The sequence below is a fragment of the Nannocystis bainbridge genome (assembly GCF_028368995.1).
GTDB lineage: Bacteria > Myxococcota_A > Polyangia > Nannocystales > Nannocystaceae > Nannocystis > Nannocystis bainbridge.
The window spans coordinates 1,263,957-1,379,299 of record NZ_JAQNDL010000001.1 but is presented as its reverse complement, the minus strand read 5'-3'; the positions used below and the strand labels follow the sequence as shown (position 1 = coordinate 1,379,299).

Sequence of the window (115,343 nt, the reverse complement as noted above, 5' to 3'; positions counted from 1 at the left end):
CACGGTGTCGGCGCGGTACCGCAGCCGCTTGCGCCCGCCCTCCGGCGGCCGCTCCTCGACCAGCACGCCGGATGCCCCGACGACCATGTCCTCGGGGACATCCAGGTGGACGTCGTAGTCGCCGAAGTCGGCGTAGAACTCGCTGTGAAGCGTGAAGACGTGGGCCTGCCAGCCGCCCTCGTGGCGCACCGCCAGCTTGGGGTACCACTGGCCGACCATGTGGAACTCGCCGTCGTAGCCGGTGCGCGCGAACACCCGCGGCAGCTGGGTGAAGAAGTCGAGCTCGACGGTGATGGTCTCGTCAGGGCCGACCGGGCGCGGCAAGGCGAGCGAGCCGAGGCTGGGGTCGGCGCCCTCGACGAGGGTGAGTGGGGTGGCGGCAGCGTCGCGCTGCTCGGGCGCCTTGAAGTCGGCGCTCGGTCCCTGCGCGAGCAGGCGAGCGGCGCGGACGTCGATGTAGCCCCACTTGCCCTCGCCCTTGTCCTGCCGCGCGCCGCGGTGCGAGCCGCGGGCCTCGGCCATCCACGCGGTGTCCTCGGCGCGGAAGCCGTTCATATAGAGGTGGAGCACCAGCGCGTCGACGGGGGCGCGGGTGCTGTTGCGCCAGGTGATCCGCGCGGTGCCGGTGACGGTGTGTTTCTCGGCGTCGAGGCTGGCGTCGAGGACGTAGTCGGCGAGCTTGATGCCGGCGGGGATGGGGCCGCGGACGTCGAGCGGTCGCAAGGGGTCGACGGGCTCGGCCACCCGCCGCTCCGGCGGCGGCCCCGGCTCGCACGCGACGGCGCCGACGAGGGCGCACGCGGCGGCGCGGCGGAGGAGACGAGAGCCCACTGCGAGCATCGGACCAGCCCTGTACCACCGGAGTTTCGCGGCGCACAAGGCCGCCCGGGCGACGCGCGGCGTGTACACTCGCGGCGTGAGCGCAGGGCCGACGAATACGGGCGCGGACGCCGAAGGCGCCCCACGATCGCGGGAAATGACCGACCTCGACCAGGAGGCGATGGCGCTGCGCGGGCGCGCGCTCGGTGCGAGTCTGCGAGCGGGCGACGTGGTGCTGCTCCACGGCCCCATGGGCGCAGGCAAGACGACGCTCACCCGTGCGATCGCCGTCGGGCTCGGCGTGTCTCATCCCGGTCGGGTCCAGAGCCCGACCTTCACCCTGTGCATGGTCCACCACGGCCGCGGCCCCAGCCTCGTCCACGTCGATCTGTTCCGCCTCGGCGGCGACGACGACGAGGGCCTCGGCGGCGGCGCAGGGTTCGATTCCCTCGACCTCGAGGAGCTGCTGCTCGAGTCCGGTGCGCTCGGCGAAGCGGCCGAACAGCCGAGCCTCGAGCGCGGGACGGCGATGATCGTCGAGTGGGGATCTCGGTGGCGTTCGCCGCCCGCGGACCACCTGGCGATCACGCTTTCGCGTCCGTCGGCGGACCGCAGATCTCTGTTCGCCGCGGCCACTGGCCCCCGTGCAGCCGCGCTGCTGTCCGCATGGTCGCTCGCCTGCGAGGACCTCGCTGCTTCCTCTTAAAGGAAGGAGCGACGCAGCTGCGAGTGACCCGGCCGGCGATCGTCACCGCTGCGGGCAGATGCGATCTTCTGCACCTCGCAGGTTGTGACGCGGGCTTCAGGGAGATCGGACTCTGCTCGCAGCATCGACATGCGCCGCGCCGACGTCGAGCAATTCGGCGGCCGCGGCGGCGCTTAGAGGCCAGATTCATGGAATATCGCCGCTTTAGCGGGGTCGCATCCGCGGCAGCGTCGGTGCGATCGGCGGGCCCGACTAGTCCGTCAGACCTAAGGTACACGGGCCGCTACCCCCTCCCCGCTGGCCCTCCCCGAAAAAAGTTGGCTCCTACGCTGCAAATTTGCCTTTGCAGAGCAGATGTTCCGGATTATGGTCCTTGCCGAGCAACGAGGTCGGGCTTCTCCGATCTACCGCGACCTCCTCCACATTCTCGTCCCCACGGACGTACGAGCGAAAGAACCCAACAATGGCAACCAAGAACAAGGCACCCAAGGAAATCCTCGTCGTCGGCAGCAAGGTCAAGGACGTCATCCGCGACGCGGGTCTCCGCAGCGATGGTGAGCTGATCCAGGCCGTGTCCGACAAGGTCCACGAGCTCCTCGGCGCCGCGATCGAGCGCTGCAAGAGCAACAACCGCAGCACCGTTCGCCCCTACGACCTGTAGGCCGTCCGACCCGCGAGGGTCGCACGCAGCGAACAAAAAGGCCGCTCCCGTCCGGGGCGGCCTTTTTTCGTGCCCGGCGACCGACCGGCCGAAATGTCGTGACCGACGATTGCCCGGTCCGCCGGCAATAATTGCGGCGAGCGCCACGGCAGATCGGCCGCACAGCGAGCGGCAAATCTTCGGTGTGTCCGAAGGAGCATGTGCGATCGGACATGCTCCCGGGAGCATGTCCGCGCCGCCATCCGCGCGAGGTCAGCCGGTCGCCGGCGACTCTTCGATCTGCCAGCGCTCGAACACCGCCGGGTTGTGATCGATCTCGACCAGGAAGCGGCTCGGGCGCATGATGTGCGACGGCCCGTCGCGGTTCTCCTCGATCACCGGATAACAGCAGTACAGCTCGTCGGCGGCGCGGGTGGCCGCGACGTAGAACAGGCGCCGCTCCTCCTCGAGATCGGCCGGGTCGCGCACGGCGGTGGCCATCGGGAAGCGGCCCTCGGCCAGCCACAGCACGAAGCAGATCGGCCACTCGAGGCCCTTGGCCTGGTGCACCGTCGACAGCACCAACATGTCGTCGGGCTCCTCGGCGCCGAGCACGTTCTCGGCGCTCATGCCCTGGACCAGGGCGAGCTCGCTGAGGAACTCGTTGGCGCCGTCGTAGCGCTCGGCGTAGCCGGCGAGGTGCTCGAGGTCGTCCTTGCGCGCGGCGGCGTTGGGGAAGTTGCGGTCGGTGTATTCGCCGTAGTGGCGGGCGACGACCTCGCGGATCATCGCGCCGGGGCTGCGCAGATCGGGGTTCTCGAGGATCGTCCACAGCTCGGCCAGCCGCTCGAGCGCCGGCTTGGCCCGCCCGCGCGCCTGGCCGGCCTGGTCGGCCAGCACCTGCCCGGCCGAGGCGGCGCCCGCGGCTGTCTCTTTGGCCAGGAGCACCGCCAGCTGCTCGGCCGTCTGCGCGCCGACGCCCGGCCACAGGCGCAGCAGACGGATCCACGACAGGCTGTCCTGCGGGTTCTGGCGCGCGCGCAGGTAGGCGACGACGTCCTTGATGTGGGCCTGCTCGAAGAAGCGGAGGCCGCTGCGCACGGTGTAGGGGATCTGCCGCCGCGTCAGCTCGACCTGCAGCTCGAGGCTGTGCGAGTGGTTGCGGTAGAGCACGGCCATGCGCGACAGCGGCATGTCGTACTCGTGGTGCAGCTCGAGCACGCGCTGGGCGATGAACTCGGCCTGCTGGAACACGTCGCGCAGCGGGATCACGGCCGGCTTCGGCCCTGATTTTTTCACCGCCACCAATTCCTTGGGGTACTGCTTGACGTTGCGGGCGATGCTGCGATTGGCGAGCGCGAGCACCTCGGGCGTCGAGCGGTAATTGATGGTCAGCGGATACAGCCGGGCCTGGGTGTGGCGGCCGCGGAACTCGGCGATCTGGGCGAAGTCGGCGCCGCGGAAGCCGTAGATCGACTGGGCGTCGTCGCCGACGCACACCAGGCTGCCGTGCTCCTTGGCCATGGCGTCGACCAGCGCGCCCTGGATCGCGCTCACGTCCTGGTACTCGTCGACGAGCACGTGGTCGTAGGCCGAGCGGACCAGCGCGGCGACCTCGGTCAGCCGCGGGTCCTCGAGCAGGCGCAGCCAGTGGATCAGCAGATCGTCGAAGTCGCACACGTTCATGTGGCGCTTGCGCTCGGCGAAGCGGACCGCGACCTCCTCGACCATGACGGCCTGGTCGAGCAGGCGCAGGCCGTGCTCCTCGACCACCTGCAGCAGCGGCTTGCGGGTGTTGGCGGCCAGGCTGATCAGGTTGGCGAGCACCTTGGGCTGCGGGAACCGGCGCGCGGTCAATGTCTGCAGGCCGAACTCCGCGACCACGGCGCTGAGCAGGGTCCGCGCGTCCTCGGGGTCGAGGATGCCGAAGTCGGGCGAGAGGCCGATCGCGGCGCCGTAGCGGCGGAGGATCCGGTTGCCGACGTGGTGGAAGGTGCCGGCCGAGCAGCGCCGCATCTCGACGCCGAGCAGCGATTCGACCCGCGCGACCATCTCGCGCGCGGCGCGATTGGTGAATGTGCACAGGAGGATCCGCTCGGGGTGGCAGCCGCCGGCGACCAGGCGGGCGACGCGGTAGGTGAGCGTGCGGGTCTTGCCGGTGCCGGCGCCGGCGAGCACGAGGATCTCGCCCGGATCGGCCTCGACGACCGCGAGCTGCTGGGGGTTGAGCTCGCGCGAAAGATCGAAGGGCTGGCGCGTCGGGGCGCTCGACTTGAGGACGTACTTCATCCGAGGTGCTTCTGCATGAACGCGAGGATCTGCTCCTCCATGTGCACGCGGTCCTCGAGGCCGCGCGGCATGTGCCGCTCGTCGGGGAACAGCAGCAGCTCGTAGGCCTTGCGCGCGCGGATGAGGGCGCCGATGAGCCGCGAGGTGTGACGGAAGTGGACGTTCTCGTCGATGAGGCCGTGGACCAGCATCAAGGCGCCGCGCAGCTCGCCGGCGTGGGCCATGACGCTGCTGTCGCGATAGCCGTCGGCGTTGTCGGCCGGCGTGCCCATGTAGCGCTCGGTGTAGTGGGTGTCGTAGCCGTCCCAGCTGGTGACGGGGGCGCCGGCGACGGCGAGGCGGAACACGTCGGGGTGACGCACCATCGCCATCGCCGCGAGGTAACCGCCGTAGCTCCAGCCGTAGATGCCGACGCGGGCCGGATCGACGAGGCCGAGGCCGGCGAAGTGGCGCACGCCGTCGACCTGATCCTCGAGCTCGGCGCGGCCGAGGTCGCGGTGGATGGCGCCCTCGAAGGCGAGGCCGCGGCGGGCGCTGCCGCGGTTGTCGATCTTGAGGACGAGGTAGCCGCGGCTGCGCAGCGCCTGGGCCCGCATGTCGACGGTGCTGCCCCAGGTGTCGACGACCCGCTGGGCGTGCGGGCCGCCGTAGACGGACACCAGCGTGGGGTAGGGCGGACCGGCGGGGACCGGGGCGCCGCGGGCGTCGGCGCGGATGGCCGAAGGGTCAGGTCGGTAGACGGCGGCCCACAGCTCGTCGCCGTGGCGGTTGCGGAAGCTGACGAGCTCGGGCGGCGGCAGATCGAGGCCGGCCAGGCGCGGGTCGTCCTCGCCGGGCAGCTCCTCGATCAGCTTGCCGTCGTCGAGGCTGCGCAGCGACAGCCGGGTCGGGTGCTGCAGGCTGCTGTGCGCGTCGACGAAGCGCCGCTTGGCCCGGTCGATCACGACGCCGTGGACCCCGGGCTCGTGCGTCAGCTGGACGACCTCGCCGCCCGCCAGCGGGACCATGAACAGGTGCTGCTCGGTGGGGCGGTCGCGCCAGCCGGTGAAGTAGACCCGGCCGCGATCCTCGTCGACGGTCACGACATGGTCGATCGGCCATGTCCCGGAGGTCAGCTCGCGGATCAGCCGGCCGTCGCCGGCGCGCAGCTCGAGCTGGCGGAAGCCGGTCCGCTCGCTCGACCACACGAAGGCGCCGGCCAGCTCGCCGACGCCCTTGTCGAGCGGGCGCAGGTCGTCGTGGAGGTTGTACCAGGGCGTACCTGTCTCTTCGAGCAGGTCGGTGGCCTTGCCGGTGCGCGGGTCGAGGCGGACCAGGCGGAGGTGCTGCTGGCCGCGGTCCTGCAACTGGGCGGTGAGGCTGCCGTCGGGGAACCACTGGACGCGGGCGAGGTACTCGAACGCGCCGAGGTCCATCCAGGTGACGCGGCCGCCGGCGACCGGGACCACGCCGAGGCGCACGCGCGCGTTGGGGCTGCCGGCGAACGGGTAGCGGTGATCCTCCTGCGCGCCGTCGCCGACCTGATCCTTGCCCTGGTGGACGATGCGGTAGATCGGGATGTGCGTCTCGTCGACCTCGACGAACGCGAGCTGCTTGCCGTCGTCGGACCACCAGAAGCCGTGGCTGCGGTGCATTTCCTCCTGGGCGATGTACTCGGCGAGGCCGTTCGTCTTGCCGGTCCCGCGCGCGCCGGTGGTGAGCTGCTTGGGGGCGCCGCCGGCGACTTCGACGACGTACAGCTCGTCGTCGTGGACGTAGGCGACGCGCTTGCCGTCGGGCGAGAGCTTGGCGTCGAGCGCCGGCGGGCCGCCGGGGCCGGGATCGACGAGCAGCCGCAGCTCGCTGTCCTCGGGCCGCTTGACGTAGATCTTGCCGGTGAGCGGGACGAGCATGGTGTCGCCGTCCTCGGCCCACGCGTACGAGGTGACGCCGAGCTCGCGCTGGCGCAGCCGCTCGCGCCGCAGCTTCTCCTCGAGCGAGAGGTTGGCCTCGGTCGCGCCGCCGCCGGGCGGAGCGACGAGCAGGGTCTCTTCGCCGGTCCGCAGGTCGCGGCGGTAGAGCTGGCGCACGAGGCTGCGCTCGGGGCTGCGCAAGTAGGCGAGGGCGCGACCGTCAGGGGTGAAGCTGATCGCCTGCGGGCCGACGACGCCGGGCAGCGGATAGGCGGCGGCCTCCTCGAGCGGGAGCAGGGGCTTGGACGTGGGGAGCGTGGTCATGGCGGGGCGAGTCGGCGGCTCGTGACGCGCGTCGTCGCGGCCGCACGCGCCGGTCAGCGCGAGGCATGCGAGCGCGAGGCCGCGGACGAACGGTGCGGCGGAGTTCGGGGGGGACGGCACGCGCGTGCATCTTGGCACACTCGCGCCCTCCGTGAATCCGGCCGCGCCGGGCGCCGTGGCGCCGGCGGGCAAGGCGAGGCAGTTTCGTGGAGTCGTGTGCGGAAAGCAGCGGCTTTGCCATCGCGTGGGGAAGAGCGCGTGGGGAAGAGCGCGTGGATCTTCGCGGAGAAGATCGCAGAAGAGTTTGCGGGCCTCGCGGCGAGCCGGACGCGCGCCGCAGGTCGGCTTGCGCGGCCGCGGGAAATCGGCCATAAACCGTGCCCATGGCCACCTTAGTCGAGATTTTCACCCGTGAAGAGGTTCGTCCGCAGGTGGTCCGCGCGTGCGCCTCGCTGGTCGACGCCGAGGTGAAGAGCAAGACCGGGCTGTCGGCCCTGGCCATCAAGGCCGGTTACAAGCTGGTCGCGGCGATCCGCCCGTCGATGGTGTCCGATGTCGTCGACCGCCTGCTGCCCGAGTTCGGGGCGGCGCTCGAGCCGTTCTACGTCGAGAGCCGCGAGCAGGCCGCCCGCGACGGCGCGCCGCTGCCCGGGGTGTTCGCCGCGCACATGACCACAGAGGCGCCTCGCGTGGCCCAGGCGCTGCTGACCGTCACCGACCGCCGCGCGGCCAAGGCCAGCGGCCCGCTGCGCAAGACGTACGACCGCCTGCGCGACTCGGCCGAGGCCCACGTGCGCCTCGCCGCCCCGGGGCTGGGCCGCACGCTGGCGCCGTTCCTGGCGTGAGCGACGGGCGCGCTGACGCCGTCGCTGGGGTGAGTGCTGGATCTGCCGCCGCGCGGTGAGCCGCGATGGCGGATCGACAGCGCGCGCAGCGGAGGTCGCGGACCCGGCGGCGAAGGCGAGACGGTCCGCATGGAGTGACCCGCGCTCCGGTGGTGGTGGCGACCCCGCAGACGTGCGGGCGCGATCGCGCTCCCGCGTCCTTTGTTATGCTGCTGTCCGCGCATGAGCGGGACGAAGCGATGGCCGTGGGACAAGCCGGACCACGAGGAGGACGAGCCGGTCATGGCGGAGCTCCGCCCCGCGGTGACCGGGACCGAGCCGCAGATCGTCCGCTACCTCCGCGACATCGAGGTCGAGCCGCAGGTGAGCCCGGGCCTCGACGAGCTCGGGCCGCCGATCGACGGCACGGGTGACGGCCGCTACGCCGTCGGCGACCAACTCGGTCGCGGCGGCGGCGGGGTGGTCTACCTGGGGGCCGACCGCAGCATGCGGCGCACGGTGGCGGTCAAGGTGCTGTCGCCGAACCACGTCAACGACCCGGTGCGGGTGCAGGCGTTCGTCGAGGAGGCGATCATCACCGGCGGGCTCGAGCACCCCAACATCGTGCCGGCCTACGACCTCGGCTGCAGCCCGACGCTGGGGCTCTACTACACGATGAAGCGGCTGACCGGGCGGCCGCTGTCGCAGATCATCGACGCGCTGCACGAGGGCGATCCGGCGACGACACACGCGTTCGGCATGTACCGCCTGCTCGGCTGCTTCATCGAGCTGTGCCGCGCGGTCGCCTACGCCCACGCGCGCGGGGTGCTGCACTGCGACCTCAAGCCGGAGAACGTGCTGATCGGCGAGTATGGCGAGGTGGTGCTGGTCGACTGGGGCCTGGCGCAGGTGCTGGGGCCGCAGGGGCGCCGGCAGGCGCGGGCGCACATGCACGCCGGGACGCCCGAGTACATGGCGCCGGAGCAGATCACCAAGGCGGGCCACGACCTCGACGTGCGCAGCGACATCTGGTCGCTGGGGGTGATCCTGTACGAGATCCTCACGCTGACGCAGCCCTTCCAGGGCGCCAACGCGAAGGAGGTGCTGATGCGGGTGATGGTCGAGCAGGTCGAGCTGCCGTCGAAGCGCGCGCCGAACCGGCCGATCCCGCCGGGCGTCGAGGACATCTGCCGCCGGGCGCTGAGCAAGAACCGCGAGCACCGCTACGGCTCGGTGGTCGAGCTGCTGGCCGACCTCGACGCGTACCTCGAGGGCTCGCGCGAGCGCATGCGCCGGTCGGAGCTGGCCCGCCGCTCGCTCGACGCGGCCCACCTGCTGCTCGATCGCCTGCGGCCGCTCGAGGAGGAGTGCGACGACTGGCTGGCCGGCCGCCCGCGCGACGAGGGCGAGGAGCTGCGCACGGCGTTGATGGACGAGCCGCGGCTGGCCGACCTGCGCCGCGAGCTGCTGGCGGTCTACCGCGACGCGACGCAGCTGATCCTGCGCGGGCTCGAGAGCGACAGCGACGTCGACAGCCTGCGCGACGTCGGCGGCGACCTGTACTGGCGGGTGTTCATGCGCCTTTACCCGTCGTCGACGCCGACGGAGGGGCCGACCCGCGAGGCGGCGATGGAGCTGCTGCTGACGCTGAGCCAGAAGTGCTTCGGCGGGATCGTGCGCGCGGGCCGACGCCTGACCCGCTCGCGCGCGCTGTCGCCGATCTCGACGTCGGACCTGCAGCGGCCCGGGCCGGCGACCGACGACCCGTGGCTCAACGTGGTCAGCACGCTGTGCGGCGGCGAGGAGGAGGAGATCGACGAGTCGCGCGCGCCGACCGGGCTGCGCACGCTGATCGGCCGCATCATGTTCCTGCGCCGGATCAGCCTGTTCAACGCGGTGCCGACGGCGGCGCTGCTGCCGATCGCGGAGGCCTGCCACGAGGTCGCGTTCGCGCCGCTGCAGCCGGTGTTCGAGCAGGGGGCGCCGGGCGACGCGCTCTGCATCCTGCTCGAGGGCACGGTCGAGGTGGTGCGTGACGGCGCCGTCATCAATCGCCTCAAGCCCGGCGACGTGTGCGGGGAGGTCGCGGTGTTGAGCCAGTCGGCGCGCACGGCCGGGGTGTTCGCCACCGACGAGCCGGTGCGAGCGCTGATGCTGGGGGCGGACCGGTTCCGCAAGATCGTGCGCGAGAGCGGCGACATCGGCCTGGCGGTCATCGAGGTGCTGTCCGAGCGCCTGCGCGTGGCGACCGAGCGCGAGGCGGCCCTGCGCTCGCTGGCGAAGACGATCCTGGCCAAGAAGGTCGATCTGACGCTGCCGTGAGCGCCAGCGCGCCGACAGGGCCGCCGCGGATGCGCTAGCATCCCGGGCCTGTGACGCAGAAGCGGCGCGTGGTCGAGGCGCTCGCCGTGCGGTACTTCAAGCGCCGCGCGGGCAAGGCGGTGCGCCCCGACTCCCGCGACGCCATTCACTTCCTCAACCCCGACGAGCGGCGGGAGCTGCGGCGCATCGAGTACGTCGCGGTCGGCCGGGCCGGGCTGGTCGGGGCCATCTGCGCCGGCCTCGGGGCGGTCGCCAACGTCGCCCTGCAGCCGCTGCTCGGCGACGATCCGGGCAACGCGAGCTGGTGGGCGTGGATCGAGTTCCTGGTGCTCACGCTGCTGGCCGTGCTGCCGCTGGTGGTGATCGAGCTGTCGCTGATCTACTGGAACGCGATCGACTCGGTGCATCAGCTGGCGGCCGCGGCCGGGCTGCCGCTGTTCCGCGCCAAGGAGGTCGGGCAGGACGTGGTCCGTCACGTCGGCGACATGGTGGACGACGAGGACGAGATCTTCGCCGCGGTGCTGGCCCGCGCGGCGCTCGAGATCCCGAACCCGCCGCGGCCGATGTTCGGCATCGATCCGCGGCGCGAGGCGTCGCGCCTGCGGATCTTGATGGCGACGCTGGTCTACAAGGCCAAGGTCAGCCTGACGAAGTTCATCGCGCGCACGCTGCTGACGCGGATCTTCGGCCGCGCGGCGCTGCGGGCCTGGATCCCGTTCGTCGCCGTGCCGATCACGGCGCTGTGGGACGCGCTGGTGTGCCGCCGGGCGCTGCGAGAGGCGCGGCTGCGGGCGATCGGGCCGTCGGCGGCCAACGAGCTGCTGGGCTTCGTGCTGGCGCCGCACCCCGAGCCGTCGCCGGGGCTGCGCGAGGCGCTGATGCGGGCGATCGGCAGCGCGGTGGTCCGCTCGCGCGACTTCCACCCCAACCTGATCGAGATGCTGGATGACCTGAAGGACAGGATCGGTGAGACAGACGCGGAGGCGCTCGACGACGTGCCGCGCTTCATCGAGTGCCTGCGCCGGCTCCTGCCCGCCGAGCAGAAGGCGGCCCTGCACACGCTGGTGATCGCGTGCATCCTCGACGGGCGGGTGCGCCAGGGCGAGCGCGCGATCATGGCCAGAGCGTTCCGGGTGTGCGGCCGCCCGCCGCCGCGGATCCAGGTGCTGGTGCTGCAGCGCGCGCTGCTCAGCGGCGATCAGCTGGCGCCGAAGATGCTCGAGCTGTTGACGCCGTAGCGCTCGATTTCGATCGCGCGCGCGAGCGCGGCGCGATCTGCCGCGGATCGCCGCGAGCGGGTAGTCTCGGCCGGCCGCGAAGGCGAAGGATGGGACATGCCCGATCTTGCAGATGGGGACTCGGTCGAGGTGAAGGGCTCCGGCGCCAAGCCGTACGTGTTGAAGAACGTCGGCGGGGTGTTCTCGTGCAGCTGCCCGGCGTGGCGCAACGTGGGCGGGCCGATCGACAAGCGCACGTGCAAGCACCTCAAGGGGCTGCGCGGCGAGGCGGTCGAGCTGGCGCGGATCGGGGCGCCGGCGGGGGCGAGCGGGGCGACCGGGTCGGCTGTCCCGAAGGCCAGCAAGGCTGGCCCGAAGACCAGCTCGAGCGACGGCGAGGCGGCCGGCGAGCAGGCGCCGCCGCTGCTGCTGGCGCACGTGTACGACCCCGAGGTCGACCCGGCCGGCTGGTGGATGAGCGAGAAGCTCGACGGCGTGCGCGCGTACTGGGACGGCAAGCGGTTCGTGTCGCGGCTCGGCAACGTCTATCACGCGCCGGCGTGGTTCACGGAGGGGCTGCCGGAGTTCACCCTCGACGGCGAGCTGTGGCTCGACCGCAAGGCGTTCCAGCGCACGGTGAGCGTGGTGCGGCGCCAGGACGGCGGCGAGGCGTGGCGGCAGGTGCGGTTCCTGGTGTTCGACGCGCCCGGCCACGAGGGCGACTTCGAGGCGCGGATGCGCCACTACCACGCGGAGCTCGAGCGGCGCCGTCCGGGGTTCGCCAGCGCGCTCGCGCACGAGATCTGTACGGGCACGGAGCACCTGCAGCGTGAGCTTATGCGGGTGGAAGCGCTCGGCGGCGAGGGGCTGATGTTGCGCCGGCCCGGCTCGCGCTACGAGGTCGGTCGCTCGCACACGCTGCTCAAGGTCAAGTCGTTCCACGACGACGAGGCGAGGGTGGTCGGCCATCAGCCGGGCACGGGCAAGCACAAGGGGCGGCTCGGCGCGCTGCTGGTCGAGCTGCGGAACGGCACGCGCTTCGCTCTCGGCACCGGCCTGTCGGACGCCGAGCGCAACGACCCGCCCCTGGTCGGCACGATCGTCACGTTCCGCTATCAAGAGCTGTCGGACGGCGGGGTGCCGCGCTTCCCGTCGTACGTCGGCGTCCGCCACGACGTGGCCTGGAAGCCAGGCGAGCCGGCGGCGAACAAGGCCGCCCGTTGACGACATCCACGCGGTCCTCCGGGGAGGGTGAGCCGGCTCGGGGGCGGAGGGCCGGAGTTGTCTCGGCGGCGCAAATATGGTACTTGCGCAGCGCGAATTCGCCCTGAACAAAGGCCGTACGTCGAATTGATCTCGCCCCCCCAGGTTTGGACTTTCGCCGCCGCGCACTGCGAATTCACGGACCCAACCAGCACGAAAGACCCCACGGACTCTCCATGAACACGTTCAATCGCATGTTTTTCGCCTCGGGCCTGGTGGCCTTCGGTCTCGGCATGTCCTCCACCTCCGGCTGCGGCGGCGGCGACTACTGCTCGACGGTCTTCAACAAGGCCGTGGAGTGTGCCTCGCCCGAGGAGAAGGCGCTCGTCGAGGGCCTGAAGGACCTCGTGATGAAGGACTGTCGCGAGAAGAAGGACCGCGACCCCGAGGAGGAGAAGGCCGACCTCGAGTGCGCCAAGAAGAGCGCCTGCGACGAGTACAAGAAGTGCCAGCAGGAGCTGAGCGACAAGAAGCAGGCCATTCGCATCAAGAAGGAAGTCGAGGGCGCGCTCAAGACCGGCGAGAAGATGGAAGACGCCCTGTCGTCCTGCAAGTACAGCGACATCAAGGACGAAGAGGTCAAGAAGCTGTGCGGCGACCTGTTCAAGAAGTCGATCGACGCGGCCATCAAGGAGCTCGAGGGCGTCCGTGACAGCGGCGGCGACGGCCTCAGCAAGTGCTTCGACCTCCAGGCGACCGCCGAGAAGGTGTCGCCCGAGGAGAAGACCAAGGCCGACGCCCTGTGCAAGGAGGTCGAGGCCGGCAAGCGCGCGAAGGAAGCGCTCGACGAGGCCAAGAAGAACCTCGACGCCAACACCAACGAGGTGCCCTTCCAGTGCAGCATGGCGGTCGAGGACCTCGAGAAGCTGACCTCGGACTGGGCCAAGGCCAAGCTGCAAGAGGTCGCCAAGGGCTGCTACGTCGACCTCGGCAAGAAGATCCTGCCGGCCCAGGTCGACAAGATGCTGATCTGCGAGTACCAGGTCGAGCAGGTCTACAAGGCCGTCAAGAAGTACGACCTCAAGGACGCCGAGCTCGACACCTGGATCTCCAAGGCCGACGCCAAGTGCGCCGGCTCCAAGTGAGCGGATTCCGACCCCCCGCCCACGCCTGACGGCGGCCTGACGGCCCGATCGCGCCCGTCACACTCCCCCGAGTGCGACGGGCGTCGTCGCGAGCGGCGACGGACGACATGCCCCGAAGGGCAGGTCCGAAGCGACATGTCCCATCGAACATGCTCCATCGAGCATGTCCTCGCGGTCACAGGCCGAACTGCAGCATCAGCGAGCCGAGCCGCTCCGGCGGGGCGCCGCGGAAGGCGGGGTAGACGTCGAACGTGCCGAGCAGGTGGCACCACAGCCAGCCGAGGCGGGCGAACACGCGGACGCCGGGGCGCGCGAGCGGGGCCAGCTGGATCGGCGCACCGACGCCGACGCCGCTGTCGGGCACGAGCCGGTGCGGCACGCGGGGGTAGGTCAGCTCCCACGCCGGGATCACGGCCACGCGGGCGCGGGCGTCGGTCTCGATCACGAGGCTGTGCACCCACATCTGCGGCCACGCCAGCTCCCAGCCGAGGCGCAGGCGCGGGCGCAGGCCCTCGGGCGAGAAGCCGAGGCCGACGCCGGCGATCGGGCCGCCAGGGTCGAGGCGGAGCGGGGTCTTGAACGCGAGCTTGATGGGCTCGTCGCCATCCTTGCGGAGGTCGCGGGTGATCCGGCGACCCTCGCCGCCGGGGAACAGGCCGGGCCGGTGCTCGCGCCACGGGCGGCGCAGCTCGAGGCTGAGGCGCACGCTCTCGGGCCCGGGCTGCGGCCGGTAGTCGACGGCGTAGTCGGGCAGCCCGGCCGGCGAGACGAGCGGGTGGCGGCGGCGGTTGGTGGTCCTGCCGGCGTCGCAGCCGCACGCGGCCGGGCCGATCTGCAGGTCGGCCCGGACCTCGACGACGATGTCATTCACCTGTCCCGCGGGCCAGGTGACGAACAGCTCGCGCTGGCCGACGCCGAAGCGCGGGTCGAGGGCGGCGATCGAGCTGGCGACGATGTCGCCGCCGAGGCGGACGACGATGTCGGCGCCGGTCGGGTAGGCGAAGGTCAGCGGGACGTCGGTCGCGCCGGCGCGGGTCAGCACGTAGCGGGCGCTCCACGTGCACGCGAGGCGGCCACGCCGGGCCGGGCGGCAGGTCAGGCCTGCGACCTCCTCCGTGGTGGTGACGGCGGCGGCGAACGCCTCGGGCACGTACGGCGGGTGAAAGGTCGGGCCGAGCAGGGCGCAGTCGCAGGCGCCCGCCGGGCGCGGGGCCGCCAGCGCGGCGAGGGCGGCGAGGAGCGGCAGCAGGGCGAACGCGCGGGTCATCGGCGGCTGCGCGGGCGGGCGGAGGTCAAGCATGTAGCTGGTCGAAAGGACATGTCCGGAGAGACATCGAAAATACCGCGGCGGGAGCGGGGCCGCTGCTGGCCTGGCGGACATGTCGCAAGAGGCATGTGAATGCGTGAGCCGCTGCGCGGTCCGGCGCGCTTCGCGGGCGCCGGGGACCCTGGGAGGGACAGCGTGGCACATCGCCGCGGCGGCGACCACGACGCGGAGGACGCGGTGAGCGGCGCAGCGCGGGCGCGTGAAGAATGTCCGGACCTTCATGCGGCGCGACCCCGCGGCGCGGGCCCGGGCGACGCGCTATGCTCGCGCCGTGGTCCAGCACCTGCAGGTCGATCCGAGCGCGTCGCACGTCGGCGTCGACGTCGACGTGTCGCGCCTGCGGTGGCGCGGTGTGATGCGCCACGTCGGCTTTCGCCGGGTCTGGCTGGGGGCGATGGCCTCGTCGATCGGCACGTGGATGGAGGGCGTGGGCGTCCAGTGGCTCATGGCCGAACAGACCTCGTCGACGCTGATGCTCGGCGCGCTCGCGGCCGCGCAGCTGGGGCCGATGCTGATCCTCGGGCTGCCGGCGGGGCTGCTGGTCGACTGGGTCGACCGGCGGCAGATGCTCTTGATCACGCAGGTGGTGATGATGGCGATCGCGGCGCTGCTGGCGGTGGCGCACGCGTTCGGGTGGGCCACGCCGCCGGTGCTGATCGGGCTCGGGCTGGTCAACGGGATCGCCATGGCGTTCAACACGCCGGCGTGGCAGACGCTGAGCCCGCGGCTGGTGCCGCGCGAGGAGCTGCCGCGGGCGATCGCGCTGATGGGCATGCAGTTCAACCTCGCGCGCGTGGCCGGGCCGGCGCTGGCGGGGCTGCTGATGGCCAAGTGGGGCGCGACGCTGCTGTTCACGATCAACGCCCTGAGCTTCGTCGGCGTGCTGTGGGCGGTGCGCTCGACCGCGCCGGCGCCCCCGGCCAGCACCGGCGCGCACGCGCCGTGGCGCGAGGTCAGCGAGGCGCTGCGGTTCGTCCGCGACCACGTCGGCGCGCGTCGGGTGATGCTGGGCCTGCTGCTGCTCAGCATGCTGGCGGCGCCGCTGCAGCGGATGCTGCCGCTGTTCGTGTCGGAGGTGTACCACGCCGAGGAGGCGACCTACGGGCTGATGCTGTCGGCGGTCGGCGCGGGGGCGGTGCTCGGCGGGCTGTCGCTGGGCCGGCTTCCGTCGTGGTACCCGCGGCATCACATCATCCCGCTGGCGCTGCTGATGTCGGGCGCTTCGATGACGATCTACTGCGCGCTGACCGAGCCGGCGTGGGCGGCGGCGTGCCTGCTGGTGTCGGGGTTCTTTTGGATCTGGGCCTTCTCGAGCCTGATGACGTCGGTCCAGCTGCTGACCCCGGACGCGATGCGCGGGCGGGTGCTGGCGCTGTTCAACATGGCGATGTTCGGGGCGATGCCGGTCGGCAGCGTGCTGTCGGCGCTGCTCGGCGACCGGCTGGCGGCGCTGCTCGGCGGTGGCCCGGGCCTGGCGGTGCAGCTCGGGGTCGGGGTGTTCACGCTGGTGCTGTGGCTGGCAGGCGCGGTGCTGCTGATCTGGCGCACGCCGGAGATCGACGACCTCAAGCCCGGCGACCACGGCCACGCGCGCCGGCCAGGGCTGTGGGCCGGGATCACGGCGGCGGGGCACCGGCCGGCGTGAGGGCGGGTCGCATGGCGTGAAGGACATGCGACATGGGGCATGTCCTCGGCGACATGTCGTGATGGACATGCGATAAGGGGCATGTCCTGGGAGACATGTACCGTCCGTGGCGGCCACGGCTCGAGTCCGACGCCGAGGGTGGGAGCTCGCCGGTGTCGGAGGCGGCGCGCGTCACCAGCTGGCGTGGGCGCCGTCGCGGTAGAAGCGGTGCGGGTCGTCGCGCGGGGCCTCGAGGCCGCCGAGGATGCTGGCGGCGCCGACTTCGACGGTGCGCTCGGCGTTGGGGCCGCCCATGGCGGTGCGGACCCAGCCGGGGCACACGGCGACGATGTCGAGGTGGCGCGGGTCGCCGGCGAGGTCGCGCGCGAGCAGGTGAGCCAGGGCGGTGACGCCGATCTTCGAGGTGCCGTAGGCGGTGCCCGGCCAGCCGGCCTCGCGGTGGCGGCCGGCCTGCACGTCGTCGACGAACTGCTGCATGAAGGCGGACAGCTCGTCACGCGTGAGGGTGTCGAGGTCGAGGCGGGCCCGCAGATCGGCGGAGAGGAGGTCGCGCTGACCGACGCCGCTCGAGACGAGCACGAGGCGCGCGTCCTGCCGCAGCAGCGGGAGCACGCCCTCGACCACGCGCAGGACGCCGAAGTAATTGGTGTCGACGGTGGTGGCCGCGACCTGAGCGTCGAAGCCGTCGAGGGCGACGCCGGCGTTGGCGACCACGACGTCGAGGCCCTCGGGGTCGAGCCGCCGCAGCTCGGCGACCAGGCGGGCGACGCTGGCAGAGTCGCCGACATCGAGCGGCAAGAACTCGACGCCGAGGTCGCGGGCGGCCTCACGCCCGCGCTCGGGGTCGCGGGCGGTGAGGATGACGCGGTAACCCCGGTCGCGGAGCTGGCGGCAAACTTCGAGGCCGAGGCCCCGGTTGGCCCCGGTGACGAGGGCGAGCGGCAGACGTGCGGTCATCCCCCGAGGTTAGCCGGAGGGGTGCACTCATCTGACAGACGGGACGCGATCGCTGCGGAGGCGGGCGCGCTCCCGATGGGGTGGGTGCGCAGCGGGCTCGAGCGCGTGCTTGCGCGGAGGTCGCCCGCGTCCCGGCTTTCCGGAGACCGCGGGCATCTGCGGAGCGAGCGCTGTCGATCCCGTCATGAAGCGGCGAGTGCTCGCACGGTCGCCCGATGCGCTGTCAGTGTGCCGTGGAGCGGTGCGATCGATCGGTGGGGCGGGTGCTCGCGCGGGATCGCGGCGTTGGCGAGCGTCATGATGCGGCGCAATCCGTCCGCGCAGGCGGGGCGGTGCTCGCGTGGGATCGCGGCGTTGTCGAGCGTCATGATGCGGCGCAATCAGCCCGTGCAGGCGGGGCGGGTGTGCATGCGAGCGGCCGGCTGCGCGGGCGTTCACAGCAGCTTGTCGAGGGTGATCGGCAGCTCGCGGATCCGCCTGCCGGTGGCGTGGAAGACGGCGTTGGCGATCGCGGCCGCGACGCCGACGATGCCGATCTCGCCGAGGCCCTTGACGCCGAGCGGGTTGACGACATCGTCGCGCTCCTCGACGAACAGGACGTCGATCTCGGGTACGTCGGCGTGGACCGGCACGTGGTACTCGCCGAGGTTGTGGTTGACGAAGCGGCCGAGCCCGTGGTCGAGCATGCTGTGCTCCTCGAGCGCCATGCCGATGCCCCACACCACGCCGCCGAGGATCTGGCTGCGCGCGGTCTTGGGGTTCAAGATCCGCCCGCCCGCGACGGCGCTGACGACCCGCTTCACGGTGACGGTGCCGAGCGCCTCGTCGACCGCGACCTCGACGAACACGGCCGAGTGAGCGTTGCTGGTGTAGCGTGACTGGCGGGCCATGTCGGGGATCGCGGTGGCCTGCTCGGCGAGGCTGCCGAGGCCGGCGTGGCGCATGATGGCGGCGATCGGTACGGCGTCGGCGGTGCCGCTGCGCAGGCGCAGGCCGCGATCGAGGAACACGACGTCGTCGAGGCCGCGGCCGGCGAACGGGGAGTCGGGCATGGTCTGCGCCAGCTTCAAGAGGCTGTGCTGCAGCGCCTTGCAGACGGCGAGCACGGCCGAGCCGACCGAGGAGGCGGTGGCCGAGCCGCCCTGGATCATGGCGGGCGGCAAGGCGGTGTCGCCGAGCTCGAAGCGGACGGCGGCGATCGGGAGGCCGAGCTGCTCGGCGGCGATCTGCGACATGATCGTGTAGGTGCCGGGGCCGATCTCGCCGCTGGCGCTGGCGACGTGCAGCCGGCCGTCGGCGGTGAGCAGGGCCTTGGCCTGCGAGGGGGCTTGTTGCGCCTCCCAGATGCCGGTGGCCATGCCCCAGCCGATTTGCAGCGGGCCGGCCCGCATCGATCGGGGGGCGCGCGAGCGCCGGTGCCAGCCGAACCTGGCCGCGCCCTCGCGGTAGCAGTCGCGCAAGGCCTTGCTCGAGAACGGGCGCCGGTGGTCCTGATCTTCCTCGGCGTAGTTGCGCAGGCGCAGCGCCAGCGGGTCGAGGTCGAGCGCGTCGGCGAGCTCGTCGATCGCCGACTCGAGGGCCCACAGGCCAGTGACGGCCCCGGGGGCGCGGGCGTCGATCGGGGTGTAGAGGTCGAGCGGGGCCACGCCGTACTCGAGCCGGGTGTTGGGGCACTCGTAGAGCACGCCGGACCAGGGGACCACGTTCTCGCAGTAGTCCTCGAAGCGCGAGGTGTTGCCGACGGCCTCGTGCACGAGCGCGCGCAGGCTGCCGTCACGCTCGGCGCCGAGCGCCACGCGCTGGCGGGTCCACGGGCGGTAGCCGAGCGTGAACATCTGCTGGCGCGTGAGCACGACCCGGACCGAGCGCCGCAGCTCGCGGGCGGCCAGGACGGCGAGGAACAATTGATACTGCGGGCGCAGGCCGGAGCCGAAGCCGCCGCCGACGAACGGGGTGACGACGCGGACCTGGTCGGTCGAGAGGCCGAACACCTTGCACACGTAGTCGCGGCTGTTGCCGACGCCCTGGGTCTTGTCGTGGATCGTCAGGTTGCCGTCGGCCTCGACGACGACGGTGGTGGCGTGCGGCTCCATCGGGTTGTGGTGCAGCGCCGGGTGCTCGTAGGTCGCCTCGACGCGCACGGGCGCGGCGGCGAGGGCCTCGTCGGCGCGCCCGCGTGGCTTGGGCGGCGGGGTGTAGCCCTTCTTGCCGCGGGCCGGCTCGTGCGCCTCGGCCTCGACCTCGGCGAGGCGGGTCTGGTGCGGCGCGGCCTCGACCACGACCACGACGAGGCCGGCGGCGTGGCGCGCGAGCTCGAAGCTCTCGGCGACCACGAGCGCGACGGGCTGACCGCTGAATTGGATCTCGGCGTCGTGAAGCGGGCGCAGCGGCGAGCCGCCAGGGGCGACCATGTCGCGCCAGCTGCGGTCGCGCCAGGCCAGCCGCGGGGCGTTCTCGTGGGTAAATACCTGCAGCACGCCGGGCAGGGCCAGGGCCTCGGCGGCGTCGATACGGACGATCTTGCCGCGGGCGATCGCGGTGGTGACGACGACGCCGTGCACGAGGTCGGGGGCCGAGAACTCGCCGGCGTAGCGGGCCTGGCCGGTGACCTTGGCCCGGCCGTCGACGCGATCGTGGGGCTTGCCGGTGGTCATGCTTGCGATCCTCCGGCGACCGCCTGCTGCAGCGCGCGGACCACCGCGCGACGGACGAGGGCGATCTTGAAGTCGTTGTGACCGCGGCCGCGAGCGTCGCGCACGAGGTGCTCGCCGACGCGGGCGAACAGGGCGTCGTCGGGGCTGCGGCCGCGCAGCAGATCTTCGGCGGTGGGGTCGCGCCACGGCTTGTGGGCGACGCCGCCGAGCGCGAGGCGAGCCTCGGCGATCTTGCCGTCCTCGAGCTCGAGGGCCGCGGCGACCGAGACGAGGGCGAAGGCGTAGGAGTGACGATCGCGGACCTTGAGGTAGGACGCGTGCGCGGCGAAGCCCTGGCGCGGCAGCTCCACGGCGGTGACGAGCTCGCCTGGCTGCAAGTTGGTGTCGCGCTCGGGGGTGTCGCCGGGCAGGCGATGGAACGCGGCGAACTCGATGGTCCGCGAGCCGGCGGGGCCGGTGACGTGCACGGTGGCCGCGAGCGCGGCCAGAGCGACGCACATGTCCGAGGGGTGCACGGCGATGCACTGCTCGCTGGCGCCGAGGATCGCGTGGATCCGGTTGACGCCGGCGAGCGCCGGGCAGCCGCTGCCGGGCGCGCGCTTGTTGCACGGCAAGGCGGCGTCGTAGAAGTAATAGCAGCGGGTGCGCTGCAGCAGGTTGCCGCCGGTGCTGGCCATGTTGCGCAGCTGCGGCGAGGCGCCGGCGAGGATCGCCTGCGACAGCAGCGGATAGCGGGCGACGACCTCGGGGTGGTAGGCGAGGTCGTGGTTGCTGACGAGCGCGCCGATCTTGAGGCCGCCGTCGGGCAGTGACTCGACCGCGCGCAGCGGCAGGCGGGTGATGTCGATGAGGCGGCTGGGAGCGGTGATGCGCTCCTTCATGAGGTCGACGAGGTTGGTCCCGCCGGCGATGAACTGGGCCGCGCCGTCGCTGGCGGCGGTGCGCACGGCCTCGGCGACGTCGCCGGCGCGGGTGTAGCCGAACGGGTTCACGCGCTCCTCCGCGGCCGCATGGCCTGGCCGATCGCGGCGACGATGTTGGGGTAGGCGCCGCAGCGGCACAGGTTGCCGCTCATGAGCTCGCGGATCTGGTCGTCGGTGCTGGCGTGGCCCTCGGCGAGCAGACCGACGGCGGAGCACAGCTGGCCGGGGGTGCAGTAGCCGCACTGGAAGGCGTCGTGATCGATGAAGGCCTGCTGCAGCGGGTGCAGGGCCTCGCCCTCGGCCAGGCCCTCGACCGTGGTGACGCTGGCGCCGTCGCGCATGACGGCGAGGCTGAGGCAACTGTTGATGCGCACGCCGTCGACGAGGACGGTGCACGCGCCGCACTGGCCGTGGTCGCAGCCCTTCTTGGTGCCCGTGAGGCCGAGGCGCTCGCGCAGCAGATCGAGCAAGGTGGTCCAGGGAGCGACCTGCAGCCGCAGCGTGGCCCCGTTCACCTTCAAGGTGATGGCGCAGGTCTCGTCGCCCATGACGGGCAGCATGGGCGCGGCAGGCGAGCGCGCGAGCGGGCAGGGTCTGGCGCCCGGACGAGGCGCACGGCCACCGTCGAAGTCGGTGCGCCGCGCAAGGCCCGCTGGCTCGCCGGGGCGAACTCGAGGTCGTGGGTGAGCCCCAGCGCGAGAGGGTCCGACGCCGCGGCGACGAGCTCGAGCTCCGGATCGATCCGCATGCGACGAGGCGTGCGGCGAGCTCGAGTCCCGGGGCGCTCAGCCGCGCGAGAGGGCCCGGCGCAGCCGCGAGGGCCACGGGCGCAGCCGCGAGACCGGCATGAGGGCGCGGGCCAGCACGCCGCGCGGCGGCAGCGGTCGCACGAGCGCGCGCGGCCGATCCTCGCGCGTGCGCACCAGCTCCGCCGCGCGCCAGCCCGAGGCGGCGGCGCCCTCCATCGACGAGGGCAGGCCGGTGCGGGTCCAGTCGCCGGCGAGCACGAGGCCCGCGACGGCGGTGTCGGCGGTCGGCCGGCGCGCCTCGAAGCCAGGCAATGGCGCCTGCACGGCGAGCGGGATCCGGTGGACGGCGGCGTGTCGCAGCTCGGCGGTCCGGGCCTGCGGCAGGTTCTCGTCGAGCTCGCGGCGGGTGCCAGCGACGATCTCGTCGTCGCTCATGCCGGCGATCCGCGCGGCGTCGATGATGTTGCTGCCGATCAGCGACGGTCGATCGCCCCAGTCGGGGTAGATGTTGGCGTAGTCGTAGAAGTCGCAGTTGAGGTCGTCGGGGGCGTAGCTGCGGGCCCAGAACTGGCGCCGGGTGATCCGTCGGTCGAACCACAAGTAGACGCTGACGTAGGTGACCGGCTGAAACCACGGCAGGGCGTCGAGCCCGGGCAGGTGGCGCCAGCGATCGGGCACGAGGGCGGCGAGGTCGGCGGGCGGCAAGCTGCTGACGACGTGGCGCGCCCGCAGCTGACGTCCGTCGGCCAGGCGCACGCCGGTGGCCCGACCGTCGTCGCCGAGCAGTTCGGTCACTGCGGTGCCGGTCCACACGGCGTGGCCGGCGGCCTCGATCGCCGCGCGCGCGCCAGGGGCGAACAGATCGCCGAGGCCGCAGCCGGGGAAGCCGATACGCACGGCGTCGCGGCTGATCGCGTGGTGGAACGTGCGCATCAGCGAACCCGCCGAGCAGCGCTCGACCGGGGTGTTGAGGATCGACATGGCGGCGAACTGCCAGTAGCGCCGCAGCATCGCCGGGCGGACGCCCATGGCCGCGAGCGCGGCGGCGCCGTCGAGATCGTCGAGGCGCAGGACCTCGCGCTCGTCGAGGCCGAGCGCGACCTGCACCGAGGTCGCGTTCGAGGCCAGGTCGAGCAGGCCGAGCGCAGGGTCGTCACACAGGGTCGCCAGCATCTGCACCGGCGGCGGCAACGAGGAGCGCCGCAGCTCGACGGCCCGCTCGCCGTCGAACATGGTGTAGAGGACCTCTTCGGGGCCCCAGACCACGCGATCGGCGGTGCCGAGGCGTTCGAGCAGGCGGAAGAAGTTGGGGTAGTAGTTGGTGACGATGTGCGGGCCGACGTGGACCGGGTCGCCGGTGGTCGGGTCGGCCCAGCTGCGCGCCCGCCCGCCGAGCAATCGATCGCGCTCGAGCACGACGAGGCGCAGGCCGGAGCCGAGCAGGCCGACGGCGCAGGTGAGGCCGGCGATTCCGCCGCCGAGGATCACGACATCGGTCTCGAGCGCCGGGACATCCACCGCGCGCGAGGTTTGCATCGCCGCGCGGCGGCCGTCAACGCGCCGCCTCGGCCGAGTCTGCTATGTCTGGCGCGATGCCGGCGTTCCGTCTGCGCAGCGAGTGGGCGTTCGCCGCGGACCCCGCGGCGGTATGGCGGTGGGTCGCCGACGCGCCGCGTTATCCGAGCTGGTGGCCGGGCTTCGAGCGCGCCGAGCCCGGCGACGCTTCCGGCGACCTCGTCCATTGCCGGGTCCGCGGCGACTTCGGCCTGACCCTCGCGTTCGTCCAGCGCGTGACGCTGCGCGAGCCGCCGCGCCGGCTCGAGTTCACCGCCGACGGCGACCTCGTCGGCCGCGGGACGTGGGACCTGACGGCGACGGCGAGCGGCACCCAGGTGACGATGCTGTGGGAGGTCGACCTGGGGCGCCCGCTGCTGCGGGCCCTGGCCCGCTTGCCGCCGGTGAAGCGGTGGATGGCCGGCAGCCACCACCGGGTGATGGAGCAGGGCCGGCGCAGCCTGGCCGCGGCGCTCGGCGGTCGATGATGGGATATGTCCGCGGGGACATGCCCTCGGGGACATGCGCTTTAGGACATGACCTCGAGGACATGCCCCGAGGGGCAGGTCATCGGCCTTGCTGCCACAGCCGGCGCAGCACGCCGGCGCCGATCGTGCCGAGCTCGAGCAGCTTGAGGTAGGTCGGCATCTCGATGGTGGGCACCTCGTAGGGCGGGCGCTCCCACTCGTCGATGCCGCCGCGGTCGACCCACGCGCTGTGGAGCGGGAAGCCGGGGCGGATGCCCTGCTCGTGCGGGCCGGGGCCGAGGGTGCAGATCGGGCCGCGGTCGAGCGGCTGGGCGGCGTCCCAGATCCAGATCTCCATGTCGGGGTGGTCCGGGCCCCACACGAGCGCGACGATGTAGCCGTCGCGGGTGCTCTGGCTGTCCGGACGCGGCACGAAGATCGGCGCCGCCATGAAGAACCCGGGCTCGAAGGTGAAGCAGCTGTCGAGCCGCATCTCGTGGTCGAGGCGGTAGAAGCGGACGGTGTTGTTCGGGTCGGCGATGCGCTCGACGAACTCGGGCTCGGGGAGCAGGCGGCGCGGCGGCCAGGCCTCGTCGGGGCGGCCGCGGCGGAAGTTGGCGAACACCCGCGCGCTCATCGTCTGCGGCAGCCAGCCGCCGGCGACCCAGTAGGTGGCGTCGAGGCGGCGACAGGTGCGGAGCAGGTTCGGCGTGCCCGACGTGTCGTGCTCCGACAGGTACGGCGAGATCTGCAGCGGCGGCAGGATGTTGAGCCCGAGCGGGAAGTTCTCGCGGTCGTCGGGGTGGGGGAACGCGCGCGTCTCGACGGTGCCGCGGCGCAGGTCGACGACGTGCCGGCGGACCTGGTTGAGGTCGGTCGCCGACGAGAACATGCCGAGCAGGCTGTCGGGCACGATGCCGCCGCCGATCAGGCGATCGCCCGCCTCCATCTGGTCGGCCGGGTCGGCGCCGACGTTGTGCTGGGCGAAGATCGTGACGACGTCGCCGTCGTCGTCGTAGTCGGTCAGCGCATGCGTCAGCTCCCACATCAGGTCGACGCGCTTCGCCGGCAGGTCGCGCGCGCCCGAGGCGAGGGCGCGGCGGATGTCGTCCTTGTGGATGAAGTAGACCGGGCACACGTGGTCGGGCGTGGCCTCGCGCAGGCGGATCCGCAGCCAGCGGTACAGCACCCGCAGGTTGCGCGGGACCTCGATCGTGCGGCTCTCGACCAGCCACTTCCACAGCAGCGGCGTCAGCGGCTCGACCAGCGACGAGGTGTTGAGGACCAGGTTGGCGTTGAAGACGACCAGGTAATTGCGGGTGAGGCAGATCTGGTGGACGCTGGCGTGGCCGAGGATCACGCCGTGGCCGTCGACGGTGACCCGCAGCGGCGGGGTCGGCGGGGCGGGGCCGCCGTCCCAGGTGGTGATGTAGAGGTCGGCGCGGATCGGCTTGTTGACGTGGAGGAAGTCGGCGACCCGCGGGACGATGTTGGTATAGAGCAGCCGCGGCTTGCCCGGCTCGAAGTCAGGGTCGTACACCGGGTGCCCGGTGGTCATGATCATCGGGCTGAACGAGCTGCCGACGGCGGTGTGGTAGTCGCCCGGGCGCCCGACCGGGGTGATGTGCTCGAGCGTCTTCGGCGAGACCTCGACCGGGCGGCCGGCGTCGTACGACAGCAGCAGGCGCCGCCCGGCCTTGCCGTCGTGGGCGCCGACCGGGAAGGTCGGGATCGGCGAGGTGTTGGTGAGGTTGGAAGTGCCGAACCACGAGAACTCGGCGAAGTCGGTGCGCACGAACGCCTCGGGCGCCAGCTTGCGCAGGTGCCAGCTCTGGTTCTCGATGAAGCGGGTGGCGGCGCGGATGAACACGTTGCCGCCGTCGCGGTGCGGCTCGAGGTCGAGGGTCAACAGCCGCCCGCTGGCGGTGAGCATGTGCGGGTTGACGTTGAGCTCGTGGTGCTCGTGGATGGCCTGGTACGGGAAGACGGTGGTGAATGTCCTTCCGGACAGGTCGGAAGGGTAGTGACCCGTGCGCACGGCGTAGCGCGCGGCGTGGTCGACGACGTCGCCGTGGTAGGCGTGCAGGAGGCCCCGCTCGACCCGCTCGGCGAAGGTTTGGGCGCTGGTGGACATGGCGCGGGCTAGCGGCTCCAGAAGCGGAAGGCGAGCAGGAACACCGCCACCAGCGAGCCGACCAGGATCAGCGAGGAGACCGCCGGGAAGGCGGCGCACAGCAGGGCGCCGGCGAGCATGACCCCGGCGGCGTACCAGATCCAGCGCTCGATGGCGATGCCCGCCATGGTGGCGATGGCGCCGAGCATCAGCAGGTCGTTGACCATGGTGGTCGCGACCGGGGTGCCGAGCACGACCGCGGCCGTCCGGTGGACCAGCATCGCCAGCGAGGAGACGACCAGCCAGGCCATGACGCGGCGGTTGATGGTGTTTTTGAAGAAGTTGCCGCGGTACGCGAAGATGAGGCCGAACAGGACCACGTTGATGACGGCGCCGGCGATCGCGTTGCTGGCGGCGGAGGGCAACAGGCTGCCCTCGGGGCTGTACACGATCAGGACGACGGTGATGGCCAGGATGCTGGCCGGGATGATCATCGACAGCATGACCCGCTGCGGGCGCGCGACCGAGAGGTCGAACTCGGGGTCGCGCGCGCGGCCGGAGCCGCGGTTGAGCGCGTCGAGCAGGTCGCTCATGGTGGCGTAGCGGTACTCGGGGTCGCGGTCGAGGGCGCGGACGATGGCAGCGTGCACGCCCGCGGGCACCGGCGAGTCGGCGGGCGGCGGGCGGATCTTGCCGTCGCTGACGTTGATCACGAGCTCGAGCAGGCTGCCGCCGGCGAACGGGTGGTGGCCGTACAGCGCGCTGTAGAGGGTGACGGCGAAGCTGAACTGGTCGGTGCGCGCGTCGGCGTGGCGGCCGGCGTGCTGCTCGCTGGCCATGTACGCGGGCGTGCCGGCGACCCGCCCGCCGCCGCTGCGGCCGGGGTCGAGGAGCGGGACGCCGTCGTCGGACTCGGAGGTGTGGCGGTGCTCCGGCTCGCCGCCCATGGCCCCGACGGCGCCGCCGGCGATGCTGACCCGGCCGCTGGCGGCGGGATCTGCCGCCGCGGCGTCGCGTCGCAGGCCCGAGGCGCTGAGGCCCGGCTCGGACCGCGGGGCCGCGCGCGCGAGCCCGAAGTCGACGACCCGCGCGTGCTCGTGCTCGTCGATGAGCACGTTGTCGGGCTTGAAGTCGCCGTGGACGATGTCGGCCTGGTGTGCGGCCGACAGACCCCGGCCTGCCTGCACCATCACGTCCAGGACCTGCTGCCAGGTATGCGGCTGGGCCTTGAGCCAGCTGCCGAGCGTGCGGCCCTGGACGAACTCCATGGCGAGGTAGACCTGCTGCTCGAAGCGGCTGACCTCGTAGACCTGAACGACGTTGGGGTGGGACAGCCGGGCCATCGCCCGCGCCTCCCGCTGCATGCGCGCCTGGTTGGCCGGGCTGTTGTCGCGGCCGGGGCGGATGAGCTTGAGGGCGACGCGGCGGTCGAGCTCCTCGTCGTAGGCCGAATAGACGACGCCCATGCCGCCCTCGCCGAGCTGGCGCAGGACGGCGTATTTGCCGATCCGCGCCGACTCGCCGAGGTAGCCCGGCCGCCGCGCCGGCTCCGACAGCTCGTCCTCGGCGTCGGTGTCGGGGCCGTGCGACGAGTCGGGCAGCGCCGACATGTTGGCCAGCGTGTCGACGGTGACTTCTTCGGCCGAGCTGCCGGGGAACGCCGCCGCGTAGCTGTCGCGCCAGTCGGGCTCGGACTCGTCGGCGAGGGGGCCGCGCTTGTTGTCGCCGTGGTCTCGCGTCATGTCCGTCGCCCGAGCCCGACGCCTCGGCGTGCTCGCCGAGACTACCGCAGCGCGACCCCGGGCGGCGCGAGATCGTCCCGCGCGCGCAAGAGAAAACCCCCGTCGCGACGCGGAGGCGTCCGCGGGACACGGCGCCGGTTTCGCCGCCGGGACCGGAGGTTTCCGACGTCGGCGGCTCCGGGGAAACGATGTACTTCCGGAGGCGCCCGCGCTATGCCCCACGGGCAAACGGAGCCCCCCGACGATGAAGCGAGCGCTGGCTCAAGGTGTCCTGATCGTCATGGTCGTGGTCGTCGCGTTCGTGATGATGCAGGTCATCCGCGGCATGAAGCCCGAGGTCAAGGCGGTGCCCAGCGAGCGCCGCAGCGTGCCGGTGGTCGTGCAACGGGCGCTGCCCGGCGCGCATCCGGTGACCGTGCGCGGGCTCGGCGAGGTCAAGCCGGTCCATCAGCTGCGCGTCACGTCGGAGGTCAACGGCCGCGTCGTCGAGCGCAGCGACGGGCTCGCCCCCGGCGGCCTGCTGCGCCGCGGCGACCCGCTGATCCGCATCGACGCGCGCGACGTGTCGGCCCAGGTCGCGTCGCAGCGGGCCGCGCTCGAGCAGGCCTCGGTCGCTCTCGCCGACGAACGCGGGCGCAAGACGGTCGCCGAATACGAGTGGCAGGGCCGCTCCGACGCGCTGGCCGATCACGCGCGCGAGTTCGCGCTGCGAGACGTCCACGTGCGCAGCGCCCAGGCCAACGTCGAAGCCGCCCGCGAGCAGTTCGGCCGGGCCCGGCGCGACCTCGGGCGGACGATGGTCCGCGCGCCGTTCGACGCGATGGTGACCGACGCGACCGTCGAGCTCGGGCAGGTGGTGACGACGCAGACGCAGCTGGCGACGCTGGTGGCGATCGACCGCTACTGGGTCGAGATCGCGGTGCCGGTGTCGCAGCTCGTGCACCTGGAGATCCCCGGCGTCAACACGACCGGCCTGCGCGGCTCGCCGGCTCGGGTCATCCACGACGCCGGCGCCGGCGTGGTCATCGAGCGCGAGGGCTACGTCGAGCGCCTGCTCGGCCAGGTCGACGCGCGCGGTCGCATGGCCCGGGTGCTGGTGGCGGTCCCCGATCCTCTCGGGACAGGTCTCTACGGACAGGTCCCAAAGGTCAGCGACGCACCGGCCGCGGCGGCCCCGACCCCGCGCCTGCCGCTGCTGCTCGGCAGCTCGGTGCGCGTCGAGCTGGCCGGCCAGCCGCTGGTCGACACCACCGAGGTCCCGCGGGTCGCCATGGTCGACGACGACAAGGTGTGGCTGGTGGTCGACGGCAAGCTGACGCTGCGCGCGGTCGAGGTGGTGTGGCGCTCGGCGACGACGGTGCTGGCGCGCGGGCTGGCGGCCGGCGAGGCGATCGTGACCACGCCGCTGGCGACCCCGACCGAGGGCTTGCAAGTGACGATCGAGGGCGACGCGCCGCCGCTGATCGCGGCCGCCAAGCCGCAGCCGAGCAACTGACACGAGACCGGCTGCGGACGCAGCGAGGAGCGCCATGGACTCGAATTCTTCAGGTGCGTCCGGCATGGTGACTGGCAGCGGCCCGATCGCCTGGATGGCGAAGAACCCGGTCGCCGCCAACCTGCTGATGATCCTCCTGCTGGTCGGCGGCCTGCTGATGGCCGGCCGCGTCAAGCAGGAGGTGTTCCCCGAGACCGAGCTCGACATGGTCTCGATCAGCGTGCCGTACCCCGGCGCCAGCCCGGCCGAGGTCGAGCAGGGCATCGTGCTCGCGGTCGAGGAGGCGGTCCGCGGCATCGACGGGGTCAAGCGCGTGGTCGCGGTCGCGTCGGAGGGCGCGGCCCGCATCAGCGCCGAGCTGACGATCGACGCCGACGACGAGAAGGTGCTGGCCGACGTGAAGTCGGCGGTGGACCGCATCACTTCGCTGCCGAAGGACGCCGAGCGGCCGGTCGTCAGCCTGGTCACGAACCGCTCCGAGGTGATCTCGATGGTGGTCTACGGCGAGCAGGACTTGCGGGTGCTGCGCCGGATCGCCGAGCAGGCCCGCGACGTCTATCTCTCCGATCCGCGGATCACCCAGGCCGACCTCGCCGGCGCGCCGAAGAAAGAGATCTCGATCGAGGTCCCGCGCGAGCAGCTGCGGGTGCACAACCTGACGCTCGAGCAGATCGCCCAGAAGGTCAGCCAGACGTCGCTGCAGCTGCCCGGCGGCGGGGTCAAGACGGCCACCGGCGAGGTCCTGGTCCGCACCGACGAGCGCCGCGAGGACGAGCGCGGGTTCTCCGAGATCCCGGTGGTCACCGGCACCGCCGGCACCGAGGTCCGCCTCGGCGACATCGCCCGCGTGCGCGAGACGTTCGCCGAGACCGACGAGTCGGCCAGCTTCGCCGGCATGTCGGCGGTGATGATCCGCGTGTACCGGATCGGCTCGCAGAAGCCGCTCGCGGTCGCCGAGGCGGTGCGCGAGCTGACCGCGAAGTACCAGGCGCAGCTGCCCGCGGGCGTGTCGATCGCCCAGTGGCAGGACATGTCCGAGATCTACGCCCAGCGCATGGACCTGCTGATGCGCAACGCGCGGAGCGGGCTGATCCTGGTGGTGCTGTGCCTCAGCCTGTTCCTCGAGATCCGGGTGGCGCTGTGGGTCGCGTGGGGCATCCCGACGTCGTTCCTCGGCGCGCTGTTCCTGATGCCGCTGCTCGGCGTGTCGGTGAACATGATCTCGCTGTTCGCCTTCATCATCGTGCTCGGCATGGTCGTCGACGACGCGATCGTGATCGGCGAGAACATCTTCGAGCGGGCCCAGCGCGGCGAGGCGTACATCGACGCGGCGGTCGGCGGCGCGCGCGAGGTCGGCATCCCGGTGGTGTTCTCGGTGCTGACCACGGTCGCCGCGTTCACGCCGCTGTTCTTCCTGCCCGGCTTCATGGGCAAGTTCATGAACGTGATCCCGGTCATCGTGATCACGGTGCTGATCTTCTCGCTGGTCGAGTCGCTGTTGATCCTGCCGGCCCACCTCGGGCACCTGACCCGGCCCGAGGGCGGCGTCTACGGGGCGATCTTCAAGTTCCAGCAGCGCTTCGTGGTCGCGCTCGACCGCTTCATCGACAAGGTCTACACGCCGTTCGCCCGCGCGGCGCTGCGGTTCCGCTACTTCACGCTGACGCTCGGGGTGGCGACGCTGCTGCTGACGCTGACGTACGTCGCGTCGGGGCTGATCGGGTTCCGCTTCTTGCCCGGCATCGAGGGCGACGTCGTCACCGCGGCGGTCGAGCTGCCGTACGGGTCGTCGGTCGAGCAGACCCGCCGGGTCCAGGAGCGCATGGTCCGCGCGGCCCAGGAGGTCGTGAAGGAGTACGGCGGCGACGAGGTGCTGCGCGGGCTGTTCGCCCAGGTCGGCTCGCGCGGGCCGGTGATGGGCCCGGGCGGCGCCAGCGGGGCCTCGGGCGGCCACGTCGCCAACGTGCGCGTGTTCTTCGTGCCGAGCGACCTGCGCGACTTCAAGACCGGTGACTTCGCGGCCGAGTGGCGCAAGCGCGTCGGACCGGTGCCCGAGGCGAAGACGATCAACTTCAGCGCCAACATGGGCCCGAGCGCCGGCAAGCCGGTCGACGTCGAGCTGAGCCACGTCGACGAGGAAGTGCTCGAGCGGGCCGCCGACGAGGTGACCGCGGTGCTGCGCGGCTACGCCGGGGTGCACGACGTCGAGAACGGGGTCGCGCTCGGCAAGCCGCAGCTCGACCTGACGCTGACGCCCGAGGCGCGCACGCTCGGGCTGACTTCGACGGACATCGCCCGCCAGGTCCGCGGGGCGTTCTTCGGCGCCGAGGCGCTGCGCCAGCAGGACGGCCGCGACGAGGTGCGGGTGATCGCCCGCCTGCCGCTCGACGAGCGGCGCAGCGAGCACGACATCGAGGAGCTGCTGATCCGCACGCCGCAGGGCGGGGAGGTGCCGCTCAACGAGGCGGCGGTGATCGAGCGCGGCCGCAGCTGGCCGTCGATCGAGCGCGCCAACGGCAAGCGCATCGTCCACGTCACCGCCGAGCTGCGCGAGGGCGAGGCGACCCCGGGCATGGTCAACGGCAAGCTCAAGGCGGAGCTGCTCGACGGGCTGGCCGACAAGTACCCGGGCCTCAGCTGGCAGATGGGCGGCGAGAACCGCGAGCAGGCCGAGTCGTTCGCCAGCCTCAAGACGGGCGCGCTGATGGCCCTGCTGGCGATCTACGCCCTGCTGGCGATCCCGTTCCGCAGCTACGTGCAGCCGCTCATCGTCATGGCCGCGATCCCGTTCGGCCTGGTCGGGGCGATCGGCGGCCACATCCTGCTCGGCTACGAGCTGAGCATGATGAGCATGATGGGCATGGTGGCGCTGTCGGGGGTGGTCGTGAACGACTCGCTGGTGCTGATCGACGCGACCAACGAGTTCCGCCGCACGCGCAAGCTCGGTCACTTCGAGGCGGTCATCGCCGCCGGCGTGCGCCGGTTCCGGCCGATCTTGCTGACGTCGGTGACGACCTTCTTCGGGCTGATGCCGATGATCCTCGAGCCGTCGGTCCAGGCCCGCTTCCTCATCCCGATGGCGATCAGCCTCGGCTTCGGGGTGATGTTCGCGACCGGGATCACGTTGGTCCTGGTGCCGGCGCTGTACCTCGCGGTCGAGGACCTGCGCGCAGGCGTGGGGGCGTGGTGGGACCTGGTGAAGGGCAAGAAGCCGCCGCCGCCGCCGCCACGCGCGCCGGAGTCGCTCGAGAACTACCCGCTCGACGTGTGAATCAGCGGCGGTTGGCCGACGCGGGGCGGGTCAGCAGCGACTCGACCGCGGCGGGGGTCACCGGGTCGCGCCCGGCGAGGATGGCCTCGACGTCGCGCAGGCGGTCCTGGCCCCACACGAGCTCGCCGCGGACGAGGAAGCTCGGCACGCCGAACACGCCGAGGGCGATGGCCTGCTCGGTCTCGCGGACCAGCGCGGCCTTGATGTCGGCCTCGCCGGCGCGGGCGACCAGGGCGGCGCCGGGCAGACCGGCGCGATCGAGGGCGGCGACGATCGTCGCCGGGTCGCCGAGCTCGGCGCCCTCGGCCCAGCCGGCGCGCGCGATCGCGGTGGTCGCCGCGGCCCGCTGCTCCGGCGCGGCGGCGAGGATGGTGCGCTGCGCGAGCAGGGGGTTGAACGGGTGCGAGGCGGGGCCGCGCAGCGGGAGGTCGTGCTCGGCGGCGCGGCGCAGGATGTCCTTGAACATGAACACCCGCTTGCTGGCGATCTCGGCCGGGCCGAGCTGCCCCCAGTGCTTGAGCAGGCCGGCGAACAGGACCGGTCGATGCACGATCACGAGGCCCGGATGGCGCGCGCGCAGCCCCGGCAGCAGGGCGTCGGCGAGGTACACGTAGGGCGAGATGACGTCGAAGAAGAAATCGATCGTGTCGGCCACGGGCGCAGGTTAGCAATTGCGGGATGTCGAATGCAGCCCCCGCGCGGCGGCGTTCACGGTGCGGTGATTGCGAGCGCGGCGAATCGATCGAGGTCGCCAGCGGCGAAGTCGAGTGCCGCCATTCGGGCGAGTGGAACTCGTTGCACTCCGGTCGCGCTCGCTGGGCCCGGGAGGGGGGTACGGCGATGTCGGGGCGCATCGCGTCCTCGCACGCCGCGCTCGTGAGCGTCACCCTGCTGTGATACTGGGGAGACCATGCGGATCTCTCCCTTCGTCTTCCTCAGCGCGCTCGCGGCCGTCGCGTGCGGCGAAGTCCCCGACCAGACCGGCACCGACGGCGCCAGCGAGACCGGGACCGGGACCAGCACGGGCACCGGGACCGACACCGACACCTCGACGACCGCCACGCCGACGACCAGCGGGAGCGGCCAGCTGTGCGTGCCGGGGTCGAGCGCCGCGTGCACGTGCCCGACCGGCAACATGGGCTCGCAGGACTGCAACCCCGACGGCAAGAGCTACGGGATGTGCGAGTGCGAGGGCGGGGGCTCGGACTCCAACGGCGAAGGCACGCTGGAGCCGACCGCGAGCACCACCGAGGCCGCGACGACGACGGAGGGGACGACGACGGAGGGGGACACCGACGCCACGACGACCACCGGCGGGCCGACCTGCGACGACCCGGGGCCGGAGCCGAACAACAGCGAGGCCAACGCGATCGACCTCGGCGAGCAGGGCTGCGGGGCGATGGCGCAGACGGTCGAGGGCGTGCTCGACGGCGACGGCGACGCCGACTGGTTCTCATACTACGGGGTGTGGAACGCGCTGTGCGTCATCGGCCCCAACACCGCGCACACGCTGACCGCCAGCGACGACGTGCGCCTGTGCGTGTTCGCCGACTGCGACCAGGGCACCGCCAACATCAACTGTCCCAACGGCACCAGCGAGGTCGCCTCGCCCGGCGGTCACCCCGGCTGCTGCGGCGACGGCGACGTCGACTTCAACCTCGACTGCACGCTCCTGAACGACAACGCGCGGGTGTTCATCCGCCTCGACCAGGCGCCGGCCGACGCCTGCGTCGAATACTCGGTGGCGTACAACTACGACGAATGAACGAAGAGACCCGCCGGCGCGGCGCGCAGGCGGGTCTTACGCGGCGAGCCGCGCCGGATCAGTTGGTGATCCGGACAGCGTCGGCGATGACGACGAAGTTACCGGTGGTCCAGCGCGACACCGCGACCTTGTTCCAGCCAGCGGTGAAGTTGAAGGTGCCGACGGCGACCCACTGCTTGCCGTTGGCCTGCTGGTTGACCTTCACGGTGCCGAGGTTCTTGCCCTGGGCGTCGAAGGCGACGATCGGGGCGTCGGGGGCCCGGTTGGCGCCCGCCGTGTACCAGATCTGGACCTTCTTGCTGCCGGCCTTGTTGAGGAAGAACGAGAACTCGGCGGCGTCGCTGATCGGCGAGACCGAGGCGAACACGTAGTTGCTGCCGTAGAAGCCCGGCGTCGACGCGGTGGCGGCCCAGTTGGCCGAGGCGTTGAACTTGGCGATCGCGGCGTTGTTGTTGCCGTTGGCGCTGTCGACGATGATCTCGGCCGGGTCGGTGCCCTGCGGCGGCGGCGGCTCGGGCTCGGGCTCGGGCTCGGGCATCGGGTCGGGCGGCACCGGGTCGTTCGGATCCGGCTCCACCGGCGGCGGGTCGGCAGGCTGGCCGCCGCACGCGGCGCTGATCTTGTTGAAGTACGTCGCCCACGGCCAGTTCGGGCCCGGGTCGATGCGGTTGTTGGGCTGCAGCTGGCCGTGCGAGACGATGTGGTACTTGTCGATCGGGATGGCGTGGCGCTTGGTGATGTCGCACACCAGCTTGGCCGACTGATCGATCAGGTTGGAGTTCCAGGTCGCCTGCTTGGCGAAGCCGGCGTGCTCGATGCCGACGGTGAAGTGGTTGCTGCTGACGCCCTCGAACTGCGGCTCCTGGCCGCCGTTGAGGCTCTTCTTGTAGGCCGCGGCGATGTGGAAGGCGCGCTTGCTCTCCTTGACGAGCTGCGAGATCTCGGAGCCGTCCTCCTTGACCACGTAGTGGGCGCTGACCCCGGACTGCGAGTTGACCAGCCAGCCCCAGCAGCCCGAGTAGGCGCCCTCGCACGAGTGGATGATGACCATGCGCACCGTCTTGGAGCGCTCCCCGTAGTTCGAGCTCGGCGAGGGGCGGAACTTCGCGCCCGCGTAGTCGGGGTTGGTGTTGAGGACCGGGCCGCCGGTGCCGTCGTAGTTGGGCTCCACCATCGGCTCGGGCTTGATCTCCGAGATCACGTTGCCGTCGTTGTCGGTGACCACGAGGCCGTTCTTGATCACGCCGTAGACGTCGTAGTGGATGTAGGCGATCGAGGCGTCCTTGTCGCCGATGTCAGCCAGAGCGGCGATCGCCGGGGCCCACGCGCCGAGGTCGTCGAGGTCGATGCCCTCGGCGTCGGCCATGTCCCGCAGGACAGCCGCGGCCGCGCGGATGTTGGTCTCGCGGTCGGACTTGATGTCGTCGACCGGGAGATCGAGCAGCTGCGAGGCACGCTCGAGGTTGACGCCGCGCAGCGCCATGGTGCCGAACGCCGCGTCGCGGCCCTCGAACTCGACCTGGCCCTCGACCATCTCCCAGCGCGACTCGACGAAGCCCACGGCCTTGAGGATCACGACCGGGACGCCGAACTCCTCGGAGGCGCGGACGAACTCGCCGTCGATGCCCTCGAGGAACTCGCCCGGATCGGCCTCCGGCGGGTCGGCCGGGTCCGGGACGTCGATCGGCTGATTGCCGGTCTCGTCCCCGAATCGCCCGCCGTCGTCGCCTTCACAGGCGACCGCGAGCAGGGGCAGTATCATGAGGGTGCGTGTACAGACGGTCCGCAGCATCATCGCCGCTATAGGCCAATGTCGTGGCAAGAACAAGAGGGGGGCGGAGGTCGAGCAACCGCGCATGTCACGGGGGCCGTAGTCCACGTCACAACTTTGCGGATGAGCCTGGGCGCCAGGCGTTCGAATGCAGAGGCCCGCACGGGGAACACGGGGCTGCCAGCGGCGCCCTGCGCTTACCCCTGTTTTGGCGGTTTCGACCACGCACGCACACGCAGCTCGATGCCGAAGCCGAGTTCGATGCCGCCTGCGCTGAAGATGCGCGCGTCCCCGAAGCGGACGCGCACGGCGTTGCCGGTCGGGGTCGCGCTGGCGGCCAGCTCGGCGAATAGGCCCAGACTCATCCGCTGCGAGACCACGAAGGTCGGAGTGATACGGACGAGCCCGCCGAGCAGCGGCGCGGGAACTGTGGATTCGCCGAGGGCGACGCGACGACTATGGTGGGTGATCCACCACGGCTCGAGCGAGAGGCTCGCGGTCGCGCGCAGCTCGAACCGGCGCCGCACGAGCCACGCACCGACCCCAAAACTGACGCGCACGCGGGCGAGCCCGAAGCGCTCTTCACGACTTTGCAAACCCGTGCTGACGGCCGTCTGACCGATCGCGCGCAGGCCCGCGGTGACGAGCCACGGCCGCGATCCGCGGAGATCGACGCGGACCTCGCCACCGCCACCGCGCACGCCGGGGTCGGGACGGAGGCCAAAGAGCGGCCCGCCGGCGAGCCCGACGGTGAGCGCGAGTCGCCTGTCCTCCTGGCCAGGTGAGGCAGCGACCGGCGCGGGGGTCGGCTCGACGAGGTCCTCGGCGGCTGGCGCGGGGGACATGTTCTCGGGGTCAGGTGGTGGCGGGACGACCTGCGGCGGGGCGGGAGGTGTCGTCACGGTGAGACCGGCGTCCGCAGCGTCGGGCTCTTGGGACATGTCCTCGGGGACCTGTCCCGAAGGCGCTGCGGCGAGGGCGGGGCTGGCGGCCCGCTCGGGCAGGGGGGCGAGGGCGTCGTCGGCGATGGCGGCCAGCATCGAGGCGCACAGGCGGGCGGCGTCGCGCGGGCCGCCGCCGGGACCGCGCCGGACGAACACGCGACCGTCGCCGAGGATGACGGTGACGGCGAGCTCGCCGGCCTGCTGCTCGACCTCGACGAAGGTGTGGTCGGGGTCGACGCTGGCGACGTCGCGCAAGAGCACGACCTCGGCGCCGCCGGAGCGCGGCCGCAGGGCGCCGGCGAGGGCCCGCTCGTCGAGGCCGCGCGCGCGCACGACGAGCGTGGGCGCGCGCAGGGCCGCGGCCGGCGGCGCGAGGGTCGGCGTCGCCGGAGCAGGAGCGGCGAGCAGCGCCGCGAGGAGGAGCGCCGCCTGCGTCATGCGGGGCGGCGGATGTTAGCAGCGCGGGCGGCTCACAGGCACAGACCCATGAGGCAGGCCTGCGCGAGCGGGCAGTCGGCGTCGCTCATGCAGGCCGGGGGCTGGCAGTCGGGGTCCTGGGGCGCGTTCGGGTCGCACACGCCGTCCGGGCAGGACACGCCGAAGCACTCGCAGGCCCCGTTGACGCACACGTTGCCGGGGCCGCAGTCGGCGTCGCTGGTGCAGACGAAGCCGCAGTCGGGGTCGCCCGGCAGCATGGGATCGCAGAAGCCGTCGAAGCACATGGGATCGGCGGGGTCGCACTGGAAGCAGTCGGGATCGGCGGGGTTCATCGGGTCGCACACGCCGTCGGAGCCGCCGCACTGGGGGTCGTTCGGGTCGGCGCAGCCGCACAGGCCCTCGATGCACACCTGTCCCATGGGGCAGTCGGAGTCGGCGACGCACATGAACCAGCAGTCGGGGTCCATGGGGTTGGCGGGGTCGCAGACGTTGTCGGGGCAATTGGGATCGCCGGGCGGGCAGCTGTTCTGGCAGTCGGGATCGGCGGGGTTCATCGGGTTGCACACGCCGTCGCCGCAGTCGGGGTCGCCCATGATGTCGATGTCGCACCAGCCGTCGCCGCCGCCGCAATTCGGATCCATCGGGTCGGCGCACTGGCAGGCGCCGTTGATGCACACCTGGGCTTGCGGGCAGTCGGCGTCGGCGCTGCACTGGTTCTGGCAGTCGGGATCGGCGGGGTCCATCGGATCGCACATGCCGTCGCCGCCGCACCCGGGCAGGTTGGGGTCGCAGCTCTGGCAGTCGGGGTCGCCGGGGTTCATCGGGTTGCAGACGCCGTCGCCGCAGTCGGGGTCGCCCATGATGTCGAGGTCGCACCAGCCGTCGCCGCCGCTGCCGCAGTCGGGATCGGCAGGGTTCATCGGATCGCAGACGTTGTCGGGGCACTCGTCGCCCTGGCACGGCGGCTGACAATCCGGGTCGTTCGGCTCCATCTCGCAGACGCCGTCGCCTGGCGGCGTCCAGCAGTCGGGGTCGTTGTCGGCGTTGTTCGGGTCGCAGGCGCCGTCCCAACAATCGGGGTCCATGACCTGATTGGGATCGCAGACGGGCTGCATGCCGCCGGAGGTGTCGTCGTCGTCGAGGCCGGCCGTGTCGCCGCCCTTGAGCTCGATCTGGCAGGCGAGGCCGAACAGCAAGGCGAATGAGAGCAGGACTGAGGATGGGTTGCGGAAGGACTGGGGACGCATGGAGCTCCTTGGGGACAGAGGCGGCCGGACGGGGATGGGTGCCCGGGCAGAGAGTTTGATTTTCAGCAGTCTGGGTCGGCGGGGTTCATCGGATCGCAGACGCCGTCACCGCAGTCGGGATCGCCCGGCAGCATGGGCTCGCAGACGCCGTCGCCGCAGTCGGGATCGCCCATGAGGTCGGGATCGCAGACGCCGTCGCCGGCGCAGCCGGGGTCGTTGGCGTCGTTGCATTGACAGAGGCCGTTCACGCACACCTGCGAGAGGGGGCAGTCGGCGTCGGCCATGCACGCGATGCAGTCGGGGTCGGCGGGGTTCATCGGATCGCAGGTGCCGTCGCTGCAATTCGGGTCGCCCGGCTGGCACGGCTGCATGCATTCAGGGTCGCCGGGATCGCCGTCGCACTGGCCGTCACTGCAGTCGGGATCGCCGGGATCGAGCATGACGTTGCAGCGGCCGTCGTCGCAGTCGAGGTCGTCGCCGTCGAACTTGTCGCAGTAATCGTCGTCGCAGTCGCCGTCGCCCATGTTCTGCGGGTTGCAGTCGCCGTCGTGACAGTCGGGGTCGGCGGGGTCGCCGATCGGACACCAGCCGTCGTCGCAGTCGAGATCGAGCGGGTCGTCCAGGTTGCAGACCTGGTCGTCGCAGTCGGGGTCGAGGGGATTCTCGGGATCGCAGGCGCCGTCGGGGAGGACCTCGCAGGCGGGGCCGAGACAGGTGGTGGAGACGTCGGTGGTCTGTCCCTGAGTGGTGTCGTCGGGCCCGGGCTCGGTCGTGGTGGGGTCGTCGGTGGTCGGAGGTTCGCTGGTGGCGGCGGACGAGGAGGAGGTGGTGGTGGGCTCGCCGGCGCTTTCGAACTCGAGCACGTAGGTGTCGATGCCGCAGGCGAGCATCAGCGGGAGGACGAGCAGCAGGCGACGCGGGCTCATGGGACGGCCGCCTCGTCGGCCTCGCGGCGGTAGGCGCCGGCGGGGAAGCGCTCGCGGTAGGCCCGCCAGCAGTCAGGGCGGGCGTCGGCGTCGGCGAGCCGACAGAGGCCGGCGCTGGCCTCGTCGGCGAACCGACCGCGCGGGAATTTTTTGAGGTAGGCGTGCAGGAGCTGGCGGTGGCCGGCGTCGTCGCCCTGGCGCCGGGCCAGCAGCCAGCGATCGGCGAAGGCGTGCTCGACGGCAGCTCGCCGCCCGCCGATGGCGATCATCTGCTGATAGCGCGCGTCGGCCTGATCGAGAGCGCCGGCGAGGAGCAGGGCCTCGGCCTCGTCGTCGAGGCGGGCGAGCTGATCGGCGAGCGCGTCGGTGACCGGCTTGCGGGCCGCGGAGACAGGGGATGGCGCGGGCTTGAGAGGTGAGATGTCTTTTTGGGCAGGTGCGGCGGGTGCCTGGGGCGCTGGGACATGTTCGGCGGGGTGGTCGGCGATATGGCCTTCCGGACCTGTTCTATCGGACATGTCGTTACGGACATTGCTGGACGGGACGCGCGGCTCGGATTGGTGCTGCTGCGGGCGACCGCGCACGGTGTCGTCGGCCTGGGCTGCGGTGCGATCGGCGTGGGCGGGATCGGCGAGGCGACGTAGGGCGCCGGCGCCGGCCAGCAGCAGCAGCGCGGCGGCGGCCGCCCACACGAGCAGGGGGACGCGTGGGCGCGGGCGCGGGAGCGGCGGGAGCGGGCGGCGCAGCTGCGCTGCCACGTCGGCGTCGGTGAGGCCGCGCGCGGCGGTGAGGAAGGGCGCGAGGTCGGCGGCGTGCGGGTCGGGGGATGGCCCTGCGGTCCGTGCCGGGGGCGCGTCGGGTCCGGCGGACGGGGCGTGTCCGGGAGGCCGCGCGGTGGCGGGGGAGGATGGCGCATCGGGCATGTCGTAAAGAACATGTCCGAAGGGCAATGCAGAGAGCGTGGGCGCGGCGGCCGGCGGGGCCACGGCGTCGGGGGCGAGGCTGTGGGCGCGCGCGAGCACGGCGGCGAAGCTGGGCGGCGGGCGCGTGGCGCTGCGCTCGGCCTCGGCGGCGGCGGCGGCGAGGAACGGATCGAGGCGGCGATCGTCGGTCACGGCGCACCTCCGGGCAGCCAGCCCAGGCGGCGCAGCTCGGCGTGGATGTGGGCGCGGGCGCGGCAGACCCGGACGTGGAGGTTGCCGGTCGAGATGCCGAGCAGGGCGGCGGCCTCGTCGCTGGGCAGGCCCTGCAGCTCGCGCACGAGGAAGGCCTCGCGCAGGCGCTCGGGCAGCTCGGCGAGCACGGCGTAGAGGACGCGGCTGCGCTCGCGCTGGAGGTGGAAGTCGTCGGGGCCGACGCCGGCGGGTGGGCAGCTGCGACCCATGGCCTCGAGGCGGGCGTGGGCAGCGGAGGTGTTGCGTTGCCGGCGCCAGTATTTGCGCACGACGTTGAGGGCGACGCCGTGCAGCCAGGCCTGGAAGGTGCGCGAAGGGTCGAAGCGCTCGCGGCTGGCCATGGCCTGGGCGAAGGCCTCCTGGGCGAGCTCCTCGGCGACGCCGGTGTCGCCGGTGTAGTAGCGGAGCTGGCGAAAGACGGCCGGGTAACAGAGCTGGTAGAGGTGGGCCCAGGCGGCGACTTCACCGGCGCAGGCGCGGGCGACGAGGGCGGGGGTGGGCGCGCCGAGTTCCGCGCCGGCGGGTTCGACCGCGCGCAGGTGACTGGCCGCGAGGCGGGCGGCGCGTGGGCTCGGGACGCTCATGCGAGGGGCTCAGAGCGTCTTACCGCGAGCGCCGGAGGCATTACACGCGAACTGCGAGGGAGGTCCGGGCGCGCGGGCGAGCGCGGCGGGCGGTCGTTCGAGGCGGCCGCGGGCGCGCACGGAGACCGACGATCGCGGACCGAGTGCGCGCGGATTTCAGGTCGTGCTCGCGCACGGGGGCCGACGATCGCGGCACCGAGAGCGCGCGGATTTCAGGTCGTGCTCGCGCACGAGGGCCGCCGATCGGCGAGACTGAGCGACCACGGCCTCGCGGGACCTCTGCGTCAAGCTGTCAGTCGCGTGCGCTGATTCGGGCCGCGCACGGGCGCCGCGGACCGAGCCCTGGGCCCGTCAAAGCCGGGGCGCACGATCACGAGCTGGAGGGCTGGTCGAATCGTGGCACCGGCATGTGGCAATAGGGGGTCTTGCGGGTGCGCACATAATAATTTTGATGGTACTCCTCGGCCGACCAGAACTTGCCGGCGTCCTCGACCGTGGTGGCGACCGCGTAGCCATTGGCCTTGAGGCGAGCGATCAGCGACTCGGCGGCGGCGCGCTGTTCGGGGCCGGTGACGAACACGGCCGAGCGGTACTGCGGGCCGATGTCGGGGCCCTGGCGATCGACCTCGGTGGGGTCGTGGATCTCGAAGAAGCGCCTGGCCACCGCCTCGTAGCCGACCTGCTGCGGATCGAAGGTGACGCGCACGGTCTCGGCGTGGCCGCTGACGCCGCTCGAGACCTGCTCGTAGGTGGGGGCCTCGACGGCGCCGCCCATGTAGCCCGACTCGACGTCGAGCACGCCGGGCATCTGCTCGAGGAAATGCTCGACGCCCCAGAAGCAGCCGCCGGCGAAGTAGCCGAGCTCGGTGGCGCCGCTCGGCGTGGGCGCGGGCGTGGCCGCGGGGGCGGGCTTCTTGTGGCCCGGCTCGGTGGTGCCGCAGGCGGCGGCGAGGGCGAGCAAACCGACGAACAGTCTTCGCGTGGTGGTGAACATGGCGGGCGCTCGGGACTACGCGGGCGAGGCGGCGAAGTTACACGGGGCGCGAGACTGCGCGGCCGTCACTCGCTGCTGGCGGTGCGGGCGAGCTTGTCGTAGTCGCCGCTGGTGATCCACTCGTCGAGGTGCTTGGCGCGCAGGATCGGGAACGGGTGGGTGCGCATGGCGGTGATGAGGAACTTGTAGACCTTGTTGAGGGTCGACTCGTCGGCCTCCTCGTAGGCCCGGATCTGGCGCAGGAACTCGTCCTGGTCCATCTCGGCGTAGAGCTTCTGGGCCCCGCCGGCGAGCTTCATGAAGGTGCGGAGGGCGACGTCCTTGTCCTGCACGCACATCAGCGCGGCGCGGTCGGCCGACAATTCGCTCTTGCGCATCCAGTCGTAGAGCGGCAGCTCGATGCCCTTGCCGAGCAGAGAGCCGAGGCCGAGCGTGGCCTGGCTGAAGATCTCGATCACGGCGGCGATGTTGCGGGCGACCGTGGTGTAGAGCGAGTGCTCGCACTTGATGTGGCCGACCTCGTGGGCCACCGCGTAGAACTGCTCCTGCTCGCCGAGCACGTCGATGAGGCCGGAGGTGAGGACGATGAAGGGCCGCGTGTGGCCGTAGGTGTAGGCGTTGGGCGCCGGATCGAGGCTGACGTACAGCTCCGGCTCCTCGACCCCGAGGATGGCGCAGCTCCACTTGAGGTAGCGGTACAGCCGCGGGAACATCTTCTCGGTCACGCGCACGTTGTCGGCGATGTTCTCGAGGTAGAGGATCCGCTCGAGGCCGTACTCCATGACCTTGGCGATCAGGCGGTCGAAGCCGGGCACGCGGTGGAGCGCGGCGGTGGCCTTGATGTCCCACGGGTGCATGAAGTCGCGGGGGCCGAGGCCGGGGTAGGTCCGCAGCTTGCGCTGCTTCTTGGCCGGGCCCGAGTTGAGGTTGGGGTCGTTCATGGCGATGGCAGGGCCTTCTTGATGCGCTGGTGGAGGTCGTGGCGCATGGCAGGAGGGACGGCGTGGCCGACGTCGGGCCAGACCTCGAGCTTGGCCGGCCAGCCGAGGTCTTGCAGGCGCTCGACGGCCTGCTGGGTGGGCGCGAGCTTGACGGCCTGATCGACCGCGCCGTGGAGGGCCTCGATCGGGATCGTGACGGTCGCTTTCTTGCGCGGCCACAGCGGCGGCGGCAGCCAGCCGCCGATCGGGAAGGCGGCCGCGAACAGCTCGGGGGCGCGGACGGCGAGGTAGAACGAGAGCATGCCGCCCTGCGAGAAGCCGGTGACGATCGGCTTGCCGACGGTGGGGCGGGTGGTGACGAGCTCGCGCACGAACGGGAGCAGGGCGTCGCCGGCGCGGGCGATGCCGCCGGCCAGACCGCTGACGTCGGGGCTGCGGGCGCGGATCGGGAACCACGACCAGCCGCTTTCGACGGGGTCGAGGCCGCGCGGGAGGATGATGCGCGCGGCGACCGGGAGGTCGTCGACGAGCACGGAGAACCGCTCGGGGCGGTCACCGAGGCCGTGGATGACGACGATCAGCGGCAACCTGGCCTCGGGGTCAGCTCGGGCGGTGACCAGCTCGACGTACTCGATGCCGGCCAGCGCGCGGTAGGGGGTGGCCGGGGCGGGCGGAGCGGCAGGGGTCGGGGCCGCAGGAGCCGGAGCAGGCGCCGGAGCAGGCGCGGGAGCGGGGAGCGGCGCCGGCGGAGTGCTGGCGGCCGCGGGCGCCACTGGCGGCTCACAGGCGGCCAGAGCGGCGAGGAGGAGGTGACAGACGCGCGAGCGCAAGGACATCGGCGCGCGTAGCGTGGCACACCGGGCGGGCCCGGTCCAGCGGTGGGCGGCGGGCGGCGAACGGCGGGTCCAAGGGGAAGGAGCGATGGGGCGATGGGGCTGGCCGAAGGGACAGGTCACGATACGGCGCTGTGGTCGAGCGGGGGCGGATCACCTGGTCGAAGGGACATGTACCGGCGGGCGTCCGCGGCCGGCGGATCACGGATGCGACGAGGCGCGGAGGATGTCCCGAGGGACAGGTCACTCGAGGTCTCGGCGGTCAGCCTGCGCTGTGGGCCAGGCGGCGTAGCACCTGGGGGCGTCCGCGGCCGGCGGGTCGCGGACGAGGCGAAGAGGCGGAGGATGTCCCGAGGGACATGTCCCCTCGACGCCTCGGCGGTCAGCCCGCGCTGCGGGCCAGGCGGCGCAGCAGCGGCAGGCGCTCGACGGCGAACAGCGGGGCGAAGGCGAGGCCGAGCAGCGGGTAGGGGAAGAAGATCGCCATGATCGCCCACACGCCGAAGTGGAAGCCCCAGGCCAGCAGCGACCAGACGCGGGCGATCCGGGGCCCGAGCAGGGCGATCGGGGCCAGCAGCTCGAGCAGGAGGCTGGCGGTCGCCAGCGGCGGGAACAGCCAGGCGTGACCGACCAGCCAGGCGCCGAACGGCGAGTACCAGTCGCCGAGCAGGTGCTTGCGCAGGTTGTCGTAGGCGATGTAGTTGCGCAGCAGGTCGGAGGTGGCCCAGCCGAGGCCGGACAGGCGCAGCTTGGCGACCCCGGCGACGAAGTAGGTGCCGACGGTGAGCAGGCCGAGCAGGCGCACCGGCCAGCCGTACCTGGTCGAAGGGACAGGCTCGGGGGCGCCGCGGCGACGGGCCCGGCGGGCGTCGAGCGACCAGACGTCGGCGGCGGGCGAGCAGCCGAGCGCGAGCGTGTGCAAGACCAGCAGGTTCTCGGTGTGGAAGATCATGCCCCAGGCGTTGCGGTAGCTCAGCACCCACAGCAGGACGAAGGCGAAGGCGGGGCCGCTGACGCGGAAGGCGAGGCCAAAGGCGAAGGCGAGGCCGAGCAGCAGGGCGAGCACGGCCTGGACGATCACGGCGGCGGTCGTCAGCGGGGCGGCGAGGACCGAGACGACGCCGACCGGACGGAAGCCGCCGAGGCCGTGCAGGCCGAGCAGGTTGGGCAGACGCAGGGCGAGGTAGGCGACGGCGAACCCGCCGACGAGGATCCGCAGGGCCGCGAGGCGCTCGGGCGCGGCGACCGGGCGGTACCAGCGGTCGACGGCGCGGGCTGCCCGGGAGAGCATGTCCGAACAGCCCTGTCCGTTCGGACCTGGCTTCAGGGGCATGTCCTTGGGGGCATGCGTCGCGTCGGAGGGCGTGTCCTTCATCGCGCGATCTTGCAGCGGGCTTGCCGCTTGGGTGGGGCCAGCGGGGTGGTGTCGCCGGCGAAGTAGGCGAGGGCGTCGTGGCGCTCGGTCAGCAGCTCGACGGCGACGGCGTCGGCGTGGGCCGGGTCGCCGGCGATCCGGCGGGCGACGGTGCGGCACAGCGCGGCGCTGGCCTTTTTGCCGCGGCGGATGGCGTGGCGCAGGGTGACGTCGGCCTGCAGGACCTCGTCGCTGCCGAGGGCGCGCGGGGGCAGCGAGACCTTGGCGCCGTCGGGCCCGACGGCCACGGCGCGGTGCACGTTGGTGACGGCGTCCTTGCGGCCGTGGGCGAACATCGGGAAGCTCGAGAACGGGAACGAGTCGTAGCCGAGCGGGCGCAGCATCGGCGACAGCGACAGGCCGACCAGCACCAGGCCGACCAGCCACGGCCAGACGGCGGAGGCGTGGGGGTCGAAGGGCCCGGAGGACATGCCCGGGGGGGTAGGCATGGGGCCAGGATGGATGGTGGTATCGGCTGGCCCGGAGGACATGTCTCGGGGGACAGGCGTCTGCGCGGAGGCGGCGGTATCGGCTGGCCCGTGGGACATGTCCCCGGGGGCATGTATGACCTCGAGGGCAGGCGCGACGGCGGCGGAGTCGGCTGGCCCGTGGGACATGTCCCCGGGGGCAGGCCGCTCGGCGCCGCCGCGGGGGTCAGCCACCGCCGCTCCGCGGCAGCAGGCCGAGCTCGCGGCCGCCGTGGCCGAGGGCCGACCAGGCGTGCTGGGTGTAGTCGATGCGCACGTCGAGCGAGCCGATCGACTCCGACCAGCCGCCGATGACTTTCTGCTCGCGCGAGCACGCGAAGCAGTTGGCGGCCGACCATTGTTGCTCGATCAGGAAGGTCAGCACCTTCGTCATCAGCGCCGCGTCCTCGGGGCGCGGCTGGCCGTCGGCGGCGCGCACGGCCATGGCCGCGGCCATGGCCTCGCCGAAGCCGGCCGACGGGGTGTTGTGGGGGATGAGCACGTTGCCGAAGCCGTACGAGCCGACCAGCTCGGGGGCGACGCCGCTCGACTCGTCCATGATCAGGCGCTGCTTGAAATCGACGTAGTCGAGGCAGAAGCGCTCGTAGCCGGGGTGACGGTGGACGCCGAGAGCGGCGCGGGCGGCCAGGCAGTGCCAGTTCTCCTCGAGGAAGAAGAAGCCGTAGAGGCCGTGGGCCCAGTAGTCGTCGGCGAAGTAGTCCATCGCGCGGGCGACGGCGGCCTTGACTTCGGCGTGCGCGGGCAGCAGCTCGCTCGCGCCGCGCGCGGTCAGCTGCTCGAGCAGGACCAGGGCGTAGACCGCCTGGCCGGCGGCGTAGAGCAGGTCGGGGCCGACGTGGGCCTCGCCGGTGGCGAGGGTGACGCGGGCATGAAAGCCGCCGTCGGGGCGCTGCATCGCCAGGAGGTAGCGGCCGAGCGCGCCGATGAGCTCGTCGTGCTCGGGGCCGGTGCGATCGCGGCAGGTGAGGAAGGCGATCAGCGGCAGGGCGGTGCTGCCGAGGTCGCCGAGGGTCGGCGGCCGACCTTCCTGATAGGACAGGACCGAATGGCCAGGTCCGGGGTAGTCCTTGCGCAGGCCGGCGAGCATCGCCAGCGACTTGCGGGCGGCGGGCACGGCGGCGTCGCTGCCGAGCTCGCACAGGGCGAGGGTGGTGCCGGCCTGGCGCGGGACGGCGAAGCCGCGCCAGGTGACCTTGCCGGTGAAGGGGTGCAGGAGGTAGCGGAAGCGGCCGTCGTCGCCCTGGGCGGCGAGGATGTGGGCCTCGGCGCCGGCGACGGAGTCGGCGAGCAGGTCGGCGTCGAGTCGATCGATCGGGTCGCGCAAGCGCGGCAGCGGGCGCACGACGCCGGCGCCGTCGACGACGAGGCTGACGGTGGCGAGGCGGGTGAGGCCCTCGATGCCGACGTCGGGCTCGGGGGCGGGGTCGCCCTTGCGTGCGAGGGCCTTGCGCAGGGCCGCCGGCGCGGCGCCGAACCGCAGGTCCTCGATGAACGGCAGCGGGGTGTAGGTGAGGAATTGATGGAGGCCGAGCAGCTGCCACGGCAGCAGGCAGCGCGCGCCGTCGCAGGCGCCGTCGAGGCCGGGCCGGAGGAGCAGGGGCAAGGGGCCGGGCGAGTCGTCGCGCAGCGGCTGGGCGCCGCTGACGACGTCGATCTTCATCGGCCCGGGCGCGCCGGCGTCGGCGACCACGGCCCCGAGCGCGGCGACGAGGCCGGCGGGGTCGTCGGCCTGGACGCAGCGGGCCGCGGGGCGCAGCTTGATGCCCTGGCCCTTCTTGGCCGGCTTGTCGGCGACGGGGTAGACGACGAAGGCGGTCGGGCGGTCGACGGGGAAGTCGCAGGTGATCGGGGCACGTGTCCAAAGGGACAGGTCGGCGCCCTTGCGCGCCGGCACGCGCGGGAGGACGTCCTGGATCGCCGCGGCGAGGGCCGCGGGGTCGTGATCGATCACGGCGATCGGCTCGGCGGCGGCGGCGGCGGCGGCCCGCCACAGCGAGGTGGTGACCAGGGCGAGCAGGATCGCGAGGCCGCCAGTGACGCGGCGGCGCAGGCCGGGGCCGGACCCGAGGCCGCCGGTGGCGGCCAGGCCCCACACGGCGAACGGCAAGGTGACGAGCACGAGCACGGCCCACAGCGCGGCCAGGGCCGCGAACACGCCCTTGCCGAGGCCGCCGTAGAGGGCGGCGACGTAGGTGCCGGCGCGCGCGGCGATGAGGGTCTGGATGGCGAGGTAGAGCAGCGACAGCGCGGAGCCGATCCGCCACACGCGGGCGCGGTGGCGGCTGCCGGCGAGCGCGAACGCGGCGGTGACGGCGTGGGCGAGCGCGAGGCCGGCGGTCAGCGCCGCGAAGGCGGTCCAGCGCTGCCACGGGAGCACGCTGGCGGCCCAGGCGAAGATGCCCGCGTGCACGAGCGCGAGGGCGCCGACCGACCAGCGCGGGACAGGGCGGGGCGACGGGGAAGGGCCCGGCGCGCTCGGGTCCTGGGGCGAGACCATACGACGCGTGTACCACATGCAGGCGACGTCCCGCGCCGCCGGGGACGCGCCCGCGCGCACGCCCCCGGGGGTGCAAGCGGCGAGGAAGGATGCTATTGCCGGGACGGATGGTCGCTTCGGTCGTCGCGTCGGCGCTGGCGCTCGTGGTCGCCGTCTCGCCCCAGGTCCCGGCCGGCCAGGCGCCGCGCCGCGGCCCCGCGGCCCCGACCCCGGAGGTGCGGCTGTCGCCGGACGCGCGGCTGGGGCTCGGACTCGGGCTCGGGCTCACCGGCGGGCTGACGCTGGGGACGGGGATCGGCCTCGTCTTGCGCGACCGTCATGTCTATCGCGTGTTCACGCCGGCGCCCGACAACGCCGCGTACGTGTCCGCCGTCAACGCGACCCACACCGGCACGGCGATGATCGGCGCGGGGCTCGGGCTCGGGGCGAGTGCGCTCACCGCGGGGCTCGGAGCCCGCGACCGGGCGCTGTGGGGCGAGCTCGCGGGCGGGGGGACGCTCGCCATCGTCGGGGTGGCGTGGTACGTCACCGAGTGGCAGCGCGTGCAGAAGATGCTCCACGACGGCGGCAAGAGTGACGCGGCGCTCGACCTCTCGCCGCTGCGGCGCGAGGGGGCGGCGGCGATGTTCCTCGGCGCCGGAGTCGGCCTGGCCTTCGGGGCAGGTGTGGCGCTGCTGACCCGTTACCTCCTGGCCCGCCGGCAGCTCCGCCCGGGCCGCGCCACGCTCACCGGCGCCCCGTTCGGCGCCGGCCTCGTGGCCCGCTTCTGACCCGCTGCTTCCGACTCGCCATGGCCGCCGCGTCCCGAGCCCTCCTCCCTGGTCTCTTCGCCGCCGCTGCGCTGGCGACGGTGCCCGCCTGTCACTCGTCCGGCTGCCGCGAGGGCGACTTCGCCTGCGCGGCGCTGGCCGACACCGCGACCACCGGCGATCCGGGCACGACGACGACCGAGGCGACGACGACCTCGACCCCGCCGCTGACGACTTCGAGCGAGCCGACGGTCACGACCGAAGTGCCGCCGGTGTGCGGCGACGGGGTGGTGGCCGGCGACGAGCAGTGCGACGACGGCAACGACGACGAGCTCGACGCCTGCAAGTCGGACTGCACGCCGACGACCTGCGGCGACGGGGTGCTCCAGGCCGGCGAGGCGTGCGACGACGGCAACGACGACGACACCGACGCGTGCGTCGGCGCGTGTCAGCACGCCCGCTGTGGCGACGGCTTCGTCCGCGCCGAGCTCGAGCAGTGCGACGCCGGCCCGGCCAACGACGACGAGGCCTACGAGGGCTGCACCACCGCGTGCGAGCCGGGGCCCCGCTGCGGCGACGCGATCATCAACGGCGAAGAGGACTGCGACGACAACAACACCGACGAGACCGACGGCTGCATGTCGTCGTGCGTCGAGGCCAGGAGCTGCCTGCAGGTCAAGACGCTGGTGCCGCGCGCCAGCACCGGCAAATACCGTCTGTGGCCCGAGGCGCTCGGCGGCGAGACCAGCGTCGAGGCGTGGTGCGACATGGACAGCGACGGCGGCGGCTACACGTTCCTCAAGGTCGACAGCGAGTTCGGCCTCGAGAGCGACAAGGGCGCCAAGAAGGCCGAGGAGGTGTGCAAGAAGTACGGCATGCACCTGCTCGTCACGCGCACGCCGGCGCACGTGAAGTCGTCGTACGAGGTCGCGACCACCAGCAACATCGCCCCGGTCGGCGGCGGCTCGGTGGCGGCGAACGTCGACTACCTGGCGATCCTCGCCATCTATCCCACGGCGGTCGGGGCCACCTGCGAGATGAAGGCGCTCAACTCGAACGACTGCCCCGGCTGGCGCGCCGGCGACGACCAACCCTACTGGGTCCGCGACACTCCCTACGCCGATCAGCCCGACGAGGACCACTGCGCCGGCTGCTCGATGATCTACAAGTGGAACCCGGACGGCACCGCCAAGAGCTACGCGACCGTGAGCTTCGGCGAGGGCGCGAGCAGCTACCGCTTCCTCTGCGACGTCGGCGACAAGCACCCATGAGCTGCGGCCCTGCGGCTCCGCGGCCCTGCGGCTCCGCGGCCCCGCGGCCCCGCGGCCGCCCGGCCGATCGCCGTGAGTCGACGCGCCGGCGAGAGCGGACGAGGACTACAGCCCGCGCGCGAGTCGTGCCATAACCCGGGCCATGTTGATCCTCGCGCACCGCGGCGCCAGCGATGCTCACCTCGAGAACACGCTGCCCGCGTTTCTCCACGCGCTGGAGCGCGGCGCCGACGGCGTCGAGCTCGACGTGCAGCTGTCCCGCGACGGCGAGGTGGTGGTGTTCCACGACCCGGACCTGATCCGCCTGGCGGGCCGCCAGCAGCGGATCGAGCACACGACGTGGGACGAGCTGGCGCAGGTGCAGCTGCACCGCAACCAGCGGATCTCGCGGCTGGGCGACCTGCTGGCGGTGTGGCCGACCGACCGCTGGCTGAACGTCGAGCTCAAGGCCGGCGGCCCGGCGGTGGCGCAGAAGACGGTGGCCCTGCTGGCCGGCCGCCCGAAGGTGATCCTGTCGAGCTTCGACCCGCGCCTGCTGCTGGCCGCCCGCGCGTCGGGCAGCGCCTACGAGCACGCGCTGCTGCTCGCGGCCCAGAGCCCGCCGTTCCTCCACGTCGGCGGCGCCCAGGCGTTCGGCTGCGGCGCCGTGCACCTCGACCACCGCCTCACCACCGCCGCCACCGTGGCCCGCTACCGGGCCCAGGGACTGGTGGTCGGGGTGTGGACCGTCAACAGCCTGCTGCGCAAGCAAGAGGTCGCCGCCTGGGGCGTCGACCGCATCATTACCGACTGTCCGTGAGGACATGTCGCCGGAGGCATGTCCCATGGGGCATGCCCTCGTGGACATGCCCTGAAGGTCATGTCTCGGCCGGGGCCGGCGGCTCGGCGTAGAGCGCCTCGGGCGGGGCCGGCCGCTCGCTGTAGAGCGCCTCGGCCAGGTGCAGCGGGAACTCGCGCACCGACAGCAGGTGGCGGGCGGCCGCGAGCGGGCTGCGGGGCAGCTTGCTGAAGTAGCGCATGGCCCGGGGCAGCTCGCCGAAGGTCCGCTCGAGCACCCGGAAGTGGGCGTCGCCGAGGATGTTCTCGCGGACCAGCGAGGCGCTCGTCGGCTGGCGGCGCCGGAACTCGCGCACGTGGTCGAGCAGGCGGGCGTGGTACTCCGGGTCCTCGACGGTGGCGAGCAGCGAGGCGGCGCGCGGGTGGGTGCCGCCGAGGATCGCCAGGATCTGCTCCTCCATCGCGTGCAGGCCGTCGGGGAACGAGTCGAGCAGCTGCAGGTCGTAGTCGGGGTTGGCGTGCACGACCTGGAGGACGTGGCCGATGATGGTGTCGCGCCCGCTGTTGAAGCCCGTGGGATCGATGAGCGACGAGGGGTCGTCGAGGAAGCGCAGCAGGGTGTGAAAATAGAAGTTGATGCCCTTCGACCGGTAATAGTCGGCCGCGCATGGCACGATGAAGAACCGCATCATGTCGATCGCGCCGAGCATTCGCTGGATCCGCGTCGGGATCTCGTCGACCCACCCCAGCTCCTTGAGGCGCTGCAGCCTCGGCATCACCTGCCGCTCGTCGCCGTAGCTGCGCAGCGCCAGCGCCAGGCCGAGCAGCTTGCGCCGCCGCGTGGGCCCGTCGCCCATCGCCCTGCGCAGGAGGGTGAAGGGGGGCTCTCGAAGACGGGAAGTCGTCGTCGCAGGTCGCGGAGAGGTCTCGGGTGCGGGCATGTTGCTCCCTGGAACGTGAGGGCGGGGCGGCGGGTGTGCAAGACTGTTCGCAGCGCGGCGAGCCGATTTGGATCACACGCGAAAGAGCGGCGCCGGGACCGTGTTAGCGTGGCCCTGGTGAAGCTCCGTGAGGCGCGCCGGCGCTTGCCGGTGGTGGAGTCGCTGCCGCCGGGTCGCGGCCGCCGCGTGCTGCCGCCGCCGCGGGGCGCGGTCCAGCGGCCAGCGCTGGCGGTGTGGGAGTTCACGCGCGCCTGCGACCAGCGCTGTCAGGCGTGCGGCCCTCGCGCCGGGACCGCGCGGCCGGACGAGCTGACGACCGACGAGGCGCTGCGCCTGGTCGACGAGCTGGCCGAGCTCGGTGTCGGCGAGGTGGCGCTGATCGGCGGCGAGGCCTACCTGCGCGCAGATGTCCTTTGGGTCATCCGGCGCATCCGCGAGCGCGGCATGAGCTGCTCGCTGACCACCGGCGGGCTCGGGCTGACCCAGACCCGCGCCGACGCCCTGGTGGAGGCCGGGCTGCAGCTGGTGTCGGTGTCGATCGACGGGCTCGAGGCCAGCCACGACACGCTGCGTGGGACGCCGGGCGGGTGGCGCCGCTGCTTCGAGGCGCTGGCGCACAGCCGCAAGGCGGGGGCGCGCATCGCCGCCAACACGCAGATCAACCGGCTGACCTGGCGCGAGCTGCTGCCGCTCGGCGAGCTGCTGGCCGACGCCGGGGCCGAGGTGTGGCAGATGTTCTTGACGATGCCGCACGGCAACGCGGCCGACCACCCCGAGCTGCTGCTGCAACCATTCGAACTGCTCGAGCTGTTCCCCATGCTCGACCGCGTGATCGCCCGCTGCGCGGCCCGCAAGCTGCGGTTCTGGCCGGGCAACAACCTCGGCTACTTCGGCCCGCTCGAGGGCAAGCTGCGCCGCCTGCAGCAGGAGGACGGGCATTACAAGGGCTGCTCGGCGGGGCGCACCGGGCTCGGGATCGAGGCCGACGGGACCATCAAGTCGTGCCCGAGCGTCGGCGGTGCGGTCAACGCCGGCGGCAACTGGCGCGACCACGGGCTGCGCGCGCTGTGGGAGCGGGCGCCGGAGATCCGCTACGTCGAGCAGCGCGGCCTCGATTCGCTGTGGGGCTATTGCCGCGAGTGCTATTACGCCGACACTTGCATGGGCGGCTGCACGGCGATGAGCGAGCCGCTGCTCGGGCGCCCGGGCAACAACCCCTATTGCCATCACCGCGCGCTCGAGATGGATCGGATGGGCCTACGCGAGCGCGTCGAGCAGGTCGCGGGCGCCGACGATCAGGCGTTCGCCCACGGGCTGTTCCGCGTGGTGCGTGAGCCGAAGGCTGCCGGCGCGGGGCCGGTGACGATCGAGGGGCCGCGCTGCGGGCGAGAGGTGGCGTTCTTCGGCCCGGGCACGCCGCTCGGCGAGCTATGACGGCGATCGCTCGCGGCTCGACGCGGGGCGAAGGACGAGCTCGATCGGGGCATTCGGCGGCTCGAGAATTCGTGTGAGGGCGACGGCGCTCGCGGCCCCGGCCCCGTGAGTTGCCCGCAAGCGGCGGCGGCGGTAGCGTGAGGGTGATGAAGCCCTGCTCCGGCTGTGCCCGCCATCTCCGCATCGCCGAGTCCGTGTGCCCGTTCTGCGGGACTCATCTGGCCGAAGGGACAGCCCCGGGCGGGTGGGGCTGGGCGGTCGGGCTGGCGCTGCTCGGGGCGGCCTGCGGGACCGACAAGGGCGACAGCGAGTCGGGCGACGCGACCACCGAAGTGACAGGCTCGACGTCCTCGACGACCGAGGGGACGACGCTGACGAGCGCGCCGACGTCGAGCGGGACGATCGGCGGGACCGGGACGAGCAGCGGCAGCGAGGGCGGCGAGACGAGCACGACCGAGTGCGTGAGCTGCAGCAGCTCGAGCGAGGGCGGGGCGTTCATCTACGCGGCGCCCGACATGGGCGTGCAGCTCGACTGCGATCCGTGGGTGCAGGACTGCCCCGACGGTCAGAAGTGCGCGCCCGTCGGCGACGACGGGACATTGACGGCGATCGCGTGCGTGCCGGCGGCCAATCCGGGCGCGGCGGTCGGTGAGGCGTGCACGGTCCAGGACCAGCCGCACAGCGGGCTCGACGACTGCGCGAAGGGCCTGGTGTGCTTCGAGGTCGACGCGGGGACGCTCACCGGGATGTGCGCGGCCCTGTGCACGGGCTCGCCCGACGCGCCGGTGTGCGCGGAGGGGACGACGTGCAAGGAAGTGATCGGCGATCTGGTGTCGCTGTGCCTGTGAGGCCGGCGGTGTGAGAGAGCATGTCTGAAAGGGCATGCTCGAAGAGACATGTTTTAAGGGGCATGCTCGAAGGGACATTTCTGGCGACTCGCGGACTGCGAGTCCCCGCGAGGCGGGGCCGTGGATCACAGCGAAGCAGCGACGAGGATGCGGCGACTGGCGAGGCCCACAGCGGGAGGCGCCGGAATCACGCCCTGCGGTCACAGCGAGGCGAGGAACAGGCAGGCGGCGATCCACAGGCCGCCGGCGAGCAGCCACAGGGTGCAGTAACCGATGATGTCGCGCGCGCGCACGCCGGTGATCGCCAGCAGCGGGACGGCCCAGAACGGCTGCAGCATGTTGGTCCACTGGTCGCCGTAGGCGATCGCCAGCATCGCGTGGGTCGGGTCGACGCCGCGCTCGAGCGCCGCGCTCATGACGATCGGCCCCTGCACGGCCCACTGGCCGCCGCCCGAGGGGATGAAGAGGTTGAGGAAGCCGGCCGAGACGAAGGTGAGGGTGGTGAAGACGCGCGGGTCGGCGGCCGCGAACGCGCCGGCGAGCGCCGCGGCCAGGCCGGTGCCCTTCATGACGCCCATGATGCCGCCGTAGAGCGGGAACAGCAGCAGGATGCCGGCGGAGGCCCGGGCTCCGCCGTCGCAGGCGCGCACGAAGGCGTCGGGGCGGCCGTGCAGGACCAGGGCGAGCACCCACAGCGCGAGGTTGATGGCGTTGAGGTCGAGCGCCGGGCCGGCGGTGTCGCCGAGCGCAAATACCAGCGCGGCCGCGGCCGGCAGCGCCAGCGCCCACACGACCAGCGGCGAGCGCTCGAGCCAGTCGAGACCGCTCACGGGCGGGGCGGCGGGAGCCCGCGGGCCGGACGGGGCGGGCAGAGCGCTGGTGGCTCCGGTCGAGGGGGCGCCCGTGGTCGAAGGGGCATGTTCCTCGGGACATGTCCCTTCAACAATGTCGAGGAGGACATGTCCCGGGGGCGGGGCGGGCTGCGGGTCGGGGTCGGCGCCGGCGGCCGGGGTGAGGGCCATGAACACGAGCGGGGCCAGCAGCCACAGGCCGCCGGTGACGGCGAGGTTGAGGCCGCCGAGCAGACTGGCGTCGAGGCCGATCGGGCCGACGCGAGCGGCGAGCTCGGGGCCGAGGACCTCGGTGAGGTCGGCGAGGGTGGTGGCCTTGAGCGGGGCGGTGCCGGACAGGCCGCCGTGCCACACCATCATGCCGGCGTAGCCGGCGGCGCACAGGAGCGGGTAGTGCACGGCGAGGCCGCGACGGCGCGCCTCGTCGCCGGCGGTGCGGGCGAACATGGCGCCGCAGACGAGGCCGAGCGACCAGTTGAAGAGGCAGAGGGTGCAGGAGCCAAAGGCGACCAGGCCGACGAGGCCGCGCGGGCCGCTGGCCCGACGGGCGAGGGCTTCGAGGCCGCGCCGCACGGGCGGGGCGGCGGCGAGGGCGGTGCCGAGGGTCAGCATGAGCGCCATCTGGCCGGCGAAGGCCAGCAGCGACCACAGGCCGCCGCTGGCGCTCCACAGGCGGAGGACGGGGACGAGGCCGCCGGCGCCGTCACCGAGGGCGACGAGGCCGGCGACGAGGGTGACGAGCGTCATGGCGACGGCGACGACGAAGGGATCGGGGGTGAAGCGCCCGAAGCCGCGACGCACGGCGAACCCGAGGCGGACGAAGGGCGAGGGGCGGGTCACCACCGACGATGGTAGCCGCGCGCGGCGAGAAAATGCGAGCGGCAGGGACTTCGAGAAGAGCGACGATGCCGACTCGCGGGGTGCTAGGCTGCGATCGTGCTGCCGCCGCCGCCGCTGCTGCAGGTGCTGCTCGACGCGGGCCGCTGGCCTCGCACCCGCGAGGAGGTGCTGAGCCAGCAGCGAGCGCCGTGGGCCAAGTTGGCGCGGATCCAGGCGCTCGCGCCCGAGGAGGACGGGCTCTGTCTGGCGCGACCGCCGTTCACGACGGTCCGGGCGGCGATGTCGAAGTACCCGAGCTTTTGGCGCGACCCCATGGCCGACCCGGATGGCATCGATCCGGACCTCGCGCTGATCGTCGGCGACTTCGGGCCCGGCTCCGACGCGCCGATCGTGCTCGACTATCGCTTCGATGCCGTCCAGCCGCAGGTGCTGCGGCTGCGGTGGTCCCGGAGCGAGGGCAACCGCTGGATCGTGGCGGCGCCCGTCTTCGCGGCGTTCGTGGCGGCGCTCGGGTTGACGGAGTGAGGGCGGGGACCGCACGTCACGCGCTGGGCGGCCGGGAGCTCGACGGCGGGAGTCCAGGCATTCGCGTACCTGGCCCGGAGAGCATGGCCTCGGCGCCATGTTCAAAGGGACATGCGCTTTGGGGCATGTCCCGAAGCGCAGGCGGTCACGCGGGCGCGGCGGCGGCCTGGCACAGCGGGCAGGCGCGGGCGGTGTGGGCCTCGTCGCGGCGGTGGAGGTCGAGCACGGCGCGAGAGATGTCGGCGAGCTCGCGGCGGACCTCGCGGCGGGCGCCCTTGACCCGGGCGATCTGCATGTCGTCGTAGCCGGTGGTCTGGTGGCGCATCCAGGCGATGACGGCGGCGCGGGCCCGTTCCTCGACGGGGATCCGCTCGGTGCGGGCGACGGTGCCGCTGCCGACCGGGGTGGCGTGGGCGGCGACGCGGGCGGCGACGGTGCGGGCGAGCGTGTCCCAGAGCGGAGCGAAGCGCAGGAACTCGAGCACGGACTGCTCGAAGGTGACGACGTAGGCGGCCTGGGTCCGCTCGCGGCGAGCGACGTCGGCGGCGCGCTTCTTGGCGTGGGCCTCGGTCGAGCGCTCGGCGTCGAGGGTGACCCGCAGCGATTCGATGGTGGCGGCGGGGGCCCACAGGCCGCGCGAGAACAGCTTGCGGCCCTTCTTCTCGACGACGGCCCACGACGGGCCGGCCAGCTTGACGCGGCGGGTCAGGGCGGCGTCGCCAGGCGGCAGGCAAGTCCAGCCCGGGGGTGGTGAGAGGCGGCGGCCGTCAGGCGCGAGGAACACCTGCGGGTCGGCGGTCGGGGCGAGGGTCAGCGACTCGCTCATCGTGCGGCGGACTGTGCCAAGCGGCGCGCGGCCTGTCGAGCGGGAGGATGTTCGACGAGCCCGCAGCGTCGCGGCGGTGAGGCCGCGAGGGCGGCGAAACGCAAAGATCGACGTCGACCGCCGACCACGCTGACCGACGACCAGGCCGACCAAGCCGTCGCTACGGAGCGCGGCTGCTCCCCCGATGACATCGTGGCGGCTCCCGTGCCAACGACGCCCCGCCCGTCGAGCCGAGCGACGGTTGCTCGGTCACGCGTCGGCCGTGTCGTCGACGCGACCCGACAGCGTCACGAGGCGACGAGCAGCGGCTCGATGCGGGCGCGCAGGTCGGCCGGCAGCTCGACGGGGCGGCGGAAGGTCGGGCGGCTCGGGTCGAGGTCCATGACGACCGAAACCGTGGTGCCGGTGAGGCGGACGGGCGAGTCGGGGACGCCGTGGGTGCGCACGCGGTAGGCGAAGCGGATCGAGGTGCGGCCGAGGCCGATGACGCGTTGCTCGACCGCGATCTCGTCGCCAAAGGCGCATGGAATGGCGAAGTCGGCCTCGGTGTGGACGGCGGGGAAGCCGAGGCCGCGGCCGCGGATCATCTCGGCGTACGGCAGGCCCAGCACCTCACCGAACCACGTCTCCATCGCCTCGTGGAAGAAGTGGAAGAAGCGCGGGAAGTAGACGATGCCTGCGGGATCGCAGTCGCCGAAGCCGACGCGGACGCGGTGAACGTGCACAGGATCGGGTATAAGCCCGGGCATGCCTCACGTCGAATACCACGCCGAGGGCGGCGTCGCCCAGCTCACGATCAACGTCCCGCCCGCCAACTGCTACTCGTACGCGATGATGCAGGACCTCGACGCGGCGATCCTGCGCGCCCGCTTCGACGCGGAGGCGCACGTGATCGTGATCGTCGGCGCGGGCGAGAAGTTCTTCTGCGCGGGCGCCGACATCCGCATGCTCAAGGGCGCCGACCCGACGTTCAAGTACAACTTCTGCCTGCACGCCAACGAGACGATCGGGCGGCTCGAGCAGACGCCGAAGCTGGTCATCGCGGCGCTCAACGGCCACTGCGTCGGCGGCGGCCTCGAGATCGCGCTGGCCGCCGACCTCCGGATCGCCCGCCGCGGCGCCGGTCAGTGCGGGCTGCCCGAGGTGGCGCTCGGGGTGCTGCCCGGCACCGGCGGCACGCAGCGACTGACGCGGCTGATCGGCAAGTCGGCGGCGATCGAGATGATGGCCGAGGGCCGGACGATGGACTTCGACGAGGCGCTCAAGCTCGGCATCGTCAACAAGGTGTTCGACGCCCCGAGCGCGGCGGACTTCGTCGGCCAGGTCCGCGAGTACGCCAAGCGGTTCGTGCCGCCGGCCAAGGCGTCGATGGCGGTCGGCCTGCTCAAGCGCGCGTGTCAGACGGGCGGCGAGCTCAGCCTGCTCGACGGGCTGGCGCTCGAGCGCGAGCTGCAGCAGCGGCTGTTCCAGAGCAGCGACGCGACCGAGGGGTTGGTGGCGTACGTGGAGAAGCGGACGCCGAACTTCACCGGGCGCTGACACGGTCCGCGCGCGCGGGCGCCCCCGTCCGCGCGCTCGTCGATCGCGGAGCGTCAGCGTCGGTGCTCACCTGGCCCAAGAGCCATGTCACCCGCGCCGCCGCTCCGCCGTAATTCCTAGGTCGTGGGCTCGGGACGGCTGCCGCGCGCGGGCGGCCACTCGATGCCGAGCTTGATGATCCGTCGCTTCAACGCGTGACGGGTGATGCCCAGCAGGTCCGCAGCGCCGACGATGTTACCGGCGGTGTTGAGCGCCTCGGAGCACAGACGCCGCTCCGCGGTCTCGAGGTTCAGGTCTTCAAGGATGAGCTGCGGCAATTTCCTTCTCCGGTGTGTCAGGGCCTATACCACCCCGACCTGCGGCCATGGGAGATCAAGGACGCGCACGCGGAGCGGAGGCTCGTCACCCGAACGGCGCTTCGATCGAACCGGCCCGCGGGCCGAATACCTCGGGCTCCCCGTCGGTGATGGCGACGATGTCCTCGAGGCGGACTCCGAGTTCACCAACCAAGTAGACACCTGGCTCGTCGGACATGGTCATGCCCGGTCGCAGCAGGTAGCGATTGCCGCGCACGAGGTAGGGGTCCTCGTGGGTCTGAAGGCCGATGCCGTGGCCGAGTCGATGCGTGAAGTTGCCGTAGTCGGCGGCGTAACCGGCCGCAGCGATCGCCGCGCGCGCCGCGGCGTCGGCGGCGTCGCACGGACGACCCGGACGCAGCTCGGCCAGCGCCGCCGTCTGGGCCCGATGCACCGCCTGCCACGCGCGTGCCTGCGCCGAAGAGACAGGTCCGAAAGGCCATGTTCGCGTGACGTCCGATTGGTAGCCGTGGAGCGAGCCGCCGGCGTCGACGAGCACGAGCTCGCCGCGAACGAGCCGCTTCTCGCCCTGGGTGCCGTGTGGGAAGGAGGCGTTGGCGCCGAACAGCGCGAGCACCCACGTGTCCGCGAGGCCAGCTGCGGTCTGGGCGGCATGCACGAGCTCGGCGAGTTGTCCTTCGGACATGCCCTCGGAGACATGCGCGGAAACGGCCTTGAGCGCGGCCTTGCTCGCCTCGTTGGCGCGCCGCAGGAGCGCGAGTTCGCTCGCGCTCTTGATCATGCGACAGCCGCGGAGCACGTCGGTGGCCGGAGCGATCTCGACCTCGCAGGCCGCGCGCGCCCCGTCGACGATGAACTGACGGATCCAAGGGTCGACGCCGAGCTTGCCGCGCTCGACCCCGGCGGCCCGCAGCGCCTCGGCGAGCTTGCTGAACGGTGATTCGTGCTCGTGCCACAGGTGCTGGGCGAGGCCGTCGCCGGCCCGCTCCGCGAGGGTGCGCGACTCGAAGGCGGGGGCGACGAGGGCCGCAGCTCCGCGCGCCGGCAATAGATAGAGCATGGGCCGCTCGCTCCGCCCCCAGCGGATGCCGGCGAAGTAGGTGAGGGAGTCACCTGGCTCGAAGAGCATGGCCGAAAGGCCATGTTCTTGCATCAGCGCCTGGGCCCGCTCGCGCCGGCGCGCCCGCTCGTCGTCGCCTATCGGAGCGAGGCCGTCGCAGAAGCCGGCGAGCGCGGCGAAGCGCGAGTCGACGACGGGAACGCCGGCGGGCGAGCCGGGAGCGCGGCGACATGACCCAAGAGACAGGGCAGCGAGCGTGCCGGTGACAAAGGCGCGACGGTGCACGCGGCGACTATAGCCCCCACACCGCAGGCGCGCGCGGCGACGCGAAGGTGAGGCCGCGTGTTCCTCAACAGATCACGCACGTGGCCCATGCTCGCCAGACCTCGCGGACGCTGCGGGCGGCAACACCGCTCTTGTCCCCAAACAACGGGGCCCGATTAGCGCCCCAAATGTGACGCACAGATGGCGGCACGCCGCCCGCAGCGCACGCGAGACGCTGTTCAAGAGGATGTGGCGGCGGGCTCGCCGAGATCGTCGGCCGCTCACGAGAGCGGCTCGGGCAAGTCGACACAGGAGCCGACGCTCCGATGCGACGTCGCGTTCGTAGCGAACGATGATTCGGAGCTCGCTGGACGGGATCAGCTGTTCCGGATCGGGCGTGACAGCGCCGACCTCGAGCGGGCCGCCAGTCGGTTGCGCCGTTGTCCCGCGAACCGACGGGCAGGACGTGGCAGCGCCGGCTTCGTGCTGAAGCGCTACTCGGTTGCGCCGATGAGCCGCGACCCGGACAGGTCGTGGCAGCGCCGACTGCTAGCTGGGTCGCTACTCGGTTGCGCCGATGACTCGCGGCGCACGACCCGAAGGTGCGCTAGCGGGCATGCTCTTTTCGCCATGTCCCGAAGGACATGGCCTCACGAGCATGTCCCTTACAGCAGGACGCTCAGGGCTTGCGCGCCTGGGGGTGCTCGTCGTACCAGGTGCGGATCGACTCTTGCGTGAGCTCGACGACGAGGTCGGCCTTGCCGATCTTGACCTGGCAGCCGAGGCGGCTGTAGGGGCGGACGTCGAAGCCCATGTCGAGGCGGTCGCTCTCGGCGTCGGACATCTCGGGCAGGGTCGGGAGGCCCTGGCGGACGTAGCAGTGGCACGACGAGCAGGCGCACACGCCTCCGCAGGCGGAGCCCATCATGATGTCGTGGCGCTCGGCGAGATCGAGCAGGGTCTCGTCGGGCTCGGCCTCGACGACCTTGGTGCCATGGGGGCCGATGAAGGTGACGGTCGGCATGCGATTCTCAGGGCTCTTCGGGTTCGAGCAGCTCGGGGGAGTGGCCGGCGCGCTTCTCTTGCAGCGCCTCTTCGTCGGCCAGCGCGCGCTCGATGTCGTGGAGGCTCTTGCCGGCCATGCCGGCGTTGAGGGCCCGCTCCATGCGGCGGCGGGCGAACGGCTCGCTGATCTTCTCGAGCGCAGTGCGGGCGCGGTTCAGCGGCTCGGCGACGGCGTCGGGGTCGGCCATGGCGGCGTCGGCGGCGGCCAGCGCGGCCTCGAGGCGGACGCGCTCGTCGTCGGGCAGCAGGTCGCGCAGGTGGCCGACCTCGGTGACGGCGGTGCGCAGGGCCAGGACGACGCGGCCGAGCTCGACGCGCGCCTCGGCGGCGTTGCGGCGGGCGTAGTCGTCGCCGGCGTGGTCGAGGCTGTCCATGACGAGGCGGTCGACCTCCTCCTCGGACAGGCCGTAGGTCGGCTTGACCTCGACCGACTGGCGCACGCCGGTCATCAGCTCGCGCGCCGAGACGGTGAGCAGGGCGTCGGCGTCGAGCTGGAAGGTGACCTCGACGCGGGCCATCGACGGCGGCAGCCGCGGGATGCCCTTGAGGTCGAAGCGGGCCAGGCTGCGGCAGTCGCGGGCCAGCTCGCGCTCGCCCTGGACCGCGTGGATGACCATGCCGGTCTGGTGCTCGGCGTAGTTGGTGAACACCTGGCGCGCGGCGATCGGGATGGTCGCGTTGCGCGGGATGATCTTCTCGACGATGCCGCCCATCGTCTCGAGGCCGAGCGAGAGCGGGACGACGTCGAGCAGGGTGACGCCCTCGCGCGCCGAGCCGCTGAGGATGTCGGCCTGGATCGCCGCGCCCCAGGCGACGACCTCGTCGGGGTCGATGTCGGCCAGCGGCGGGCGCTTGAAGGTTTCGGCCACCAGCTCGCGGACCTTCGGCACCCGCGTCGAGCCGCCGACGAGGACCACGCCGTCGAGCTCGGGGGCCCGCAGGCCGGCGTCCTTGAGCGCCTGGCGGCAGGCGCGGAGGGTCCGCTGGGCCAACGGCTCGATCAGCGCGTCGAACTCGGCGCGCGTGACCTCGAGCTCGGGCAGGCCGGGCAGGGCGACGCGCGTGGCTGTCTCTTCGGTCAGGCGCTCCTTGGCCGCGCGGGCAGCCAGGCGGGCGGCGTCGAGCTGGTTGGGCGAGGGCTCGGAAGAACCTGCCTTTTGGAGCAGGTGAGCCGCGAGCGCGCGGTCGAAGTCGTCGCCGCCGAGGGCGCTGTCGCCCCCGGTCGCCAGGACCTGGAACACGCCCTTGTGAAGGCGCAGGATCGAGACGTCGAAGGTGCCGCCGCCGAGGTCGTAGACGGCGAACAGGCCCTCGCCGCCGCGGTCGAGGCCGTAGGCGAGCGCGGCCGCGGTCGGTTCGGCGAGCAGGCGGTAGACCTGCAGGCCGGCGATGCGCCCGGCGTCGCGGGTGGCCTGGCGCTGGGCGTCGTCGAAGTAGGCCGGCACCGTGATCACGGCGCCGTCGCACGGCTCGCCCAGCTCGGCCTCGGCGCGCAGCTTGAGCTCGCGCAAGATCGCCGCCGACACCTCCGTCGGGGTGACGCGGCGCGAGCTGGCCGAAAGGCCAGGTGCGTCCTGCGAGCCGGGAAGCGAGCCGACCTGCGAGCCGGGAGGCGAGCCTACACAAATGCGCAGGAGACCGGGTGTCTCTTCGGACAGGTGATACGGGTGGGCGAAGTTGATGTCGGCGAGGCCGCGGCCCATCAGCCGCTTGACGCTGCTCAGCACCTGGCTCGGGTGCTCCGCCTGCAGCGCCTGGGCGGCGCGGCCGACCAGCGGGGGATCGGCGGTGTAGGCGACCACCGAGGGGACCAGGCCGCTGCCCGCGCTGTCGCGGAGGACCCGCGGGGCGGCGCCGTGGGGGGCGAGCGCGACCAGGCTGTTGGTAGTGCCGAGGTCGATGCCGATCCCGCGGCCAGGACGGCGTGGGGCGCGGCGCGAGTCGGTCGGCTCGGCGATCTGGAACAGCGCGCCGGTGTCGTGGATGGAGACGCTGGTCATGGGGCGCTGCTGTCGGTCTCGTCGAGGAAGCGCTGGAAGTAGCGGCGCGCGACCAGCTGCTCGGCGGCGCGGCGGACCTCGCCGGCGTCGAGGGCCGCGACCGCGGCGTCGAGGGCGGCGTCGCTGCGGGCCTCGACGTCGTCGCGCACGGCGGCGACGCCGGCCGGGCCGCCGTCTTCGAGGCGCTCGCGCAGGTCGATCATCTCGAGCAGGAACGCCTGGGTCGGGTGCGGCGCGCCGCGCTCGGCGTCGGTGCTGTCGAGGTCGATGCCGCCGAGCTTGACCAGCGCCTCGGCGCGCAGGGCCGGGTCGCGCAAGGTCCGGTAGGCGGCGTTGATGGCGCTGGCGCGCTCGACCGCGGCGCGGCGGGCCGCGGTGCCCTCGCCGACGACGTTGTCGGGGTGGGCTGCCCGCGACAGCTCGAGGTAACGCTGCTCGATCGCCTCGCGCGCGGCGGCGTGCCGGCGCGGCAGGTCGAACAGGGCGAATGGGTCGGTGTCGACGGACATGGCCGGGGGGAGATCGTAAGGACAGGTCCGAAGGGACAGGCTCGATCGGGCAGGTCCGAAGGGACAGGTCGCTCAGGAGAGGCGGGGGCAGGGCAGCCGCGGTCAGAACGAGATCGACTCGCCGCAGCCGCACGCGTCCTTGGTGTTCGGGTTCTTGAACTTGAACCCGTGGCCGCGCATGCCGGTCTCGAAGTCGACCTCGGTGCCGTCGAGGTAGAACAGGCTCTTGGGGTCGACGACGACGCGCACGCCGTCCTGCTCGACGACCAGGTCGTTGGCCCGCGGCGGCTTGTCCTCGAACTCGAACAGGTACGAGTAGCCGGTGCAGCCGCCGCCGCGGATACCGAGGCGGATCGCCGCCTGCGGGGTGCCGCGGCGGGCCAGCTGGTCGCGCATGATCTTGGCGGCGCGCGAGGTGACGGTGAGGCTCGGCATGGCGGTCAGTGCTGGGGCTCGTCTTCGCCGGCGGGCGCGCCGCCCTGCTTCTGCTGGAAGTCGCGGATGGCGGCCTTGATCGCGTCCTCGGCGAGGACCGAGCAGTGGATCTTGACCGGCGGGAGCGACAGCTCCTCGGCGATCTGGCTGTTCTTGATCTGCATGGCCTGGTCGACGCTCATGCCCTTGACCCACTCGGTGACCAGGCTCGAGCTGGCGATGGCGGAGCCGCAGCCGTAGGTCTTGAACTTGGCGTCGGTGATGACGCCGTTCTCGACCTTGATCTGCAGCTTCATCACGTCGCCGCAGGCGGGGGCGCCGACGATGCCGGTGCCGACGGTGGCGTCGCCCTTGTCGAGGCTGCCGACGTTGCGCGGGTGCTCGTAGTGCTCGATGACTTTGTTGCTGTATGCCATGGCGGTTGTCTCGGGCCCGGGGCTCTCGTGCCGGGTAGTGATTGGGGCCGGCGGCCCCGGAAGTCAATCAGTGCGGGGTCCACTCGATGGTGCGGAGGTCGACGCCCTCCTGGACCATCTCCCACAGCGGGGACATGTCGCGCAGGCGGGCGACCTCGCGCCCGATGAGGTCGGCGACGAAGTCGAGTTCCTCACGGGTGGTGAACCGGCCCATCGTGATGCGCAGGCTCGAGTGCGCCATCTCGTCGTCGAGGCCCATGGCTTTCAGGACGTAGCTCGGCTCCAGGCTGGCCGAGGTGCAGGCCGAGCCCGAGGAGACTGCGATGTCCTTGAGTCCCATGAGCAGGCTCTCGCCCTCGACGTAGGCGAAGCTGATGTTGAGGGTTCCGGGCAGGCGATGCTCGAGCGAACCGTTGACGATCGCGTGCGGGATCTCCGTGACCAGGCGCCGGCGCAGGTGCTCGCGCAGCTCGAACAGGCGGGCCGACTCGCTGGCCAGCTCCTCGCGCGCCAGCTTGGCCGCGTAGCCGAAGCCGACGATGCCCGGGACGTTGAGGGTGCCCGAGCGGGTGCCGCGCTCGTGGCCGCCGCCGTGGATCTGCGGGGCGATCCGGACGCGCGGCTTGCGGCGACGGATGTACAGGGCGCCGACGCCCTTGGGCCCGTAGAGCTTGTGGGCGCTGAGGCTGGCGAGGTCGATGTTCATGGCCTCGACGTCGACCGGGATCTTGCCGAACGCCTGCACGGCGTCGGTGTGGAACAGCACCCCCGCCGCGCGGCAGGCGGCGCCGATCTCGGTGATCGGCTGGATCACGCCGGTCTCGTTGTTGGCGAACATCAGCGAGACGATCGCGGTGTCGGGCCGCAGGGCCGCCGCGACCTGCTCCGGGGTGATCCGGCCGTCGATCGCGACCTGCAAGTAAGTGACCTCGCAGCCGTGACGCTCGAGGTGCTTGCAGGTGTCGAGGACCGCCTTGTGCTCGGTGACGGCGGTGACGATGTGCTTCTTGCCGGTCTCGGCCAGGTACTCGACGACGCCCTTGATCGCCAGGTTGTTGGACTCGGTGGCGCCGCTCGTGAAGGTGATCTCCTTCGGGTCGGCGTTGAGCGAGGTGGCGATCTCGCGGCGCGCGGCCTCGACGGCCTCCTCCGCCTGCCAGCCGAACACGTGGGTGCGGCTGGCGGCGTTGCCGTAGCGGTCGCTGAAATACGGCAACATGGCCTCGAGGACACGTGGGTCCACGGGGCACGTGGCGGCGTAGTCGAGGTAGATCGGGCGCTTGATGTCGGTCATGGGAAGGTGCCCTCGGGCTCGTTGGCGGCGGCGGCGCGCCCGTCGGGGCGGGCGGCGAATTCGGCGGGGCGAGCGGCCAGCTCGGGCCCGGATGTCCTCGGGGACAGGTCGGGCGCGGATGTCCGCAGGGACAGGTCGGATGTCCTGGGGGACAGGTCGGCGAGGCGGCCGCCGGCGGCCGACTCGATCGCGCAGGCCCGCGCGCCGGGCTCGACGCCCGGCTTGCGGTGGATGCCGACCACCAGCGACGGGGTCGGCTCGTCGCTGCGGCGCTCGCTGATGCAGTTGGTGCAGGCGTCCGGCTTGGCAGGCTCCTGGCAGAGGCGACAACCCTCGAGGTAGGCGAGACTCTCGGACAGGTCGCGCTCGAGCTGCAAGAGCCGGGTGACCTGAGCCCGCGTGTCGTCGAGCTTGCCGCGGAACAGCTCGCGCACGCTGTTCATCGCCTCGGGGGCGGTCTGCGAGGCGGCCACCGTGCCCAGGAGGCTCTGGATCTGCGGCAAGCTGAAGCCGATGTCCTGGAGCTTGGTGATCCAGTAGACCCGGGCGACCTCGTCGGGCCCGTAGAGGCGGAAACCGCCCTCGGTCCGCGCGCTCGGGACGAGCAGGCCCATCTCCTCGTAAAGGTGCAGGGCCCGCGGGGTCTTGCCGGTCTTGCGCGCGAGCTCGCCGATCTTGATCCGGCCGGGGCGGGTGACCCCGGCGGTCGCCGCGAGCGTGGGCTTGGCTTCACTGATGCTCATGAGACCCTCAACCTGTGCCGTCGTGCGGAGGAAAGTATCTCTTACGTACACGTAAGAGTTGAGGCGGTGGTCAAAAACTGACACGCGGCCGAGCCGCTGTCAACCGCCGTTCCGCGCGAGGAAACGCGATGGAAAAGGCCAAGGGCGACCGCGGAATGGCCGGGGCCGGTCCGCGATCGCCCGAGGTCGAGGGCATCAATCGTACGTGCACGTGCGAGTCGGAGCGATTTTCGCTCGGAGTCGCGCGCGCCTCGCCGTCACTTCTCGATGCCGACGCGCTTCGGCGGCACCCGCGGCTCGACCTTCGTGGTGTCGATCTTGATCCCGCCGGTCTTCGGGGTCTCGGTCTTCGGAGTCTCGGTCTTCGGAGTCTCGGTCTTCGGGGTCTCGGTCTTCGGGGTCTCGGTCTTCGGAGTCTCGGTCTTCGGAGTCTCGGTCTTCGGAGTCTCGGTCTTCGGAGTCTCGGTCTTCGGAGTCTCGGTCTTGGCCGGCTCGGTCTTCTCGGGCTTCGGGGGCTCGGCCACCGGGGCCTCGACCACCACCGGCGGCGGCGGGGCGTCGACGGACGAGCGGAAGAAGGCGGCCATGCCACCGGCGGCGAGCAGCAGGGCCGGGGCCGAGCCGCCGACCAGCGCGCCGGCGCCACCCTGGCCAGCGCGGGTCTGGTAGGCGGCGAGCCGCGGCGAGCTCGGGTACTTGGTGGCGAGGTCGGCGAAGGCCTTGACGGGGTCGGCGCTGGCGGCCGCGGCGAGGGCTTCCTTGCCCTCGTCGTCGGTGGTGTTGCCGATCGACTGCAGGGCGAAGTGGATCACGCCGGTGTTGGCGTGCTCGCTGATCCACACGGTGGTGCTCGACAGCGAGGCGACCACGCCCAGGGCCGAGCGGGCGTTCGCGGAGGAGTAGCCGGGGACGGTGGCGAGGGCGCTGTCGAGGAGCTTGAGCAGAGCGGGGCTCTGCAGGCCGTCGAGCGGGACGTGGCCGACGAAGCCGACCTCGCCGGCGCGCAGGGAGGCGGCCAGGGCGGGCGGCAGGGCGGCGATGGTGGCGTCGCTGCTGGCGGCGGCCTTGATCAGGCCGACCTTGCTGGCGTCGGCGCCGACGACCGCGGCGAGGGTGCCCTCGGCCGGGAACACCCAGGCGTCGAGCGACAGGCCGAGCTGGTCGGCCAGGGTCTTGGCCTGCGGGACGCCGCTGGCGCCGAAGTGCAGGGCCTTGACCTTGACGGCCCCGACTTCGACGTTCTCGGCCTTGAAGGAGACCTTGCTGCCGGGGACGTCGGGGATCGGCTTGTTGTGGATCGCCGGGCCGCCGAACGCGACCGCGAGGTCGGCCAGCGGGGCCAGGGTGCTGGTGTCGCTGAAGCCGAAGCGGGCCTGCAGGGCCGCCGGGTCGGCGCTGCCGCCGAACAGGACCTCGCCGGTAAAGGCGCTGACGGTGGCGCTGAACGGCGGGGGGATGTCGTTCATGCCCTTCTTCTTGAGCTCGTCGAGGTCGAGCTTCATCCACATGAAGCCGGTGCCGGCGGGGGCGAACTTCAAGAGGTCGGCGGGGCCGGGGGCGAGGGTGGTGACGAGCTCGCGGGCGTCCGGCGGGGCGCTGAGGTGGAAGGTCGCGCCGCCGGCCGGCTTGTCGAGGCCGAAGTGGACGTCGCCGTCGGTGACGTAGCCGAACAGGGCCAGGTCATCGAGCGCCACCGCGGGCAGGGCGGCGCCCAGGCGGGTGCGCGCGGCCTTGCCGTCGCCGGGCTTGTAGGTGGCGAGGGTGGCCTGGTCCTTGGCGCAGGTGACGTAGCCGGGGCGAGCGGCGGTCGGCTGACACTCGATGGTGGCGGCGTCGGGGATCTTCAGGGCGGCGAGCAGGCCCTTGGCGGCCTCGCCGCTGCTGGCGGAGAAGGTGATGACGGTGTCGTCGTCGCTCAGCGAGGTGCTGGTGACGACGATGCCGCGCGCGAGGTCGGTGCCGGACTTGGCGAGCGCCTCCTTGGCGTCGGCGACGCCGTGCTTGAAAAGGGCGAAGCTCTCGGTCAGCCGCGAAAGATCGGTGGGCGAAGTGGCGCCGACGAGGGTGGTGAGCGGCTGCTCGAAGGTGCTCGCGGTGGTCTCGGCCAGCGAGAGGAGCGCGTCCGGAGCCTTGAAAATGACGTACGAGGCCGCGCCGTCGTGGACGAGGCCGAGCAGCTCGTCGACCGACGCCGGCCCGGTCGGAGCCGGCGGCGCGGCCACCGCCGGAGCGGGCGGCGCCTTGGCGTCCACGACCTCGGTGTTGCTGTCGGCGGCCTTCTCTTCGCCTCCCCTGCTGAGCGCGGAGTTGACTTGATTGCACGCGACGAGCAGCACCAGCGTGCTCAGAGGGAGGGCGAAGCGGGGGTTCGACATGCGGCGGAGGATAGCGAAAACCGGGGTGGGTGTGTGACATGCAGGGCGCGATCTCGCACCCGGCGAATGCGGCGCCCGACCGTGCGACGCACGACCGGGCGTGCGATGCTCCGCGCCGTGCTTCGCCCCTACTCGACCGGCTTTCTCATGGCTTTCGTGGCCGCCTGCGGCGATCCAGGCCCTTCGCGCCTGCAACAGCGAGAGGGCGGCGCGGCGCCCGAAAAGCCCGTGGCGGAGGTCCAGAAGCCCGTGGGGGCCGAGAGCCCCGCGGCGCCCGGAGCGACCGATCCAGGCCAGCCGACGAGCCCGCCGCCGCCGTCCGAGCAGGCGGAGATCCGCCTGGCCCTTCGGGAAGGTTCGAACTACCGGGTGACGACGATCGGCAACGTGCGCTTCGGCTCGCTCGTGCAGCCGACCGGGTTCGCCCGCGAGGAGCGGCTGAGCCTCAAGGACTGCGAGGGCGAGGGCTTCACCCGCGCGTGCACGCTCGAGCACCGCTACGTGAACTTCGAGGCCGAGCCGCCGGGCGGCAAGTTCCTCACCACCGACGAGGACGCGGTCAAGCAGCTGGTGACGAGCCACAAGGTGCTGGCGACCGGCGATCGCCCGGGGGCGACGACGGTCACCGGCCCCAAGGCGCAAGCCGAGAGCAAGCCGGGGCTGGCGCTGGCCGACGCCCACCGGCTGTTCTGCATCCGCTTCCCGGACCAGGCGATCGGGGTCGGGGCCAAGTGGCGCTCGAAGTGCCAGATGCGCACCGGCGGGGTGATCGACACCCGCGACGTGCTGTGGGAGCTGAAGAAGCTCGAGCGGGACCCGGACACGGGCCTGCGCGCGGAGGTGGCGTACATCGGCGAGTACACGTCGCCGGGCGCCAAGACGCCGCTCGAAGGCGTGGTCCGCGGGACGCTGCTGTTCTTCGTCGACTCGGGCGAGCCGCACCTGCTGCGCGAGGAGTTCACGACCCAGACCGACAAGGCCAGCACGTACGTGACGCACACGACGCTGGCGTATCAGTTCGCCAAGCTGGTGCCGGGCCCCGACGGCAAGGAGGTGGCGGTGCGCACCGACGGCAAGCCGTTCCCGGAGACGCCGACGATCAACCAGCAGCCGGCCGGCGAGGCGACGCCGGCGACCGGCGAGGCGAAGGAGCCGGCGAAGCGCGAGAATGCTGGCAAAGCCGCGGCCGAGCCCGCGAAGGCCGAGCCGGCCGGGGGTTGAAGGCGCGGCCCGGCCGGGCTACGAAGGTCGGACATGCCGATCCAGCGCCTCAGCACGCCCGAAGCGATCGCCAAGGTCGCGTCCTCGGGCGACCTCGTGCACATCGATGTCCGCAGCATCCCCGAGTTCGAGGCCGGCCACGCGCCGAACGCCTACAACATCCCGCTGATGCACATGGGCGCCGGCGGGATGGTGCCGAACCCGGACTTCGCCGCCGAGGTCCAGGCCCATTTTAATAATAAGGACCAGGAGATCCTGGTGTCGTGCAAGGCAGGCGGCCGCTCGGCCCGCGCGGCGGCGGTGCTCGAGGGCCTCGGCTATACGCGCCTGCTCGACCAGGTCGGCGGCTGGAGCGGCGGCAACGGCGACGGCGGGTGGGCCGCCGGCGGCGGGCCGTCGACGACGGCGACGCTGCCCGGCCACGACCACGCGTCGCTCAAGCGCTAGCGCCCAGGGCGCCGGGCCGCGTGCAGTCGCTCAAGCGCGAGCGACCAGGCGGGCGTCTGGGCCTGTGTCCATGTCCCTGAGGGACATGTCTTCGAGGACATGTCCTCAGCGCCAGCCGACGCGGCGCGCCCACGCCTCCATCTCGGCCTTGCGGGCCGCGGGGTCCGCAGGCGGCGGCTGGTCGGGCGGCGGTGGCTGGCGCCACACCATCGGCGGCAGGCCGACGGCTGCGCGCCGCTCCGCCAGCGACTCCGGCGCCTCGACCCCGACCATCGGCACCATCGCCGTGCCGTCGTCGCTCCAGTCGTACTGGGTGCCGTAGCGCTGCGGCCGGCCCTCGGACACGCGGATCCGGTCCTCGAGCTTCGCCACCTCGGCCGGATCGGCCTCGCCTTCGGCCGCGGCCGCCTGCAGGAGGGGCAAGCAGCCGCGCAGCAGCGCCGGCTCGCCGATCGCGTGTTGCACGATCCGCCACGCCGCGCTCGCCCCGTCCTCCCCGACCCGCGCTCGCCCCGGCCAGCCGACCCGCGCCAGGACCTCGCGCAGGTGCGCCGCGTTGCGGCGGTGCACCGCCTCCATCTCGGGGTGGTAGCCGGCGAACAGGCTGCCGTCGCGCGCCAGCCGCTCGCGCGTGTCGTCATCCTCGGCGATCCATCGCAGGAGGTCGGCGCGGAGGTCCTCGTCCATGCGGGCGAGCATTGCCGCGGTCGCTCGCGCATGCAAGCCCCGGCGAGCGAGCCCGAGAGTCGCGGATCGCGACGAGGGCCCGCAGCGAGCCCGGGTACGATTCTCCGGCGATATCGAGGCCGGGACGGCCGATGGCCTGGGCCCGGAGGGCCTGACGTTCGAGCGGGTCGCGGCGGCGAGCCCTGGTGATCGTCGCCCACGAGGTCCGCGGCAGGCTCGTCGGTCCGGCTTCGCAGGACGCTCGATCGCATGCCCGAGAGGACATGTTGTTAGAGGCATGTCCTGGGGGACATGCGCTTCGGGACATGTCCCGCGAGACACCTCGCTTCAGACGCGCGCGCCGAGCAGCGGGTCGGCGTCCGGGCGCTGCAGGCGGGCGTTGCTGAGCTCGAAGGTGGCGCCGAGGGCGTCGTCGCGGGTGAGCGCGGCGACCAGGGCGCGGGCGACGTGGCCGCAGTCGATCATGCGCGGGTCGGCGGTGGGTCCCTCGTGGAGGCCGCCCGGGCGGATGATGGTGAAGGGCACGCCGCTGGCGCGCAGCACGGCCTCGGCCTCGCCCTTGGGCGCGAACCACTCGAGCATGTGCGGCGGGATGCCGGGCGTGGGTACGGCGCCGATGGTCGAGCACAGCACGAAGCGGGCGACGCCGGCGTCGCGCGCGGCGGCGACCAGGCGGGTGGTGGCGGGCAGGTCGACGGTGCGCAGGCCGCCGTGCACGTCGCGGCTGCCGAGGGTGCTGACGACGGCGTCGACGCCGGCGAAGGCGGGGCCGAGGTCGAGGTCCAGGGCGTCGCCGACGACGAGCTCGAGGCCGGGGCCCAGCTCGGCCTCGGCGCGCGCGCGGTCGCGGACGAGCAGGCGCAGCGGGACGCCGGTCGCGCGCAGCAGCGAAACGACGTGGCGACCGGTGCGACCGGTGCCGCCGACGACGAGGACCCGACCAGACGAGGTGTGCATCGGCGGCGACGCTAGCAAGCCGGGCGCCGGCTGCCAACCGGCGCCATCCGTGGCGACGCGGCAGCGTCGACCGAAGCCGCGTCGACTCCGGGCGACAGCGGGTGCCCGGGCGGGCAGCAGGGATTCACGCGGCCGCGCCCGGACCTGGCCGAAAGGTCAGGAGCGACTGGTGCTGAAGCCCATGCACGACTTGGTGATGAAGACCTGCGAGATCGACTTGCTGTAGGTGAAGTTGCTGACGCCCTCGCCCTTCTCGTCGACGATCCACAGCGTGTCGCCCTCGTTGCCCTGGACGCTCATGGTCGTGTTGGAGCCGATCGAGTCGGAGCGGCCGCTGCCGTATTTGGGCTTGCTCCCGTGGAACAGCAGCACCTTGCGCGGGCACTCGTTGTGCAGCCGCGTCGACACGAACCGCGACGCCGCGTCGCCGCTGCTGCTGCTGCTGCTGCCGTTGCTGCCGCCGTCGTTACCGGCGTCGCCGGCGGCCTGGCGCTCGGCCTGTTGCTGGCGATAGGCGTCGGCGCGGGCCTGCTCCTCGGCCTCGTGCGCGGCGACCTCCTCGAGGGAGTGGGTGCGGCAGCCGAACAAAGTGCAGCGGGAGCTGTACTGCTGGCTGCGCTCACAACCCTGGGCGCGATAGAGGCCCTCGTTGAAGCCGCGATCCTCGACCCTGTCGATCTTCAGCGTATCGGCGCCGCACGAGAGGTCGGCGGCGGCCCGCTTTCGCACCGATTTGTCGAGCATGCCAGCGCAGGCGCAGAGAGGGAGGACGGCGAGAAACATCCACGCAGGTATCTTCACGGGTTCAGGGTATCGCTGATGAGCGCGCGAAAGTACGCCCGTGCGCGCCGCTGCAACCGGGAGAAGGGCCGCGCACGGGCATTCGGAGCGCGAGCGGCCGAGGTGGGGTCGCCCGGGCGCACGTGTCGTCGGGGATCGCCTCTCGGGCCCTGCTCGGGGCATCCACGGAACTGCCGATCGGGGCTGCCGTAACGGTGATTTCGCCGCCGGCTTGGCCGACAATCACGATGTGTCGAAGCGAACGAATCAGGCATGGGTGCTGCTCTCGGGCTGGCTGGTGGCGTGCTCCGGCGGCGGCGAGGTCACGGGATCGACGGGCGGCAGCGATTCGCCCGCGAGCGCGAGCGAGGCCAGCGGCAACACGGCGGGCACCGAGTCGCCGACGACGGACAGCCCGCCGACGACCGGCGGAGTGACGAGCGCGGGCACGACCGGGCCGGGCACGACGAGCGCGGGCACGACGAGCACGGAGACGACGAACCCCGGGACGACGGGGCCGGGCACGACGAGCGCGGAGACGACGAACCCAGGGACGACGGGGCCGGGCACGACGAGCGACGGCGAGACGACCGGCAACGCGTCGGCGTCGAGCGAGCCGGCCACCAGCGAGACGACCGGCGATCCGCCGCCGCTCGACGACACGGCGTGCCAGGGCTACGCGACGCGCTACTGGGACTGCTGCAAGGCCCACTGCGGCTGGGAGGGCAACGTCAACCCCGCCACCGAGCCGCTGCAGAGCTGCAGCAACTCGAACCAGAGCCTCGGCGCGTCGTACGACGTGGCGAGCTCGTGCCCGGCCCCGACCGCCAACAGCGCCTTCACCTGTTACGACGAGGCGCCGTGGGCGGTGTCGGCCACGCTGGCCTACGGCTTCGCGGCCGTGCCGGCGCAGGGCGACATCTGCGGCCGCTGCTACCAGCTCGATTTCGACGGGACCGGCCATTACAACCCGCAGGACCCGGGGTCGGTGGCGCTGGCCAACAAGACGATGATCGTGCAGGCGACCAACATCGGCCACGATGTCGGCGGCGGTCAGTTCGACATCCTGACGCCCGGCGGCGGGGTCGGGCTGTTCGACGCGTGCTCCTATCAATGGGGCGTGAACACGGCGGAGCTCGGGGCGACGTACGGCGGGTTCATGACGTTCTGCCAGCAACAGGGCGGGGACCACGCGCAGCAGAAGCAGTGCGTGCTGGCCCGCTGCGCGGCCGTGTTCGACGAGCCCGGGATGGCCGACCTGGTCGCCGGCTGCGAGTGGTACGTGAATTGGTACGAGGCGGCCGACAACCCGAACCTGCATTATCAAGAGGTGCCGTGCCCGCCGCAATTGGTGGCAGTCTCGGGCATCGACCGCGGCCCGCTCGATGACGTGAAGTCCTGCAAGGGCGGCGGCGGCTCGTGCTCGCAGCAAGAGATGGACGCGTGCGACTGCAGCTGGACCAACGGCGGGCAGAACTGCGGGCAAGACGACGGCTCGTGCTGCTGGAAGGCCTGCTGCGGGGACTGACTGTGACGGGGAGGTTCATCGGGGCGCGACGGCGCGAGCGGCCGCGCGCTCGCGGCGAGGCGGGACGGTTGCTTCGCCGGCAGCCGTGGCGACCCTGGGCGACGAGAGCTACGTCGGAGGCGCTGCGAGGCAGAGGCGACGATATGGCCTCAGGGACATGTGGTGAAGTTGCGTGAGGCGACTTCGCCGCCTGTCCCCGGGGACATCTTTAAGAATGCGGCGTCGGGGTCGTCGCGGGTGAGACGAAGTCAGCGGGCCGCGAGCCCGCCGAGGAACTCCGCGACCTCCTTGCGACGCTTCGATCTGGCGTAGGCGGCGGCGTTCTTGCCCTTGTCGTCGACGATGTCGGGCCGGGCGCCGGCCGCGAGCAGCCGCTTCACGAGGGTCATGCTGCCGAACGCGGCGGCCTTCATCAGCGGCGTCTCGCCGTAGCAGGCGACGTTGGGATCGGCGCCCGCCGCGAGCAGGCTGTCGAGCATGGCGACGTAGTCGGCCTCGGGGGCGTGATCCGAGAAGTTGGAACCGTAAAGCATGTCGGCGATGATGCCCTCGGGCGCGCCTTGCTTGTCGACCCGCGGGACGGCGCCGCGCTGCAGCAGCAGGGCGACGCTGCCCGACGAGGCGGCGCTGATGGCATAACCGAGGATGGCGCCGCCGGGGCCGCGGGTGTTGGCGTCGACGCCAGCGTCGAGGTAGGCCCGCACGACCTCGGTGTGCTTCTGCTGGATCGCCGGGATGATCAGCGGCTCGTCGTACTGGTTGCGGACGGCGAGCAGCTTCTTGTCGGCCGCGACAAGGCGCGCCACCTCTGCCCCGTCGCCGGCCTCGACGGCGGCGAACAGGGCCTCTTGCGAATTGGTGCCCCTGGCGCGGACCTTCCGGCGCTCGAGCGTGCCGTACGCGTCGTAGGCCAGCGAACCCTCTGCGAGCGCTTGGCGGTAGTCGGCAATATAGACGCCCAGGGTCTCCGCGAGCGGGCCGAGCGGGCCCTCGGTCTTCTCCCACTGGATGATCTGGCCCCGGGTCCCGCCGGGCCCGGGATTCATGTCAGCGCAGATCAGGTTGCCACCGCCATCCTCGGCGATCGGGATGAAGCCGCGGCTCCACCAGACGAACTGGATCTGGTCGTCGTTCTTGTCGAGGGCGCGCGGCCGGGCGCGCGCGAAGGCTCCCTCGTCGACGAGCTCGTTGAGGCCGCGCCAGCGATCGTGCGCGAGCCGCAGCTCGAGCAAGGTGTACTCCATGAAGGTCCGGCCCGGATGGGCGAAGCCGCGGGCGAAATGCACGTGCAAGGAGGCCTCGAAGCTCTCGCCGAACTCCTGCTCCCAGCGGGCGAGCGCGGCGCTGGCGTCCTTCGGCTTCGCCGGCAGGTCGGGGCGGTAGTCGGTCCCCGGGTCGTTGTCGGTGAACCAGGCGTCGATGAACTTCCAGTGGCCAGCGGCGTTGTCGGCGGCCGCTTTGATGGACGCAGGACTCGGCGAATCGGGGATGGGCTTGTTGGCGGCCTTGCCCGCGGGCGCGGGCTTCTTCGCGCCAGGAGCCTTGCTGGGGCGAGTGGTGGAGGCTTTCTTCGCGGCGGTCTTGCTCGCAGTCTTCTTCGCGGCGGTCTTGCTCGCGGTCTTCTTCGCGGAGGATTTCTTCGCGGCGGTCTTGCTCGCCGACTTCTTCGCGGTCGCTCGCTTCGCGGCAGCGGGCTTCTTCGCGCTCGCGCCGGTCCTGGTGGTGGAGCCCTTGCGCGCGCCGGAGGACGCGGCCTGCTTCGCCGTCGCCTTCGCGGGCTTCGCCTTCGCGGTGGTCTCCGTCTTCGCCCCGGTCTTCTTCGCCGTCTTTTTCATCGATCCTCCTCGAGCTCGAGAGCGCGGAGCTCAGCACGCAGGAACATGCCGCGACGGCCCGCTCGCGACAAGCCTCGTGCAGCATGACGACGGCTCGCCTCGCAGCGCCCGATTCTCCGGGGCCTCGGTCCAGGTACTACCTGATGCCGATACACCGACGCCCGGGAATCACTCGGCCAGCAAGGCGTCGAGGATGTCGCGGGTGCGGGTCCAGAGCACCGCGCTGCCTGCCTCCGGATCGATCAGATGCGGAGCATCGTCGAGGCGGCGAGCGAGGGTGCGGCCGTGGTCGGGCGAATGCACCGGGCTGATGTCGTGCGTGCCGTACCACAGGTGTACGGGCACGGTGATGTCCTCGACGGTGAACGGCCACGGCGCCATGGCGATGGCGAGGTCGCGGGCGTAGCCGGCGGGCCCCTGCTGAAAACCTTCGACCAGGCTCTGACGATAAAATTCGGCGAACGGCGGCCGCTCGTACGCGGCGCGGTCGATGTCGCTGCTCATCACCCGCGTCATGGTCGTCAGCCATTCGGCGCTGGCGATCGCGGCGATGTCGGCCTCGAGGCGGGCGGGGTCGGTGCGGGCCGCGTCGACCATGACCGCGACCTCGGCCGGGAGCTGTTTGTAGATATCCGGGTGCCCCAGCTCGTCCTGGCCGGAGACGATCGACGCGGCGCGCACGACCTCGCCGGCCGCGAGCGCGAGGGCGAACGGGCCCCCCTGCGAGAAGCCGAGCGCGCGCAGGTCGGAGAGGCCGCGGGCCTCGGCCAGGGCGCCGATGTCGGTGGCGACGCTGAACAGGGTCTTGCGACGATCGGGGCTCGAGCCACCGAGGCCGGGACGGTCGACGGCGATGAGGCGGACTTCGAGCTCCGCCAGGACGGCGCGATCGAGGCCGAGCGCGCTGCTCATGCCGGCGCCCGTGCACAGCAGCACGGGCGCGCCGGCCTCGGGGCCCCACTCGCGCCAGGCGAGCACGCGACCGTCCGCGAGGGTGAGGCGGTCGCTGCGATCGGCGGGGCCGACTTCGATGGCGGGGACAGGGTCGTGCACGGTGTTGCTCGTAACCCGGCGCGGGCAGGGCTGCAAGCGCGGCGGGCCCATGACGCGGCGCCGGGCGTGCCAGTCGCGCTCGGAGCCGGCGCGGGCGCTGCACGGGCGCCGCCCGGCGCTGAGCCTCACGCGCTTCGCTCGCTGAATTACTTGCAGTCTGGATCGGCTTGAAGGCTGGTGAGCATCGCCTTGCAACTCTCGCTGACAGCCATGGGGTTGCTGTTCTTGGCGAAGCCTTCTTTCGAAGTGGCGGCCATCTTGCGCAAGATGTCGCCCTTCGGCGCCGGCGCTTTGGCGGCGCAAGTCTCGACGGCCGCGAAGTAGTCCTTGCAGGCCTGGCTTTCCATCCCGCCGCCGCAGGCGGCCCCGGAGATCAGGGCCGCGACGAAGCTCATGCCGATGCTCTTTCTGGTCATGATGGCATCGTTGCATGCGCGCGACGCTCGAGGCAATCCGCGCGAGGGTCGCCCAGTTCCATACCGCGCGTTCGTGGCCCGCATGCGCGCATTCGCCTCGTCGCTCACGCACGTGCCCGGCAGGGAGCGGGCGATCGGGGCCCGCGGTGGTTCACCGGCGGCCATCCACGTCGTGGACCTTCGCGGGCGCACCCGCCGGGCAGCGGCTGGCTCTTCGGCCATGTCGCCGATCGTCGGCGCGACCGCGTGAGGCGTGACCGGCGACGAGGTCGTCGGTCGCGCCTCGACGCTCGACGATTGCGGGACGAGCACGCTGACGCGCCTCGCTCACGCTGCGCGCGACCACAGCGCCGCGTCGAGCTCGGCGCATAGCCGCGTGGCCACCGCGGCCGAGGGCACGCCGAGCCGCTGCAGCGCCGGCACCTCGAGCCGCTGCAGCGACGCGTCCAGCTCCGCGATCGCCGCCTGTCGCGCGGCTGCGACCTCGGCTCTGCCGGCGACATCGAGCTGTCCCATGAGCCAGGCGTCGATCGCCCACGCCAGCTCGGCGTGACGCGCCTCGTCGGCGGCGATCTCGACGTACATGCTGCGCATCGCAGGCTCGGCGGCGAAGCGGGCCTGATGGGCCGCCGACAGCGCCGCCCAGGTCTCGCGCACGCAGCCCTCGACCGCGTTCTCGACGGCGATCGCCAGCAGATCGCGCTCGGCCACCGCGACGCAGGCCGGCGGCGTGACCTCGGCGCCGCGGGCCCGCGCGGCGTCGGCGACGACCCGGGCGTGGCGGACCTCGTCCGCGGCGGCGGCATCGATGCGCGCCAGCAGCTCGGCCGGCGCGCCAAGGCCTGCCAGCTCCTGCGCGAGCGCATGGAACGCGTGAACCGAGGCCGCCTCGTCGTGAGCCGCGCGCGCCAGCCAGGCCGCGGCCGCTTCGGCGTCGCTCCCGTGCCCCCGCGACGCCACGCTCGCGTGCCGCCGGCCCTCGCAGTAGGCCGGGTAGACGCACGTGACCGTCACCTTGGTGGGGGCCTTGGCGACCTCGCACGATCGCAGAGCTCCGTGCTCTTCGCCCACAGACTGGCAGACGACCTGGCAGGTCTCCTCGTCGGAGAGCACGACGCCGCCCGTCGTGTCCGTCGTGCTCGCGTCCGTCGTGCTCGCGTCCGTCGTGCTCGCGTCCGTCGTGCTCGCGTCCGTCGTGCTCGCGTCCGTCGCCCCCGCGGAGGTAGTCGGCCCGGCGGTCGTGTCACCGTCGAGGACCGGCATGCCGCCATGCTGAAACTCCGCGAATTCCTCGGGCGTCATCTCGATCTCGTCCTCGTAGGTCGCCGAGCAGTTACCGAGCGGGGGATAGCAGCCTGACAGCAAGACCGAGAACAGCGCCGCCAAGGACACATCGAGTTTATTGAAAGAAGAAGAGATAAGCGGATTCGAAGTCATACCGCCGAGGCTAGCAGGCCGCGCCCTGCACGCCAAGCCGCCCGTGGCCGCCGTGGCCGCCGTGGCCGCCGTGGCCGCCCTCGGGGTCCTCGGGGGGATTGCGCGATGATGCAGGTGGCGGCCTTCGCCATCTCTGGCCCGCCTCGCCGTGAACCCGGCGGCCTCGGCGGGGGCATCGTGGCCGTCGGGACATGTACTCAAGGACATGGCCAAATGTACCGGTGACGGACGGCGAGCGCCGGCATCGCCGGCGGGCTCGACCTCGGCGGGCCCCATACCACCGACAGAGCGCGCTCACCGGTGATGGTGTTGCAGCGCGTGACCGGCGGCGGCCATGTAGCGGCGTGACTCGGCCTCGTCGATCGTCAGGCCGAGCTCCCCGTGGAGGTACGCGAGCGCGAGCGCCTGCAAGGCTTCGGGGTGCTCCATGGCGGCGGCGCGTTGATACAGCGCGATCGCGCGGGCGTCGTCGCGCGGCAGGCCGGTCCCGCTGCGGGCCGCCCCCGCGAGCAGGAACATCGCGTCGGCCGAGCCGGCGCTGGCCGCCAGCTCGAACCACCGCACGGCCTCGACGGGGTCCGCCGGCCCGCCCTTGCCGCTCTGGCTCATGCGCCCGAGGTCGTAGGCCGCGCTGCCCGGACGCGCCGCCTCGGCGCGCAGGAACCAGGCCCGGGCCTGGCCCACGTCGGCGGGCAGCCGGGCCGAGCCGCTCAGGTATCGCCGCCCGAGCGACACCTGCGCGTCGACATCGCCGGACTCGGCCGCGGCCGTCAGGGCCGCGAGCTCGGCTTCGGGCGCGTCGTGGGGCGCGTGCGCGTCGTGGGGCGCGTGTTCGTCGTGTGACGAGAGCCCGGCTCGTGCGGCGGCCTCGCGCGGGCCGGGCACCGGGCTCTCCTCCCGCGCGCACCGGCACAGGGCCAGCGCGGCCACGAGGACGACGAGGGTCGGCGTCATCCGCATGAGGTCACTGCGCGAGGTCGATCGCGTAGAGCGACAGCATCTTGTTGCTGCCGTCGTCCTGCTGGACCAGCGAGATGTTGTCGAGGCCCGCGTCCTGCGCTGAGGTCAGGGCGTTCTGCGCCGAGGAGAAGACCACGGGGCCCATCGTCGCGACCTTGGTGAAGCTCCAGCTCTGGGCGGAGCCGTGGTCCTGGCGGGTGAGGGTCGCGATCTTCTTGATGTAGGCGATCAGGACCTCGCGGTTGGTGTCCGGCGAGGCATAGATCGTCTTGCTGCCGTCCAGCCCGGGGAACTGCCCGCCGCCGCTGGCGCGGTAGTTGTTGGTGGCAACGATGAATTCGGCGTCGAGGTCGATGGGGGCGCCGTCGAACGTGAGGTTCTTGATCCGGCCGCTGGCCTTCTCGCCCATCGGCGGCAGAGGCTGGGTGACGTCGATCTCGTAGGTGACCCGCGGATCGGTGATCATGTCGAAGTTGTAGCCCGGCATCGACAGGTTGATCAGCGGCTGCGGCGTCACCACCTGCGGGTCGATGTGGTTGAAGCGAGTCGCCGCGGTCTCGAGCCAGTCGTGGAGCTCCGCGCCGGTCACCTTCACCGCCTGGAGCGTATTGGCGTAGAGGTAGAGGTCGGCCGCGTTGTTGATGGCGATGTTGCCCGCGGGGACGTCGGTGAAGTCGTTGCCGCCGGCGAAGCCGGTCTTGAACGGCGCGCTGACCGACAGCACCGGCAGGGTCGCGTACTCCGGCAGGTTGGCCTGGATGTACGCGGAGACGTGATCGGCCTGCGCCTGGTTGACGATCTGGATGGCGCCGACGTCGCCGAGGTCGGCGAACAGCGTCGTCATCTCGAAGTCGGTGGTGCCGATCGGCGTCTTGACGTACGCGACCGTCCCCTGGTGCTCCGCGTCCACGAGCGGCGCGATCGAGGGCTCGACTTCGACGTAGATCTTGGTGCCGTCGGCCTTGGCCTCGCACATGCCGGTGAAGGCGCACGGCTCGCCGGTGCGCCAGCGCTGCTCGGCGTCGCACGCCGCGGGCAGGCCGCCCACGCAGGTGGTGGCGATCGGTCGCGCCTCGACGATCGTCTGCTCGGCGTCGATCGTCCAGCGACCGTCGGTGTAGACGAGCCCCGTCTTGATCACGCCGAGGTGCTGCCCCCAGAAGTTCGCCATCACCGCCGGCACGTCCGCCACGGTGCCGGCCGCCTTGTCCACCATCGGCAGGTCGAACTGCGGCACCTTGCTGGCCGGGTTGGGGAAGATCTGGTGCGAGTGGCCCATCAGCATCGCGTCGATGCCGGCGATCTGGGCCAGGTACCAGGCCTGGTTCTCGAGCGCGGGCGTGTACATCGAATCGTCGAGGCCGCCGTGGACGATCGCCACCACGATCTCCGCGCCCTGGGCCCGCAGCGCCTCGACCAGCGGCGGCACGGTCTCCTGCACGCCCTGGGTGTAGACCTTGCCGTCCAGCCACTTCTTGTCCCAGTTGAGGATCGGCGGCGGCGTGATGTCGACGAAGCCGATCGTGAGGGTCGAGGTGACCGGGACGTCGTCGGGCCCGACGGCGGCGATCGTGCGCGACAGGAGCGCGGTCGGCGGGAACAGCGTGGCGTCTGTCTTGGCGCTGAAGACGTTGCTCGACAGCTGCGGGAACGTCGGCCCGGCGCACGCGTCGGAGCCGGCGAGGTCGAGGTCGGCGACGTCGAACGGCGTATGCGTCACCTGCGACAGGAAGGGCAAGCCAAAGTTGAATTCGTGGTTGCCGATGCCGCCGACGTCGAACTCGAGGTGATTCATCACCTTGTACATCGCCAGGGTGTCGGCGCAGGCGAGCGGCTCGACGAGCGCCTGGTAGTCGGCGAGCACCGTCCCCTGGATGGTGTCGCCGTTGTCGACGAGCACGGTGTTGGCGAACGCCTCGCGCGCCTGCTGGATCAGGGTCGCCGTGCGCTCGAGGCCGTACGAGGGATCGTCGGTCAGCTTGTAGTAGTCGAAGCTGAGGATCGTGGTGTGGAGATCGGTCGTCTCCAGCAGCGCGAGGACGGCTCGCGAACCCTCGGGCGTCACGGGATCGCCGGTGGTCCCGGAGGTGGTGCCCTCGGTCGTGGGGCTCTCGGTGGTGCCGGTGGAGGTGGTGCCCTCGGTGGTGCCGGTGGTGGAGGGATCCTCGGTGGTGCTGGTGCCCTCGGTGGTGCCGGTAGAGGTGGGCTCGACGGCGGTGGTGCTCGGCGCGGTCGTCGAGTTCGTCGTCCCCGCCTGGGTGTCGGTGTCGGTGCCGGCCGATTCCGTCGCGGGCGAGCCGCCGGAGTCGCCGCACGCGGCGAGCGTCACGGAGATCGGGGCGAGCAGGGCGACGCTGGTGATCGCGGAGACACGGAGTGAGAAACGATGCATGGTCATGATACCTCTGACCGCGATCGCCGCGGCGCTTCGGCGGGCGCATACTGCCCACGGTCATTGCACGCTGTCAATCGGGCTCCGCTTCGCGCGCATAGCAATATCGCCAGTCGAATCACGGGGCCCTTCACCGTATCCGCGCATCGCGGCAGCCATATCATGAACAATTCCCGGCGCAGCAGGCGCGCCGTGATGCTGGGGTCCGTGATCTCCACGGGATCGCAGGCGGTTCGCACCCGATCCATGATCACGCGTGCGGTCGGGTTCGGCGATGGCGCTCACGCCCGGCTCGCGCACCGAGCACCCACCGTGCTCGGCGATGGCCATGCCGTCCCAGTGTCCGCCCTCCGCGCCAGAAAGGCGATGCGGGAGTGGCGGTGGTGATGGTTGTAGCCGTCGACGAAGCGGACGCAGAAGCGCCCTACCTCATAATATCGTGTGAGACGTGGACCCCACGAAGTTTAGAGAGCAGGGCGAGTCCGTGAATCAAGAGCATGAGCAACCAAACCATCAAAAAAAGGGGCAAGGAGGAGCAATCGAGTTGGCGGGTCGAGCCCACGCCGAGGTCGTCGGCCACGACCCCGAGACCGCCGAGAAGGCGACGCGTCGCAAGTTCACGCCCGCGTACAAGCGGAAGATCCTCGCGCGGACCGATCACGCCAGCGAGGGGCAGATCGGCGCCCTCCTGCGTGAGGAGGGCAACCCGGCTCTATACTGAGCATCGACCCAAGTCGAGGCAGGCGGATGCGCCGGCGCCGAACGCCGCCCGGAACCACGCCGGCCCGGCGCGCATCGCCTCGGCGAGCCCCATGCCGCCGGCGCCGCTGCGCACCGTCCACGAGGCGCGCAAGCGACCTCGCCAGCGCGCTGTCGCCGAACCGCACTGTGACGAGCATGTCGAATTGTGCTGGGCGGGCGCCCGCGCCCCTGTCAGCGGCGACGGTGCGACGGCTTCGCGTGGGATCGTTGCGCTCGAGCATCATATACGCGGCCTCGACCTCGGCGCGGCCGTCACGTTCGAGACCACGATGCAGGTCGCTGCGCCGCTGGGAACTCGCTATGCTTCCCGCCCGCTGCAGGGCCTCACGATGGCGAAATCGCGCACTTTTATCATAGTCCTCCTTGCCATCTCGGGAGTGCTCGCGGTCGGGGCGTCGCGCTTCTTCGCGAGCGACGACCACAAGGTCTTTTTGACGGGCGCCGTCACCAACACCTGGGACGTCGTCTCATTCCCCGCCGCGCCCGTCACGCTGCCGGACACGTGGGCCTCGATCCCTACGCGCGACGCCGACGGCTCGCTGTTCGGCTTGGTCCAGAGCAACGGCGCCGGTGCCCTCGTGAAGCTCGACGAGGCCACCGGTCGCGTGCTCTGGCGGGTCGCCCTTGACCCGCAGCCCCCGAGCTTCGCGCGGATCGATGGATGGCGTGTCGAGGAGGTGTTCCCGGCGGTCCCGCTGACGCTCGCGGGCGACGGCGTGTATCTGATCGCCTGGTCGCGCGACTGGGTCCTCGTTTCGAGCGCCGACGGCACTCTCCGCAAGCGCGGCAGCTTTCCCGAGAAGGTGCCCCCCGTATCGGCAGTCGGCGGCGTCTGCCGCATCGCCGAGGGCTTCTGGATCGGCGTCGAGGACGACCGTGACGGCGGCATCGTGCTCGGCGCCGCCGGCGAGCTCGCCAGCGGGCGCAGCGATCGACCGCCGGACTGCCTCCCGGCGGGGGCCCGCAAGAACGTCGAGATGATGAGCCCGCTGCAGAACGCGCACGCCAGCAGCGAAACCTACCCGCCGGAGGTCTGCGGGAAGTACAATAAGATAAACCGAAGGAGCGAGGGGAACGCGTGGTGCTCCGACATGCGCAGCGACGGCGGCCCTGAGCGCACGGTGATGCTCAAGACCTTCGACCCGGTGTTTCGTGAGGATGGAGGCTGGCGGCACGTCGATTTCTCAGGGGATGTCATGAACCGCGAGGTCGACTTCGAGCCGAGGATCCTCGGCTTCGAGCTCGCATGGCCGCACGCCTTCTTCGACATGGTGGAGCATCGCAGCCAGACCATGGAGAATCGCCCATCGGCGGACTCCTTCGAACCAAAGCGCGTCGAGCAGCGCGACGAGGTGATCGAGATCGTGGCCTCCATCACCCGCGATGGCGCGCTGGCCTGGGCGCGGAGCATGTACCACGGCCCGATGGCCGCCACGACGGACTCGATTCACGACAATATGCTCCAATACCGCTCGCTGCTGCTCGCATCACACCCGGACTCGCCGGTCCGGAATCTCTATATTCTGAAACCGGGCATGCTGCTCGCGGTCGATCAGGCCACCGGGACGCCGCTGTTTCAGGTCGGCACGGCGCTCCCGCTGCCAGAGCGCCCGTCGCCCAGCCCGCCCCCGGCGACACCTGCCTCGACGGCGGTCCCGCAGCCGTGAGGCTTGGGACCGCGAGTTCCGTGACTGGATCCGCGGCGCATCGTTGAGCGTCCCGTGGGTGGGCTACCCGGTCAGCCTGCGGGCCGGGGCCCCGCAACGCGCCGCGCGGGTTCGGCGGGAATCTCGGCGAATCGGTGAGCGGCCATGCGCGGCGGCGGATGCGAAGGTGTTGCCGCCGGGTTCTGGCGATACGAGAGGCGTGGATCCTGCGATTGAGCCCTATGTACAATCGGCGCTCTCCGCGCTTATCGGGCGGACAGCGCGGGCGAGGAGTGCCAGACGCACGAAAGACGCATGTTGTCTCGAACGAGGATGCACGCCGTAAAAGCTCGAGCAGCCTGAGCGCCAGGTGGTCATGCTACGGTTCACGATTCTGGTCGGTAGCGTCGTCTCGTTCATTCCGTCCTGCCCGTGCCACGGGCCGGGATTCACCTGTGAAGACGATTGGGGGGACGGCGGTGAGGCCACAGGCATGGGTGTATGCGGTGATAGTAACGTCGATCCGGGCGAGGAGTGCGACGACGGCGGGACGGTGTCGGGCGACCGTTGCAGCGACACGTGCATGATCGAGGCGTGCGCGTGGGACGTCGCCGCGCACACGTTCCCCATCGTCGTGTGGCAGGGGCAGGCGGTATACGGCCAGATCGCGTTCGACGGCGATTGCGACCTGATCGTCAGCGGCGGCGAGGAGACTTCGAACGTGTACCGCGTCGACAAGGACGACGGGTCCGTCTCGATCGTGGCTCCGCACATTCATTATCAGGTGGCCTCGGCCTTGACCTACCGCGCGAGCGACGACAGCATCTACTACGCGACGGGGCTCCATGACCCCCCCGAGCTTTTCGCCACTCTCTACGCCGTGGACGATCAGGATCAGGTCCACGAGATCCTGACGTTCGAGGACACCGTCACCTCGCTGACGGTCGCGCCGGAGGGCTTCGGTGGCTTCGGCGGCCAGCTGATCGCCACCACCAGGCCGGCGCCGAACGCGTCGGCTCTGCAGGCGATCGATGTCGAGACCGGCGTGATCACCACCTTCGCGCAGTCGGACATCGGGTTCGGCGTGGCGGCGTTCGGCGCCGACGGGACGCTCTATGTGACCGGTTGGAACAGCGATAGCATCGTCACGGTCACCGCCGACGGCGTCATCACGCCGTTTTTCACCGGGATCAGCAACCCGAGCGGCCTGGCCGTCGCGCCCGACGGCAGCCGCATGTTCGTCGCGCATCAGGGTGATCCGCTTTGGGCCGGCGAGGATCGCATCGACGAGCTCTCGATCCCCGGCGCGACGCTGACGCCGCGCGTCGAGATCGTCCAGGGTTTCGCGGGTACGCTGGCTGGCATCGTCGTCGACGGCGCGAATCACGTGCTGTACGAGGCGCCGGAGATGCCGGATACCGATCAGGCTCGCGCGATCATCGACATGTTCGAGGCGTCGTGACCGGAACCGCGGCCCGACGGCGCACGCGCCGATGCACCGCTCACCGCTGGTCGCGGCGGGTCACCAGGTCCCGAGCGCGCCCAACTCCACGATGGCGCCATTGGCGGTCACCACGAAGCCGAAGGCCACTTCTCCCGCCGCGAAGTCGCACATGTTCGCGGTCACCGTGATGGCCTCGTCGGACCACGAAGTGGCCGGCTGAGGGCAACGCTTCGTGCATTCGGCCCATTCCGCCTGGTCGCCGAACTCGACCCGCGCCTGCGTGCGATCGACGTAGATCTCGTCGTACCAGGCGCGCGCCGAGTAGCCGGAGCGGAGGTAGAACGGCAGGAACACGTTCTCGATCCGGTGGTCGGTCGTGCGCGTCACCATCGCGTCGCCGTCGTAGGTGGTGTGGCCGATGGCCCCGCTCGGCGACGCGTAGTGACCCCCCGGCACCCCGGAGTAGGTGAAGTTCCCGTTGCCGTCGACCTTGAAGTAACGCTTGCCGTTGGGCGCGCCCGGCGGGTCGGACAGCCGCACGTAGTGCTCCACGCGATGCCAGCCGTCGTCCGGCAGGTAGGCCGTATCGTCCGCCGCATAGAACGTCTGGTTGTACTCGCTCCCGTTCGCCGCGATCGTGTACGCGTCCTTGCCCTCCGCCGGGCCGAGCTCGCTGCTGACCAGCTGGACGGTGCCATGATAGGTGTCCACGTCGCCCGAGGTGAGGACACCGTGCTTGAAGTTCCAGTTGACATCCGTGCCGCCGTACACCTCCTTGTAGATGCGATACGAATAGTAGGCCTCGGTCAGGCCGAGGCCGCCGATGAACGTCGCGTTGCCCGACGTCTCGGCGTCGGTCCAATCGCCCATGGCGGCGCGCTCGCCGGAGAACGCCCTCGTCGCGTCGTAGATCGTGTTCCCCCACCCGAGCTGCCAGGTCGGACCGATCGTCGGAGTGGCGAGGGTCTCACCGAGCGCCCCACCGGCCTCGAAGCGGTCGAACAGGATGGGAGCCGCCGGGTCCTTGTGCCCGAAGCCCGCGCCCGAGAGCTGGAACGGCTCGCCGTCGACGAGCGCGCCGGGCGAAGCAGTCTCGCCGGTCGAGTCGGTGCCGGGGCCCTGCGTGCTGGTGCCGGTGCTCGTGCTCGTGCTCGTGCTCGTGCTCGTGCCCGGCTCTGTCGGGGTGCCGGTCCCGGTCTCGGGTTCGGTGCTCGCGCCGACGCCCGTCGCGCCCGTCCCGGTGCCGGTCCCGGTGCCCGTCGCCGTGCCGTCCACCTGTTGTTGCTCGCCGCACGCGCTGGAGAGCGTGGAGAGCAAGCCGAGCAGTATCGATGTCCGCGACGTCATGCGCATGGGCAACCCCTAACAGAGCATCGCGGTCATTCGCGCACATTCGCGGTCTGTGCGACCCGAGTTCGCACGAATGCAATTCTGCGAGGGAGGGGCCGCCTGGGCGCGCGGCGGATGGGGACAGCGGCGGCGACGGAAGGAACGAGCGATGGACATCCTCGATGCGGTCGGGAACGCGTCGATGGTGCGGCAGCGGGACTCGCCGGTGCGGCCGCGATCGGGGCGAGCGAGCTCGGCCCGGGTGTATGCCTGGTGCGAGCTGCGCGGAGCCCCTGGCAGATCTTCGCCCAGCGCGACGAGCGACGATTCCGCGCCCGACTGCGACGTTCCCCTCGTAATCCCTCGCGGTGGCCGGAGCGTCGTTACTGGGCGCCACAGGACCCTCACCCGTGGACCTTCAGCCGCCGCGCGCGCGCGATGCACTCTGGATCGCGTCCATCCGAGGAGAGACCCATGCGTGACTTCAAGGCGCTCGTAGGCGCCCTCGCGTTCGCTGCGTGCGGCGGTGACGGCGGCGACTTCGAGAGCAACAACGGTCAGGTCAGCGACGAGCTCGCGGGCTACTGCATCGCCACGTTCATCGAGGACTTCGAGTTCCTCAACCCCTCCGGCGGCGTCGCGCTCTCCGTCGAGCAGGGGCAGCGCTACCTGCTCACCGGGCTCCCGGACTCGCCGGCGATCGTGTACCAGCACAAAGATGGCGCGTTCGACCTCGACCTCGACGAGGGCACCGGGTCGATCGACGCGCCGTGCCTCGCCGACGGCCTGGCGCTGGCCTCGGAGCACGTGGCCTTCGCCCGGCTCGACGTTTACTCGGACCAGGCCCTGCAGAACCGGGTATGCACGATCGAGAAGTTCGCGCGCGGCAACGCGATCGGCTTCGGGTACGTCGCGGACAACGTCTACGAGCTCTTCCTGGACGGCGGGTTCTGCGACGGCCTGGAGTCGGGCTTCGTGCGAGCGACGAGGATCACGATCGGGGACATGGGTCACGTCGGGGTGCCCATCGTGCAGCTCTTCATGCTTCAGAAGTGAGCCGCGGCCCGGCGCGCGAGCCCGGGAGCCGCGGGGCCGATGCTCGCCGAGGTTCAGGCGATGCGCGGGCCAGGGAGCGCGGCGGCCCGAGCTCCGGGCCGTGAAGCCAGGTGCGCGGCGGAATTTTCCGGCGACCGCGATCGTTCGCGCCGCTGCGGCCACTGCTCCGATGACGGTCGGCCCGCGCAAGTGCGGGTGCGTCCCCGACGGCACGTTGCGAGCTGTCGACATCATGAATTGATCCGCGCGCCGAGGCGCGCGACTGGAGGGATCCGTGACACGTACGAGGAGAATGGGAGCATGCAAGCGGCGAATCGGCCTCGCGGCCGTGATCGCCGGGGTGGCGACGGTGTTGCCGGCCGCGCCGGCGTGGGCCGATTGCGAGCAGCCGCTGTATATCATCGCCCACCGGTGCAACGACCCGGCCGACGTGCCCAATGTCGTGCTCGCGCAGGACGTGAACGCGATCGAGGCCGACTTCTCGTGGGGCAGCCCCACCGAGTTCGTGCCCGACCGGTGGGTCGTCGATCACGACGGCGTGTTCGCCTGGTCGACCGACATCGATGATTGGCTAGGGGGCGTGAGCTTGACCCTGGGCCTCGGGGACTCGCCGCTCGGCCTCGTCATCCTCGACATCAAGGACCCGGACGGCCCGCTGCTCGACCTCTATAACCACGTGCGCGGCAGCCTCGGCCCCGACATCAACCTGCTGTTCTCGATCCCTGACTTCGAGGAGAAGGAGCAGTTCGAGGCGATCTTGAGCCAGATCAACGCCGACCCGCGCGCCGCCGTGGCGGTCGACTACCTGTCGGGCGACGAGCAGACCATGTCGGCCGTCGACAACTACTTCCGCACCACCGGCTTCGACAAGTACTGGTTCGGCGACGGCTACAACGTCACCGTCGAGACGCCGCAGAGCGTCGAGGACAACGTGGCCGACGCGATCGACATCCGTGACTCGGGCGCCCACTGCGAGGCGTTCCACGGCGTGTACACCTGGACCTACGAGAAGGAGAGCACGATCACCGGATTCTTGCTCGAGGGCGTCAACGGCGTGATGATGAACGCCGACGAGTGCCACGACATCGTCGGCATCGGCGACGGCGTGTGGACCCCGCTCGAGGCGGTGAACTTCGCCAAGACCCTGACCGGGACCGTGTTCGCCGCCCCGGAGGCGAACCCGTTCCGCTACGCGACGCCCGACATCGCCTGTCCCGACGACCAGGTCATCGAGTGTGCCTCGCCCGGCGGCGCCTGGGCCGGCGACACCCAGCTCGCCGAGTTCTACGCCGCGGCCGGCGCGTCGATCGACAATTGCGACGAGGTCACGGTGGTCGACGACAGCCCGCTGTTCTACGGCGTCGGCCAGGCGACCGAGGTCACCTTCACGGCGACCGACGCCGGCGTGTGCAGCCCGACGAACTCGTGCACCGCCAGCGTGACGGTGCAGGACACCCAGGCGCCGCAGATCGAATGCCCGCCGGACATCGCCGTCGACCCCGAGAGCCCCGGGGGCACCGTGGTGACCTTCACGGCCGCCGCGGTCGACGTGTGCGACGGCGCGCCTGCGGTGGTGTGCCCGACGTCCGGCGAGACCTTCGAGATCGGCAGCGAGACCGAGGTGTTCTGCACCGCGACCGACGCCGCCGGCCATCAGGACGTGTGCAGCCTGCACGTCAAGGTGTACACGCCCGAGGAGGTGGTCGAGAACATGGAGTCGGCCGCGGCCGCGCTGGCGGGCAGCCTCAACCACGGCCAGCTCAACAGCCTGCTCGTCCACCTCGGGATCGTGATGTCGGCGATCGAGAAGAACAAGCACAACCAGCTGTGCAACAAGCTCGAGGGCATCGTCGATCAGGTGGACGGCTGGATCGACGCCGAGCTCGTGACGCCGCAGCAGGGCCAGCCGCTGATCGACTCGGCGCTCAACCTGCTCGCCACGTTCGTGTGTCAGTGAGCGGAGCCATGACGGCACCGACGAGGTGCCGGTGAGCGCTACGGCCTGGCGGAGAGCAATCGATGCCAGCGCGGATCGGCCTGCATGGCCTGGAGACGCGGGTGGAGCCGCAGGCGCTCCTTCATCGCCGTCGGCTCGCGCGAGCGGGCCAGCGCGCGGGTCGCTGCGGCCATCGCCTCGTCCGGTCGATGGCGGGCCGCCGCGACTTCGGCGACGAGGAGCTCGAGTTCGGCGAGGCGATCGTCGGGCTCGTCGCTGTGGCTCGCGCGCAGGGTGGTCGCGGCGTCGAGGTCCGCCGCGGCCTGCTCGAGCTCGCCCGCGGCCTGCCACGCCGCGGCGCGCATCGTCAGCAGTTCGGCCTTGGTGTCGAGCTGCACGGCGTCGGACGTCGGCAAGCTGTCCACGTCCACGGTCTGACTCAGCCACATCTGCTGCTGCTCGGCGTCGAGGTGCATGCGCGCCGCGTTCGTCAGCGCCTCGCGCAGCAGCGCGCCGTGGGCCGCGCCGAAGGCCGCGCGCATCAGCGGCAAGAACCGCGTCGGCTGCCCGCGCAACAGGTGCCGCAAACGCTGGCGGATCGCAGGCCGCGTGATGTCGAGGGTCGACAGCCATGCGAGCGCGTCGTCGAGGCGGCCGAGCTCCGCGGCGGCGGCGGCTCGCCACAACGGCGCCAACTCCTCGGCGGCCGACGAGGTCGCCGCCTCGCGCAGCTGGCCCGTCACCAGCGCGCGCGCGAGTTGCGAGCCCGGCGCTGTCGGTGCCGTTTCGGAGAGTCGTGCGCCGACGAGCGAGACGCGCCGGAGCCGGGCACGGAGCTGGAGCGCGCCGTGCTCCTCGACCCCGCTGGCGCGCAGCACGAGCAGGTGCGGGCCCGGCCGTAGCGTCTGCTTGAGGGGGAACGAGCGCCGCTCCGCGAGGTCGCCGCGTTCCTCGACGTCCAGCATGCCCTGGTGCGGTAGCAGGCGCGCCCGCAACAAGTGATGCGAGCCGGTGCTCGGGTCGTCGGTCGGCCTCCCGGCGATGTCCAGGCGACGATGCAGGCTCGGCGCGCTGAAGCTCCCGTGGCGCCGCAGGTAGCCGCCGCCGCCGCTCGCGGCGACGCCCAGCGTCATGACTTCCTCGCCGTCGGGCGCGCGCACGCTGACGGCCAGCTGCGCGGCCCACTCGGCGCGCTCCACCTCGAGCTCGATCTCGAGGCCGAGAGCACCGTCGCCGAGCTCGATCGGCAGCGTCATAAGATCGCCGGTATCGGCGTAGGCGTCGATCGCCAGGTTGCCCCGCACGCGATCCATGCGCAGCGCCAGCGGCTCGTGGATCTGCCACGACGGCGCCAGCGGCTGGTCGAAGCGCAGCTCGATCGAGTCGCGGGGTTCGACGGCTGCCGTGAGGCGTTCGCTGGCGGCGCTCGCCAGGCGGCGCTGCGACGGAGTCAGCGCGTCGCTCGCCAGGACCGTTCGCGCCACGCACAGCGCGTCGTCGAGATCGAGGGCCCGCTCGTAGCTGACGATCGCCGCCAGCGCGGCGTCGACGTTGCCGTCCTGGGCCAGCACCGCGTGGCTGGCGGCCGCGCGCGCGTGGTCGCCGGCGGCCTCGTAGAGCGCGGCGGCCCGCTGCTGCGCCGCCCGGCCGTCCTCCGGCGACGGTGCGAGCGCGCTGCGGCGGGCGAGCGCGTCGGCGGCCGCGGCGTAGAGGCCGAAGCCGACCAGATCCTCGGCGCGGGCCCAGGCGCGGGCCAGTGACGGATCGGCGACCAGCGGCGGCGTCACGTGCACGCGTGGGGGCAGGACCGACGCGAGCGGTGCACCGCCGGCGCCGAGCACCGCCAGCGCGTCGCCGTCGCCGTGCGGGGTCGTCACGAGCACCTCGTCGGCGGCGTCGTCGTCGAAGTTGCCGACGGCGAGCGGCACGACGTGCTCGACCAGCCCCGACACGAAGCTGCCGTCCTCGCGCTGTCGCCACAACAGGGCCGCCGCCTCGCTCCTGGACGGCGCCCGGTAGCGGAGGAGCAGGTCGTCGCGGCCGTCGCCGTCGAAGTCGCCGCGGAACATCGCGCGCACCTTCCCGACCTCCTGCGCACCGTCGGCCGCCGGAAAGGGCGCGAAGAACACGGTCTCGAGCGCCTCGCCGGCGCGACGGACGATGTACAGGCCAGGCGGCTCTCCGTGCGGGGTGTCGGGCGAGAATGCGAGCTTGTTGGCGGCGTCGTTGTCCTTGGCGATCGCCAGCAACGTCTCGCCGCCGACCCCCCGCAGGGTCGTCAGCGCGCGCACGTGCCCGATGCGCCGGCGTGCCGCGAGCTCGAGCCCACCGTCCGGCCCTGCTTGCAAGATCCGCACGTCGTAGGCGCGCCAGGGGCCGACGGCGACCGCCAGCTCGTCGCGGCCGTCGCCGTCGAAGTCGCCGGTGGCCAGCGCGTTGATGTCGCTGCTGAGCTCATCGATCGCGGGGTGGGCCACGCTGCGCTGCCAGGTCCCGCTCGCGTCGGGCCCCAGGCGATACAACTTGCGCGTGTAGGCGGCGGTCCCGACGTAGAACTCGCGCAGGCCGTCGCCGTCGAGGTCGGCCGCGGCCGCCGCGTGCAGCTGATCGTAGGGCCAGGTGAACACGATCTGCGGCTTGCCCGTGTCGAGCGCGTACAACATCGCCGTGTCGTCCCTGCGCCCGAGCAAGAAAGCGGGTCCGTCGGGGCTGCGACGCAGCGAGTCGAGGACGGCGCCGACGCGGCCGATCGCGTCGTCCCCCGTCAGGTCGAACATCGGGGACAGGTCGCGGTTCATGCGACGCACGCTCACCGGTCCGCGCTCGCCGTCGCGGGGGAACACGGCCAACTCGTCCTGCCCGTCGCCCTCGAGGTCGAGCGCGACGACATGCTCGCCGCGGACCCCGGGGAAGCTGGCCGTGTTCAGGGCGCGCAGCACGGGCGCGACGTCTTCGCGCTCGCGTCCGGCGCGGCCGCCATCGACCTCCGCGAGGAAGCCGCTCACGTCGCGCAGCCCCAGGGCCGCGTCGGCGCGCAGCCGCGACCAGGTCTCGCTATGGACGGCCTGCGGCGATCGCTGGCCGGCCGTGTGGGCCAGCGTCGCCAGCTCCTGGAAGCGCCACTGCACGCGGAACAGCTCGGCGATCCGCAGGAAGATCGCGGCCTCGCGTGGGTCCTTCGCCGGCAGGGTGGTGTACGCCTCGACCAGAGCGGACAGGGCGGCTTCGCGATCGCGGGCCGCGTCCATGCGGTCGGCCCACATCAGCCAGGCGTCGACGGCAGCCCGCGAGGCGCGGTGCTCGGGTTCGCCGACGAAGGCCCGCAGCGCCTCCTCGGCCTCGCTCCGTCGACCGCGCGCGAGCAGGCGATCGACGCCGGCGGTCACGACCTCCAGGCGCTCCGCGGCCGCAAGCTCGGCCTGCTCGCGCGCGTCGCGGTGCTGCCATTCGCGCGCGCCGAGGTACAGCGCGACCCCGCCGATGACCACGAGCGCGGCGTAGAAGGCCCGCCAGCCCCACTTCGCGCGCCGCTGGCCTTGCTCGGGCGTGAGCGCCGACAGCAGCGCCGACAGCGACGGCCAGCGCGAGGCCGGTTGCGCCGCGAGGCCGCGCTGGACCGCGCGATCGAGCCAACCCGGCAGCCGCGGCGGCTCGGGCGGTCTGCACAATGCTCCCGCGCGGATCTGCGCGACCATCTCGTGCGGCGTCTTGCCGGCGAACGGTCGCACTTCGTACAGCGCCTCGTAGAGCGCGACGCAAAAGCTGAATTGATCGCTGTGCGGGCCGACCCCCTCGTTCTCGTGCTGCTCGGGGGCCATGTATGCCGGCGTGCCGATCCGGGCCCCGCGTCCGGCCACCGTCGCCATCATCCGGAGCGCGCCGTTCTCCGTCCACGCGGCCTCGTCCGGGTCGCGGTAGCGGGCGACGCCGAAGTCGGCCACGCGCACCCGACCGTCCTTGCCGACCAGCAGGTTGTCGGGCTTCACGTCGCGATGCACGAGGCCGGCTGCGTGTGCCGCCATGAGACCGCGGCCGGCCTGCACGAACACGTCGACGATCGTCTGCCACGCGCGCGGGGCCTCCGCGAGCCAGTGTCGCAGCGTGCGCCCGTCGACGAACTCCATGGCCACGAACACCTGCCCGGCGTGCACGCCGACGTCGTGGATGGCCACGATGTTGGGGTGAGACAGCTTCGCCAGCGCCCGGGCCTCCCGCAGTAGCAGCGCCTGGCCGCGCCGCGGGCCGACCTCGCCCTCCTCCGGGTACATCAGCTTGATCGCGACCTTGCGGTCGAGCTCGGGGTCGTACGCCGCATAGACCACGCCCATCCCGCCTGCGCCGAGGCGACCGATGATCACGAAGCGGCCGATCCGGGACGGCACCGCCTCGGGCGCGGGACCCCGGTTCGATGTCACAATCGATTCGGGCGCGGGCACCAGGGTCACCTGCGACCCGTCGGTTGGCGGGTTGTCTTGCAACGCGCGCTCGTCCTACCACGAATCGACGAGCTATCGCGCGCGACCGAGACGCCGTTGAATGCCCCGTACGGACACGCCGAGCGCGCGCGCCATCCTCATGACATTTCCGCCCGACGCCGCGTGCGCGGCGGCAACCTCCTCGTCGGAGAGGCTCCCCGCGAGCGGGATCCCCAGATCGCGCATGCGCGCATAGAGCGTATTCGGCGCGACCTGGAGCGCCCGCGCAGCCCCACGCACCGAGTGCTGGTGCGCCGCGAGGGTCTCGCGGATGACGGACTCCGTCAGCGCCTGCGCGACGACCTCCACGGGCGCCGCGACGTCCGGCGCCGGCGTCGACGCCATCGCGGGTGGCGCGCTTGTTGTGAGCACCAGCTTCGGCTGGTTCGCAGCGAGCAGCGCGGCTTGACTGGCGGCCCCGCGCAACTCGCGGGAGTTGCCGGGCCAGCGAGCGAACAGCGCGGCCTCGACCGCCTCGAGATCGAGCCACGGGCTGTCGGTCCATGCACGCATGCGCAGACGCTCGCGTCGCCCAAGCCCTGCGAGCGCCTGATCGAGGAAGTGGATCAACTGCACGGCGATGTCGGCCGGTCGATCGCGCAGTGGCAAGAGTCGCAGCGTCTGGCTGCACAGGCGGAACAGCAGCGCCTTGCGGAAGCGCCCGGCCGCGACGGCGTCCTCGAGGTCGGTGTCGGTGGCGGCGAGCATCCGTACGTCGACGGCGCGGACGCGACCGCCGATCGGCTGGATCTCGCCTTGCTCGAGCGCCCGCAGAAGCTGCACTTGCAGGCTGATCGGCGCATCTCCGATCTCGTCGAGGAAGAGCGTGCCGCCGTCGGCCTGGAGAAAGTAGCCGTCGTGAGCGCGAGCCGCGTCGGTGAAGGCGCCGCGCGCGTGGCCGAACAGCTGGCTCGCCGCGGTGCTGTCGGGGATCGCCGACAGGTTGACGGTGACGAGCGGCTGGCCGCGCCGCCGCCCGCACGCGTGGATCGCCTGCGCCGCGAGCTCCTTCCCGGTGCCGGTCTCGCCGATGAGCAGCACCGGCAGCTCGCTCCCCGCCGTCGCTTCGATCTGCTCGCGCAGACGCTCCGTCGCGGCGCTCACTCCGACGAGCCCGTGCTGTTCGCGTGGCGGCGGCGCGCGCAGGCCCAGCTCGATCAGCAGCCCGACCCGCCGCCTCAGCACGACGTACCACGCGCGACCCTGCGCGCCGTGCAGCGGCCGGATCTCGCACGGCGCGTGCGCGAGCTCCGACCAGACCGGCATCTCACCTGCCTTTAAAGACAGGTATGCGGGCGAGCGACTGAGGTGCGGGTCCTCGAGCGGGCGTCCGGGCTGGCCCGCGGCGGCGAACAGCGGCTCGCGGCGCGACAGCGGCACGCGCTGCTGCGCGTCGAACTCGACCGCGGCGATCTCGCCGATCCGGCTCGGATCGGGATGACCGACGATCGTCATCGTCACGCCGGCCTTGCGCTGTGAACATTCGCCATCGCGCGCATCGGCCGGCGTCAACGTGGTGATGCTGTCCACGGGCCGCGAGCGTACGGCATCGTCCCGGGCCGTTCAAGCGCGGCCCGTTGAACGTTCAGTGAGCGTCCGAGGCCACAAACGCGCGTGCAGGGCCCGCTGGAAGCCGAGGCGCCGCCGCATCGACGCGTGGCACGTCGCTTGCTGAATGCTGGCGACGAAGCGAAATGCCGGGCGAGACTGCGTGCAATTCGACATCTCGCGGGGGCGCGCGCCGGAGCGGAATCATGGGCCTCGGCGCGGACGCTGGGTGCCATGAGAGCGAGCTGCGCGGCCGAATCATGCGAGAGCGCTTCGCCCGGCGATCCTGATCTTTGACGCATTGTGGCTTGAAATGACGCTCGGGGCCCAGCATCGCGCGGGGCTCGGCGAGCGGTCCGATCGATCCGAAAGAGGAGTGAAAATGTCTGCAGTGGAGTATTTCTTCATCATTTCCAAGGCTCGTGGTCCCGGGAACGCCGCCCTGGCGTTGAGCGCATCGTCGAGCGGGAGTGACGTCGTGGTGACGACCCACTCGTACCAGGACGAGCGACAGATGTGGGAGAAGCGGCCGCGCCAGGCCAGCAACGCGGGAGTGTTCGGGCTGGTGAACAAGGCGACCGGGACGTGCGTGGCGCGGGCCTCGGCGGACAACGGCGCCGGGTTGCAGCTGGTGCCGATCGGCAGGATCGGGAGCGACGATCTCGCCGTCTGGCAGAACGACAACGTGGGCGGGCAGTACAACGCCGTGGTGTCGGTGCAGGAGTGGGAGCAGAAGATCAACATCTTCGGGGACGGCCCGTACGTCAGCGGCTCCCGGTGCGTCTCGTGGCACTGGGACGGCGGCTCCGACAACGAGCTGTGGCGCTTCGCCTCGGCGAACCGCGAGGTCGTGCTGAAGAACATCCAGTTCTTGCTGGACCAGGCCGCCCTGGTTCAGATGCCGCCGGTCATCGCGTATCGCACGCGCCTCGTGAACAACACCGCCACGGAGCAGGAGCTGCGTTTCACCTACGCGACGTCGAAGACGAGGACCGAGACGTACAGCGCGTCCGCGGCGTTGGAGCTGAACGCCATCTATGAGACCAAGGTACAGCTGCTGGCCGTGACGACCACGGTCACGCTCGGGGCCAAGGTGACGACGTCGATCACCTTCGGCCGGACGGAGGAGACCAGCGAGACGGTCACGCTGGACTCGCCGGTCAAGGTGCCGGCGAACTCGGGGGTGACGGCCTCCGTGCTCATGCAGCACGCCAAGCTCGACGTGCCGTTCCGCGCGATCTACGACGTGACGTACGACGACGGGACGACGCAGGAGGTCGTCAAGACCGGCGTGTACAACCAGGTGGCGTTCTTCAACGTCATGGCCGAGTTCCAGCCCGAGAAGCCCGGGGAGCCGAGCCTGCCGGCCGACGGGGTCTACAAGCTCGTCAACAAGTTCGACAAGTCGCTCGACGTCAACGGAGGAGCCACGGCGCAGGGCACCAGGGTCATTCAGTGGCCCTACAGGGGCGGCGGCAACCAGAAATGGGAGCTGAGCTACCAGGGCGGAGGGTGCTTCCGGCTCATGGTGAAGCACAGCGGTCTGTCCCTCGACGTGTCCGGGGCTTCGCAGGCCGACGGCGCCGAGATCCAGCAGTTTCGGTGGCACGGCGGCAACAACCAGCTGTGGCAGTTGATCGCCAACGACGACGGCACCGTCCGGGTCCAGAGCAAGCTCTCCGGAAAGGTGATGGACGCGCAGAACGGCGAATCGACCGACGGCGCCGTGCTGGTCCAGCGCGCCTGGAATGGCAGCGCCGGCCAGCGCTGGACCTTGAGTCTGGCGTGAGCGCGCCGCGCCGCGGCGTCGGCAAGGCGTACGGTCTCCGGGTCGCCCCAGGGCGACACCGCGGACCGCTCGCCGGCCGGCACCGTGGCGCGGCCGAGCAACGAGGCGATCCACGGTCATCCTCATGGCATAGACCGAACTCTACGTCCGCATTCTCGGTATCGAGGCTCCCTGGCGAGTTGCCGCGGTGAAGAGGCAGCTCGGGCAGGGGCAGATCGTCATCGTCGAGCACGACCCTGATATGCCGACGACGTGCCCGGAGCGTGGCCAGGCTGTTCCCCGCCACGCGGACTCGCCGATGGCGGTACCTCGATAATGTCAGTATCGGACGATCATCGAAGCCGGCGGCGCCACGGTGTGAGGCGTGACCGGCGACGAGGTCGCCGAGCACGCCGCACGCACGCTCACTGCGGGACGAGCACGCTGACGCTGTAAGCCGGCATCGCGTAGAGGAGCGCGTTGGTGGCGGCCAGTGAGAGATCGGCCCCGGCGACCAACTCCGGCTGCGGGCCGGTCAGCTGCCACACGGCGACCTTCGAGTAGTTGGCGTAGGCGGCCAGGCTGACCGCGGCGGTCAGCGGCCCGGCGGTCTTGTTGATGGCGACGATCACGGTGCGCGCGGGGTCGGCGACGTCGGTGCTGGCGTAGACGCTGGTGGCGGCGACGTCGGAGGTCGCGGCGTGGATCGAGGTGTCGCCGAACTTGCCGCCCTGGCCGTCGTAGCTGGTAAAGGCGCGGAAGGCGGCCCAGATCATCGAGGTCTGATCGGTCAGGGCCCAGTAGGCGGCCATCGTCACGGCCTCGCGGCCGAAGATGCCGAGCACGTCGGCCTGGGCGATGGCGCCGGAGATGTGGCCGCCGCCGCCGTAGTTGTACTCGGTGAAGCCGAGGCCGGTGCCGGGGTAGTGCTCGTCGATGCGCTCCCTGAGCCACGGCAGCAGGCGCACGGGGCCCTGGAGGACGTCGTTGGCGATCCAGCTGTCCTCGTGGAACGTGTCGTCCCACAGCGAGCGCGGGGCCTGCACGCGGGCTTCGACGGAGGCGGGCGAGTTGTCGTCGCCGGTGATGCGCTGGCCGTCGGCGTAGACCTCGGTGTACCAGTGGAGGTCGAGCACGTCGACGATGCGGTGCCCCTCCTGCGCCTCGGCGTCGGCCATGGCCTGCAAATAATAGGAGAGGAACAATCCCCAGGCCCCTCAGGCCGCCCGCCCAGACCCCGACCGGGTCGTAATCCCACGAATTCGGGCGTTCTGAGGGGTTCTGGATTTCCCGGTCTGGACCGGTGCGACCCGGATTGGCCCGGGTTTTGGCAAAAGTTTGGCAAAGCCGCAAAACTGCGGTGGCTGATTTGTGGTTTCCACGGCTTACCGACGTTCGGCGGTGATGCGGTGATGCTGAACGCACACTGCATAGGCCTCTCGAAGAGCAACTGGTAGCTGTGGAACAAGTTCTAAACATCAGCAAACCCCGCGCCAGAAACAGCGCAGCCCTGAATTCTCGAAAATGCGCGCGGGGTTGAAGATGCTCGGTTTGTTCTGCGCTCATCTGCTCCGGTCAGGTTTCGTCCCAGAGTCTGTCACAGGCCCGACCTGTGACAGACTCTTGCGCTAGGGAGCGGTCTGGCCGCGCTGCCGAGGCGGAGGCGCCGTCTTCGCGGCTCCGCAGCGGCGCCCCCGCCGGGTCTGGAAGCAGCGCACGCTCGGCGAGCTGGCGGAGCGTGACGATCTGAACGACGCCGATTCCACCTGTTTCACTCGCGCGGCCCTGCCCGCGGCCCGCGGGACCGGCGGCTCATCGTCGCTCGCGTCGGCTGTGACGTCAGCGAGCATGACGGCAGCACGCCGCTGCGCCCTCGTCGATCGACAGTGCGGGCCCGAGCAGCCCGATCTTGACCCGGCGGTCCTTCCCGTCGATGCGGTAGCGGATCAGCGCAACCTTCTTCCCGGTGAGCAGAACCCGCAGAATGAACCCGGGGAGCGCGTCGCACGTGACTTCATCGCGCGAGGCTTGTACTCGCGCACGAACGCAGCAGTGATCATGACCCTTCCTCCTACCCCCAGATTTCGGATGGTCCCGCGCTCGGCCGCGGCTGTCGGACCTCACGCTGTGGCGTCGCGCTCGGCCGTCTCGACCTGTGCGTCAGAGGCCGCGCGCGTACTGGCCCGGGGTCGTGCCGACGATGCGGCGGAAGTGCCGATTGAGCTGGCTCTGGTCGTACAGCCCGACCTGCGGGGCGATGTCACGAGGCTTCACCCCGGCGGCCAACAGCTGCTTGGCCCGCAAGATCCGCAGCCGCGTAAAATAGGCGTGTGGTGGCATCCCGACCTGCGAACGGAACGCCCGGCACAGGTGGAACTTGTCGAGGCCGGCGTACGCGGCGAGATCGTCGAGCGTGACGGGATCGGCGAGTCGCTCGCGCAACAGCTCGAGCGATCGCCGGACCGGTCGCGTGTGTTCGAACGTCGCGTCGCCGATCGACGCGAGCGCGGCGATCCCCTCGGCGACCGCGACCTCCAGCTCGAGGCGATCGGCGCGGGCGTGGACGGCGTCGTGAAGGCGCTGGAACGCGGCGCCGCGGGCATCGTCGGCGGTGAGCTGCGGACGTACCCGGACCGGGCCGATCGCGCTTTCGACAGTGGAGGCCGCAAACGAGACGATCTGGGCCGTGCTCGGGCCGTCACGCGAGACGTCGCGATGGACCTGCCCGGGCCCGGCGAGCTGCAACGAGCCTGGCTCGCAGCGCCACACCTTGCCGCCGCACCACCACTCCGAGCGGCCGGTTTCGACGCGCGCGATCGAGTACGTCTCCTTCATCCCCGCATGGAGCTCGTCGGTGGACCAGCGCACTGCCCGTAGACCGGGCACGGAGACCGCGAGGATGTCGGTGCGGATCGCCACGCGCTTCATGATAGGGCGAGCGCGCCGGGGCGGCTTGGGCATTCTTGGCGGAGGCGTCTCCGTGCCAAGGATCACCAAGGCAGCGCCGCTGGCGATCGCTATCACGGGGCCATGCATGACAAATTCGTCGCCCTGGTCACCGGGGCCAACAAAGGTATCGGCCTTCAGATCGCCAGGGAGCTCGCGGCGCGCGGCTACACGGTGCTCGTCGGCGCCCGCGACCGCGCGCGCGGCGAGGCCGCGGCGAAACAGATCACCGGCGACGCCCGCTCGCTCGTGCTCGACGTCACCGATGCCGCCACGATCGCAACCGCCGCCGCGTGGATCCAGCGCGAGCTCGGGCGGCTCGACGTCCTCGTCAACAACGCTGGCATCGCCCATGGCGGCGCGGCCGGAGACGCGTCGCTCGCCGCCATCACCCGCAGCGGGGCGCCGAGCGTGGCCTCGCTGGCGGACGTCCGGGCGGTGTTCGAGACCAACGTCTTCGGCGTCATCGCCGTGACGCAGGCGATGCTGCCGCTGCTCCGCGCGGCGCCGGCGGGGCGGATCGTCAACGTGTCGAGCGGCATCGGCTCGCTGACCTCGATCAGCGATCCCGCATATCCGTTCCGCGGCGTCGGCGGTGTCGCCTACGGCCCGTCGAAGAGCGCGCTCAATGCCGTGACCATCGCGTTCGCGCAGGAGCTCGCCGACACCCCGATCAAGGTCAACGCCGCGTGCCCCGGCTACACGGCGACCGATCTCAACGCTCACAGCGGGCCGCGGAGCGTCGTCGAGGGCGCGCGCGAGCCGGTGCGGCTGGCGCTGCTCGGGCCGGACGGACCGACAGGTACGTTCTCCAACGACGACGGCCCGATCCCCTGGTGAGGTCGCCGCTCGATCTGGCGCGGTATCGCGTCACCTTTCGGGCATGCTCACCGTCACTCTCGTCGCCGTGATGTTCGGCTCGCCTGCAGCGCGTCGGTGTCGACGGCGAGGATGTTGGTCCCGGGCTTCGAGCCCGAGGCCACCGGGGCGGGAGAGGCCTGCGGCGGCGAGGGCGAACACGCCGAGGCCCTCGCTCACTTCGAGCGGGCTGCGGCCGCCGATCGCCACGATCCGCACTGTCGTTACCAGGCCGCCTTCACCCTGCTCCACCTGCGGCGCTATGCCGAAGCGGAAGCCGCCTACGCGGAAGTCGAGAGTCTGGCGCCCGGATGGTTCCACTGCCGCTCCGATCGCTGGCTCGCGGGTCAGCTCGCGGCCGGGGCCGTTGCCCACGAGATCTTCCTCGTCGCACATGCGCTGCAGGACGGGCCGATGGCGCCCGAGGTGAAGCTCGACCTGTCCGAAAGGGCATTGACTGCAGAGCCGCGGCTGGCGCTGCTGCATCTGCAGCGGGGCAAGCAGATCGTGCCGCTCGGGCGCGAGGCCGAGGCGGTCGCGGCGTTCCGCGCCGGCCTCGCCGGTGACGGTGAGCCGGACGTGTATAGCCGCTTGCGCGTCGCTGGCGGAGTAGGGCTCGAACTTGCCCCACGCGGCGAAGAAGACGTGGGCGCCGGTGACTGCGGAGCGCAGGGCCCAGCGGGGCGGGCAGGTCTGGGCCTGCTCCCGGGACATGCACATCGGCGTGCCGATGATGATCCCCGTGCTGGTGAGGCGGCCCGAGCTGTGAGCCGTGGCAGACCATCGAGATGGGACCTTAAGGTCCTACTACCGGTTGGGCCGGCGACGCGAGCATCGGCGAAGCTTCCACCACAACGGCGCAAGCAACCAGCCCGCCCCGCTGCCGTTCATGCTGCGGCAGCCGCAGCCCTCCGCCCCGGGATCCGCCTCCGCGCCCGTCTCTCCGGCCGAGGACCCGCCATCGCCGCCATCGTCCTCGCCCGTGCCGGTGCCCGTCGAACCCTCCACCGGTGAAGTCGTCGGCATCTCGCCGCTCGTCTCCCCCGCGCTCGTGCTCGTCGCGGTCTCGCCGGTCGCGCTCTCCTCGCCGCCCGTCGTTTCCCCAGGATGCGGCGCCTCCTCGACGTCGATCGCGTAGAGCCAGCCGTACACATCCTCCTCGGGCTGTCCGCCAATCACGGTGCTGACATACGCCCGCGTCCCGTCGGCCGTGAACCGCGCCCGCGCGCTCGGCATCTGATACGTACCGTTCTCGATCGGGAACGGGATCTTCCACAGCTGCGTCCCCGTCGCCGCGTCGTAGGCGTCCAACTCGCCGTCGGGCGCACTGTCCATCCCGTCGATCAGGAGCGTGCCACCATCGGGGCTGAGCGACGGTCCCAGCCGCGATCCCGGCTCCATCCCGATCTCCCAGCGCAGCGACCCCGCGGCGTCGAGCGACGTCAAGTACGCCCCGTCGTGCATCACGTACACATTGCCGTCCGCGTCGAACTCCGGCGTCGACACCACGTTGCCGGGGTCCGGATAATACGACCACACCCGCGATCCGCCGCCGGGCTCGTACGCGTGCAAGCCCCAGCCCTCGGGGAGCCCCCAACTCGAGAGATACACCCGGCCGTCGGGCCCCACCGCCGCCTGGCCGCGCGGGCCGAACGAGCCCGACAGTGATTGCACGTAGGTGGCGAATCGCTGCTGGCCATCGAGGTCGAACCCAAACAGGAACGGCGGCGTCGGCATCCCCTGATACAGATCGCCGAGCGTCACCGCGAAGTACGCCTGATCGAGCGGCCCGTTCGGGCGCGACGGCCCGAACACCAGCTCGTGCGAGCGCTCGTAAAACGACGCGTCGAGCTTCGGCTGGCCGGCGTGGTCCCACACCAACTCCCCTGACGGCTTGATCCGCTGCAGTCCACCGCCCGCAGCCGTCACCGCCCAGTACACGTCGCCCTCGGGCCCGATCGCCGGCCCCGACACGGTGTGGGCCCACGGCTCGTTGAGGATCCACTTCAGCGACCCGTCGGGCGCCAGCGCGTGCAAGTGTAGGTCCGGACCGAGCGGCTGGATCCCCACGTAGCTCGATCCGTCGGCTCCGACCGCCACCGGTCCCTCGCTGCCGCTGCCGTGCTCGTGACCCGCCCGCCGCGGCCCGTCGTGGATCCACCGCAACAGCCCGTCGTGCCCGAGCGCATAAACGAATCCCAGCGCGTCGACGGCGATCACCGTCCCATCAGGGCCGATCCCGCTGCGGTGCTGAATCCCCATACCGTCGACCTGGAAGCGCCACGCGATTCTTCCGTCGGCTGGCGGCAGCGGCTCGATCGTCAGCGGCGCCGCCTCGCTCGCGCCCTCGCTCGTGATCACGCGAATCGTCGTGTCCCCGAGCGGCACGTCGGCCGTGACGTACGCGCTGATCGCCGTCTCCGCCCAGCGCGCGGTCGCAACCGGTACCCCGCCGATCTCCACGCTCGCGCCCGCGACGAGCCCGGGCGCCTTGCCGAAATCGGTGCCGGCGATCCGCACGCGCCCGTTGTGGACCACGAAGGCTGACGACAGTGAATTGATGTGCGGTGGAGCGGCCAGCACGGACGGCGCGATCGTAAACACCGCGCTTAGGGTCGAAGATTGCAATAAGAGACGCATCGAAGGAACCTCAAGAGGTGGCGCGGCCCCACGGCCGCCGTCGCCCTTGAGTCCCCGTCGCCTCGCCGCTGTTACAACCATTTCGCTGCACCCGGGCCGCGTGCCGGACGCCGCGCGGCCTCACAGTTACGGTCCGGGCGCAGTCGTGCCAAGCCCAGCGAGGTCTGCTTCCGAGGGGACCTTGGATGAGACATCCGACGCAGGTGAGATTGGTCGCTATCTCAAGGCGGTCCGGCCGCAGGGGAACGACCTCTACGCGCTCCTGCTGTAGGCAGCGGCCCGTGGCGGTGGATGCCCGTCCTGAACGGGTCGGCGTCCGCCGCCAACCGCGGATGCAACAGCTTGAGCGCCAGGCCCCCGAGCTCGGCCGAGTCGAGGGCAAGCAGTCGACGCTCCTCGCTCGCCTGGAGCGCCTGTGCGGCGTCCTCGGCGGTCCTAACCCCGGAGACGCCCCGCACGGCGGTGGCGGCAACGCGTGCCAGGCTCGCGGTCGTGGTCGTGGGACGATACAGGCCCGCGGCAGCGTCGACCCCCGCAGCGCGGTGCTTCTGCACGTGTGCTCCAAGCTGCGCCAGGAGGCCGCACACGACCCACCGCCCCTCTGACCAGTGCGACCGTGCGGAGGTCCTGTTCCGTCATGCGGGGGAGCCACGTCGGAGGGGGGCGCGCTCCTCGACCTCTGAATTCGGGGTCGACGCGCTCGCCCTGCGCCTTTTGCTGCCTCCTCCGCGAGGAGCGGGAAGGTCGAGCTCTTGCCCCTCGGACGTCTCATCCGTCGCAATGCGAGGTGCCGGCTCCAGCTTGAGCGGGCCCAGCACTGCCCCGCCCGACGGTTCTTGGACAGCGGAATCCCTCTTGTCATGAATCTTCATGGACTTCGAACTTTGCATTCGGGCCAATGCGAGGAAGTGGGCTTCTTCTCGAAAGTCATAGGGGGTGTACAGCTTTGGGTAATGCCTCGACACCAGCAAATACAGGACCGATAAAATGACGAGCGGATAGAACATCAAGAATCCCAAGAGCAGCGCACGCTCGGCGGTCCCCATCACATCGAGGCGAGCGAAAACCACCGAGCCTGGGGTCCCGTAGCCGAGAATGAACACAACCTTGAGGAGACCGATCGGGCTCTTCGGTGTCGCGCTCGCCGTACGAGCGAGTTGAAGGGCTTGTATAGGCGACATGCTTTAGCCCTACCACATCGATTCAACAGCGGGAATTAAATTCCCGCCGATCGCTCCCGAATTATCATTTCGACGTTTTTGTGAAGCCGGCTACCAAACGGTCATCGAACGTCTCGTCGTCCAGCACATACTGCGTCCAGATGTCCTCCGAGCGGGTTACCAAGCAAATAGCTTCGTCCTCCGACGACGCAACGGAGTAGACTGAATCCTCGAACCACGCCGGCGAGATCGTCGAATTGCTGGCGGTGCAGCCCGACGGGTGACCGCGACGCGCGCGCGAGGGGCCGGCGATGCGCCGCCTGGACCTTGGCGATCGCGCTGGGCCCGGCCTCACCGCAAGCGACCGCGAACATGGCGAGGACGAGGCACTTCCACATCGGCCCGACGCTACGCGGCGATCCGCGTGGCTGTCAACGAGCGCACCGCAGCGGGCCGTCATTGCCCACCCCGCGCTGTTGCCGGAATTGGTTGATCAGCCCGCCGGCGAGCACTGCGCGCACCTGGCGCTCGCTGAGCTGGTGCGCGCAGCGTACGTCGCGCCGCTGGGTCAGGTTGCGGACCACGATGACACCGCCCGCGGCGACGCGCTCGCGCAGGTCCGAGAACGCGAACTGGTCGCCCTGCTCGATCCAATCGTAGTCGGCGGGATCGACGAATGTCAGCGCCAGGATGCCGAAGTTCGCCAGGTTCTGCCAGGCGATGCGCGCATAGCTCCTGGCGATCACCGCGATCTGGCCGAGGTAGCGCGGCGCGAGCGCGGCGTGCTCGCGGCTCGAGCCCTGCCCGTAGTTGTCGCCGGCGATGACCACGTGACCGCCGTGCTGCTCCTTGGCGACGTGCGCACGCGCGGCGAAGGTCTCATCGATGGCGAAGAAGGCGTACTGGCTGATCGCGGGGATGTTGCTACGGAAGGGCAGCGCGCGCGCCCCCGCCATCAAGATCTCGTCGGTCGAGATGTCATCGTCCATCTTCAGCAGCACCGGCACCTCGGCGTCGTCGACCAGCGGAGCGAACAGCGGCAGCGCCTTGATGTTGGGCCCCCGCTCGAAGCGTTCGGCGATACCGGCGGAAGGCGCGGGAGCGATCAGGTCATGGTTGATTGCCTGGTCTTCGGGCTCGGCGAAGCGCGGGCAGGACAGGCCGTAGAGCTTCTCGAGGTCGCGCGGATCGGTGATGGCGCCGGCCAGTGCCGAGGCGGCGGCGGTCTCGGGGCTGACCAGGTAGACCAGGTCCTCCTTGGTGCCCGAGCGGCCGGGGAAGTTGCGCGGCACGGTGCGCAGGCTGATCTGGTGAGTGGCCGGAGCCTGGCCCATGCCGATGCAGCCGTTGCAGCCGGCCTGGTGGAAGCGCGCCCCGGCGGCGATCAACTGCTGGAACGAGCCCAGGCGCGCCAGGTTCTCGATCAGCGCCCGCGAGGTCGGGTTGATGTCGAGCGAGACGCGCTCGTGCGCACGTAGGCCCTTGACGATCTCGGCGGCGATCCAGAAGTCGCGCAGGCCGGGGTTGGCCGAGGAGCCGATGTACGACTGGTAGATCGGGCGGCCCTCGACCTCGCGCACGCGGACCACGTTGCCGGGGCTCGACGGGCACGCAATCAGCGGTTCGAGCGCCGGCAGCTCAATACGCTCGACTAGGTCGTAGTCGCAGCCGGCGTCGGCGATGAGCTCGACCCAGTCCTGCTCGCGGCGTTGCAGGCGCAGGAAGCGCCGGACCTGCTCGTCGGAGGGGAAGACCGTGGTGGTTGCGCCGAGCTCGGTGCCCATATTGGCAATGACATGGCGGTCCATCGCCGTGAGCCCCGCCAGGCCGTCGCCGAAGTACTCGACGATCATGCCGCGGCAGCCCTTGACGTCGTGCCGGCGCAGCATCTCGAGCACGAGGTCCTTGGCGCTAACCCAGGGGGGCAGCGCGCCGACCAGCTCGACGCCGAGGATCTTCGGCATCCTCAGGTACAGCGGTTCGCCGGCGATGGCGAACGCCACATCGAGTCCGCCGGCGCCGAAGGCGAGCATGCCCATCGAGCCCGCGGCCGGGGTATGGCTGTCCGAGCCGGCCAGCGAGCGTCCGGGCCTGCCGAAGCGTTCCATGTGCACCGCATGGCTGACGCCGTTCCCCGGGCGGCTGTACCAGATGCCGAAGCGCTGACAGATCGCCTGGAGGAACAGGTGGTCGTCGGGATTCTTGAAGTCGGTCTGCAGCAGGTTGTGGTCGACGTATTGCACCGAAACCTCGGTGGCCGCCCGCTCGAGGCCCATCGCCTCGAGCTCGAGCATCACCAGCGTGCCGGTGGCGTCCTGGGTCAGCGTCTGGTCGATGCGCAGGCCGATCTCCTGGCCTGGGATCATCTCCCCTTCGAGCAGGTGCGAGGCGATGAGCTTCCGTGCGACGTTCTGGGGTGCCATGATAACAACTTACGGCCCGCCCGGGCCCGGGTCACGCCGGGAAGCGCACGAGCACGATTCGCCTCCTGCGCTCACTCGAGCAGGCGGGCGATCAGGACCTTGCCGCCATCAGCACCCTCTTGCACCGAGCGCGATGGCGGTGCTGGCGGCGCTCCTCGGCCCCGGCGGGCTTCTTCGGCGACCGCGGCCGCGGCACGGTCCTGCGCCTCGGCTTCGGCGCGAGCGCTGGCCTCGGCGGCCTCGCGGGCAGCGGCCTCGGCGGCCTCACGGGCAGCGGCGGCGGCCCGCTCGCGGTCCTGTCGCTCGCGCTCCATGTCGACGAGCGCGCGGATGGCGATGAGACCGGGCCGAACCATCACGGCGTTGATGAGGGCGTGGGCGAGCGGCCGATCGAGGTCCATCAAGATGGAGCTGGCTGCGAGTTAGCCCGCGCCAGTACAATCGCCCGCAGGTCGCCGGACTGGGCGTCCAGCCTCTTCTGCGAGAGGACGATGGCCCCGACGCTGGGCCCGACGACGAGGTCGGTGATGGTGTCGAGCTTGGTCGCCGACCTCGCCTGCCCACTGCCGGACATCATCATCGCCGAGCTGCTCAGCTCGCCGAGCAGCGACCGCGACCTGCGCGACGCGACCTTCGAGCCGGGCCAGCGGCGCGCCGCGGCGCCTAGTTCACTCTTGAATTCATTGATGGGACGCCCGATCCTGGTGGGGATGCCGTCAGAAGATCGCAACAAGAAGATTTTCAGAAATACCCTAGCGAGGGTGCTTGACCTCATTCCAGGCTTATCGCTTATGCGAGGAGCTGTTGAAGACACCGCTTCCGAAAAGGAACGAAGAGCCGCGGAGACGTTCCTCGAGACGGTGCGACCGTATGTTGATCAGGGCAACTTTGCAGCGGTTTCTCTATATGTCGGCCAACGCGCCGACGATCCTGGCCTTCATACTTTGGTTCAGGAGCAACTCCGAGATATCCAGTCCGTTGACAATGAACTGGGCAAGAGCTGCCTTGTTTTGCTCGCGGTCGATCGCATGCAGACCCCGAAGGTGCCGGATCGGCTGTATCGGCAACTCGCCAAGGTACTCGCTGAATCCGATGTGCCAACGCTAAGAGTCATGCGCGAGATGGCAGATGCTATACATGTTCTGTCTTCGCAGTTCATTGCCTTGATGGCCGGAACACTCGATGACGGGCCCGTTTCTTACATGAAGGCACCTGGGATGGATGCTGTCTTCCTCTCGCGGGAGGTTGACCCCTTGCGCTTCGAGGCGATTATCGATTTCCTCGTCAGCCATAGAATGGCAAACCGCTGGGAAGGCATGGGGTCCGCACACAACAAGGCTGCCGGAATTCAAGATGTGTCTATGCAGCATTTGGGAAGACTCGACAGCCACCATCAGCCGCCGTGGGAAGCCCTCCGGAAATATCTGGAGCCGCTTAGTCGGGATTAGGACGACACGCCCGAGCACAATGTGGAGCGGCTTCGGGCTCGGCGAAGCGCGGGCAGGACAAGCCGTAGAGCTTCTCAAGGTCGCGCCCCGAACCCGCAACACTTCCTCGTAAAGCGGCTCCAGAGCTCGCGCCCCGCAACACCGCCGAAGGTCGTGCACAACGAGTTTTCCGGTGCGTGTTGAGATTGTCCATGACGAGGTGAATCGTCCGCGCCGAACGATATCGTTGAGCTATTCTGCGGAGAGCTCGAGCGAACTGCTTCGCCGTGCAGTTCGGCGTCGCATAGGTCAGGTGGCACCCTGCCTTGGGCTCGACGATACAGAAGATATTTGCGGTTCCGCGCCGAACGTATTCATAGTCCTGGCGGGCCATGCGGCCAGGTGAGGCTGGTCGGCCAGGACGAGCGGCCGGCCGTTCATCGAGCGCGACGACCGGCTCCGACGGTCGGCCGGTTGCGCCAGGGTGTCGAGGACGTCGTCCATCCGCGCGACGTACTCCTCGGAGCTTCACTGGATCTCCACGGCCCGCGTTCGCGGCACGGTCGCCACATGTCCTCGGGGACATATCATTCCGCCCGTCGAGGGTGCTGCGATTCCTTCCGCGCACCACGCGCGTTCGTGACGGTCGCCCGCGCCCGCCGGACAGGGCCGTCCGGATCGTCCGCCTCCTCGACGCCGGCCTCGACGGTGAAGCCCACGAGCGGGGCCGCCGGACGCTCGGGTCGCGGTCTTCGCCGCCTCCGCGCTCGCTGACCCCACATTGGCCGCGCCCGCGCCCGCACCTACAATTATTGCATGCGCTCCGACGAGCTCACCGGTCCCGCCACCGCCGACGCCAGCGAGCGCGTCGGCGACGAAGGTCGACCGCACGTGCGCCACGTCGACGAGCTCGGCGAGCTCGAACTGTTGCTCGACCTGAGCGTCCGCCTGGCCGGCAGCCTCGAGCTCGCCGCGGTCCTCGATCACACTCTCGCCGCCGCCGCCGCGATCGGCCACACCACCATGGGGGCGATCACTCTGCGCGCCGACGACGGCGCGTTCGAACCCGGCGCCAGCCTCGGCGTCACCGACGAGCTGCTCGCGCGTCTCGGCGGCGCCGCCCAGCTGTGCCTGCAGCGCCGGGCCGCCGTCGTCGTCGCCGACACCGACCTCGACCCGCTCGCCCACGAGGCCCACGAGGCCGCCCAGGACCGCTTCCGGGCCCTCCACGCCGTCCCGCTGCTCGCTCGCGGCGGGCGCCTGCTCGGCGTCCTCACGCTCTACTTCCACCAGCCGCGCCGCCTGTCCGAGCGCGTCGCGCGGCTCCTGGGTCGCTGCGTCGACCAGTCCGCGCCCGCCATCGAGCGCGCATTGCAGCACCGGCGCACCCTGCAGGAGCTCGCCGACACCCGCGTCGCCGAGGCCGCCGTGCGCGACGAGTCCGAGCGGCTCTCGCTCGCCTTGCAGGCCGCGGGCGTGAGCTCGTGGGAGTGGAACATCGAGACCGGTGCGGTCACCTGGTCCGAGACCATCCGCGAGCTGCTCGGCCTCGGTCCCGACGAGCCCGCGCCCGACGAGACCGGGTGGTTCGACCGCATCCACCCCGACGACCTCGTCACCGCCCTTCACACCACGCGCGAGGCCGTGCGCACCCACAGCCCCACGCACTCCGAGTTCCGCGTGCGCCACGCCGACGGCACCTATCGCTGGATCGCCGCCCGGGGCGACGTCCTGCGCGCCGGCGAGGCGCCCCTCCGCTACGTCGGCGCCAACTACGACATCACCACGCGTCGCTGCGCCGAGATCGCCTTGCGCGAGAGCGAGGAGCGCCAGCGGACCCTCGCCGACAACCTGCCCTCGGGCTTCATCTACCAGGTCATCGAGGGCGTCGACGGCTCGCGCCGATTCGCCTACGTCAGCCGCGGCGTCGAGGCCATCTGCGGCATGACCCCCGCCGAGATCGTCGCCAACCCCGCGGGCCTCTACGGCGTGATCGTCGACGAGGACCGCGAGCAGATGCTGGCGATCGAGGGGACCGCGTTTCGGGCCCGCACCCACTTCGACTGGCAGTTCCGGATCCACGGCCGCGACCAGATCCGATACATCCGCTGTCACTCGGCACCGCGGCCCCTCCGCGGCGGCGGCACCGCCTGGGACGGCATCGCCATCGACGTCACCGAGCACGCGCGGGCGCTCGATGCCTTGAAGGACAGCGAGGAGCGCTACCGGACCCTGTTCTCCTCGCTCGACGAGGGCTTCTGCATCGTCGACGTGGTGTTCGACGGCGACCGCGGCGTCGACTACCGCTTCCTCGAGGTCAACCCCGCGTTCGAGAAGCACACCGGCCTCCACGACGCCGTCGGCAAGACCATCCTCGAGTTGGCGCCCGGCCACGACCGTCACTGGGCCGAGGCCTACGGCGAGGTCGCCCGCACCGGCCAGCCCGCCCGGTTCGTCAACCTGGCCAGCGCGCTCGGCCCGCGCTGGTACGACGTCTACGCCTTCAAGCTCGGCGAGCACGTCGCCATCCTCTTCACCGACATCACCGCCCGCATCCAGGCCGAGCGCGAGCGCGAGCGCCTCGTCGAGCAGCTCCGCGACGCCGACCGCAAGAAGGACGACTTCATCGCCCTCCTCGCCCACGAGCTGCGCAACCCGCTGGCGCCGATCCGCACCGGCCTCCAGGTCATGCACCTCGCCGGCGACAACCTCGACGTCGCCGCCCGCGCGCGCGCCATGATGGACCGGCAGCTGTCACACATGGTCCGCCTCATCGACGACCTCATGGACGTCAGCCGGATCAGCCGCAACAAGCTCGACCTCCGGCGCGAGCGGATCCTCCTGGCCGACGTCGTCGGCAGCGCCGTCGAGACCGCGCGCCCGCAGATCGAGGCCGCCGGCCACGAGCTGCAGGTCTCGTTGCCCGCGGGCCCCGTCTTCCTCGACGCCGACCTCACCCGCCTCGCTCAGGTGTTCAGCAACCTGCTCACCAACAGCGCCAAGTACACCGGTCCCGGCGGTCACATCCAGCTCACCGCCGAGCGCAGCGGCGACGAGGTCGTCGTCACCGTGCGCGACGACGGCATCGGCATCCCCGCCGGCTCGCTGTCCTCGATCTTCGACATGTTCAGCCAGGTCGACCGCAGCGTCGAGCGCAGCGCCGGCGGCCTCGGCGTCGGCCTCGCGCTCGTCAAGGGTCTGGTCGAGATGCACGGCGGCAGCGTCACCGCCGCGAGCGCGGGCGAGGGTCGTGGCAGCACCTTCACCGTCCGGCTGCCGGCGCTGGTCGACCGCGCCCGCACCGACAGCTCCGACGATCCGCACGACCTCCCGCCCGGCCCGGGCCGCCGCGTGCTCGTCGTCGACGACAACCGCGACGGCGCCGACGCCATGGCCATGATGCTCGAGATGCTCGGCCACGAGGTCCACACCGCCCACGACGGCTACGAGGCCATCGAGGCCGCCGACAAGTTCCGACCCCAGGTGATCCTCATGGACGTCGGCATGCCCCGGCTCAACGGCCTAGACGCCACCCGGCGGATCCGCGAGACCCCGTGGGGCCGCGCCATGACCATCATCGCCCTGACCGGCTGGGGCCAGGACGCCGACCGCGAGCGCTCGCGCGCGGCCGGCTGCGACAACCACCTGGTCAAGCCCGTCAACCTGCAAGACCTCGAGCAGGTCCTCGACGCCCCGCTCGGCCATTCACACTAGTGCTCCGACCGCGACGTAGTGATCTGGTCGAGTTTGAACAGCACCCGGTCTGGCTCCTGCCCCGGCGATCGAAGAGCCGCAAGCCGAGGTCGGGGAACCCGCGAGTGGTGGCCGAGCACAGCAACGAAGCCCACCTGACCCGCATCGTTCTGCGGCAGGCGCTCCGGACGAACATCTCTCCGGCGCTCCCGCATTGTCACACCCCGTCGCCCATCAGCGTGCGGCTCTCGGGTTTGCCGCCGTTCCAGTGGATCATCTGGAGGTACCAGCCCTCGTGGTATTGGTCCTCGTAGAGCACCTCGTCGAGGCCGTCGCCGTCGATGTCGACGAGGGCGAAGAAGGTGGCGGCGCCGAGGACGTCGGCGACGGCGAAGAACTCGACGGCGCCGTCGGTTCTGGTGAAGAGCACGCCCGAGACTTCGAAGTCATCCTCGTCGCTCTTCGCCATCGCGTGGACGAACGCGACGTGCGAGCGTCCGCCCGGGAAGCGGCCGGGGAACAGCTTGACGTGCTTCTCGGCGATCGTCGTCTTGCGCACGTGCGGGCGCAGGTCCTCGTCGAGCTTGGGCACGAGCGCCTCCACGATGCGACCGAGGGCGCCGGGCGCGAGCGCGGCCGGGGCGAGCGGCTTGGGCGCGACCAGCTTCGCGGTCGTGGCCGCGTGGCCGCGGAGGGCGATCGCCCAGCCCTTCGCGCCCGGCTGCGCCGGCCCGAGATCGACCTTGAAGTGCAGCGCGGCCGAGCCTCCCGGGACGCTGGCGCCGAAGCCCGCGGCGATCCGCTGTTCGGCGCCCGCGAGGGTCACCAGCGTCCAGGGATCGCCGTGCGCGAAGCCGACGGGCAGGCCGGCGTCGCCGGGCGCGAAGCGATCGATGAAGGGCGAGTCCTCCCTGTCGCCCAGCGCCGCCAGTCGCCGGTCGAGCGGGCCGGTGTCGATCGCCTCGAAGTTGATGATGTCGACCGCCCAGGCGCGAGTCTCGGGGTCGAGCGCGGCGGCGTACACCGCGAGCGGCACGAGCGGGGTCGCGGGCGGCGGGTCCGGGGTGGCGACGTTCGCCGGCGGAGCGAGCGGGTCCGGGGTCGCGGGGGCCGTCATCGCGGGCGCCGTGAGGTTCGCGGGCGGG

Annotated in this window: 92 protein-coding genes and 1 pseudogene (1 of these 93 only partly in view); 35 read left to right on the top strand and 58 right to left on the bottom strand. The window is 71.4% G+C overall.

What is annotated here, in order from left to right; all coding sequences use genetic code 11:
- A protein-coding gene (locus POL25_RS05450; RefSeq protein WP_272084770.1) for a M1 family metallopeptidase crosses the window boundary here: on the bottom strand, positions 1-840 show its 5' portion. Its footprint begins 1,293 nt before the window's first position; the window shows 840 of its 2,133 coding nt (coding positions 1-840); it begins with the start codon at positions 838-840; the stop codon falls past the left edge of the window.
- A gap of 136 nt (positions 841-976) precedes the next feature.
- Between POL25_RS05450 and POL25_RS05445 the strand changes: the two genes are divergently transcribed.
- Entirely contained in the window at positions 977-1,525 is a 549-nt protein-coding gene (locus POL25_RS05445) for a tRNA (adenosine(37)-N6)-threonylcarbamoyltransferase complex ATPase subunit type 1 TsaE (protein ID WP_272084769.1), read from the top strand.
- Positions 1,526-1,988: 463 nt separating this feature from the next.
- Positions 1,989-2,186 carry a hypothetical protein gene (locus tag POL25_RS05440; RefSeq protein ID WP_096326703.1) on the top strand — a complete coding sequence of 66 codons (198 nt, stop codon included), beginning with the start codon at positions 1,989-1,991 and terminating at the stop codon, positions 2,184-2,186.
- Positions 2,187-2,438: 252 nt separating this feature from the next.
- Here the strand turns inward: POL25_RS05440 and POL25_RS05435 are convergent, their stop codons facing one another.
- Both POL25_RS05435 and POL25_RS05430 read right to left on the bottom strand, forming a co-directional pair.
- Positions 2,439-4,454 carry an ATP-dependent helicase gene (locus POL25_RS05435; RefSeq protein ID WP_272084768.1) on the bottom strand — a complete coding sequence of 672 codons (2,016 nt, stop codon included), beginning with the start codon at positions 4,452-4,454 and terminating at the stop codon, positions 2,439-2,441.
- Entirely contained in the window at positions 4,451-6,670 is a 2,220-nt protein-coding gene (locus POL25_RS05430; RefSeq protein ID WP_272084767.1) for a S9 family peptidase, read from the bottom strand. The genes POL25_RS05435 and POL25_RS05430 overlap by 4 nt, the downstream gene beginning before the upstream one ends.
- Before the next feature lie 383 nt (positions 6,671-7,053).
- Between POL25_RS05430 and POL25_RS05425 the strand changes: the two genes are divergently transcribed.
- From POL25_RS05425 to POL25_RS05405, 5 genes are all read left to right on the top strand, one after another.
- Positions 7,054-7,515, top strand: coding sequence for a DUF6918 family protein (locus POL25_RS05425; RefSeq protein ID WP_272084766.1), 462 nt, complete (start codon positions 7,054-7,056; stop codon positions 7,513-7,515).
- A gap of 222 nt (positions 7,516-7,737) precedes the next feature.
- A complete protein-coding gene (locus POL25_RS05420; RefSeq protein WP_272084765.1) occupies positions 7,738-9,816 on the top strand; it encodes a serine/threonine-protein kinase in 2,079 nt (692 codons plus the stop codon).
- A 50-nt stretch (positions 9,817-9,866) separates the two neighbouring features.
- Positions 9,867-11,054: an LBF_2804 family protein gene (locus tag POL25_RS05415; RefSeq protein ID WP_272084764.1), complete on the top strand. Its 1,188-nt coding sequence runs from the start codon at positions 9,867-9,869 to the stop codon at positions 11,052-11,054.
- Between the two features lie 96 nt (positions 11,055-11,150).
- Positions 11,151-12,257, top strand: a complete 1,107-nt coding sequence (locus POL25_RS05410) for a DNA ligase (protein WP_272084763.1) — start codon at positions 11,151-11,153, stop codon at positions 12,255-12,257.
- 215 nt (positions 12,258-12,472) lie between these two features.
- Positions 12,473-13,381 (top strand): hypothetical protein, encoded by a 909-nt coding sequence (locus tag POL25_RS05405; RefSeq protein WP_272084762.1) that lies wholly within the window; start codon positions 12,473-12,475, stop codon positions 13,379-13,381.
- 175 nt (positions 13,382-13,556) lie between these two features.
- Here POL25_RS05405 and POL25_RS05400 read toward each other — a convergent pair whose 3' ends face one another.
- Complete coding sequence (locus tag POL25_RS05400) at positions 13,557-14,681, bottom strand: hypothetical protein (protein WP_272084761.1); 1,125 nt, start codon at positions 14,679-14,681, stop codon at positions 13,557-13,559.
- 298 nt (positions 14,682-14,979) lie between these two features.
- Here POL25_RS05400 and POL25_RS05395 point away from each other — a divergent pair, with 298 nt between their 5' ends.
- A complete protein-coding gene (locus POL25_RS05395) occupies positions 14,980-16,353 on the top strand; it encodes an MFS transporter (protein ID WP_272084760.1) in 1,374 nt (457 codons plus the stop codon).
- A 171-nt stretch (positions 16,354-16,524) separates the two neighbouring features.
- Here the strand turns inward: POL25_RS05395 and POL25_RS05390 are convergent, their stop codons facing one another.
- From POL25_RS05390 to POL25_RS05365, 6 genes are all read right to left on the bottom strand, one after another.
- Positions 16,525-17,310, bottom strand: coding sequence for an SDR family NAD(P)-dependent oxidoreductase (locus POL25_RS05390; RefSeq protein ID WP_272084759.1), 786 nt, complete (start codon positions 17,308-17,310; stop codon positions 16,525-16,527).
- A 182-nt stretch (positions 17,311-17,492) separates the two neighbouring features.
- Positions 17,493-17,678, bottom strand: a complete 186-nt coding sequence (locus POL25_RS05385; RefSeq protein ID WP_272084758.1) for a hypothetical protein — start codon at positions 17,676-17,678, stop codon at positions 17,493-17,495.
- Positions 17,679-17,744: 66 nt separating this feature from the next.
- Entirely contained in the window at positions 17,745-19,964 is a 2,220-nt protein-coding gene (locus tag POL25_RS05380; RefSeq protein WP_272084757.1) for a xanthine dehydrogenase family protein molybdopterin-binding subunit, read from the bottom strand.
- A complete protein-coding gene (locus tag POL25_RS05375; RefSeq protein WP_272084756.1) occupies positions 19,961-20,956 on the bottom strand; it encodes an FAD binding domain-containing protein in 996 nt (331 codons plus the stop codon). Before POL25_RS05375 ends, POL25_RS05380 begins: the two co-directional genes overlap by 4 nt.
- Positions 20,953-21,435: a (2Fe-2S)-binding protein gene (locus POL25_RS05370; RefSeq protein ID WP_272084755.1), complete on the bottom strand. Its 483-nt coding sequence runs from the start codon at positions 21,433-21,435 to the stop codon at positions 20,953-20,955. The genes POL25_RS05375 and POL25_RS05370 overlap by 4 nt, the downstream gene beginning before the upstream one ends.
- 237 nt (positions 21,436-21,672) lie before the next feature.
- Positions 21,673-23,172 carry a hydroxysqualene dehydroxylase gene (locus POL25_RS05365; RefSeq protein WP_272084754.1) on the bottom strand — a complete coding sequence of 500 codons (1,500 nt, stop codon included), beginning with the start codon at positions 23,170-23,172 and terminating at the stop codon, positions 21,673-21,675.
- 56 nt (positions 23,173-23,228) lie between these two features.
- Between POL25_RS05365 and POL25_RS05360 the strand changes: the two genes are divergently transcribed.
- The gene (locus POL25_RS05360; protein WP_272084753.1) at positions 23,229-23,678 is read left to right on the top strand and encodes an SRPBCC family protein; all 450 of its coding nucleotides are present in this window, start codon (positions 23,229-23,231) and stop codon (positions 23,676-23,678) included.
- Between the two features lie 79 nt (positions 23,679-23,757).
- On the opposite strand, the gene POL25_RS05355 is transcribed toward POL25_RS05360, so the two are convergent.
- Both POL25_RS05355 and POL25_RS05350 read right to left on the bottom strand, forming a co-directional pair.
- Positions 23,758-25,791 (bottom strand): carotenoid oxygenase family protein, encoded by a 2,034-nt coding sequence (locus POL25_RS05355; protein ID WP_272084752.1) that lies wholly within the window; start codon positions 25,789-25,791, stop codon positions 23,758-23,760.
- 8 nt (positions 25,792-25,799) lie between these two features.
- The gene (locus POL25_RS05350; RefSeq protein ID WP_272084751.1) at positions 25,800-27,512 is read right to left on the bottom strand and encodes a serine/threonine-protein kinase; all 1,713 of its coding nucleotides are present in this window, start codon (positions 27,510-27,512) and stop codon (positions 25,800-25,802) included.
- A 280-nt stretch (positions 27,513-27,792) separates the two neighbouring features.
- Here POL25_RS05350 and POL25_RS05345 point away from each other — a divergent pair, with 280 nt between their 5' ends.
- A complete protein-coding gene (locus POL25_RS05345; RefSeq protein ID WP_272084750.1) occupies positions 27,793-29,007 on the top strand; it encodes an efflux RND transporter periplasmic adaptor subunit in 1,215 nt (404 codons plus the stop codon).
- 34 nt (positions 29,008-29,041) lie between these two features.
- Complete coding sequence (locus tag POL25_RS05340) at positions 29,042-32,278, top strand: efflux RND transporter permease subunit (RefSeq protein ID WP_272084749.1); 3,237 nt, start codon at positions 29,042-29,044, stop codon at positions 32,276-32,278.
- 1 nt (position 32,279) lies between these two features.
- Here the strand turns inward: POL25_RS05340 and POL25_RS05335 are convergent, their stop codons facing one another.
- Positions 32,280-32,933 carry a 2-hydroxychromene-2-carboxylate isomerase gene (locus POL25_RS05335; protein WP_272084748.1) on the bottom strand — a complete coding sequence of 218 codons (654 nt, stop codon included), beginning with the start codon at positions 32,931-32,933 and terminating at the stop codon, positions 32,280-32,282.
- Positions 32,934-33,188: 255 nt separating this feature from the next.
- On the opposite strand from POL25_RS05335, the gene POL25_RS05330 reads away from it, so the two are divergent.
- Entirely contained in the window at positions 33,189-34,043 is an 855-nt protein-coding gene (locus tag POL25_RS05330) for a hypothetical protein (RefSeq protein ID WP_272084747.1), read from the top strand.
- Between the two features lie 58 nt (positions 34,044-34,101).
- On the opposite strand, the gene POL25_RS05325 is transcribed toward POL25_RS05330, so the two are convergent.
- The 12 genes from POL25_RS05325 to POL25_RS05270 all read right to left on the bottom strand — a co-directional run bounded on the left by POL25_RS05325 (position 34,102) and on the right by POL25_RS05270 (position 48,295).
- On the bottom strand, positions 34,102-35,805 hold the full coding sequence (locus tag POL25_RS05325; protein ID WP_272084746.1) for a golvesin C-terminal-like domain-containing protein: 1,704 nt from the start codon (positions 35,803-35,805) through the stop codon (positions 34,102-34,104).
- Between the two features lie 206 nt (positions 35,806-36,011).
- Positions 36,012-37,196, bottom strand: a complete 1,185-nt coding sequence (locus POL25_RS05320; RefSeq protein ID WP_272084745.1) for a hypothetical protein — start codon at positions 37,194-37,196, stop codon at positions 36,012-36,014.
- Positions 37,197-37,228: 32 nt separating this feature from the next.
- Positions 37,229-38,443, bottom strand: a complete 1,215-nt coding sequence (locus POL25_RS05315; RefSeq protein ID WP_272084744.1) for a hypothetical protein — start codon at positions 38,441-38,443, stop codon at positions 37,229-37,231.
- A gap of 62 nt (positions 38,444-38,505) precedes the next feature.
- Positions 38,506-39,369 carry a hypothetical protein gene (locus tag POL25_RS05310; protein WP_272084743.1) on the bottom strand — a complete coding sequence of 288 codons (864 nt, stop codon included), beginning with the start codon at positions 39,367-39,369 and terminating at the stop codon, positions 38,506-38,508.
- Positions 39,366-40,484, bottom strand: a complete 1,119-nt coding sequence (locus tag POL25_RS05305) for a hypothetical protein (protein ID WP_272084742.1) — start codon at positions 40,482-40,484, stop codon at positions 39,366-39,368. Before POL25_RS05305 ends, POL25_RS05310 begins: the two co-directional genes overlap by 4 nt.
- Entirely contained in the window at positions 40,481-41,128 is a 648-nt protein-coding gene (locus POL25_RS05300; protein ID WP_272084741.1) for an RNA polymerase sigma factor, read from the bottom strand. The genes POL25_RS05305 and POL25_RS05300 overlap by 4 nt, the downstream gene beginning before the upstream one ends.
- A 370-nt stretch (positions 41,129-41,498) precedes the next feature.
- A complete protein-coding gene (gene msrA / locus POL25_RS05295; protein ID WP_272084740.1) occupies positions 41,499-42,122 on the bottom strand; it encodes a peptide-methionine (S)-S-oxide reductase MsrA in 624 nt (207 codons plus the stop codon).
- A gap of 65 nt (positions 42,123-42,187) precedes the next feature.
- A complete protein-coding gene (locus tag POL25_RS05290; RefSeq protein WP_272084739.1) occupies positions 42,188-43,063 on the bottom strand; it encodes a M48 family metallopeptidase in 876 nt (291 codons plus the stop codon).
- Positions 43,060-43,899, bottom strand: coding sequence for an alpha/beta hydrolase (locus POL25_RS05285; protein ID WP_272084738.1), 840 nt, complete (start codon positions 43,897-43,899; stop codon positions 43,060-43,062). Before POL25_RS05285 ends, POL25_RS05290 begins: the two co-directional genes overlap by 4 nt.
- Positions 43,900-44,278: 379 nt before the next feature.
- On the bottom strand, positions 44,279-45,187 hold the full coding sequence (locus POL25_RS05280) for an HTTM domain-containing protein (protein WP_272084737.1): 909 nt from the start codon (positions 45,185-45,187) through the stop codon (positions 44,279-44,281).
- Between the two features lie 80 nt (positions 45,188-45,267).
- Positions 45,268-45,741, bottom strand: a complete 474-nt coding sequence (locus tag POL25_RS05275) for a hypothetical protein (RefSeq protein WP_272084736.1) — start codon at positions 45,739-45,741, stop codon at positions 45,268-45,270.
- A gap of 223 nt (positions 45,742-45,964) precedes the next feature.
- A complete protein-coding gene (locus POL25_RS05270) occupies positions 45,965-48,295 on the bottom strand; it encodes a prenyltransferase/squalene oxidase repeat-containing protein (RefSeq protein ID WP_272084735.1) in 2,331 nt (776 codons plus the stop codon).
- Between the two features lie 107 nt (positions 48,296-48,402).
- On the opposite strand from POL25_RS05270, the gene POL25_RS05265 reads away from it, so the two are divergent.
- The 3 genes from POL25_RS05265 to POL25_RS05255 all read left to right on the top strand — a co-directional run bounded on the left by POL25_RS05265 (position 48,403) and on the right by POL25_RS05255 (position 51,114).
- Positions 48,403-49,065: a hypothetical protein gene (locus POL25_RS05265; protein WP_272084734.1), complete on the top strand. Its 663-nt coding sequence runs from the start codon at positions 48,403-48,405 to the stop codon at positions 49,063-49,065.
- A gap of 20 nt (positions 49,066-49,085) precedes the next feature.
- The gene (locus tag POL25_RS05260) at positions 49,086-50,315 is read left to right on the top strand and encodes a DUF4215 domain-containing protein (protein ID WP_272084733.1); all 1,230 of its coding nucleotides are present in this window, start codon (positions 49,086-49,088) and stop codon (positions 50,313-50,315) included.
- Between the two features lie 142 nt (positions 50,316-50,457).
- Positions 50,458-51,114: a glycerophosphodiester phosphodiesterase gene (locus tag POL25_RS05255; protein WP_272084732.1), complete on the top strand. Its 657-nt coding sequence runs from the start codon at positions 50,458-50,460 to the stop codon at positions 51,112-51,114.
- Between the two features lie 58 nt (positions 51,115-51,172).
- On the opposite strand, the gene POL25_RS05250 is transcribed toward POL25_RS05255, so the two are convergent.
- Complete coding sequence (locus POL25_RS05250) at positions 51,173-51,949, bottom strand: hypothetical protein (RefSeq protein WP_272084731.1); 777 nt, start codon at positions 51,947-51,949, stop codon at positions 51,173-51,175.
- Positions 51,950-52,150: 201 nt separating this feature from the next.
- Between POL25_RS05250 and POL25_RS05245 the strand changes: the two genes are divergently transcribed.
- Positions 52,151-53,467 carry a radical SAM/SPASM domain-containing protein gene (locus POL25_RS05245; protein ID WP_272084730.1) on the top strand — a complete coding sequence of 439 codons (1,317 nt, stop codon included), beginning with the start codon at positions 52,151-52,153 and terminating at the stop codon, positions 53,465-53,467.
- A gap of 146 nt (positions 53,468-53,613) precedes the next feature.
- The gene (locus POL25_RS05240) at positions 53,614-54,315 is read left to right on the top strand and encodes a hypothetical protein (RefSeq protein WP_272084729.1); all 702 of its coding nucleotides are present in this window, start codon (positions 53,614-53,616) and stop codon (positions 54,313-54,315) included.
- A 200-nt stretch (positions 54,316-54,515) separates the two neighbouring features.
- Here the strand turns inward: POL25_RS05240 and POL25_RS05235 are convergent, their stop codons facing one another.
- The gene (locus tag POL25_RS05235) at positions 54,516-56,006 is read right to left on the bottom strand and encodes a TIGR00366 family protein (RefSeq protein ID WP_272084728.1); all 1,491 of its coding nucleotides are present in this window, start codon (positions 56,004-56,006) and stop codon (positions 54,516-54,518) included.
- 96 nt (positions 56,007-56,102) lie between these two features.
- Between POL25_RS05235 and POL25_RS05230 the strand changes: the two genes are divergently transcribed.
- Positions 56,103-56,531 (top strand): hypothetical protein, encoded by a 429-nt coding sequence (locus POL25_RS05230; protein WP_272084727.1) that lies wholly within the window; start codon positions 56,103-56,105, stop codon positions 56,529-56,531.
- Positions 56,532-56,676: 145 nt separating this feature from the next.
- Here the strand turns inward: POL25_RS05230 and POL25_RS05225 are convergent, their stop codons facing one another.
- Together POL25_RS05225 and POL25_RS05220 are read right to left on the bottom strand one after the other, a co-directional pair.
- On the bottom strand, positions 56,677-57,357 hold the full coding sequence (locus tag POL25_RS05225; protein ID WP_272084726.1) for a DUF2293 domain-containing protein: 681 nt from the start codon (positions 57,355-57,357) through the stop codon (positions 56,677-56,679).
- Between the two features lie 287 nt (positions 57,358-57,644).
- Positions 57,645-58,082 carry an acyl-CoA thioesterase gene (locus POL25_RS05220; RefSeq protein ID WP_272084725.1) on the bottom strand — a complete coding sequence of 146 codons (438 nt, stop codon included), beginning with the start codon at positions 58,080-58,082 and terminating at the stop codon, positions 57,645-57,647.
- 22 nt (positions 58,083-58,104) lie between these two features.
- Between POL25_RS05220 and POL25_RS05215 the strand changes: the two genes are divergently transcribed.
- Entirely contained in the window at positions 58,105-58,896 is a 792-nt protein-coding gene (locus POL25_RS05215) for an enoyl-CoA hydratase/isomerase family protein (protein ID WP_272084724.1), read from the top strand.
- Positions 58,897-59,012: 116 nt separating this feature from the next.
- Here POL25_RS05215 and POL25_RS05210 read toward each other — a convergent pair whose 3' ends face one another.
- The 10 genes from POL25_RS05210 to POL25_RS05165 form a co-directional block, all read right to left on the bottom strand.
- The gene (locus POL25_RS05210; RefSeq protein ID WP_272084723.1) at positions 59,013-59,213 is read right to left on the bottom strand and encodes a helix-turn-helix domain-containing protein; all 201 of its coding nucleotides are present in this window, start codon (positions 59,211-59,213) and stop codon (positions 59,013-59,015) included.
- A gap of 85 nt (positions 59,214-59,298) precedes the next feature.
- Positions 59,299-60,558, bottom strand: a complete 1,260-nt coding sequence (locus POL25_RS05205; RefSeq protein ID WP_272084722.1) for a M24 family metallopeptidase — start codon at positions 60,556-60,558, stop codon at positions 59,299-59,301.
- 658 nt (positions 60,559-61,216) lie between these two features.
- Positions 61,217-61,561, bottom strand: coding sequence for a 2Fe-2S iron-sulfur cluster-binding protein (locus tag POL25_RS05200; protein ID WP_272084721.1), 345 nt, complete (start codon positions 61,559-61,561; stop codon positions 61,217-61,219).
- A 7-nt stretch (positions 61,562-61,568) separates the two neighbouring features.
- Positions 61,569-63,602 carry a Fe-S protein assembly chaperone HscA gene (hscA, locus tag POL25_RS05195; RefSeq protein ID WP_272084720.1) on the bottom strand — a complete coding sequence of 678 codons (2,034 nt, stop codon included), beginning with the start codon at positions 63,600-63,602 and terminating at the stop codon, positions 61,569-61,571.
- Positions 63,599-64,111, bottom strand: coding sequence for a Fe-S protein assembly co-chaperone HscB (gene hscB, locus POL25_RS05190; RefSeq protein WP_272084719.1), 513 nt, complete (start codon positions 64,109-64,111; stop codon positions 63,599-63,601). The genes hscA and hscB overlap by 4 nt, the downstream gene beginning before the upstream one ends.
- A gap of 102 nt (positions 64,112-64,213) precedes the next feature.
- Positions 64,214-64,546 carry a HesB/IscA family protein gene (locus POL25_RS05185; RefSeq protein ID WP_272084718.1) on the bottom strand — a complete coding sequence of 111 codons (333 nt, stop codon included), beginning with the start codon at positions 64,544-64,546 and terminating at the stop codon, positions 64,214-64,216.
- Positions 64,547-64,551: 5 nt separating this feature from the next.
- On the bottom strand, positions 64,552-64,962 hold the full coding sequence (gene iscU, locus POL25_RS05180) for a Fe-S cluster assembly scaffold IscU (protein ID WP_272084717.1): 411 nt from the start codon (positions 64,960-64,962) through the stop codon (positions 64,552-64,554).
- A 67-nt stretch (positions 64,963-65,029) separates the two neighbouring features.
- The gene (locus POL25_RS05175) at positions 65,030-66,247 is read right to left on the bottom strand and encodes an IscS subfamily cysteine desulfurase (RefSeq protein WP_272087237.1); all 1,218 of its coding nucleotides are present in this window, start codon (positions 66,245-66,247) and stop codon (positions 65,030-65,032) included.
- 5 nt (positions 66,248-66,252) lie between these two features.
- Complete coding sequence (locus POL25_RS05170; protein ID WP_272084716.1) at positions 66,253-66,999, bottom strand: MerR family transcriptional regulator; 747 nt, start codon at positions 66,997-66,999, stop codon at positions 66,253-66,255.
- A gap of 257 nt (positions 67,000-67,256) precedes the next feature.
- Positions 67,257-69,374, bottom strand: coding sequence for a hypothetical protein (locus POL25_RS05165; RefSeq protein WP_272084715.1), 2,118 nt, complete (start codon positions 69,372-69,374; stop codon positions 67,257-67,259).
- Positions 69,375-69,491: 117 nt separating this feature from the next.
- Between POL25_RS05165 and POL25_RS05160 the strand changes: the two genes are divergently transcribed.
- A complete protein-coding gene (locus POL25_RS05160; RefSeq protein WP_272084714.1) occupies positions 69,492-70,595 on the top strand; it encodes a hypothetical protein in 1,104 nt (367 codons plus the stop codon).
- 33 nt (positions 70,596-70,628) lie between these two features.
- The gene (locus POL25_RS05155) at positions 70,629-71,042 is read left to right on the top strand and encodes a rhodanese-like domain-containing protein (protein WP_272084713.1); all 414 of its coding nucleotides are present in this window, start codon (positions 70,629-70,631) and stop codon (positions 71,040-71,042) included.
- A 105-nt stretch (positions 71,043-71,147) separates the two neighbouring features.
- Here the strand turns inward: POL25_RS05155 and POL25_RS05150 are convergent, their stop codons facing one another.
- The 3 genes from POL25_RS05150 to POL25_RS05140 form a co-directional block, all read right to left on the bottom strand.
- A complete protein-coding gene (locus tag POL25_RS05150) occupies positions 71,148-71,729 on the bottom strand; it encodes a DUF6624 domain-containing protein (RefSeq protein ID WP_272084712.1) in 582 nt (193 codons plus the stop codon).
- A gap of 327 nt (positions 71,730-72,056) precedes the next feature.
- Positions 72,057-72,686 (bottom strand): SDR family oxidoreductase, encoded by a 630-nt coding sequence (locus POL25_RS05145; RefSeq protein ID WP_272084711.1) that lies wholly within the window; start codon positions 72,684-72,686, stop codon positions 72,057-72,059.
- 156 nt (positions 72,687-72,842) lie between these two features.
- Positions 72,843-73,430, bottom strand: coding sequence for a hypothetical protein (locus POL25_RS05140; RefSeq protein WP_272084710.1), 588 nt, complete (start codon positions 73,428-73,430; stop codon positions 72,843-72,845).
- A gap of 286 nt (positions 73,431-73,716) precedes the next feature.
- Between POL25_RS05140 and POL25_RS05135 the strand changes: the two genes are divergently transcribed.
- Positions 73,717-74,994, top strand: coding sequence for a hypothetical protein (locus POL25_RS05135; RefSeq protein WP_272084709.1), 1,278 nt, complete (start codon positions 73,717-73,719; stop codon positions 74,992-74,994).
- Between the two features lie 248 nt (positions 74,995-75,242).
- On the opposite strand, the gene POL25_RS05130 is transcribed toward POL25_RS05135, so the two are convergent.
- From POL25_RS05130 to POL25_RS05120, 3 genes are all read right to left on the bottom strand, one after another.
- Positions 75,243-76,829 (bottom strand): ankyrin repeat domain-containing protein, encoded by a 1,587-nt coding sequence (locus POL25_RS05130; RefSeq protein WP_272084708.1) that lies wholly within the window; start codon positions 76,827-76,829, stop codon positions 75,243-75,245.
- A gap of 168 nt (positions 76,830-76,997) precedes the next feature.
- Entirely contained in the window at positions 76,998-77,882 is an 885-nt protein-coding gene (locus tag POL25_RS05125; protein ID WP_272084707.1) for an alpha/beta fold hydrolase, read from the bottom strand.
- A gap of 146 nt (positions 77,883-78,028) precedes the next feature.
- Positions 78,029-78,298 carry a hypothetical protein gene (locus POL25_RS05120; RefSeq protein WP_272084706.1) on the bottom strand — a complete coding sequence of 90 codons (270 nt, stop codon included), beginning with the start codon at positions 78,296-78,298 and terminating at the stop codon, positions 78,029-78,031.
- Between POL25_RS05120 and POL25_RS05115 the strand changes: the two genes are divergently transcribed.
- The gene (locus POL25_RS05115; RefSeq protein ID WP_272084705.1) at positions 78,282-78,548 is read left to right on the top strand and encodes a hypothetical protein; all 267 of its coding nucleotides are present in this window, start codon (positions 78,282-78,284) and stop codon (positions 78,546-78,548) included. The genes POL25_RS05120 and POL25_RS05115 overlap by 17 nt on opposite strands.
- Before the next feature lie 77 nt (positions 78,549-78,625).
- Here the strand turns inward: POL25_RS05115 and POL25_RS05110 are convergent, their stop codons facing one another.
- From POL25_RS05110 to POL25_RS05100, 3 genes are all read right to left on the bottom strand, one after another.
- Positions 78,626-79,684, bottom strand: coding sequence for a hypothetical protein (locus POL25_RS05110; protein ID WP_272084704.1), 1,059 nt, complete (start codon positions 79,682-79,684; stop codon positions 78,626-78,628).
- Between the two features lie 345 nt (positions 79,685-80,029).
- Positions 80,030-80,689, bottom strand: coding sequence for a tetratricopeptide repeat protein (locus POL25_RS05105; RefSeq protein ID WP_272084703.1), 660 nt, complete (start codon positions 80,687-80,689; stop codon positions 80,030-80,032).
- 10 nt (positions 80,690-80,699) lie between these two features.
- Positions 80,700-83,087 carry a 5'-nucleotidase C-terminal domain-containing protein gene (locus POL25_RS05100; protein ID WP_272084702.1) on the bottom strand — a complete coding sequence of 796 codons (2,388 nt, stop codon included), beginning with the start codon at positions 83,085-83,087 and terminating at the stop codon, positions 80,700-80,702.
- A 544-nt stretch (positions 83,088-83,631) separates the two neighbouring features.
- Here POL25_RS05100 and POL25_RS05095 point away from each other — a divergent pair.
- The 3 genes from POL25_RS05095 to POL25_RS05085 all read left to right on the top strand — a co-directional run bounded on the left by POL25_RS05095 (position 83,632) and on the right by POL25_RS05085 (position 86,957).
- Positions 83,632-83,808 (top strand): hypothetical protein, encoded by a 177-nt coding sequence (locus POL25_RS05095; RefSeq protein WP_272084701.1) that lies wholly within the window; start codon positions 83,632-83,634, stop codon positions 83,806-83,808.
- 91 nt (positions 83,809-83,899) lie between these two features.
- Positions 83,900-85,516 (top strand): hypothetical protein, encoded by a 1,617-nt coding sequence (locus tag POL25_RS05090; protein WP_272084700.1) that lies wholly within the window; start codon positions 83,900-83,902, stop codon positions 85,514-85,516.
- Between the two features lie 355 nt (positions 85,517-85,871).
- The gene (locus POL25_RS05085) at positions 85,872-86,957 is read left to right on the top strand and encodes a hypothetical protein (RefSeq protein ID WP_272084699.1); all 1,086 of its coding nucleotides are present in this window, start codon (positions 85,872-85,874) and stop codon (positions 86,955-86,957) included.
- Between the two features lie 60 nt (positions 86,958-87,017).
- On the opposite strand, the gene POL25_RS05080 is transcribed toward POL25_RS05085, so the two are convergent.
- Positions 87,018-88,256 (bottom strand): hypothetical protein, encoded by a 1,239-nt coding sequence (locus tag POL25_RS05080; protein WP_272084698.1) that lies wholly within the window; start codon positions 88,254-88,256, stop codon positions 87,018-87,020.
- Between the two features lie 486 nt (positions 88,257-88,742).
- Here POL25_RS05080 and POL25_RS05075 point away from each other — a divergent pair, with 486 nt between their 5' ends.
- Both POL25_RS05075 and POL25_RS05070 read left to right on the top strand, forming a co-directional pair.
- Positions 88,743-89,324, top strand: a complete 582-nt coding sequence (locus POL25_RS05075) for a hypothetical protein (RefSeq protein ID WP_272084697.1) — start codon at positions 88,743-88,745, stop codon at positions 89,322-89,324.
- Between the two features lie 292 nt (positions 89,325-89,616).
- A complete protein-coding gene (locus POL25_RS05070; protein ID WP_272084696.1) occupies positions 89,617-91,281 on the top strand; it encodes an HYR domain-containing protein in 1,665 nt (554 codons plus the stop codon).
- A 38-nt stretch (positions 91,282-91,319) separates the two neighbouring features.
- Here POL25_RS05070 and POL25_RS05065 read toward each other — a convergent pair whose 3' ends face one another.
- Both POL25_RS05065 and POL25_RS05060 read right to left on the bottom strand, forming a co-directional pair.
- Positions 91,320-95,642: a serine/threonine-protein kinase gene (locus tag POL25_RS05065; protein ID WP_272084695.1), complete on the bottom strand. Its 4,323-nt coding sequence runs from the start codon at positions 95,640-95,642 to the stop codon at positions 91,320-91,322.
- A gap of 126 nt (positions 95,643-95,768) precedes the next feature.
- Positions 95,769-97,001, bottom strand: a complete 1,233-nt coding sequence (locus tag POL25_RS05060; RefSeq protein ID WP_272087236.1) for a sigma 54-interacting transcriptional regulator — start codon at positions 96,999-97,001, stop codon at positions 95,769-95,771.
- Positions 97,002-97,043: 42 nt separating this feature from the next.
- On the opposite strand from POL25_RS05060, the gene POL25_RS05055 reads away from it, so the two are divergent.
- Together POL25_RS05055 and POL25_RS05050 are read left to right on the top strand one after the other, a co-directional pair.
- On the top strand, positions 97,044-97,214 hold the full coding sequence (locus tag POL25_RS05055; RefSeq protein WP_272087260.1) for a hypothetical protein: 171 nt from the start codon (positions 97,044-97,046) through the stop codon (positions 97,212-97,214).
- Positions 97,215-97,665: 451 nt separating this feature from the next.
- Positions 97,666-99,072: an RICIN domain-containing protein gene (locus tag POL25_RS05050; protein WP_272084694.1), complete on the top strand. Its 1,407-nt coding sequence runs from the start codon at positions 97,666-97,668 to the stop codon at positions 99,070-99,072.
- A 404-nt stretch (positions 99,073-99,476) separates the two neighbouring features.
- On the opposite strand, the gene POL25_RS05045 is transcribed toward POL25_RS05050, so the two are convergent.
- Positions 99,477-100,256: a glycoside hydrolase family 44 protein gene (locus tag POL25_RS05045; RefSeq protein WP_272084693.1), complete on the bottom strand. Its 780-nt coding sequence runs from the start codon at positions 100,254-100,256 to the stop codon at positions 99,477-99,479.
- A gap of 955 nt (positions 100,257-101,211) precedes the next feature.
- Positions 101,212-102,075 (bottom strand): helix-turn-helix domain-containing protein, encoded by an 864-nt coding sequence (locus POL25_RS05040; protein ID WP_272084692.1) that lies wholly within the window; start codon positions 102,073-102,075, stop codon positions 101,212-101,214.
- A 6-nt stretch (positions 102,076-102,081) separates the two neighbouring features.
- On the opposite strand from POL25_RS05040, the gene POL25_RS05035 reads away from it, so the two are divergent.
- Positions 102,082-102,837, top strand: a complete 756-nt coding sequence (locus POL25_RS05035; protein ID WP_272084691.1) for an SDR family oxidoreductase — start codon at positions 102,082-102,084, stop codon at positions 102,835-102,837.
- Positions 102,838-102,948: 111 nt separating this feature from the next.
- Positions 102,949-103,095 (top strand): annotated as a pseudogene (locus POL25_RS44865) (hypothetical protein); the annotation flags it as partial.
- A gap of 567 nt (positions 103,096-103,662) precedes the next feature.
- Here POL25_RS44865 and POL25_RS05025 read toward each other — a convergent pair.
- Entirely contained in the window at positions 103,663-105,438 is a 1,776-nt protein-coding gene (locus POL25_RS05025; RefSeq protein WP_272084689.1) for an outer membrane protein assembly factor BamB family protein, read from the bottom strand.
- A gap of 389 nt (positions 105,439-105,827) precedes the next feature.
- Between POL25_RS05025 and POL25_RS05020 the strand changes: the two genes are divergently transcribed.
- Positions 105,828-106,100 (top strand): hypothetical protein, encoded by a 273-nt coding sequence (locus tag POL25_RS05020; protein WP_272084688.1) that lies wholly within the window; start codon positions 105,828-105,830, stop codon positions 106,098-106,100.
- A 986-nt stretch (positions 106,101-107,086) separates the two neighbouring features.
- Here POL25_RS05020 and POL25_RS05015 read toward each other — a convergent pair.
- Together POL25_RS05015 and POL25_RS05010 are read right to left on the bottom strand one after the other, a co-directional pair.
- Entirely contained in the window at positions 107,087-109,078 is a 1,992-nt protein-coding gene (locus POL25_RS05015) for an aconitate hydratase (protein WP_272084687.1), read from the bottom strand.
- Positions 109,079-109,149: 71 nt separating this feature from the next.
- Entirely contained in the window at positions 109,150-109,479 is a 330-nt protein-coding gene (locus tag POL25_RS05010; protein ID WP_272084686.1) for a hypothetical protein, read from the bottom strand.
- A gap of 138 nt (positions 109,480-109,617) precedes the next feature.
- Between POL25_RS05010 and POL25_RS05005 the strand changes: the two genes are divergently transcribed.
- Positions 109,618-110,526 (top strand): hypothetical protein, encoded by a 909-nt coding sequence (locus POL25_RS05005; RefSeq protein WP_272084685.1) that lies wholly within the window; start codon positions 109,618-109,620, stop codon positions 110,524-110,526.
- Here the strand turns inward: POL25_RS05005 and POL25_RS44860 are convergent.
- The gene (locus tag POL25_RS44860; RefSeq protein ID WP_373372066.1) at positions 110,513-111,091 is read right to left on the bottom strand and encodes a transposase; all 579 of its coding nucleotides are present in this window, start codon (positions 111,089-111,091) and stop codon (positions 110,513-110,515) included. The genes POL25_RS05005 and POL25_RS44860 overlap by 14 nt on opposite strands.
- Positions 111,092-111,321: 230 nt before the next feature.
- Here POL25_RS44860 and POL25_RS05000 point away from each other — a divergent pair, with 230 nt between their 5' ends.
- Positions 111,322-114,219: an ATP-binding protein gene (locus POL25_RS05000; RefSeq protein ID WP_272084684.1), complete on the top strand. Its 2,898-nt coding sequence runs from the start codon at positions 111,322-111,324 to the stop codon at positions 114,217-114,219.
- A gap of 196 nt (positions 114,220-114,415) precedes the next feature.
- Here POL25_RS05000 and POL25_RS04995 read toward each other — a convergent pair whose 3' ends face one another.
- Entirely contained in the window at positions 114,416-115,315 is a 900-nt protein-coding gene (locus POL25_RS04995; protein WP_272084683.1) for a hypothetical protein, read from the bottom strand.
- Positions 115,316-115,343: the final 28 nt, after the last annotated feature.

What these genes read in the sequence shown, in the direction of transcription:
- POL25_RS05445 (WP_272084769.1), top strand. Translation starts at nt 977, where the DNA reads ATGACCGACCTCGACCAGGAGGCGATGGCGCTGCGCGGGCGCGCGCTC.
- POL25_RS05440 (WP_096326703.1), top strand. Translation starts at nt 1,989, where the DNA reads ATGGCAACCAAGAACAAGGCACCCAAGGAAATCCTCGTCGTCGGCAGC.
- POL25_RS05435 (WP_272084768.1), bottom strand. Translation starts at nt 4,454, where the DNA reads ATGAAGTACGTCCTCAAGTCGAGCGCCCCGACGCGCCAGCCCTTCGAT.
- POL25_RS05430 (WP_272084767.1), bottom strand. Translation starts at nt 6,670, where the DNA reads ATGACCACGCTCCCCACGTCCAAGCCCCTGCTCCCGCTCGAGGAGGCC.
- POL25_RS05425 (WP_272084766.1), top strand. Translation starts at nt 7,054, where the DNA reads ATGGCCACCTTAGTCGAGATTTTCACCCGTGAAGAGGTTCGTCCGCAG.
- POL25_RS05420 (WP_272084765.1), top strand. Translation starts at nt 7,738, where the DNA reads ATGAGCGGGACGAAGCGATGGCCGTGGGACAAGCCGGACCACGAGGAG.
- POL25_RS05410 (WP_272084763.1), top strand. Translation starts at nt 11,151, where the DNA reads ATGCCCGATCTTGCAGATGGGGACTCGGTCGAGGTGAAGGGCTCCGGC.
- POL25_RS05405 (WP_272084762.1), top strand. Translation starts at nt 12,473, where the DNA reads ATGAACACGTTCAATCGCATGTTTTTCGCCTCGGGCCTGGTGGCCTTC.
- POL25_RS05400 (WP_272084761.1), bottom strand. Translation starts at nt 14,681, where the DNA reads ATGCTTGACCTCCGCCCGCCCGCGCAGCCGCCGATGACCCGCGCGTTC.
- POL25_RS05390 (WP_272084759.1), bottom strand. Translation starts at nt 17,310, where the DNA reads ATGACCGCACGTCTGCCGCTCGCCCTCGTCACCGGGGCCAACCGGGGC.
- POL25_RS05385 (WP_272084758.1), bottom strand. Translation starts at nt 17,678, where the DNA reads ATGACGCTCGACAACGCCGCGATCCCACGCGAGCACCGCCCCGCCTGC.
- POL25_RS05380 (WP_272084757.1), bottom strand. Translation starts at nt 19,964, where the DNA reads ATGACCACCGGCAAGCCCCACGATCGCGTCGACGGCCGGGCCAAGGTC.
- POL25_RS05370 (WP_272084755.1), bottom strand. Translation starts at nt 21,435, where the DNA reads ATGGGCGACGAGACCTGCGCCATCACCTTGAAGGTGAACGGGGCCACG.
- POL25_RS05365 (WP_272084754.1), bottom strand. Translation starts at nt 23,172, where the DNA reads ATGCAAACCTCGCGCGCGGTGGATGTCCCGGCGCTCGAGACCGATGTC.
- POL25_RS05360 (WP_272084753.1), top strand. Translation starts at nt 23,229, where the DNA reads ATGCCGGCGTTCCGTCTGCGCAGCGAGTGGGCGTTCGCCGCGGACCCC.
- POL25_RS05355 (WP_272084752.1), bottom strand. Translation starts at nt 25,791, where the DNA reads ATGTCCACCAGCGCCCAAACCTTCGCCGAGCGGGTCGAGCGGGGCCTC.
- POL25_RS05350 (WP_272084751.1), bottom strand. Translation starts at nt 27,512, where the DNA reads ATGACGCGAGACCACGGCGACAACAAGCGCGGCCCCCTCGCCGACGAG.
- POL25_RS05345 (WP_272084750.1), top strand. Translation starts at nt 27,793, where the DNA reads ATGGTCGTGGTCGTCGCGTTCGTGATGATGCAGGTCATCCGCGGCATG.
- POL25_RS05340 (WP_272084749.1), top strand. Translation starts at nt 29,042, where the DNA reads ATGGACTCGAATTCTTCAGGTGCGTCCGGCATGGTGACTGGCAGCGGC.
- POL25_RS05330 (WP_272084747.1), top strand. Translation starts at nt 33,189, where the DNA reads ATGCGGATCTCTCCCTTCGTCTTCCTCAGCGCGCTCGCGGCCGTCGCG.
- POL25_RS05325 (WP_272084746.1), bottom strand. Translation starts at nt 35,805, where the DNA reads ATGATACTGCCCCTGCTCGCGGTCGCCTGTGAAGGCGACGACGGCGGG.
- POL25_RS05320 (WP_272084745.1), bottom strand. Translation starts at nt 37,196, where the DNA reads ATGACGCAGGCGGCGCTCCTCCTCGCGGCGCTGCTCGCCGCTCCTGCT.
- POL25_RS05315 (WP_272084744.1), bottom strand. Translation starts at nt 38,443, where the DNA reads ATGCGTCCCCAGTCCTTCCGCAACCCATCCTCAGTCCTGCTCTCATTC.
- POL25_RS05310 (WP_272084743.1), bottom strand. Translation starts at nt 39,369, where the DNA reads ATGAGCCCGCGTCGCCTGCTGCTCGTCCTCCCGCTGATGCTCGCCTGC.
- POL25_RS05300 (WP_272084741.1), bottom strand. Translation starts at nt 41,128, where the DNA reads ATGAGCGTCCCGAGCCCACGCGCCGCCCGCCTCGCGGCCAGTCACCTG.
- msrA (WP_272084740.1), bottom strand. Translation starts at nt 42,122, where the DNA reads ATGTTCACCACCACGCGAAGACTGTTCGTCGGTTTGCTCGCCCTCGCC.
- POL25_RS05290 (WP_272084739.1), bottom strand. Translation starts at nt 43,063, where the DNA reads ATGAACGACCCCAACCTCAACTCGGGCCCGGCCAAGAAGCAGCGCAAG.
- POL25_RS05285 (WP_272084738.1), bottom strand. Translation starts at nt 43,899, where the DNA reads ATGTCCTTGCGCTCGCGCGTCTGTCACCTCCTCCTCGCCGCTCTGGCC.
- POL25_RS05280 (WP_272084737.1), bottom strand. Translation starts at nt 45,187, where the DNA reads ATGCTCTCCCGGGCAGCCCGCGCCGTCGACCGCTGGTACCGCCCGGTC.
- POL25_RS05275 (WP_272084736.1), bottom strand. Translation starts at nt 45,741, where the DNA reads ATGTCCTCCGGGCCCTTCGACCCCCACGCCTCCGCCGTCTGGCCGTGG.
- POL25_RS05270 (WP_272084735.1), bottom strand. Translation starts at nt 48,295, where the DNA reads ATGGTCTCGCCCCAGGACCCGAGCGCGCCGGGCCCTTCCCCGTCGCCC.
- POL25_RS05265 (WP_272084734.1), top strand. Translation starts at nt 48,403, where the DNA reads ATGGTCGCTTCGGTCGTCGCGTCGGCGCTGGCGCTCGTGGTCGCCGTC.
- POL25_RS05260 (WP_272084733.1), top strand. Translation starts at nt 49,086, where the DNA reads ATGGCCGCCGCGTCCCGAGCCCTCCTCCCTGGTCTCTTCGCCGCCGCT.
- POL25_RS05255 (WP_272084732.1), top strand. Translation starts at nt 50,458, where the DNA reads ATGTTGATCCTCGCGCACCGCGGCGCCAGCGATGCTCACCTCGAGAAC.
- POL25_RS05250 (WP_272084731.1), bottom strand. Translation starts at nt 51,949, where the DNA reads ATGGGCGACGGGCCCACGCGGCGGCGCAAGCTGCTCGGCCTGGCGCTG.
- POL25_RS05240 (WP_272084729.1), top strand. Translation starts at nt 53,614, where the DNA reads ATGAAGCCCTGCTCCGGCTGTGCCCGCCATCTCCGCATCGCCGAGTCC.
- POL25_RS05225 (WP_272084726.1), bottom strand. Translation starts at nt 57,357, where the DNA reads ATGAGCGAGTCGCTGACCCTCGCCCCGACCGCCGACCCGCAGGTGTTC.
- POL25_RS05215 (WP_272084724.1), top strand. Translation starts at nt 58,105, where the DNA reads ATGCCTCACGTCGAATACCACGCCGAGGGCGGCGTCGCCCAGCTCACG.
- POL25_RS05200 (WP_272084721.1), bottom strand. Translation starts at nt 61,561, where the DNA reads ATGCCGACCGTCACCTTCATCGGCCCCCATGGCACCAAGGTCGTCGAG.
- hscA (WP_272084720.1), bottom strand. Translation starts at nt 63,602, where the DNA reads ATGACCAGCGTCTCCATCCACGACACCGGCGCGCTGTTCCAGATCGCC.
- hscB (WP_272084719.1), bottom strand. Translation starts at nt 64,111, where the DNA reads ATGTCCGTCGACACCGACCCATTCGCCCTGTTCGACCTGCCGCGCCGG.
- POL25_RS05185 (WP_272084718.1), bottom strand. Translation starts at nt 64,546, where the DNA reads ATGCCGAGCCTCACCGTCACCTCGCGCGCCGCCAAGATCATGCGCGAC.
- iscU (WP_272084717.1), bottom strand. Translation starts at nt 64,962, where the DNA reads ATGGCATACAGCAACAAAGTCATCGAGCACTACGAGCACCCGCGCAAC.
- POL25_RS05170 (WP_272084716.1), bottom strand. Translation starts at nt 66,999, where the DNA reads ATGAGCATCAGTGAAGCCAAGCCCACGCTCGCGGCGACCGCCGGGGTC.
- POL25_RS05165 (WP_272084715.1), bottom strand. Translation starts at nt 69,374, where the DNA reads ATGTCGAACCCCCGCTTCGCCCTCCCTCTGAGCACGCTGGTGCTGCTC.
- POL25_RS05155 (WP_272084713.1), top strand. Translation starts at nt 70,629, where the DNA reads ATGCCGATCCAGCGCCTCAGCACGCCCGAAGCGATCGCCAAGGTCGCG.
- POL25_RS05150 (WP_272084712.1), bottom strand. Translation starts at nt 71,729, where the DNA reads ATGGACGAGGACCTCCGCGCCGACCTCCTGCGATGGATCGCCGAGGAT.
- POL25_RS05145 (WP_272084711.1), bottom strand. Translation starts at nt 72,686, where the DNA reads ATGCACACCTCGTCTGGTCGGGTCCTCGTCGTCGGCGGCACCGGTCGC.
- POL25_RS05140 (WP_272084710.1), bottom strand. Translation starts at nt 73,430, where the DNA reads ATGCTCGACAAATCGGTGCGAAAGCGGGCCGCCGCCGACCTCTCGTGC.
- POL25_RS05130 (WP_272084708.1), bottom strand. Translation starts at nt 76,829, where the DNA reads ATGAAAAAGACGGCGAAGAAGACCGGGGCGAAGACGGAGACCACCGCG.
- POL25_RS05115 (WP_272084705.1), top strand. Translation starts at nt 78,282, where the DNA reads ATGCTCTTTCTGGTCATGATGGCATCGTTGCATGCGCGCGACGCTCGA.
- POL25_RS05120 (WP_272084706.1), bottom strand. Translation starts at nt 78,298, where the DNA reads ATGACCAGAAAGAGCATCGGCATGAGCTTCGTCGCGGCCCTGATCTCC.
- POL25_RS05105 (WP_272084703.1), bottom strand. Translation starts at nt 80,689, where the DNA reads ATGACGCCGACCCTCGTCGTCCTCGTGGCCGCGCTGGCCCTGTGCCGG.
- POL25_RS05100 (WP_272084702.1), bottom strand. Translation starts at nt 83,087, where the DNA reads ATGCATCGTTTCTCACTCCGTGTCTCCGCGATCACCAGCGTCGCCCTG.
- POL25_RS05090 (WP_272084700.1), top strand. Translation starts at nt 83,900, where the DNA reads ATGCCGCCGGCGCCGCTGCGCACCGTCCACGAGGCGCGCAAGCGACCT.
- POL25_RS05085 (WP_272084699.1), top strand. Translation starts at nt 85,872, where the DNA reads ATGCTACGGTTCACGATTCTGGTCGGTAGCGTCGTCTCGTTCATTCCG.
- POL25_RS05075 (WP_272084697.1), top strand. Translation starts at nt 88,743, where the DNA reads ATGCGTGACTTCAAGGCGCTCGTAGGCGCCCTCGCGTTCGCTGCGTGC.
- POL25_RS05070 (WP_272084696.1), top strand. Translation starts at nt 89,617, where the DNA reads ATGGGAGCATGCAAGCGGCGAATCGGCCTCGCGGCCGTGATCGCCGGG.
- POL25_RS05060 (WP_272087236.1), bottom strand. Translation starts at nt 97,001, where the DNA reads ATGCCGGTCTGGTCGGAGCTCGCGCACGCGCCGTGCGAGATCCGGCCG.
- POL25_RS05050 (WP_272084694.1), top strand. Translation starts at nt 97,666, where the DNA reads ATGTCTGCAGTGGAGTATTTCTTCATCATTTCCAAGGCTCGTGGTCCC.
- POL25_RS05035 (WP_272084691.1), top strand. Translation starts at nt 102,082, where the DNA reads ATGCATGACAAATTCGTCGCCCTGGTCACCGGGGCCAACAAAGGTATC.
- POL25_RS05020 (WP_272084688.1), top strand. Translation starts at nt 105,828, where the DNA reads ATGCAACAGCTTGAGCGCCAGGCCCCCGAGCTCGGCCGAGTCGAGGGC.
- POL25_RS05015 (WP_272084687.1), bottom strand. Translation starts at nt 109,078, where the DNA reads ATGGCACCCCAGAACGTCGCACGGAAGCTCATCGCCTCGCACCTGCTC.
- POL25_RS05010 (WP_272084686.1), bottom strand. Translation starts at nt 109,479, where the DNA reads ATGGACCTCGATCGGCCGCTCGCCCACGCCCTCATCAACGCCGTGATG.
- POL25_RS44860 (WP_373372066.1), bottom strand. Translation starts at nt 111,091, where the DNA reads ATGTCCCCGAGGACATGTGGCGACCGTGCCGCGAACGCGGGCCGTGGA.
- POL25_RS05000 (WP_272084684.1), top strand. Translation starts at nt 111,322, where the DNA reads ATGCGCTCCGACGAGCTCACCGGTCCCGCCACCGCCGACGCCAGCGAG.
- POL25_RS04995 (WP_272084683.1), bottom strand. Translation starts at nt 115,315, where the DNA reads ATGACGGCCCCCGCGACCCCGGACCCGCTCGCTCCGCCGGCGAACGTC.